103 protein-coding genes, 1 tRNA gene and 3 pseudogenes (1 of these 107 only partly in view) are annotated in these 110,831 nt (G+C 73.7%); 59 read left to right on the forward strand and 48 right to left on the reverse strand.

The features are described from left to right. Nucleotides 1–32 carry the 5' end (the start) of a bifunctional DNA primase/polymerase gene (locus ACIRPP_RS07175; RefSeq protein WP_403638690.1) on the reverse strand. Its footprint begins 622 nt before the window's first position, so the window shows 32 of its 654 coding nt (coding positions 1–32); the start codon lies at nucleotides 30–32; the stop codon falls past the left edge of the window. 290 nt (nucleotides 33–322) lie between these two features. Between ACIRPP_RS07175 and ACIRPP_RS07180 the strand changes: the two genes are divergently transcribed. Next, nucleotides 323–1,708 carry a transcriptional regulator gene (locus ACIRPP_RS07180; protein ID WP_403638692.1) on the forward strand — a complete coding sequence of 462 codons (1,386 nt, stop codon included), beginning with the start codon at nucleotides 323–325 and terminating at the stop codon, nucleotides 1,706–1,708. A 220-nt stretch (nucleotides 1,709–1,928) separates the two neighbouring features. Beyond that, the gene (locus ACIRPP_RS07185; protein ID WP_403638693.1) at nucleotides 1,929–3,698 is read left to right on the forward strand and encodes a hypothetical protein; all 1,770 of its coding nucleotides are present in this window, start codon (nucleotides 1,929–1,931) and stop codon (nucleotides 3,696–3,698) included. Between the two features lie 736 nt (nucleotides 3,699–4,434). Here ACIRPP_RS07185 and ACIRPP_RS07190 read toward each other — a convergent pair. Beyond that, a complete protein-coding gene (locus ACIRPP_RS07190; RefSeq protein WP_403638695.1) occupies nucleotides 4,435–5,742 on the reverse strand; it encodes an ABC transporter substrate-binding protein in 1,308 nt (435 codons plus the stop codon). A 181-nt stretch (nucleotides 5,743–5,923) separates the two neighbouring features. Here ACIRPP_RS07190 and ACIRPP_RS07195 point away from each other — a divergent pair, with 181 nt between their 5' ends. Beyond that, a complete protein-coding gene (locus ACIRPP_RS07195; RefSeq protein WP_239063736.1) occupies nucleotides 5,924–6,361 on the forward strand; it encodes a hypothetical protein in 438 nt (145 codons plus the stop codon). A gap of 47 nt (nucleotides 6,362–6,408) precedes the next feature. Further along, nucleotides 6,409–7,290 carry a formyltetrahydrofolate deformylase gene (gene purU / locus ACIRPP_RS07200; RefSeq protein WP_403638697.1) on the forward strand — a complete coding sequence of 294 codons (882 nt, stop codon included), beginning with the start codon at nucleotides 6,409–6,411 and terminating at the stop codon, nucleotides 7,288–7,290. 113 nt (nucleotides 7,291–7,403) lie between these two features. Here purU and ACIRPP_RS07205 read toward each other — a convergent pair whose 3' ends face one another. Then, nucleotides 7,404–8,849, reverse strand: coding sequence for a zf-HC2 domain-containing protein (locus tag ACIRPP_RS07205; protein ID WP_403638699.1), 1,446 nt, complete (start codon nucleotides 8,847–8,849; stop codon nucleotides 7,404–7,406). Next, nucleotides 8,846–9,427, reverse strand: a complete 582-nt coding sequence (locus ACIRPP_RS07210; RefSeq protein ID WP_403638701.1) for an RNA polymerase sigma factor — start codon at nucleotides 9,425–9,427, stop codon at nucleotides 8,846–8,848. The genes ACIRPP_RS07205 and ACIRPP_RS07210 overlap by 4 nt, the downstream gene beginning before the upstream one ends. 283 nt (nucleotides 9,428–9,710) lie before the next feature. Between ACIRPP_RS07210 and ACIRPP_RS07215 the strand changes: the two genes are divergently transcribed. Next, a complete protein-coding gene (locus tag ACIRPP_RS07215; RefSeq protein ID WP_164335287.1) occupies nucleotides 9,711–10,091 on the forward strand; it encodes an STAS domain-containing protein in 381 nt (126 codons plus the stop codon). Nucleotides 10,092–10,378: 287 nt separating this feature from the next. Then, nucleotides 10,379–10,891, forward strand: coding sequence for an EF-hand domain-containing protein (locus ACIRPP_RS07220; RefSeq protein WP_403638703.1), 513 nt, complete (start codon nucleotides 10,379–10,381; stop codon nucleotides 10,889–10,891). A 41-nt stretch (nucleotides 10,892–10,932) separates the two neighbouring features. Here the strand turns inward: ACIRPP_RS07220 and ACIRPP_RS07225 are convergent, their stop codons facing one another. Then, nucleotides 10,933–12,447, reverse strand: coding sequence for a class I adenylate-forming enzyme family protein (locus ACIRPP_RS07225; RefSeq protein WP_403638705.1), 1,515 nt, complete (start codon nucleotides 12,445–12,447; stop codon nucleotides 10,933–10,935). A 152-nt stretch (nucleotides 12,448–12,599) separates the two neighbouring features. Here ACIRPP_RS07225 and ACIRPP_RS07230 point away from each other — a divergent pair, with 152 nt between their 5' ends. From ACIRPP_RS07230 to ACIRPP_RS07245, 4 genes are all read left to right on the forward strand, one after another. Then, a complete protein-coding gene (locus tag ACIRPP_RS07230; RefSeq protein WP_403638707.1) occupies nucleotides 12,600–13,841 on the forward strand; it encodes an amidohydrolase family protein in 1,242 nt (413 codons plus the stop codon). A gap of 14 nt (nucleotides 13,842–13,855) precedes the next feature. Beyond that, nucleotides 13,856–15,010, forward strand: coding sequence for an acyl-CoA dehydrogenase (locus ACIRPP_RS07235; protein ID WP_403638709.1), 1,155 nt, complete (start codon nucleotides 13,856–13,858; stop codon nucleotides 15,008–15,010). Between the two features lie 2 nt (nucleotides 15,011–15,012). After that, nucleotides 15,013–15,900, forward strand: a complete 888-nt coding sequence (locus ACIRPP_RS07240; protein WP_403638711.1) for an acyl-CoA dehydrogenase family protein — start codon at nucleotides 15,013–15,015, stop codon at nucleotides 15,898–15,900. A gap of 521 nt (nucleotides 15,901–16,421) precedes the next feature. Continuing rightward, entirely contained in the window at nucleotides 16,422–16,886 is a 465-nt protein-coding gene (locus ACIRPP_RS07245) for an ATP-binding protein (protein WP_403638713.1), read from the forward strand. A 423-nt stretch (nucleotides 16,887–17,309) separates the two neighbouring features. Here ACIRPP_RS07245 and ACIRPP_RS07250 read toward each other — a convergent pair whose 3' ends face one another. Then, nucleotides 17,310–18,236: a cyclase family protein gene (locus tag ACIRPP_RS07250; protein WP_403638715.1), complete on the reverse strand. Its 927-nt coding sequence runs from the start codon at nucleotides 18,234–18,236 to the stop codon at nucleotides 17,310–17,312. 100 nt (nucleotides 18,237–18,336) lie between these two features. Between ACIRPP_RS07250 and ACIRPP_RS07255 the strand changes: the two genes are divergently transcribed. The 3 genes from ACIRPP_RS07255 to ACIRPP_RS07265 are packed head-to-tail and all read left to right on the forward strand — an operon-like array spanning nucleotide 18,337 to nucleotide 21,504. Then, nucleotides 18,337–19,251, forward strand: a complete 915-nt coding sequence (locus ACIRPP_RS07255) for an SDR family NAD(P)-dependent oxidoreductase (RefSeq protein WP_403638717.1) — start codon at nucleotides 18,337–18,339, stop codon at nucleotides 19,249–19,251. Nucleotides 19,252–19,303: 52 nt separating this feature from the next. Beyond that, nucleotides 19,304–20,455: an acyl-CoA dehydrogenase family protein gene (locus tag ACIRPP_RS07260; protein WP_403638719.1), complete on the forward strand. Its 1,152-nt coding sequence runs from the start codon at nucleotides 19,304–19,306 to the stop codon at nucleotides 20,453–20,455. Next, nucleotides 20,455–21,504, forward strand: a complete 1,050-nt coding sequence (locus ACIRPP_RS07265) for a Zn-dependent alcohol dehydrogenase (protein WP_403638721.1) — start codon at nucleotides 20,455–20,457, stop codon at nucleotides 21,502–21,504. The genes ACIRPP_RS07260 and ACIRPP_RS07265 overlap by 1 nt, the downstream gene beginning before the upstream one ends. On the opposite strand, the pseudogene ACIRPP_RS07270 reads toward ACIRPP_RS07265, so the two are convergent. Further along, nucleotides 21,494–21,945, reverse strand: a pseudogene (locus ACIRPP_RS07270) (helix-turn-helix domain-containing protein); the annotation flags it as partial. The gene ACIRPP_RS07265 and the pseudogene ACIRPP_RS07270 overlap by 11 nt on opposite strands. On the opposite strand from ACIRPP_RS07270, the pseudogene ACIRPP_RS07275 reads away from it, so the two are divergent. Beyond that, nucleotides 21,946–22,174, forward strand: a pseudogene (locus ACIRPP_RS07275) (MFS transporter); the annotation flags it as partial. It abuts the pseudogene before it with no gap. On the opposite strand, the gene ACIRPP_RS07280 reads toward ACIRPP_RS07275, so the two are convergent. The 4 genes from ACIRPP_RS07280 to ACIRPP_RS07295 all read right to left on the reverse strand — a co-directional run bounded on the left by ACIRPP_RS07280 (nucleotide 22,171) and on the right by ACIRPP_RS07295 (nucleotide 27,382). Then, nucleotides 22,171–22,785 (reverse strand): flavin reductase family protein, encoded by a 615-nt coding sequence (locus ACIRPP_RS07280; protein ID WP_403639165.1) that lies wholly within the window; start codon nucleotides 22,783–22,785, stop codon nucleotides 22,171–22,173. The pseudogene ACIRPP_RS07275 and the gene ACIRPP_RS07280 overlap by 4 nt on opposite strands. A gap of 67 nt (nucleotides 22,786–22,852) precedes the next feature. Beyond that, nucleotides 22,853–23,674 (reverse strand): enoyl-CoA hydratase/isomerase family protein, encoded by an 822-nt coding sequence (locus tag ACIRPP_RS07285; RefSeq protein ID WP_403638723.1) that lies wholly within the window; start codon nucleotides 23,672–23,674, stop codon nucleotides 22,853–22,855. A 113-nt stretch (nucleotides 23,675–23,787) separates the two neighbouring features. After that, a complete protein-coding gene (locus ACIRPP_RS07290; RefSeq protein ID WP_403638725.1) occupies nucleotides 23,788–26,013 on the reverse strand; it encodes an acetate--CoA ligase family protein in 2,226 nt (741 codons plus the stop codon). A gap of 160 nt (nucleotides 26,014–26,173) precedes the next feature. After that, nucleotides 26,174–27,382, reverse strand: coding sequence for a flavin-containing monooxygenase (locus tag ACIRPP_RS07295; protein WP_403638727.1), 1,209 nt, complete (start codon nucleotides 27,380–27,382; stop codon nucleotides 26,174–26,176). A gap of 260 nt (nucleotides 27,383–27,642) precedes the next feature. On the opposite strand from ACIRPP_RS07295, the gene ACIRPP_RS07300 reads away from it, so the two are divergent. The 4 genes from ACIRPP_RS07300 to ACIRPP_RS07315 are packed head-to-tail and all read left to right on the forward strand — an operon-like array spanning nucleotide 27,643 to nucleotide 30,112. Next, nucleotides 27,643–28,098, forward strand: a complete 456-nt coding sequence (locus tag ACIRPP_RS07300) for a DoxX family protein (protein ID WP_403638729.1) — start codon at nucleotides 27,643–27,645, stop codon at nucleotides 28,096–28,098. Beyond that, nucleotides 28,098–28,553 (forward strand): Zn-ribbon domain-containing OB-fold protein, encoded by a 456-nt coding sequence (locus tag ACIRPP_RS07305; RefSeq protein WP_403638731.1) that lies wholly within the window; start codon nucleotides 28,098–28,100, stop codon nucleotides 28,551–28,553. Before ACIRPP_RS07300 ends, ACIRPP_RS07305 begins: the two co-directional genes overlap by 1 nt. Before the next feature lie 8 nt (nucleotides 28,554–28,561). Then, a complete protein-coding gene (locus ACIRPP_RS07310) occupies nucleotides 28,562–29,248 on the forward strand; it encodes a GNAT family N-acetyltransferase (protein ID WP_403638732.1) in 687 nt (228 codons plus the stop codon). Nucleotides 29,249–29,251: 3 nt separating this feature from the next. Continuing rightward, nucleotides 29,252–30,112 (forward strand): GNAT family N-acetyltransferase, encoded by an 861-nt coding sequence (locus ACIRPP_RS07315; RefSeq protein ID WP_403638733.1) that lies wholly within the window; start codon nucleotides 29,252–29,254, stop codon nucleotides 30,110–30,112. A 37-nt stretch (nucleotides 30,113–30,149) separates the two neighbouring features. Here ACIRPP_RS07315 and ACIRPP_RS07320 read toward each other — a convergent pair whose 3' ends face one another. From ACIRPP_RS07320 to ACIRPP_RS07330, 3 genes are all read right to left on the reverse strand, one after another. Beyond that, complete coding sequence (locus tag ACIRPP_RS07320; protein ID WP_403638734.1) at nucleotides 30,150–30,914, reverse strand: pyridoxal 5'-phosphate synthase; 765 nt, start codon at nucleotides 30,912–30,914, stop codon at nucleotides 30,150–30,152. A 135-nt stretch (nucleotides 30,915–31,049) separates the two neighbouring features. Next, complete coding sequence (locus ACIRPP_RS07325; RefSeq protein WP_403638736.1) at nucleotides 31,050–31,475, reverse strand: pyridoxamine 5'-phosphate oxidase family protein; 426 nt, start codon at nucleotides 31,473–31,475, stop codon at nucleotides 31,050–31,052. Nucleotides 31,476–31,817: 342 nt separating this feature from the next. Next, a complete protein-coding gene (locus tag ACIRPP_RS07330) occupies nucleotides 31,818–32,987 on the reverse strand; it encodes a thiolase C-terminal domain-containing protein (RefSeq protein WP_403638738.1) in 1,170 nt (389 codons plus the stop codon). A gap of 150 nt (nucleotides 32,988–33,137) precedes the next feature. On the opposite strand from ACIRPP_RS07330, the gene ACIRPP_RS07335 reads away from it, so the two are divergent. Both ACIRPP_RS07335 and ACIRPP_RS07340 read left to right on the forward strand, forming a co-directional pair. Continuing rightward, nucleotides 33,138–34,364, forward strand: coding sequence for an acyl-CoA dehydrogenase family protein (locus ACIRPP_RS07335; protein ID WP_403638739.1), 1,227 nt, complete (start codon nucleotides 33,138–33,140; stop codon nucleotides 34,362–34,364). Further along, a complete protein-coding gene (locus ACIRPP_RS07340) occupies nucleotides 34,361–34,861 on the forward strand; it encodes a nitroreductase family deazaflavin-dependent oxidoreductase (protein ID WP_403638741.1) in 501 nt (166 codons plus the stop codon). Before ACIRPP_RS07335 ends, ACIRPP_RS07340 begins: the two co-directional genes overlap by 4 nt. Nucleotides 34,862–34,877: 16 nt before the next feature. Here the strand turns inward: ACIRPP_RS07340 and ACIRPP_RS07345 are convergent, their stop codons facing one another. Next, complete coding sequence (locus ACIRPP_RS07345) at nucleotides 34,878–35,504, reverse strand: LysE family translocator (protein ID WP_403638743.1); 627 nt, start codon at nucleotides 35,502–35,504, stop codon at nucleotides 34,878–34,880. Nucleotides 35,505–35,586: 82 nt separating this feature from the next. On the opposite strand from ACIRPP_RS07345, the gene ACIRPP_RS07350 reads away from it, so the two are divergent. Next, nucleotides 35,587–36,039 (forward strand): Lrp/AsnC family transcriptional regulator, encoded by a 453-nt coding sequence (locus ACIRPP_RS07350; RefSeq protein ID WP_164337968.1) that lies wholly within the window; start codon nucleotides 35,587–35,589, stop codon nucleotides 36,037–36,039. Nucleotides 36,040–36,170: 131 nt separating this feature from the next. On the opposite strand, the gene ACIRPP_RS07355 is transcribed toward ACIRPP_RS07350, so the two are convergent. Next, a complete protein-coding gene (locus tag ACIRPP_RS07355) occupies nucleotides 36,171–36,806 on the reverse strand; it encodes a TetR family transcriptional regulator (protein ID WP_403639167.1) in 636 nt (211 codons plus the stop codon). Nucleotides 36,807–36,940: 134 nt separating this feature from the next. On the opposite strand from ACIRPP_RS07355, the gene ACIRPP_RS07360 reads away from it, so the two are divergent. The 3 genes from ACIRPP_RS07360 to ACIRPP_RS07370 all read left to right on the forward strand — a co-directional run bounded on the left by ACIRPP_RS07360 (nucleotide 36,941) and on the right by ACIRPP_RS07370 (nucleotide 40,904). Next, nucleotides 36,941–37,681, forward strand: coding sequence for a VOC family protein (locus ACIRPP_RS07360; RefSeq protein ID WP_403638745.1), 741 nt, complete (start codon nucleotides 36,941–36,943; stop codon nucleotides 37,679–37,681). 189 nt (nucleotides 37,682–37,870) lie between these two features. Beyond that, a complete protein-coding gene (locus ACIRPP_RS07365) occupies nucleotides 37,871–40,234 on the forward strand; it encodes a PQQ-binding-like beta-propeller repeat protein (RefSeq protein ID WP_403638747.1) in 2,364 nt (787 codons plus the stop codon). 133 nt (nucleotides 40,235–40,367) lie between these two features. Beyond that, nucleotides 40,368–40,904 carry a hypothetical protein gene (locus tag ACIRPP_RS07370; protein WP_403638749.1) on the forward strand — a complete coding sequence of 179 codons (537 nt, stop codon included), beginning with the start codon at nucleotides 40,368–40,370 and terminating at the stop codon, nucleotides 40,902–40,904. Nucleotides 40,905–40,963: 59 nt separating this feature from the next. Here the strand turns inward: ACIRPP_RS07370 and ACIRPP_RS07375 are convergent, their stop codons facing one another. The 3 genes from ACIRPP_RS07375 to ACIRPP_RS07385 all read right to left on the reverse strand — a co-directional run bounded on the left by ACIRPP_RS07375 (nucleotide 40,964) and on the right by ACIRPP_RS07385 (nucleotide 43,517). Further along, complete coding sequence (locus ACIRPP_RS07375; RefSeq protein WP_403638750.1) at nucleotides 40,964–41,782, reverse strand: enoyl-CoA hydratase/isomerase family protein; 819 nt, start codon at nucleotides 41,780–41,782, stop codon at nucleotides 40,964–40,966. Continuing rightward, nucleotides 41,758–42,174, reverse strand: coding sequence for a Zn-ribbon domain-containing OB-fold protein (locus ACIRPP_RS07380; RefSeq protein WP_403639169.1), 417 nt, complete (start codon nucleotides 42,172–42,174; stop codon nucleotides 41,758–41,760). The genes ACIRPP_RS07375 and ACIRPP_RS07380 overlap by 25 nt, the downstream gene beginning before the upstream one ends. 194 nt (nucleotides 42,175–42,368) lie before the next feature. After that, nucleotides 42,369–43,517 carry a lipid-transfer protein gene (locus ACIRPP_RS07385; RefSeq protein WP_403638752.1) on the reverse strand — a complete coding sequence of 383 codons (1,149 nt, stop codon included), beginning with the start codon at nucleotides 43,515–43,517 and terminating at the stop codon, nucleotides 42,369–42,371. Nucleotides 43,518–43,626: 109 nt separating this feature from the next. Here ACIRPP_RS07385 and ACIRPP_RS07390 point away from each other — a divergent pair, with 109 nt between their 5' ends. Continuing rightward, the gene (locus ACIRPP_RS07390) at nucleotides 43,627–45,345 is read left to right on the forward strand and encodes a FadD3 family acyl-CoA ligase (protein ID WP_403638754.1); all 1,719 of its coding nucleotides are present in this window, start codon (nucleotides 43,627–43,629) and stop codon (nucleotides 45,343–45,345) included. Here the strand turns inward: ACIRPP_RS07390 and ACIRPP_RS07395 are convergent. Both ACIRPP_RS07395 and ACIRPP_RS07400 read right to left on the reverse strand, forming a co-directional pair. Continuing rightward, nucleotides 45,329–45,514 (reverse strand): hypothetical protein, encoded by a 186-nt coding sequence (locus ACIRPP_RS07395; protein WP_164334543.1) that lies wholly within the window; start codon nucleotides 45,512–45,514, stop codon nucleotides 45,329–45,331. The two genes, ACIRPP_RS07390 and ACIRPP_RS07395, sit on opposite strands and share 17 nt — an antisense overlap. Nucleotides 45,515–45,734: 220 nt before the next feature. Continuing rightward, complete coding sequence (locus tag ACIRPP_RS07400; RefSeq protein WP_403638756.1) at nucleotides 45,735–48,689, reverse strand: BTAD domain-containing putative transcriptional regulator; 2,955 nt, start codon at nucleotides 48,687–48,689, stop codon at nucleotides 45,735–45,737. A 218-nt stretch (nucleotides 48,690–48,907) separates the two neighbouring features. Between ACIRPP_RS07400 and ACIRPP_RS07405 the strand changes: the two genes are divergently transcribed. From ACIRPP_RS07405 to ACIRPP_RS07430, 6 genes are all read left to right on the forward strand, one after another. After that, nucleotides 48,908–50,161 (forward strand): amidohydrolase family protein, encoded by a 1,254-nt coding sequence (locus ACIRPP_RS07405; protein ID WP_403638758.1) that lies wholly within the window; start codon nucleotides 48,908–48,910, stop codon nucleotides 50,159–50,161. Between the two features lie 14 nt (nucleotides 50,162–50,175). Next, nucleotides 50,176–51,087 carry a TIGR03619 family F420-dependent LLM class oxidoreductase gene (locus ACIRPP_RS07410; protein ID WP_403638760.1) on the forward strand — a complete coding sequence of 304 codons (912 nt, stop codon included), beginning with the start codon at nucleotides 50,176–50,178 and terminating at the stop codon, nucleotides 51,085–51,087. Nucleotide 51,088: 1 nt separating this feature from the next. After that, nucleotides 51,089–51,859, forward strand: coding sequence for an SDR family NAD(P)-dependent oxidoreductase (locus ACIRPP_RS07415; RefSeq protein WP_403638762.1), 771 nt, complete (start codon nucleotides 51,089–51,091; stop codon nucleotides 51,857–51,859). A gap of 121 nt (nucleotides 51,860–51,980) precedes the next feature. Then, complete coding sequence (locus tag ACIRPP_RS07420) at nucleotides 51,981–53,105, forward strand: LLM class flavin-dependent oxidoreductase (protein ID WP_403638764.1); 1,125 nt, start codon at nucleotides 51,981–51,983, stop codon at nucleotides 53,103–53,105. Between the two features lie 14 nt (nucleotides 53,106–53,119). Continuing rightward, entirely contained in the window at nucleotides 53,120–54,853 is a 1,734-nt protein-coding gene (locus tag ACIRPP_RS07425) for an amidohydrolase family protein (RefSeq protein WP_403638766.1), read from the forward strand. Then, entirely contained in the window at nucleotides 54,850–56,304 is a 1,455-nt protein-coding gene (locus tag ACIRPP_RS07430; protein WP_403638768.1) for an aldehyde dehydrogenase family protein, read from the forward strand. Before ACIRPP_RS07425 ends, ACIRPP_RS07430 begins: the two co-directional genes overlap by 4 nt. A 33-nt stretch (nucleotides 56,305–56,337) precedes the next feature. Here ACIRPP_RS07430 and ACIRPP_RS07435 read toward each other — a convergent pair whose 3' ends face one another. Continuing rightward, nucleotides 56,338–56,730, reverse strand: a complete 393-nt coding sequence (locus ACIRPP_RS07435; protein ID WP_403638769.1) for a nitroreductase/quinone reductase family protein — start codon at nucleotides 56,728–56,730, stop codon at nucleotides 56,338–56,340. A gap of 170 nt (nucleotides 56,731–56,900) precedes the next feature. On the opposite strand from ACIRPP_RS07435, the gene ACIRPP_RS07440 reads away from it, so the two are divergent. The 4 genes from ACIRPP_RS07440 to ACIRPP_RS07455 all read left to right on the forward strand — a co-directional run bounded on the left by ACIRPP_RS07440 (nucleotide 56,901) and on the right by ACIRPP_RS07455 (nucleotide 62,435). After that, entirely contained in the window at nucleotides 56,901–57,761 is an 861-nt protein-coding gene (locus ACIRPP_RS07440) for an LLM class F420-dependent oxidoreductase (RefSeq protein WP_403638771.1), read from the forward strand. Between the two features lie 130 nt (nucleotides 57,762–57,891). Continuing rightward, on the forward strand, nucleotides 57,892–60,480 hold the full coding sequence (locus ACIRPP_RS07445; protein WP_403638773.1) for a bifunctional FO biosynthesis protein CofGH: 2,589 nt from the start codon (nucleotides 57,892–57,894) through the stop codon (nucleotides 60,478–60,480). 136 nt (nucleotides 60,481–60,616) lie between these two features. Further along, the gene (locus ACIRPP_RS07450; protein WP_403638775.1) at nucleotides 60,617–61,189 is read left to right on the forward strand and encodes a L,D-transpeptidase; all 573 of its coding nucleotides are present in this window, start codon (nucleotides 60,617–60,619) and stop codon (nucleotides 61,187–61,189) included. 127 nt (nucleotides 61,190–61,316) lie between these two features. Further along, complete coding sequence (locus ACIRPP_RS07455) at nucleotides 61,317–62,435, forward strand: ADP-ribosylglycohydrolase family protein (RefSeq protein WP_403638777.1); 1,119 nt, start codon at nucleotides 61,317–61,319, stop codon at nucleotides 62,433–62,435. A gap of 73 nt (nucleotides 62,436–62,508) precedes the next feature. On the opposite strand, the gene ACIRPP_RS07460 is transcribed toward ACIRPP_RS07455, so the two are convergent. Further along, nucleotides 62,509–64,482 carry an MFS transporter gene (locus tag ACIRPP_RS07460; protein WP_403638779.1) on the reverse strand — a complete coding sequence of 658 codons (1,974 nt, stop codon included), beginning with the start codon at nucleotides 64,480–64,482 and terminating at the stop codon, nucleotides 62,509–62,511. 183 nt (nucleotides 64,483–64,665) lie between these two features. Beyond that, nucleotides 64,666–67,467 carry a D-alanyl-D-alanine carboxypeptidase gene (locus ACIRPP_RS07465; protein WP_403638781.1) on the reverse strand — a complete coding sequence of 934 codons (2,802 nt, stop codon included), beginning with the start codon at nucleotides 67,465–67,467 and terminating at the stop codon, nucleotides 64,666–64,668. A 237-nt stretch (nucleotides 67,468–67,704) separates the two neighbouring features. Here ACIRPP_RS07465 and ACIRPP_RS07470 point away from each other — a divergent pair, with 237 nt between their 5' ends. The 3 genes from ACIRPP_RS07470 (at nucleotide 67,705) to ACIRPP_RS07480 (ending at nucleotide 70,152) form a co-directional block, all read left to right on the forward strand. Further along, nucleotides 67,705–68,463, forward strand: a complete 759-nt coding sequence (locus ACIRPP_RS07470; RefSeq protein WP_164350839.1) for a GPP34 family phosphoprotein — start codon at nucleotides 67,705–67,707, stop codon at nucleotides 68,461–68,463. A gap of 401 nt (nucleotides 68,464–68,864) precedes the next feature. Further along, the gene (locus tag ACIRPP_RS07475) at nucleotides 68,865–69,722 is read left to right on the forward strand and encodes a helix-turn-helix transcriptional regulator (protein WP_164337983.1); all 858 of its coding nucleotides are present in this window, start codon (nucleotides 68,865–68,867) and stop codon (nucleotides 69,720–69,722) included. A 238-nt stretch (nucleotides 69,723–69,960) separates the two neighbouring features. Beyond that, nucleotides 69,961–70,152: a DUF397 domain-containing protein gene (locus ACIRPP_RS07480; RefSeq protein WP_362099549.1), complete on the forward strand. Its 192-nt coding sequence runs from the start codon at nucleotides 69,961–69,963 to the stop codon at nucleotides 70,150–70,152. 226 nt (nucleotides 70,153–70,378) lie between these two features. On the opposite strand, the gene ACIRPP_RS07485 is transcribed toward ACIRPP_RS07480, so the two are convergent. Then, nucleotides 70,379–71,254, reverse strand: coding sequence for a MerR family transcriptional regulator (locus tag ACIRPP_RS07485; protein ID WP_403638783.1), 876 nt, complete (start codon nucleotides 71,252–71,254; stop codon nucleotides 70,379–70,381). 118 nt (nucleotides 71,255–71,372) lie between these two features. Next, nucleotides 71,373–71,882, reverse strand: coding sequence for a glutathione peroxidase (locus ACIRPP_RS07490; RefSeq protein WP_164337986.1), 510 nt, complete (start codon nucleotides 71,880–71,882; stop codon nucleotides 71,373–71,375). Between the two features lie 284 nt (nucleotides 71,883–72,166). Here ACIRPP_RS07490 and ACIRPP_RS07495 point away from each other — a divergent pair, with 284 nt between their 5' ends. Continuing rightward, nucleotides 72,167–72,868 (forward strand): Crp/Fnr family transcriptional regulator, encoded by a 702-nt coding sequence (locus ACIRPP_RS07495; protein WP_403638785.1) that lies wholly within the window; start codon nucleotides 72,167–72,169, stop codon nucleotides 72,866–72,868. Between the two features lie 62 nt (nucleotides 72,869–72,930). On the opposite strand, the gene ACIRPP_RS07500 is transcribed toward ACIRPP_RS07495, so the two are convergent. Continuing rightward, entirely contained in the window at nucleotides 72,931–73,464 is a 534-nt protein-coding gene (locus tag ACIRPP_RS07500) for a Pycsar system effector family protein (protein ID WP_403638787.1), read from the reverse strand. 327 nt (nucleotides 73,465–73,791) lie between these two features. On the opposite strand from ACIRPP_RS07500, the gene ACIRPP_RS07505 reads away from it, so the two are divergent. Genes ACIRPP_RS07505 through ACIRPP_RS07520 form a run of 4 tightly spaced genes read left to right on the forward strand, consistent with a single transcriptional unit; the run spans nucleotide 73,792 to nucleotide 80,119 of the window. Beyond that, complete coding sequence (locus ACIRPP_RS07505) at nucleotides 73,792–74,580, forward strand: hypothetical protein (protein ID WP_403638788.1); 789 nt, start codon at nucleotides 73,792–73,794, stop codon at nucleotides 74,578–74,580. Between the two features lie 19 nt (nucleotides 74,581–74,599). Next, nucleotides 74,600–77,179 carry a hypothetical protein gene (locus tag ACIRPP_RS07510; protein ID WP_403638790.1) on the forward strand — a complete coding sequence of 860 codons (2,580 nt, stop codon included), beginning with the start codon at nucleotides 74,600–74,602 and terminating at the stop codon, nucleotides 77,177–77,179. A gap of 5 nt (nucleotides 77,180–77,184) precedes the next feature. Continuing rightward, complete coding sequence (locus tag ACIRPP_RS07515) at nucleotides 77,185–78,780, forward strand: hypothetical protein (RefSeq protein ID WP_403638792.1); 1,596 nt, start codon at nucleotides 77,185–77,187, stop codon at nucleotides 78,778–78,780. Beyond that, entirely contained in the window at nucleotides 78,770–80,119 is a 1,350-nt protein-coding gene (locus ACIRPP_RS07520; RefSeq protein ID WP_403638794.1) for a DUF4407 domain-containing protein, read from the forward strand. The genes ACIRPP_RS07515 and ACIRPP_RS07520 overlap by 11 nt, the downstream gene beginning before the upstream one ends. Before the next feature lie 65 nt (nucleotides 80,120–80,184). Here the strand turns inward: ACIRPP_RS07520 and ACIRPP_RS07525 are convergent, their stop codons facing one another. The 4 genes from ACIRPP_RS07525 to ACIRPP_RS07540 all read right to left on the reverse strand — a co-directional run bounded on the left by ACIRPP_RS07525 (nucleotide 80,185) and on the right by ACIRPP_RS07540 (nucleotide 82,677). Further along, nucleotides 80,185–80,439, reverse strand: coding sequence for a hypothetical protein (locus ACIRPP_RS07525; protein WP_403638796.1), 255 nt, complete (start codon nucleotides 80,437–80,439; stop codon nucleotides 80,185–80,187). Nucleotides 80,440–80,445: 6 nt separating this feature from the next. After that, complete coding sequence (locus ACIRPP_RS07530; RefSeq protein ID WP_403639171.1) at nucleotides 80,446–80,844, reverse strand: hypothetical protein; 399 nt, start codon at nucleotides 80,842–80,844, stop codon at nucleotides 80,446–80,448. 243 nt (nucleotides 80,845–81,087) lie between these two features. Further along, on the reverse strand, nucleotides 81,088–81,780 hold the full coding sequence (locus ACIRPP_RS07535) for a nucleotidyl transferase AbiEii/AbiGii toxin family protein (protein ID WP_403638798.1): 693 nt from the start codon (nucleotides 81,778–81,780) through the stop codon (nucleotides 81,088–81,090). A gap of 72 nt (nucleotides 81,781–81,852) precedes the next feature. Further along, on the reverse strand, nucleotides 81,853–82,677 hold the full coding sequence (locus ACIRPP_RS07540) for an SAM-dependent methyltransferase (RefSeq protein ID WP_403638800.1): 825 nt from the start codon (nucleotides 82,675–82,677) through the stop codon (nucleotides 81,853–81,855). A gap of 233 nt (nucleotides 82,678–82,910) precedes the next feature. Here ACIRPP_RS07540 and ACIRPP_RS07545 point away from each other — a divergent pair, with 233 nt between their 5' ends. Beyond that, on the forward strand, nucleotides 82,911–83,258 hold the full coding sequence (locus tag ACIRPP_RS07545) for a response regulator transcription factor (protein WP_403638801.1): 348 nt from the start codon (nucleotides 82,911–82,913) through the stop codon (nucleotides 83,256–83,258). 1,189 nt (nucleotides 83,259–84,447) lie between these two features. Here ACIRPP_RS07545 and ACIRPP_RS07550 read toward each other — a convergent pair. From ACIRPP_RS07550 to ACIRPP_RS07575, 6 genes are all read right to left on the reverse strand, one after another. Then, a complete protein-coding gene (locus ACIRPP_RS07550; RefSeq protein WP_164337203.1) occupies nucleotides 84,448–84,669 on the reverse strand; it encodes a CarD family transcriptional regulator in 222 nt (73 codons plus the stop codon). 143 nt (nucleotides 84,670–84,812) lie between these two features. Next, on the reverse strand, nucleotides 84,813–85,958 hold the full coding sequence (locus tag ACIRPP_RS07555; RefSeq protein WP_403639173.1) for an RNA polymerase sigma factor: 1,146 nt from the start codon (nucleotides 85,956–85,958) through the stop codon (nucleotides 84,813–84,815). A gap of 8 nt (nucleotides 85,959–85,966) precedes the next feature. Continuing rightward, nucleotides 85,967–86,374: a YciI family protein gene (locus ACIRPP_RS07560; RefSeq protein WP_403638803.1), complete on the reverse strand. Its 408-nt coding sequence runs from the start codon at nucleotides 86,372–86,374 to the stop codon at nucleotides 85,967–85,969. Between the two features lie 155 nt (nucleotides 86,375–86,529). Then, a complete protein-coding gene (locus ACIRPP_RS07565) occupies nucleotides 86,530–86,724 on the reverse strand; it encodes a hypothetical protein (RefSeq protein WP_403638805.1) in 195 nt (64 codons plus the stop codon). Between the two features lie 448 nt (nucleotides 86,725–87,172). Next, a complete protein-coding gene (locus ACIRPP_RS07570; RefSeq protein WP_403638806.1) occupies nucleotides 87,173–87,601 on the reverse strand; it encodes an RNHCP domain-containing protein in 429 nt (142 codons plus the stop codon). A 27-nt stretch (nucleotides 87,602–87,628) separates the two neighbouring features. Then, nucleotides 87,629–87,994 (reverse strand): RNHCP domain-containing protein, encoded by a 366-nt coding sequence (locus ACIRPP_RS07575; protein ID WP_403638808.1) that lies wholly within the window; start codon nucleotides 87,992–87,994, stop codon nucleotides 87,629–87,631. Between the two features lie 545 nt (nucleotides 87,995–88,539). Between ACIRPP_RS07575 and ACIRPP_RS07580 the strand changes: the two genes are divergently transcribed. From ACIRPP_RS07580 to ACIRPP_RS07590, 3 genes are all read left to right on the forward strand, one after another. Continuing rightward, the gene (locus ACIRPP_RS07580; RefSeq protein ID WP_164337931.1) at nucleotides 88,540–88,758 is read left to right on the forward strand and encodes a DUF4287 domain-containing protein; all 219 of its coding nucleotides are present in this window, start codon (nucleotides 88,540–88,542) and stop codon (nucleotides 88,756–88,758) included. Nucleotides 88,759–88,885: 127 nt separating this feature from the next. After that, nucleotides 88,886–89,746, forward strand: coding sequence for a GyrI-like domain-containing protein (locus ACIRPP_RS07585; protein WP_403638810.1), 861 nt, complete (start codon nucleotides 88,886–88,888; stop codon nucleotides 89,744–89,746). Between the two features lie 41 nt (nucleotides 89,747–89,787). Then, complete coding sequence (locus ACIRPP_RS07590) at nucleotides 89,788–90,162, forward strand: hypothetical protein (protein ID WP_403638812.1); 375 nt, start codon at nucleotides 89,788–89,790, stop codon at nucleotides 90,160–90,162. A 121-nt stretch (nucleotides 90,163–90,283) separates the two neighbouring features. Here the strand turns inward: ACIRPP_RS07590 and ACIRPP_RS07595 are convergent, their stop codons facing one another. From ACIRPP_RS07595 to ACIRPP_RS07610, 4 genes are all read right to left on the reverse strand, one after another. Beyond that, nucleotides 90,284–91,378 (reverse strand): hypothetical protein, encoded by a 1,095-nt coding sequence (locus ACIRPP_RS07595; protein ID WP_403638814.1) that lies wholly within the window; start codon nucleotides 91,376–91,378, stop codon nucleotides 90,284–90,286. 260 nt (nucleotides 91,379–91,638) lie between these two features. Beyond that, the gene (locus ACIRPP_RS07600) at nucleotides 91,639–91,935 is read right to left on the reverse strand and encodes a CBS domain-containing protein (protein ID WP_403638816.1); all 297 of its coding nucleotides are present in this window, start codon (nucleotides 91,933–91,935) and stop codon (nucleotides 91,639–91,641) included. Nucleotides 91,936–92,026: 91 nt separating this feature from the next. Continuing rightward, entirely contained in the window at nucleotides 92,027–93,538 is a 1,512-nt protein-coding gene (locus ACIRPP_RS07605) for a DEAD/DEAH box helicase (protein ID WP_403638817.1), read from the reverse strand. 238 nt (nucleotides 93,539–93,776) lie between these two features. Beyond that, complete coding sequence (locus ACIRPP_RS07610; RefSeq protein WP_019329653.1) at nucleotides 93,777–93,980, reverse strand: cold-shock protein; 204 nt, start codon at nucleotides 93,978–93,980, stop codon at nucleotides 93,777–93,779. 425 nt (nucleotides 93,981–94,405) lie between these two features. Between ACIRPP_RS07610 and ACIRPP_RS07615 the strand changes: the two genes are divergently transcribed. After that, nucleotides 94,406–94,795 (forward strand): thiol-disulfide oxidoreductase DCC family protein, encoded by a 390-nt coding sequence (locus ACIRPP_RS07615; RefSeq protein ID WP_403638819.1) that lies wholly within the window; start codon nucleotides 94,406–94,408, stop codon nucleotides 94,793–94,795. A 178-nt stretch (nucleotides 94,796–94,973) separates the two neighbouring features. On the opposite strand, the gene ACIRPP_RS07620 is transcribed toward ACIRPP_RS07615, so the two are convergent. Next, complete coding sequence (locus ACIRPP_RS07620) at nucleotides 94,974–95,300, reverse strand: GYD domain-containing protein (protein WP_164337924.1); 327 nt, start codon at nucleotides 95,298–95,300, stop codon at nucleotides 94,974–94,976. A 798-nt stretch (nucleotides 95,301–96,098) separates the two neighbouring features. On the opposite strand from ACIRPP_RS07620, the gene ACIRPP_RS07625 reads away from it, so the two are divergent. Then, nucleotides 96,099–96,386, forward strand: coding sequence for a hypothetical protein (locus tag ACIRPP_RS07625; protein ID WP_403638821.1), 288 nt, complete (start codon nucleotides 96,099–96,101; stop codon nucleotides 96,384–96,386). Nucleotides 96,387–96,520: 134 nt separating this feature from the next. On the opposite strand, the pseudogene ACIRPP_RS07630 reads toward ACIRPP_RS07625, so the two are convergent. Continuing rightward, nucleotides 96,521–96,895, reverse strand: a pseudogene (locus ACIRPP_RS07630) (tetratricopeptide repeat protein); the annotation flags it as partial. A gap of 56 nt (nucleotides 96,896–96,951) precedes the next feature. Between ACIRPP_RS07630 and ACIRPP_RS07635 the strand changes: the two are divergent. Beyond that, nucleotides 96,952–97,608: a class I SAM-dependent methyltransferase gene (locus tag ACIRPP_RS07635; protein ID WP_403638823.1), complete on the forward strand. Its 657-nt coding sequence runs from the start codon at nucleotides 96,952–96,954 to the stop codon at nucleotides 97,606–97,608. Nucleotides 97,609–97,794: 186 nt separating this feature from the next. Here the strand turns inward: ACIRPP_RS07635 and ACIRPP_RS07640 are convergent, their stop codons facing one another. Then, nucleotides 97,795–98,064 carry a hypothetical protein gene (locus tag ACIRPP_RS07640; RefSeq protein ID WP_403638825.1) on the reverse strand — a complete coding sequence of 90 codons (270 nt, stop codon included), beginning with the start codon at nucleotides 98,062–98,064 and terminating at the stop codon, nucleotides 97,795–97,797. Then, entirely contained in the window at nucleotides 98,061–98,375 is a 315-nt protein-coding gene (locus ACIRPP_RS07645) for a hypothetical protein (RefSeq protein WP_403638827.1), read from the reverse strand. Before ACIRPP_RS07645 ends, ACIRPP_RS07640 begins: the two co-directional genes overlap by 4 nt. 155 nt (nucleotides 98,376–98,530) lie before the next feature. Here ACIRPP_RS07645 and ACIRPP_RS07650 point away from each other — a divergent pair, with 155 nt between their 5' ends. From ACIRPP_RS07650 to ACIRPP_RS07675, 6 genes are all read left to right on the forward strand, one after another. Further along, a complete protein-coding gene (locus ACIRPP_RS07650) occupies nucleotides 98,531–98,812 on the forward strand; it encodes a GntR family transcriptional regulator (protein WP_403638829.1) in 282 nt (93 codons plus the stop codon). A gap of 18 nt (nucleotides 98,813–98,830) precedes the next feature. Further along, nucleotides 98,831–99,823 (forward strand): AAA family ATPase, encoded by a 993-nt coding sequence (locus tag ACIRPP_RS07655; protein ID WP_403638830.1) that lies wholly within the window; start codon nucleotides 98,831–98,833, stop codon nucleotides 99,821–99,823. Next, the gene (locus ACIRPP_RS07660; RefSeq protein ID WP_403638832.1) at nucleotides 99,823–100,191 is read left to right on the forward strand and encodes a hypothetical protein; all 369 of its coding nucleotides are present in this window, start codon (nucleotides 99,823–99,825) and stop codon (nucleotides 100,189–100,191) included. Before ACIRPP_RS07655 ends, ACIRPP_RS07660 begins: the two co-directional genes overlap by 1 nt. A gap of 100 nt (nucleotides 100,192–100,291) precedes the next feature. Then, complete coding sequence (locus ACIRPP_RS07665; protein WP_403638834.1) at nucleotides 100,292–103,666, forward strand: HelD family protein; 3,375 nt, start codon at nucleotides 100,292–100,294, stop codon at nucleotides 103,664–103,666. Between the two features lie 153 nt (nucleotides 103,667–103,819). Next, nucleotides 103,820–104,089, forward strand: coding sequence for a type II toxin-antitoxin system Phd/YefM family antitoxin (locus ACIRPP_RS07670; protein WP_403638836.1), 270 nt, complete (start codon nucleotides 103,820–103,822; stop codon nucleotides 104,087–104,089). Continuing rightward, complete coding sequence (locus tag ACIRPP_RS07675) at nucleotides 104,079–104,546, forward strand: type II toxin-antitoxin system VapC family toxin (protein ID WP_403638838.1); 468 nt, start codon at nucleotides 104,079–104,081, stop codon at nucleotides 104,544–104,546. Before ACIRPP_RS07670 ends, ACIRPP_RS07675 begins: the two co-directional genes overlap by 11 nt. Before the next feature lie 102 nt (nucleotides 104,547–104,648). Here the strand turns inward: ACIRPP_RS07675 and ACIRPP_RS07680 are convergent. Together ACIRPP_RS07680 and ACIRPP_RS07685 are read right to left on the reverse strand one after the other, a co-directional pair. Beyond that, a tRNA-Arg gene (locus ACIRPP_RS07680) sits at nucleotides 104,649–104,721 on the reverse strand. A gap of 168 nt (nucleotides 104,722–104,889) precedes the next feature. Next, nucleotides 104,890–106,206, reverse strand: a complete 1,317-nt coding sequence (locus ACIRPP_RS07685) for a M6 family metalloprotease domain-containing protein (RefSeq protein ID WP_403638840.1) — start codon at nucleotides 106,204–106,206, stop codon at nucleotides 104,890–104,892. Between the two features lie 305 nt (nucleotides 106,207–106,511). On the opposite strand from ACIRPP_RS07685, the gene ACIRPP_RS07690 reads away from it, so the two are divergent. Together ACIRPP_RS07690 and ACIRPP_RS07695 are read left to right on the forward strand one after the other, a co-directional pair. Next, complete coding sequence (locus ACIRPP_RS07690; RefSeq protein ID WP_403638842.1) at nucleotides 106,512–107,156, forward strand: TetR/AcrR family transcriptional regulator; 645 nt, start codon at nucleotides 106,512–106,514, stop codon at nucleotides 107,154–107,156. Nucleotides 107,157–107,567: 411 nt separating this feature from the next. Then, nucleotides 107,568–109,178 (forward strand): MFS transporter, encoded by a 1,611-nt coding sequence (locus ACIRPP_RS07695; RefSeq protein WP_403638843.1) that lies wholly within the window; start codon nucleotides 107,568–107,570, stop codon nucleotides 109,176–109,178. Nucleotides 109,179–109,254: 76 nt separating this feature from the next. Here the strand turns inward: ACIRPP_RS07695 and ACIRPP_RS07700 are convergent, their stop codons facing one another. After that, entirely contained in the window at nucleotides 109,255–109,770 is a 516-nt protein-coding gene (locus ACIRPP_RS07700; protein WP_403638845.1) for a MarR family winged helix-turn-helix transcriptional regulator, read from the reverse strand. 198 nt (nucleotides 109,771–109,968) lie between these two features. On the opposite strand from ACIRPP_RS07700, the gene ACIRPP_RS07705 reads away from it, so the two are divergent. Further along, on the forward strand, nucleotides 109,969–110,730 hold the full coding sequence (locus ACIRPP_RS07705; RefSeq protein WP_192231125.1) for a dioxygenase: 762 nt from the start codon (nucleotides 109,969–109,971) through the stop codon (nucleotides 110,728–110,730). Nucleotides 110,731–110,831: the final 101 nt, after the last annotated feature.

Raw genomic sequence — 110,831 nt, forward strand, 5'->3', positions numbered from 1 at the left:
GCGGCTTCGTTGTCCGGGATCGTCTCTTCCATGATGAACACAACTACGGCCGTCACCAGGGGTTACGCCCGTGCGCGTGCGCGGGGGGAGAGCACCCGGCCCGTAACCGGGGCGCATGGGTGCATCCGTGGGGGCGCGCGCGGGGATCCGCCGCCGCGCTTGGGTAGCCAGGAGAAGGACCGGGATCAGCAGTAACCCCGGTAAACCTCACATACCTCGCATTTTCGGCACCGGGGCGGGGCATTGATCTTCACGGCCGCAACTTCCCGCAGCGACGCGAGGAGTACGGCCGCGGAGCCGCCGAGACAGCAGGGGGTACGCCATGGCCGCGAGGCCACTCGTCGCGCGACAGCCGAACGAACGGCTGCAGGCGCTCATCCAGGAGGCCGGATGCTCCAACGCCGGCCTCGCCCGCAGGGTCAACATGTGCGGGGCCGAACACGGCCTCGACCTGCGGTACGACAAGACGTCCGTGGCCCGCTGGCTGCGCGGTCAGCAGCCGCGCGGACGGGCACCGGCGATCATCGCGGAAGCATTGGGCCGCAAACTGGGCCGCACGGTCACGATCGACGAGATCGGCATGGCCAACGGCAAGAACCTCGCCTCCGGAGTGGGCCTCCAGTTCTCGCCGACGGTACTGGGCGCCATCGAGCAGGTGTGTGAGCTGTGGCGCAGCGACGTGGGACGCCGGGACTTCCTGTCCGGCTCCTCCGTCGCCTCCTCCGCCCTGGTGGAGCCCAGCCGGGACTGGCTGATCTCCCTGCCCGACGCCCAGGTGGCCCGTTCGGCGGGACCCCGTGTGGGCCGGTCCGACGTCGAGGCCGTGCGCTCCATGACCCGGTCCCTGGTCGACCTCGACCACCAGTACGGCAGCGGCCATGTGCGCCCCGTCGTCGTGCACTACCTCAACAGCGTCGTCTCCGGGCTGCTCGCCGGCTCCTACCGGGAGGCCGTGGGCCGCGAACTCTTCGCGGTGGTGGCCCGGTTGACCGAGCTCGCCGGGTACATGGCCGTCGACACCGGCCAGCCCGGCCTCGCCCAGCGCTACTACATCCAGGCGCTGCGCCTGGCGCAGGCCGCCGGTGACCGGGGCTACGGCGGCTATGTGCTCGCCGCGTCCATGAGCCACCTCGCCGCGCAGCTCGGCAACCCGCGCGAGATCGCGCAGTTGGCGCGGGCCGCGCAGGAGGGCGCGCGTGGCAGGGTGACCCCGCGCGCGGAGTCGATGTTCCACGCGGCGGAGGCGCGCGGGCACGCCCTGATGGGCGACGCGCGCGCCGCGGAGACGTCCGCGGGGCGCGCGATGAGTGCCCTGGAGGTGGCCGACCCGGCCTCCGGCGACGATCCGGCGTGGATCGCCCACTTCGACGAGGCGTACCTCGCCGACGAGTTGGCGCACTGCCACCGGGACCTCGGACAGGCCCAGGCCGCCGAGCGGTGCGCGCGGGCCTCCCTGGCCGGGCATCCGCCGTCGCGGGCGCGGCGGCGGGCGATCGGCTATGTGTTGTTGGCCACGGCCCAGGTGCAGCAGAGGGAGATCGAGCAGGCGTGCAGCACGGGCCTGCAGGCGGTCGAACTCCTCGACGGGCTGCGCTCCGACCGGGGCGCCGAGTACGTCGAGGACCTGCGGCAACGGCTGGAGCCGTACCGGGAGGAGCCGGTGGTCCGCGAGTTCGGTGCCCGCACGGCCCTGCCCGTGGCCGCGTGAGGGGGGTGAAGGGGCCGTAACCGCACGGCGGACTGCGGAGTACCCACGGTCATCGCGGAGTTGACGTGCCGGAAGGGGCCATGAACAGCGTGCGGTGACGTGGTTTTGTTACTGCTTCCACCGGGCAGGAGCGCGGGCCCCGTGCTGCGTGGCACCGCGCTCGGGGGACCCGGTAGCGTGAGTCGACGATTCACGAGGTCCCCCATTGGCAGGAGTCCCGGTGACGCAGAGTGGACAGGGCGAGGAGCCCTCGGCGCGCCCCGCGCGTGAAGGCATCGTGCTGCCCTCCGACGGTGGTGAGCCCCTGTTGCCGGGCATGTCCGGCGCACCGGCCGCGCCGGCCGGTCCTCCGCCGGGCGGTCCGGGCGACCAGCCGGCCCCGTCGGCGCCGCCCGGCGGCCTGACGTGGGGCGAGCCGTGGGGGCCGGGGCAGCAGGCGCCCGCACCGGCGCCCGGCCAGGCGCCCGCACCGGCGCCCGCTCAGGACTGGCAGCCGCCGGCCCCGGCCTCGTCCCCCGCCCCGCCCGCCGCGCAGCAGTGGGGCGGCCCCGGGGAGTCCGCCTGGGCCGGTCAGGGCGGGCAGAGCGGCCCGGGCCCGCTGCCCCCCGAGGGCGCCCCGGCGCCCTACGACACGCGTGGCCAGGGCCCGGACGCCGGATACGGCACGCCCGCCCCGCACCACGCAGGTGACGCCTACGGCGTCCCCGGAGCGGGCCACGGCCCGCAGGGCGCCTACGGCGGAGCCTCCTACGACGCCTACGGGGCCGGCGACTCCTACGGCTCCGGCGCGCCCCTGCCGCCCGTGGCGCCAGAGGGTGCCACCCAGTACCTGCCGCCCGTCCCCGGCGGGCCCGCCGGCGGGGCCCCCGACGGGGCGGAGGGGGCCACCCAGTTCCTGCCGCCGGTGCCGTCCGGCGCCGACGAGGGCGCGACGCAGTACATACCGCCCATACCCGCGGCGGGACCGGGCGCGCTGCCGCCCGAGATGCCCGCCGGCCACGAGCCCGCCCCCCACCCGGGGCACCACCACCCGCACGGCGCGGCCGGTCACGGTCCGCTCCCGCACGCGGGCGACCCGGACGCCGAGGCCACCCAGTACATCGCCCCGGTGACCGACCAGGGCGCCGCCCCCTACGGGCAGCCGGCCGAGGACGCCCACCGGCAGCCGCCCGCCGAGTTCGACAACCTCTTCCGCAGCGACTCCGGACCGGCCGGGGCCACCCAGCAGATGCCCCGCGTCGAGCACCCCGCGCCCGGCCGGGCCGCCCCCGCGCCGTCCGGCCCGGGCGGTGGCGGCGGCCGGCGAGCCCCCAGGTCCGGCGGCGGGGGCGGCGGGGGCGGCCGGGGCGGCGGCCGTACCGGATCCCGGGTGCCGCTGCTCGCCGCCGTCGGCGTCGGCATCGCCGTCCTCGGTGTCGGCGCGGGCGCGCTGCTCGGCGGCGGGGGCGAGAGCGACGACAAGGGCGGTGACAACCAGCCGGTCTCCGCCACGGCCCCCGCGAGCGCCCCGCCGTCGCCCACGCCGAGCGTCGACCCGGCGCGGCAGCAGGCCGTCGAGCTGGACAAGCTGCTCGCGCACAGCGGCGAGAGCCGGACAGCCGTGATCAACGCGGTCAACGACGTGAAGTCCTGCAAGGACCTGGCCAAGGCGGCCAAGGACCTGCGGGACGCGGCCGGGCAGCGCAACCAGCTGGTCACCGACCTCTCCGAGCTGTCCGTCGACAAGCTGCCCGACCACCAGGCGCTGACCACCGCGCTCACCAAGGCCTGGCGGGCGTCCGAGGCGGCCGACAACCACTACGCGGCCTGGGCCGACCAGACGGCCGGCAAGCGGGGCTGCAAGAAGGGCCAGGCCCGCACCACCGGGCAGACCCGGGCCGGCAACCGGGCCAGCGGCACGGCCACCGTCGAGAAGGGCAAGGCCGCCCGGCTGTGGAACGCGATCGCCAAGCAGTACGGCCTCACGGAGCGGCAGCCGACCCAGCTGTGACCGGCGCGGGGGCCGCGCCGGCGCCACGGCGGCGCCACGGCGGCGGGCCGGGTGAGCCCCGCCCGCCAGACCTCCGGCCGGATCCCCCGCCTGACCTCCGGCCGGATCCCGCGGCGGACCCTCGCCGCACCCCCGCTCGCACGCCGCCGCACCACGCCCGGACCCCGCGGCGCCCGCACCCCGCCCATCCTGCCGCCGGGCCCTCACCGAACCCCGCCCGCATCCCGCCTGGATGCCGCGGCCGGACCCGCGGCGGACTCTCGCCCGCACCCGGCCCGCACCCCGGCAGGTCCCCGCCGGACCTTCGCCGACCCCGCCCGAATCCGCCTGGGCCCCGCGGCCGGATCCGCAGCGGACCCTTCGCCGAGCCCCCGCCCGCACGCCGCCCGCATCCTGCGGCCGGGCCCTCACCGAACCCCGCCCGCATCCCGCCTGGATGCCGCGGCCGGACCCCGCGGCGGACCCTCGCCCGCACCCGGCCCGCACCCCGGCAGGCCCTCGCCGGACCCTCGCCGGACCTTCGCCGACCCCGTCCGAATCCGCCTGGGCCCCGCGGCCGGATCCGCGGCGGACCCTTCGCCGAGCCCCCGCCCGCACCCCGCGGCCGCATCCCGCGGCCGGACCCTCGCCGAACCGCCGCCCGCACCCCGCCCGCATCCCGGCAGGCCCCCCGCCGGACCCGTCGCCGCCCGGATCCGGGGCGGGGTGCCCCGACCGCGCTCGCGCCGGCGTCACCTCACAGCTCGGCCTCCAGCAGCGTCCGCGTCACGTCGGTGAGGTCCTCGCGGGCCGACACCAGCCGCCCGTCCCGGACCACCTGCAGCGACACCTGCGCGTTGGCCAGCCTGGGGTAGCCGACCGCGGCCAGCCTGCCCTGGAAGGACCAGCTCAGGGGCGGAGTGAGGCCGCCGGTGGTGACCTCCAGGCCATTGCGCAGGGCTCCGCGCACCGTGCGGGCGCTCACCTCCCCGCCGCCGAGCGACTCGACCACCTGCCGCAGCACCGTGTACGCGATCCAGGTCGTCTGCACGCCCGCGTCGCCCGGGTCGATGCGGTTGTCGCCGAACGCGGACTCCTCGACGACCTTCCTCAGGGGTTCCCAGCGCGCGTCACCGGCGTGCGGGTACCAGCCGGTGACGAACGACCCCTCGTAGGGGCCGGACGCCCCGCCGGACGCGTCGACGGTGCTCTGGTCGACGCTGCCCAGCACGCTCCCGGTGCGCACCTCGGGGAACGCCCGGCGGGCCCGGCGGAAGGAGTCCATGAAGGTGCGCGTGCCGTCGCCCAGCGCGGGCACCACGCACCCCGGCCGGCCGGGTCCGGTGGCGGCCCCTTCCAGGGCGTGGCGCACCTCGTCGTCGTAGGAGGTGGCGTCCTCCGGTGCCGCGCGGTCCCCCGTCGGGGCGTGGCCGCCCGCCCGGAGGCCCGCGTCGAGCAGGGCGGGCAGCCGGTCGCCGGCGATCGTGTCGGGCCGGACCAGGGCGACCGGCCCGCACCGGTCGGCGAGGGTGCGGCCGAGCCCGGCGAGCAGCGTGGGCAGGCCGCCGTTGACGGGGTAGGACAGCGGGCTGGTGAACTCGTCGTCGGTGAGGCCGTAGCCGCCGATGTAGGGGATGCCGGCGCCCTCCAGGGTGGTCAGGAAGGCGTCGGGGTGCTGGCTGTAGGAGCCCACCACGGCGACCGCGTCCTCCTCGACCGCGCGCCGGGCGCACCGCGCCACGGTGACGCTGTCGTTGCGTTCGTTGCAGGTCAGGACCCTGAGCGGGCGGCCGTCGAGGCCGCCGCGCTCGTTGACCCAGCGGGCGTAGGCCCGGGCGAAGGCGGGCATGCCGGGCTTGTCGGTGGCGCCGGTCTTCTCCGGCGCCCAGGTCATGACGGTGATCGGGGCGTCCCCGGAGCCCCCCGTGGCACCGGGGACGACCCCGCAGCCCGCGACGAGCGCCGCGCACAGCGCGAGTGCCCCGGTGGCCGGCGCGCCGGATCTGATGCGCCGGGGGAGGAGACGGGAGAGGACGCTGCTGCGGATGGGTCGCCTGCCGGTCATGGCCCTGCACGATTCCCTCACCCGGCCAACCCGGCGATGACCCTCGGTCGACGCCCGGTGACGCGGAGGTGAATTGCGGGGTCCCGTGCCGGGCGCGGAGGGCGGAAACGTACGATCGACGACCGTGCAGGGTTCGGAGAACACTTCCCGTCGCGGCCGTCGCTCGTCCACCATGGGCGGCATGCCACTCAACGACATGCCGTGGTGGCGCTGGCGCAGCAATGTGCGCTCCGCGCTGCACATGCTCTCCGACCCCGGGTTCCAGCGGGACGTCTGGCTGGCCGGGGTGGACGGCTACGGGGACGTCACCGACGCGGTCTACCGGCTCGTCGAGGACACCTGGCTGGACAACTGGTCCGCCGAGAAGTACGTGGGCACGATCTTCCGCGACTCCCAGGAGGCGGCGCTCGTCGACACGGCGGTGCTGCGGGTGCTGCGGATCATGCACCAGGTGGGCCCGGACGCGCCCGTCACCGCCTACCTGGAGCACCCGGGCTGGCCGGAGGCAGTGCGGGCGGCCCGGGACGCGCACGTGCGGATGGCGGCGAGCGACGGCGAGGACCCCGACACCCCGCCGAGCACCCTCGAGGTGCTGCACATCCTGACGCGGTCCGCGTAGCGGAACGGCCCGTCGGCCGGGCGCCGTCGTATGGGACCCTTGCCCGCATGAGCGAGCAGTCCACCCGAGCCGAGGCCCCGGCCGACCAGTACGTCCTCACCCTGTTCTGCCCCGACAAGCAGGGCATCGTGCACGCCGTGTCGAGCTACCTGTTCATGACCGGCTGCAACATCGAGGACAGCCAGCAGTTCGGCGACCACGACACGGGACTGTTCTTCATGCGGGTCCACTTCTCCGCCGAGGCCCCGGTGACGGTGGAGAAGCTGCGGGCCAGCTTCGCGGCCATCGGTGACGCCTTCCAGATGGACTGGCAGATCAACCGGGCCGACGAGAAGATGCGCATCCTGCTGATGGTGAGCCGGTTCGGGCACTGCCTGAACGACCTGCTGTTCCGGGCGCGGACCGGGGCGCTGCCGGTGGAGATCGCCGGAGTGGTCTCCAACCACACCGACTTCGCCGAGCTGGTGGCTTCCTACAACATCCCCTTCCACCACATCCCGGTGACGAAGGACACCAAGCCCGAGGCCGAGGCGAAGCTGCTGGAGATCGTCCGCGAGGAGCGGGTCGAACTGGTCGTCCTCGCCCGCTACATGCAGGTGCTGTCGGACGACCTGTGCAAGCAGCTCTCCGGGCGGATCATCAACATCCACCACTCCTTCCTCCCCAGCTTCAAGGGCGCCAAGCCGTACCACCAGGCACACGCCCGGGGCGTGAAGCTGATCGGCGCCACCGCGCACTACGTCACCGCCGACCTCGACGAGGGCCCGATCATCGAGCAGGAGGTCGAGCGGGTGGGCCACGACGTCTCCCCCGACCAGCTGGTCGCCATCGGCCGCGACGTCGAGTGCCAGGCCCTGGCCCGCGCGGTCAAGTGGCACGCGGAGCGCCGGATCCTGCTGAACGGGCGCCGCACGGTCGTCTTCGCCTAGCCACCGGCCGGTCGGCTAGCCAACGACCGGCCGGCCAACCACCGGCCGGCCGTCCAGCCAACGACCGGCCGGCTAGCCACCGGCCGGCCCGGCGCCCGCCGCCGGCGGGCCGGTCACATGCGGCTCAGGCTCGCCGCCGCGTACAGCACGTCCCGGATCGCCTCCCGGTCGCCGACCTGCCCGGCCGCCGCCTCCTGCGGGGTGACGTGTCCGGCGGCCAGGCGGCAGAACTCCGCGCCGTCGAGGGCGACGTGCGCCACCTCGTGCTCGGCGGAGCCCTTCGCGGCCGGGGAGTCGAGCGGGATCAGCCACTCCCCGCCGCCGGAGCCCTCGATCTCCAGCCGCAGGCTGCGCCCCGGTTCACCGGCGGCGACCAGGTGCCGTCCGACGGGGGCGGCCAGCCCGGACCGGCGGCGCGCCTCCAGCACGCTGGGCAGCATCCGGGCCGCAAGGTCGACCATGCGGTGCAGGTGCCGTCCGGTGGGCGGGTCGTAGGGGTAGTCGACGGCCTCCGCGATGTCCTCCGCGTGCACCCAGCACTCGAAGGCGCGATCCAGCATGGCGTCGTGCAGGGGCAGTTCGAAGTCCCCGTAGGGCACCGGCAGGCCGCCGGTCCGGCCCCCGGTGAAGGACACGGTCCGCACCAGGTTGTGGGTCTGTTCCCGCCAGGGTGCCCGCACCGAGCGGGTGTGCGGGACGTGGGCCGCCCGCCAGTACGCCTCGGTGCGGGACGCCGGGGTGGGCCGCTCGGCCGCGACCTCGCCGAGCGGGTCGTCGAGTCCGAGGGCGACGGCGACCATCCCGTCGACGGTCAGCAGGTGCGCGATCACGCCGGCCACGGTGGTTCGGCGGACGGTCGCCTCGTCGGCCCGGTACCAGCGCAGCCGGACGGGGGCGTGCCACTCGGCGTCGCCGAAGTCCTGGAGCAGCGCGTCCAGCCGCGCGGTCTCGGCATCGTAGGCGGCGGCCCAGTCGGGGACCGGGATGCGCGGCGGGCGGCGTTCCAGGCAGGAGTCGAGGACGCGGGTGCGCAGGCCGGGGTCGAGGTCGAGGCTCTCGGGGCGCTGGAGCAGACCGACCGCCTCGCGCAGCCGCAGGGCCTCGTCGGCGCAGGACCCGCACTCGCCCAGGTGGTCCTCGACGGCCGCCGCCTCCTCCGGTGCACAGGCGGCCAGCGCCCAGGCGCCCAGCAGGGACGTCAGCACCCGGTGGTCGAGGACGGCCGGGGCCGGCCGGGGGACGACGCCGGACGCCCCGGCGGCGGGCGCAGGCCGCTCGCCGCCCCCGGCGGAGGGCGGGGGACCGGCGGGCGGTGCGGTGTCGGCGGCGGGCGGTAGGCCGGTGGGGGAGTGAGCGCTCCCGGGCGGGCCGGGGTCCGTACCGTCCGTCCCGTTTCCCGGGTCCGTACCGTCCGTCCCGTTTCCCGGGTCCGTACCGTCCGTCCCGTTTCCCGGGCCCGTGCCGGTGCCCGCGGTGCCGTGTCCGTAGCCCTCCGGCCCGGCGCCGGGCCGGAGGGCGTGCCCGGGGCCGTCTCCGGGGTCGAGGTGGTCGCCGGTCATGCCGCACCCCCGATGCCGGGCGGGCCGCCCGGGGCCTCGGTGTCGTGGGCCGTGGAGAGCAGTTGCAGCCCCAGCCGGAGCCGGCGACGGGCCTCGTCCTCGGTGACGCCGAGGTCGGCGGCGGTCTGCCGGTAGTCGCGCCGCTGGAAGTAGGCGAGCTCCAGCGCGGCGCGCAGCGGCACCGGCATGGACTGGACGATGTAGTCGGCGCGGGCGGCCACCGAGGCGTGGCGCACCTTGTGCTCCAGCTCCTCCGTCGTGCCCGGGCCGCCCCGGGCGAGCGCGGCGGTCTCCGTCACGCGCAGCCGCTGTACGGCCAGCCGGTGGGCGAGCCCGGCGAGCCAGCCGCGCAGCGGGCCCTGCCGGGGGTCGTAGGCGTCCGGGTGCTCCCAGACGTGGGTGAAGACGTCCCGGGTGACGGCGTCGGCGGCGCGCTCGTCGCCGAGGACGCGGTGCGCGAGGCCGTGCACGAGGGAGGCGAACCGGTCGTAGAGCTCGCCGAGGGCGGCCGCCTCCCCGCGCGTGAGCCGCTGCTGCATGGTGCGGTCCCAGCGGGGCGGTACGTTCCGTTCGGTCATGCGGCCCCCTCACCCCTTGTTGCCTGGTGGTCCCGAATGTAGTCGGCGTCACCAGGGACGCACGCCCCTTTGTGGCAATGTGCGCCCCCCGCGCGGCCCTGAGTGGTAAGAGGCCCTACCCCCCTGCACGCGATCAGAACCGATCGATTAGGATCGAATGCGACTGAATCAAGCCTTTTCTGTTCGGTAACCGTTTCTGTGCTCGCGTTTCAGGGAAACGGCCGGTGGGCAGCCGCGCTGCAAGGAAGCGTAGGGACTGCTTCCGTTTCGGCGAGCGAAGGGCGTGGTGGTGACCTTCACAGTGACCGACGGGGAGCAGGGCGCATGGGCCGTGCTCCGGGTGTCGGGCGAACTGGACCTGATGACGTCCCCGGTGCTGCGCCAACGGGTGCACGACGCCGTGGCGGACGGCCGGCACAGTGTCGTCCTCGACCTCTCCGACGTGTGGTTCTGCGACTCCAGCGGGGTCGGTGTGCTCATAGGCGCCCGGCGGCTGCTGCGGTCCTGCGGGGGTGAGCTCCGGCTGATCCTGCCCGCCCGCGGCGCCGCGGACGGCAGCCACGTGAACAAAGTGCTCGGCGCACTCGGCGTGCGCCGCCTCTTCGACATCCACCCGGACGTGCCCTCCGCCGTGGACGAGGACGCCCGCCCGCTGTCGGCCTGACCGCCGGCCCGCACCCGGACCGGGACGAGCGACCGGTTTCCGCGTCCCGCCCGCCCGGCGCCGCGGCGGCCCGCCGTGCCGCGGTGCTCTCCTGCCCCGCGCCCTCGGCTCCGGCCGCGCGCCCCCCGCTCCGGCCCGGGCACCGCGCACCCCGCCCGGAGCAACGGGGTGGTCGCGGAATGCCCCCGGTCCTGGCACAGGTGCGGTATCCGTTCCCCGGGACCGTCCCGTACGACGTACGCTCCGGACGAGAAGACCCCACTGACTTAAGGCGGCCTGAAAGAGACATGGTCACCAGCGAGCACGACCGCAGGATCGCGGACCGATTCGCCACGTTCGACCAGAACGGCAACGGCTACATCGACCGCGAGGACTTCAGCCACGCGGCGAAGGCGCTGCTGGCGGAGTTCGGCGTCGCGGCCCGTTCCGACCGGGGACAGTCCCTCTACGGCGGCGCGGAGGCGTTCTGGCAGGGCATGGCCGGAATCGCGGACCGCGACGGCGACCAGCGCATCACCCGCGAGGAATTCGTGAACGGTGCGCTGAAGCGACTGCGCGACAACCCCGACCGGTTCGGCGAGATCGCGCGGCCCTTCCTGCAGGCGGCCCTCGCCGTGGCGGACGGCGACGGCGACGGCCGGGCCACCGTCGAGGAGACGGCCCGCGTCCTCGTGGCGCTCGGCGTCACCGACGACCTCGCCCGCACCGCGGCGGCCACGCTGGACACGGACGGCGACGGCCGGATCGGCGAGGACGAGGTCGTCCGGTCCTTCGCCCGCTACTTCACCGTCCCCGAGTAGACCTCCCGGCCGTCGGTGCCCCGCCCCCGGGCGGGGCACCGTCATGCCGAGGTCCCCGCGTAGCGCTCGCGCAGCTCGTACTTGAGCACCTTGCGCAGCGTCCGTCCGCGCGGAAGGGCGTCCACCACCTCCAGCCGCTCCGGCAGCTTGTGCACCGACAGCCCTTCCGCGCGGAGGAACGCGGTCACCTCCCCGAGCGTCGGCGTGCCCGCCCCGGGCGCGCGCTCGACCACCGCGCACACCAGTTCCCCGCGCCCGCTGTCCGGCAGGCCGATCACGGCCACGTCGCCGACCGCCGGGTGCGCGTGCAGCAGGTCCTCGATCTCCTTGGCCGAGATGGTCTCGCCCTTGCGGATGATCACGTCCTTGAGCCGTCCGGTGAGCACCAGGTGGCCGTCGTCGGTGAGGTGGCCGAGGTCACCGGTGCGCAGGAAGCCGTCCGGGTCGAACGCCTCCGCCGTCTGCGCCGGGTCCAGGTAGCCCCGGCACACCGCCTCCCCGCGCAGCCGCACCTCGCCGTCCACGATCCGGATCTCCATCCCCTCCGGGGGGCGGCCCTCGGTCGTCGCCAGCTGCTCGTGGCTGTCGTCCGGGGACCCCATGGTGATCATCGGCACCTCGGTCATGCCGTAGCCGTGGGCGAGGGCGACGCCCATCTCGCGCACCACCGCGTGGTACAGCTCCGGCGGCTTGGGCGCGCCGCCGCCCGCCAGCAGCCGCAGCGTCGGCACCACCGGCTCGCCGGGCCGGGCCCGCTGCTCGGCGAGGAACATCGCGTAGAAGGCCGTGGAGCCGCCCGCCAGGGTCACCCCGTGGGCGCGGTACTCCGCCAGCGCCTCCGGCAGCGCGAAGTGCTCGAAGAGCACCGCCGGGAAGCCGTACAGCAGCAGCATCACGGTGTAGTCGGGTCCGCCGATGTGGGCGTAGGGGAAGGCGATGGAGCCGACGTCGGCCGCCGTGGGGCGCAGCGCGTGGGCCAGGCAGGAGCCGCCCGCGATCAGTGAACGGTCGGTGTGCAGGACGCCCTTGGGGGTGGACGTGGTGCCGGAGGTCCAGTAGATCCAGCGGACCTCGGTGCCGTCGGAGGGCGGGGCGGGCAGCACGGCCGGGTCGCCGTCGGGCAGGTCACGCGCGTCGCCGACCTCCAGCACGCCGCGCGCGCCCAGCCGGCGGGCCATCGCCGTGTGGTCGTGGCCGCGCCAGGTGCCCGGGACCGCGAAGAACTCCGCCCCCGACGCGCGCAGGACGAAGCCGACCTCGTGGTCCCGGTGGAAGGGGATCACCGGGGTCTGGACGGCGCCGAGGCGGGCCAGCGCGAAGGTGAGCAGGACCGTCTCCAGGCGGGTGGGCAGCTGCCAGGCGACGACCGTGCCCGGGCGCACCCCCAGGGCGTGCAGGCCGGCCGCCACCCGCTCCGCCCGCTCGCGCAGGGCGCCGAAGGTCAGGACGCGGCCGTCCTGGAGGAACACGGGCCGGCCGGGCGTCAGCCGGGCGCGGGCGTCGAGGAGGTCCCAGAGGGTGCGGGAGGTGCTCAGGGCGTGCGCGGTGTCGGACATGACGGCCCCCTGCGGCATGGACCTGACGGTCAGTCAGATCGGTGCGCAGAGCGTAGGACGCACCGCCTTGCCGGTCCAGGGGTGCGGGGCTAGCCTGCGCGCAGCGGCACTATCTGACGGGTCATCAGATCCGAGCTCCGGCGGAGGGGACCATGGCCGAACTGCCCCGCATCATCAGCGTCGACGACCACGTGATCGAGCCCGCGCACCTCTTCGAGACCTGGCTGCCGTCCCGCTACCGGGACCGCGGCCCCCGCCCGCTGACCGCCGGCATCGGTGAACTCGCCTACGTGGGCGGCAGGTACCGGATCACGATGGACCCCGACGGCCCGCCCGCCGACTGGTGGATCTACGAGGACCTTCAGTTCCCGTACAAGCGCAACATCGCCGCCGTCGGCTTCGACCGCGACGAGATGACCCTGGAGGGCATCACCCGGGCCGAGATGCGGCCCGGCTGCTGGGACCCGGCGGAACGGCTCAAGGACATGGACCTCAACCACGTCGAGGCGTCCCTGTGCTTCCCCACCTTCCCCCGCTTCTGCGGCCAGACCTTCGCCGAGGCCCGCGACAAGGACCTCGCCCTGGCCTGCGTGCGCGCCTACAACGACTGGATGGTCGAGGAGTGGTGCGGGGACAGCGGCGGGCGGCTGATCCCGCTGTGCCTGATCCCGCTGTGGGACGTGGAGCTCGCGGTCGCCGAGATCCGGCGCAACGCCGCGCGCGGGGTGCGGGCCGTCACCTTCTCCGAGATCCCCACCCACCTCGGCCTGCCGTCCATCCACTCGGGCCACTGGGATCCCTTCTTCGCCGCCTGCGAGGACACCGGCACCGTCGTCAACATGCACATCGGCTCGTCCTCGCAGATGCCGGCCGCCTCCCCGGACGCCCCGCCGGCCGTGCAGGCCACGCTGTCCTTCAACAACGCCATGGCCTCCATGACGGACTTCCTCTTCAGCGGGGTCCTGGTGCGCTTCCCCCGGCTCACCCTCGCCTACAGCGAGGGCCAGATGGGCTGGATCCCGTACGCCCTGGAGCGCGCCGACGACGTGTGGCGCGAGCACCGCGCCTGGGGCGGGGTCCGCGACACCGTGCCCGAGCCGCCGTCGGTGTACTACTACCGGCAGATCTACTGCTGCTTCTTCCGCGACAAGCACGGCATCGCCTCGCTCGACACCGTCGGCCGGGACAACGCCACCTTCGAGACCGACTATCCGCACGTCGACTCGACCTTCCCGCACACCAAGGAGGTCGCCCTCGACCACGTGCGGGGCCTCGACGACGAGACCGTCCACAAGCTGATGCGCGGCAACGCCATCCGCATGCTGGGCCTGGACCTGGACACGGCGGACGCCCCGGGCGCGGGCCGCGGTCCCGGCGCCGGCTCCCGCCCGTAGCCGGGGCGGCGGCCATGGACCTGTCGGACACCCCGCGGGAGGCGGAGTTCCGCGCCGGACTGCGCGCGTGGCTGGCCGAGGTGCTGCCCACGCTGCCGCCCGAGCCGGACCCCGGCGACTGGCCGGGCCGCCGCGCCCACGACCTCGGCTGGCAGCGGATGCTGCACGACGCCGGATACGCGGGACTCCACTGGCCGGCGGACGCGGGCGGCCGGGGCTCCACCCCCGCCCAGCACCTGATCTTCCTGGAGGAGACCGAGCGGGCCGGAGCGCCCTACGTGGGCGCGGGCTTCGTCGGACTGCTGCACGCCGGCCCCACCATCGCCGCGGAGGGCACCGCCGCGCAGCGGGCCCGCTGGCTGCCGCCGATCCTGCGCGGCGAGGAGGTCTGGTGCCAGGGCTTCAGCGAACCGGGCGCGGGATCCGACCTCGCGGCGCTGCGCACCCGCGCCCGGCGGGACGGCGACGACTACGTGGTCAGCGGATCCAAGATCTGGACCTCGCACGCCGAGGTCGCCGACTGGTGCGAACTGCTGGTGCGCACCGACCCCGACGCGCCCCGGCACCGCGGCATCACCTGGCTGGCGATGCCCATGGACGCCCCCGGCGTCACCGTCCGGCCGCTGCGCACCCTGGCCGGGACGGCGGAGTTCGCCGAGGTCTTCCTCGACGAGGTGCGGGTGCCGGCCGCGTACCGCGTCGGCGAGGAGAACGACGGCTGGCGGGTGACCATGGTGACGCTCTCCTTCGAGCGCGGCACCGCCTTCGCCGGTGAGGTGGTGGCCTGCCGCCGCGTCCTGGCCGCACTCGCCGCCGAGGCCCGCCGCACCGGCCGCTGGGACGACCCCGTCCTGCGGCGCCGGCTGGGCGCGCTCCACGCCGAGTTCCGCGCGCTGTGGCGGCTCATCCAGTGGAACGTGAGCGCGGCGCAGGCGGGCGGGGCCGTCCCCGGCGCCTCCGGCTCGGTCTTCAAGCTGCGCTACTCGCACGCCCGTCAGGAGCTGTACGACGCCGCCGCGGACGTCCTCGGCCCCGACAGCCTCGACCTCGGCCGCGACTGGACCCGGGACCGGCTGACGTCGCTGTCCTACACGATCGCCGCCGGGACCTCCCAGATCCAGTACGGCATCGTCGCCGAGCGCATCCTCGGCCTGCCGAAGGGACGCTGACCGTGCGCTTCTGCCTCACCGACGACCAGCGGGCCCTGCGCGAGGGCGTACGGGGGCTGCTGGAGCGCCGGTTCGGCCCCGGGCCGCTGCGGGCCGCGGCCGGCGCCGGCGGACCGCCGCGGCTCGACCGGTCGTTGTGGCGCGCGCTCGGCCAGGCCGGCTTCTTCGCGCTGCGGCTGCCGGAGGCCGACGGCGGGGTCGGCCTCGGACTGCCGGAGGCGGTGCTGGCGTTCGAGGAGGCCGGGCGCGCGCTGCTGCCCGGACCGCTGATCGCGACCCACCTCGCGGCCGGGACCGTACCGGGGGCTGCGACGGGCGAGACCGTGGTCGCGGCCGTCGACGGCGGCCTCGTGGAGTGGCGGGCGGAGGCGGACGTGGTGCTCGGTGACCCGGCCGGGGCCGAGCCGCTGCGCTCGCTGGACCCGCTGACGCCGCTGCACCGGATCCGGGGCGGACGGCCGGCCGCCCCCGATTCCGTGGCGGAGCTGCTCACCGCCGCCGAGCAGCTGGGCACCGCGACCCGGGTGTGCGAGCTGGCGACGCAACACGCCCGGACCCGCGAACAGTTCGGGCGGCCCGTCGGGGCCTTCCAGGCGGTTGCCCACCTGTGCGCGGGCATGCTGGTGCGCGCCGAGACGGCCCGCGCCGCGGTCTACGCGGCCGCCGTCACCGCCGACCCGGTGGACATCGCCGCCGCCCGGCTGCTCGCCGACCGGGCCGCCGTGCGCTCCGCGCGGGACTGCCTCCAGGTGCACGGCGGCATGGGCTTCACCTGGGAGTCGGAGGTCCATCTGCACCTCAAGCGGGCCTGGCTCCGGACCCACCGTGCGGGCGGTACCACGGAGAGTGAGGAACGGCTGGCGGCGGATCTGCTCGCCGACGGCGCCTGAACGGACCTCCCGTCTGCGCATTCCCACGGCTCCGCCGCGCTGAGGGCCGGGAGATGTCACGGATCGTGGCATCGGGGGGTCACGCAGCGTTGATACCTTCTTGTGCCCTGCGCGGGACTCGTCACGGCCTGTCGCCGGGCGTCCGCTCCGGTACCTTGTGTGGGATGCGAGTGGTTATGAGCACGCACCGCACCGGAGTTGCCCTCGGGGCCGCGCCGGATCCGCTGGTGTCTGCCCCTGCTCGCCGGGTGGCCGGGCCTGTTGCCGCCGCCTGTTCGACTCCCCGGGGCGGGCGTCGCACAGTATGCCCCACGGGTACTCCTTCGCGCTGGAATATGCCCGAAGCGCTTGTTGGGGTGACTGTACGTCAACCATGCTGTGCCACAAGGGATTCACGGTCCGTGATCCCTGCCCCGGCCGTTGTTCTGGCCATGCAGGAAATGGCTACGATCGTGGCCTACGTGAGGCGCGAGCCTAAGTGTCCGCCGGTTCGGATGGTGTGAGCGGTGCAGGTGCTTCGAGTGCAGCTGGATATCCGGCCCGACCCCGCCGAGGTGGGGCGTGCCCGGCGGTGGGCCCGCTCGCGACTGGCCGGTTCCGGCATAGAGCCCGACGAGCCGCTCGCGGAGACGCTGATCCTGCTCGTGTCGGAGCTCGTCACCAACGCCGTGGTGCACACCGGCTGTCCGGCGGTCCTGTGCCTGTCCCTGCCGGGCGAGCCGGGCGAGGAGGCCACCGTCCGGCTGGAGGTGGCCGACCGCAGCGGCCGGGCGCCGGTGCCGCGCTGCGTGGACGGCGAGGCGACCGGCGGGCGCGGACTCGCCCTCGTCGACGGCCTGGCCGACCGCTGGGGCTGGAGCTCCGAGGGCACCGGCAAGCGCATCTGGTGCGAACTCGACCGCTGCGCGCGCCCCGGAGACTCCGCTCCCGCCTGCGGCGCCACCGCGGTGACGACGTACGACGGGCTGGCGTACGAGGCGGTGTAGCCGCCCCAGGCCCCGCGTCCCGCGTCCCGCGTCCCGGTATGGGCCCGCGCCGGCCACCCCGGTGCACGGGTGCACGGCGGGGCGGCGGTGTGCGGCGGGGCGTTGCGCGGTGCGCCGGGCGTGCATCCGTGCGCGGCGGGCGGCGAACCCGGCATCCGTGACGAACCGGACGGATGCGTGCCAATCGGTGTTGACGTGACGTGACCGGCTCACCACTCTGGTTCTCAGCGATCCGCCGCGAGGGGACGGCGAGGGCCTCGGTGACGGAGTTCCTCGGCGAGTGCGGGTCGTGACACGGCGTCGGTGCCCCTGCGCGGGGCCGGGCGGGAACGCCGGAGTCGGAACGGCGGTGCGGAAGGGCCGTGCTCGGGGCATGTCGGCGCCGCACCGCCGCCGACGTCACCCCGGGGTCGCGGCGGGCCCTCACAGCACGGCGACCGGTGCCACGGGCGCTCCGGTGCCCCCGGTGAACGGCTCGGGCGTCGCCGCCAGCAGGAAGGCGTAGCGGCCGGTTTCTCCACAGGCTGTGGACAACTCCTCCAGGTTCCAGTTCTGGCCCTGCGGCATGCCCATCTCCACCAGGTGCAGGGCGTGCACCGGCAGCCACAGGTCCGCCACCTCCGGCGGGAAGATCTCGAAGGTGAGCGTGTCGGCCGCGACCGCCGCCACGTCGCGCGCGTGGAACCACTCCGGGGTGCGGATCGACAGCCCGGGCGACGGATACGCGTACGCGTGGCGGTCCCCGGCCAGCAGCAGCCGCATCTGCCCGGTCCGCACCAGCACGACGTCCCCGCCGGCCACCCGGACCCCGGCCAGTTCCTCGGCCGCCTCCAGGTCCTCCGGGACGACCGCGTGCCCGCCGGGCAGGCGGCCGGTGCCGCGCGCCCGCGCCACGTCGAGCAGCACCCCCCGGGAGACCAGGTGCCGCACGGCCGCGATCGAGGCGAAGGCGGCACCGGCGTGCGCGGTGACGGTGCCGGCCGGGCGGCCGTTGTAGAGCCGCCCCGAGTGCGAGACGTGGGCCAGCGCGTCCCAGTGGGTGCCCGCCTGGAGCCCCATGGTCACCACGTCGTCGCTGCAGGCGACCGTGCCGGGCCCGAACAGCTCCTGGTTCAGCTGCACCATCGCGTGCAGCGGGTCGACCCGGCCCGGGATCGCGCCGGTCTGCACCCCGTCCCGCCGCAGCGGCACCGCGAGCGGCACCCGCCGTCCCGGGCCGACGCAGGCCACCGCCGCGCGGACCACCTCGTCGGTGATCAGGTTCAGGGTGCCGAGTTCGTCGTCGGCCCCCCAGCGGCCCCAGTTGTTCACGCGTGCGGCGATGGCATGGAACGCGTCCGGCAGCGACATCGGTCCTCCCGGGGGCTTGTGCCCGCCGTCCGGCGGGCCGACCATCGGTACGAGATATCTAACGGTCCGTCAGAAACCGTGGAACGGGAAGGGGACCGGCGTGGGGAACTTCCTGTCGGACAAGGTCGTCGCCGTCACCGGAGCAGGGCGCGGCATCGGCCGCGCGGTCGCGCTCGCGGCGGCCGCCGAGGGCGCCCGCCTCGTCGTCAACGACTACGGCGTCGGCGTCGACGGCGCGGACCCGGCCAGTGACGTCGCCGACGCCGTGGCCGAGGAGATCCGGGCGGCCGGCGGGGACGCCGTCGCGGTCGCCGACGACATCTCCACCATGGCGGGCGGGCAGCGCGTGGCCGACACCGCGCGGTCGGCGTACGGCAGGCTCGACGGGGTGGTCTGCGTGGCCGGGATCCTGCGCGAGCGGATGCTGTTCAACATGACCGAGGAGGAGTGGGACCCCGTCCTCGCCACCCACCTCAAGGGCACCTTCACCGTGTTCCGCGCCGCCTCCGCCCTGATGCGCGCCCAGCGCTCCGGCACCCTCATCGGCTTCACCAGCGGCAACCACCAGGGCTCGGTCTCCCAGGCCAACTACAGCGCGGCCAAGGGCGGCGTCATCTCCCTGGTGCGCAGCGCCGCCCTGGGCCTGCACAAGTACGGCGTGACCGCCAACGCCGTGGCCCCGGTGGCCCGTACGCGGATGTCGGCGGGCGTCCCCACCGAACTGGCCGGGATCGGCGAACCGGAGGACGTCGCCGCCCTGGTGGTCTACCTGCTGTCGGACCGGGCCCGGGAGGCCGGCGTCACCGGCCAGGTGTACACCATCGCGGGCCCCAGGATCGCCGTGTGGGCCCAGCCGCGGGAACTGCGCGCCGCCTACGCCGAGGGCGCCTGGACGCCCGAGCGGATCGCCGACGCCCTGCCCACGACGGTCGGCACCGACCCGATGCCGCTCCTGGAGCACGTGACGGCGATGGAGCGGGCCGCCCGGGAGGGCCGCCGGCCGAACGCCCAGTGACCCGCGGACCCGCACCGCACGTGCGCCCGCCCCGCGTTGAGAGGAGACCGGCGTGGACTTCGCGCTCACCGAGGAGGACGAGGCCTTCCGCACGGAGGCCAGGGCCTGGCTCGCGGCGCACGCCCCGGCCGCCGGGGAGGACCGCCGTGCCTGGGAACGCACCCTCGGCCGGGCGGGCTGGATCGGCCTCGGCTGGCCCGAGGACGGCTACGGCAACCGCACCGCCACCCTCACCCAACAGGTCGTCTGGGCCGAGGAGTACGCCCGCTCCGGCGCCCCCGCCCGCTCCGGGCACATCGGCGAGAAGCTGCTCGCCCCCACCCTCCTCGCCCACGGCACCGACGCCCAGAAGGCCCGCTTCCTGCCGCCCGTCGCGGCCGGCGCGGAACTGTGGTGCCAGGGCTACAGCGAACCGGGCGCCGGCTCCGACCTCGCCGGAGTGCGCACCACGGCCGTACGGGACGGGGACACCTACCGGATCACCGGGCAGAAGATCTGGACCTCCCTCGCCCACGAGGCCGACTGGTGCTTCGTGCTGGCCCGCACCGACCCCGCCGCCCGCCGCCACCACGGGCTCAGCTTCCTCCTCGTTCCCATGGACCAGCCCGGCCGCGTCGAGGTCCGTCCCATCCGCCAGCTCACCGGCGCCGGCGACTTCAACGAGGTCTTCTTCGACGGCGCGCGGGCGCGTGCCGCACACGTCGTCGGCGGCGAGGGCAACGGCTGGCGGGTCGCCATGAGCCTGCTCGGCTTCGAACGGGGCGTGTCCACCCTGGCCCAGCAGATCGGCTTCGCCGGGGAACTCGCGCGCGTGGTGCGCACCGCCCGCGCCACCGGCGCCGCCGACGACCCCGTCGTGCGGGACGCGCTGGTGCGGCTGTGGGCGGAACTGCGGGTGATGCGCTTCAACGCCCTGCGCACCCTGGGCGGTCCGGGCGACCCGGGCGCGCCCAGCGTGGCCAAGCTGCTGTGGGCCGGCTGGCACCAGCGGCTGGGCGAGCTCGCGGTGCGGGTACGCGGCGCGGCGGCGGGCGCGGGCCCCGCCGACTGGACGCCCGCCGCGCCCTACGCCCTCGACGCCGACCAGCACCTGTTCCTGTTCTCGCGGGCCGACACGATCTACGGCGGCTCGGACCAGATCCAGCGCACGATCATCGCCGAGCGGGTGCTCGGCCTGCCCAGGACACCCGAGGGAGCCGCGTGATGAAGGGCGTGATCTTCGACGGGAAGCGGATCGAGGTGGCCGACGGCCTCGGCGTGCGGGAGCCGGGCCCGGGCGAGGTGGGGGTGCGGATCGCGGCGGCCGGGCTGTGCCACAGCGACCTGTCCGTGGCCGACGGCACGATCCCCTTCCCCGTGCCGGTGGTGCTGGGCCACGAAGGGGCCGGGGTGGTGGAGGCCGTGGGGGAGGGCGTCACCCACGTCGCGCCCGGCGACCACGTGGCCCTGTCCACCCTGGCCAGCTGCGGCACCTGCGCCGATTGCGGCCGGGGTCGGCCGACGATGTGCCGCAGGGCGATCGGCCGCCCGGGCCGCCCCTTCACCCGCCGGGGGGAGCCGGTGCACCAGTTCGCCGCCACCTCGGCCTTCGCCGAGCGCACCGTCGTCCGCGCGGTGCAGGCGGTGCGCGTCCCCGACGACGTGCCGCTGCCGTCCGCCGCGCTCATCGGGTGCGCCGTGCTGACCGGCGTGGGCGCCGTCCTCAACCGGGCCCGGGTGGAGCGCGGCGACAGCGTCCTGGTCATCGGCACCGGCGGCGTCGGCCTCAACGTCCTCCAGGGCGCCCGGCTGGCGGGCGCCCTGCGGATCGTCGCGGTCGACACCAACCCCGCGAAGGAGGAGGCGGCCCGCCGCTTCGGCGCGACCCACTTCCTCACCTCGACGGACGGCGTCCGCGACCTCCTCCCGGCGGGCGTCGACCACGCCTTCGAGTGCGTCGGCCGCACCGACCTGATCCGGCGCGCCGTCGACGCCCTGGACCGGCGCGGCCAGGCGGTGCTCCTCGGGGTCCCGCCCGCCGACGCCGAGGCGGCCTTCCGGGTCTCCGCGATGTACCTGGACAAGTCCATCCTGGGCTGCCGCTACGGCTCCTCCCGCCCGCAGCGGGACATCGCCCTGTACGCCGAGCTGTACCGGCAGGGCCGGCTCCTCCTCGACGAACTCGTCACCCGCACCTACCCGGTCGACGACTTCGACCAGGCCCGCGCGGAGGCGGAGGCGGGCCGGGTGGCCCGCGCGGTGCTCACGTTCTGACGGCGGCGGGCGCGGGCGCCACGGCCCGGGAGGCCGGGGCAGCCGTACCGAGCCCGCCGCCGGTGCGGAACGTGCGCCGGTAGGCGGTCGGGGTCACCCCGAGCGCCGCCCGAAGGTGCTGCCGATGGACTGCGCCGTGCCGAAGCCGCAGTCCCGGGCCACCTGGTCCACGGACCGGTCGGTCGACTCCAGCAGATGCCTGGCCCGTTCCACCCGCTGCCGGGTCAGCCACTGACCGGGACCGACCCCGGCCTCCTCCCGGAACCGGCGGGTGAAGGTGCGCACCGAACTCGCCTCCCGCGCCGCCATGTCGCGCAGCTGGATCGGCTCGTGCAGCCGCTCCAGCGCCCAGGCGCGGGCCCGCGTGGTGGACGCCTGCTGCGGGTCGGGGACCGGACGCTCGATGTACTGGGCCCGCCCGCCGTCGCGGTGCGGCGGCACCTGTGCCGCGAGCACTACGGGGACGACAGCGCGATCGTCTTCGGCTGGGTGCTCGCCTCGCACCCAGGTCGGCGCGGCCCTCGTCGCCTTCCTCGGGGGCGTGGCGCGGGACGTGTTCGGCTCCTACGACGTGGTCCGGTACGCCTCGGGCGCCCTGTGCGCGGCGGCGGCGCTGATGGCGCTGGTGATCCGCCGCCGCCCGGAGCCGCCCGCGGGGGCGCCGGCCTAGAAGCCCTCGCGGTCCGTGCCCTCCCAAAGGCGCCCCCGGTGGAAGAGCAGCGGGTCCCGCTCCTCGTCGGCGGCGCCCAGGGCGTCCACCCGGCCCACGACGATGAGGTGGTCGCCGCCGGGGTGCACGGCGTGGACGGTGCAGTCGACCCACGCGAGGACGCCGGCCAGGCGCGGGGCACCGGACACCGGGGCCGCGTCGTACGCCACGCCCGCGAACTTGTCCGCCCCGCTCACCGCGAACGCCCGGCACAGGCCGGCCTGTCCGGCGGCCAGGACGTTCACGCAGAACGCGCCCGCGCGCGCGATGCGCGGCCAGGTCGTGGACGTGCGGCCCACCATGAAGGCGACCAGGGGCGGGTCGAGGGAGAGGGACACGAAGGACTGGCAGGCGAAGCCGGCCGGGCCCTCCTCGTCGAGGGCGCTGACGACGGTCACCCCGGTCGCGAAGCCGCCCAGCACCCGCCGGAACTCGGCCTGCCCGACCGGCGCCCGCTCGTCCTCCCGTACGCACCGCAGCTCCGGCGCGGGGAGCGCCTCGACGACGGCGCCGGGGCGCCCGGCCGACCTGAGGTGGCGGACCGCCGCGGCGGCCATGCCCGCATGTCCCATCACACCCCCCATGAAAACTGACGACCCGTCAGATGGGAAGGGGTGCGGCACGGCGGACCGGAGGCGGTCACCAGCCCCGGAACCGCGCGGTGCGCCGGGCGGTGAAGCTCTCCAGTCCCTCCCGGGCGTCCCGTGTCGTCATGTTGATCTCCTGCGCGGATGCCTCGGCGGCGAACGCCGTCGCGCGGTCGGTGTCGAGGGAGGCGTTGACGAGCTGCTTGGTGAGGGCGAGGGCCCGGGTGGGGGCGGCGGCGAGCCGGCCGGCCCACTCACCGGCGGTCTTGGCCAGTTCCTCGTCCGGCACCACCCGGTTGACCAGGCCCAGGCGTTCGGCGTCCGCGGCCGACAGCGCGTCGCCGAAGAACATCAGCTCCTTCGCCCGCTGCGGGCCGATCAGCCGGGGCAGCAGATAGGCGCCCCCGGCGTCCGGCACCAGACCGCGCCGCACGAACACCTCGATGAACCGCGCGGAGCGGGCCGCGAGCACCAGGTCGCAGGCGAGGGCGAGGTGGGCGCCGAGGCCCGCCGCGGTGCCGTTGACGGCGGCCACGACAGGCTTCTCGCAGTCCAGCACGGCGGCCACGAGCCGCTGGGCGCCGAGGCGGAGGGTCCGGGCCACGTCACCGGCCCGGCGCTCCCCGGCGGGTGCGGCGCCGCGCAGGTCGGCCCCGGCGCAGAAGGCGTGACCGGTGCCCGTGAGGACGACGGCCCGCACCTCGGGGTCGGCGGAGGCGTCCCCGAGCAGGGCGACGAGGCGGTCGCGCAGACCGGGCGTGAGGGCGTGGAGGGCCTCGGGACGGTTGAGGGTGATCCGGGTGACGTGGTGGTCCGTGGAGTGCCGGATCCAGGTGTCGGACGGGGTCGGGGGGTTGCGGGGGGCGTCGGGCATGCGGGGGTCCCTTCGTGGCGGGCAGGGGGGAGGAGGCAGGGGCGGGCATCGGGCGGGCGAGGCGCGGGGACGCCGGCCCCCCGGCGTCCGGCGGCACGACGCCGGTGGGCGGGTCAGCGGCAGACGGCGAGGGCGTCCAGGGCCACCGCGCCCTGGCCGTGCGGCAGCACCACCAGCGGGTTCAGGTCGAGTTCCGCCAGGTCGTCCTCCAGCTCCAGCGCCATGCGCTGCACCCGCAGGACCACCTCGACGAGCGCGTCCACGTCCGCCGCCGGGCGGCCCCGCACCCCGTCGAGCAGGGCCCGGCCCCGCAGGCCCGCCAGCATGTCCCGCACCTGCGCCTCCCCGAAGGGCGGCACGGCCACGGCGGTGTCCCGCAGCACCTCCACCAGCACCCCGCCGAGTCCCACCGTCACGGTCGGCCCGAACAGCTCGTCCCGGGACACCCCGACGACCATCTCCACGCCCGGGTCGACCATCTGGCAGACCAGGACCCCGTCCAGCGCGATGTCCTCGTGGCGGGCGATGTCGGTCAGCTCGCGGTAGGCGTCGCGGACCTGGCTGGCCGAGGTGAGCCCGATCTTCACCAGCCCCAGCTCCGTCTTGTGGGCGATGCGCCCGCCGGACGCCTTCATCACCACCGGGTAACCGACCAGCCCGGCCGCCCGAACCGCGGCCGCCGCGCTCGTGACCAGCTGCTCGCGGGGCACGCGGATCCCGTAGGCCCGCAGGAGCTGTTTCGCCGCGTGCTCGCTCAGCCGCTCACCGGGACGCATCAGCAGCCGCGCCTTGCGGTGGGACGGCGAGGGAGTGCGGGGTGCCTCGTCGAAGGGGGAGCGGTAGCCGGTGACGAAGCGGTGGTGGTCGAGGTGGGCGCGGACCGCGGTGAGGCAGTTGGCGACGGTGCGGAAGGTGGCCACCCGCGACGAGCGGAGCAGCACGTCCCGGTACGCGGGCTCGGTCCCGACCGGGGAGCCCCACACCACGCAGACCAGCTTGTCCGTGCGCTCGGCCGCGGCCACCAGGTCGGCCACCAGCCGGTCGCTCAGCGGCGGGAAGGGCCCGGTCACCGGGCAGACGAGGACGCCCACCTCCGGGTCGTCGAGGATCGCGTCGATGATCCTCCGGCCCCGCGCGTCGCCCACGGGGTGGCCTCCGCTGTCGACCGGGTTGGCCACGTTCAGGTAGGGCGGGATCCACTGGTGCAGCTCGGCCTGCCGGGCCTCGGACAGCACCGGCAGCCGCAGCCCGGCCGCCGCCGCCAGGTCGGCGACGTGCGCGCCGGTGCCGCCCGAGATCGCGTAGACGGCGACCCCGTCGGCGCGCGGCGGCCGGGCCCGCGCCAGCAGGGCCGCGGTGTCCTGGAGTTCGTCGAGCCCGTCGACCCGGATCACGCCGAACTGCCGCATCGCCGCGTCCACCACCGCGTCCGCGCCGGTCAGCTTGCCGGTGTGGGAGGCGGCGGTGCGGGCGCCGGCCGTGGTGCGGCCGACCTTGACCGCGACCACCGGCACCCCGCGCCGGGCCGCCCGGTCGGCGGCGAGCAGGAAGGCGCGGCCGTCCTTCAGCCCTTCGAGGTACGCGGCGATCGCGCCGACCTCGGGCCGCTCGGCGAAGTAGGAGAGGAAGTCGGCGCTCTCCAGGTCGGCCTCGTTGCCGGTGGGGGCCCAGTGGGAGAGGCGGACACCGTTCTCCTGGAGGGCGAAGACGGGCCGGCCCTGGTGCCCGGACTGGGTGACGAGCGCGATGGCGGGGCCGTCGAGGTCGTCCCGGAAGTGTTCGAAGGCGTTCAGGTTGGTGTTGGGCCCCAGCAGCCGCATGCCGGTCCCCTCGACGGCGGCGGCCAGCCGGTCCTGGGCGGCGGCCCCCTCGGCGCCGGTCTCCGCGAACCCGGAGGCGAAGACCACGGCGAACCTGGCCTTGGCCGCGGCCAGCTCGCGGACCACCGGCAGGGGGTCGGCGACCAGCACCACGGCCAGGTCGACCGGCTCGGGCAGGTCGGCCACGGACGGCACGCAGGGCAGGCCCAGGACGGTGCGGCGGCCGGGGTTCACGGGGTGCAGCCGGGCGCCGGTCCGGGCCGTCCAGCCGGCCAGTCGGCGGGTGATCCCGGCGTTCGGCCGTCCCTCCTCGTCGGAGGCGCCGACGACGGCCACCGACTCCGGGCGGAAGAACCGGTCCAGGTCGGGGACGTCGGCGTGCAGTGGGCGTCCGCTGACGTCCAGGTCGCCCGCCTCGCCCTGACGGGCGTGCACGGCGGGTCCGGACCGTTCGCCGCAGGCGATGGCCCGGGCCCGTCGGGAGTCGGTGGTGAGGGTGCCGTGGGTCGATCCAAGCATCGCTTCGCCCGATCCTGTGAGACAGCCTGTGAGTCAGCTCCTGTGAGACAGCGTGAACCTGACGCTCTGTCAGGTTACTGAACTGACGTCGCGTCAGGAATGGCTGTGACCGGGGGAAGTCGACGAAGGGGCAGCCGAGGACCGTCCGCGCGGGCGGACGTCACCCGGGCAGCCGGGACACCCCCGGGGCGCCGCGGCGCAGCACCGCCCGGGCGATGCGCTGCGCGTCGAGCGCCATCTCGCGGAGGTTGCCGCTGATGGGGTTGGTGAAACCGGTGAAGTAGAGCCCCGGCGCGCCGTCCGGGGAGCGGCCGCCGTGCGTCACCGGCCTGCCCCGGTCGTCGAGCACGCCCAGGTGGCCGACCAGGCCCTCCAGGGCGCGGACGTAGCCGGTGGCCGCGACGACCGCGTCAGGCCCGATGCGGGTGCCGTCGGCGAGCAGCACCTCGCCGTCCTCGAAGCCCTCCACGGCGGCCACGATCTCCACCCTGCCGTCGCGCACCGCGTCGATCAGGCCCACGTCCTGCACCGGGATGGCACCCTCCAGCACGCGGCTGTAGAGCCCGGTGTCGGGCCGGGGCAGCCCGTGCGCCGACAGGTCCGGCACGGCCACCCTGGCCTGCACCCGGCCGATCCGGTCGACCAGGCGGACCGGCAGCCTGCGCACCAGCACGCCCGAGTACTGCGCGGGCCAGCCCGCCGTCGAGCGGCGCACGATGTGCGGCACGGTGCGCACGGCCAGCCGCACCCGCGAGGCGCCGCCCTCGGCCAGGTCGACGGCGATCTCGGCGCCGGTGTTGCCGACGCCCGCGACGAGCACGTCCCGGCCGGCGAACGGGGCCGCGTTGCGGTAGGCGTGGGCGTGCAGGAGCTCGCCGGTGTACGACGCGCGGCCGGGCCAGTCCGGCACCCGGGGCGTGTGGTTGTAGCCGGTGGCGACGACCACCGCGGCGCCGGTCAGTTCCCGGCCGCCGGTGGCGCGCAGCAGCCAGCCGGTGCCGTCGGGGGTGCGCTCGACGCGGTCGACCTCCACCCCGGTGACGATCTCCAGGCGGTGGTGCTCGGCGTACTTCTCCAGGTACCGGACGACGTCGTCCCGGGAGACCCAGCGGCCGAAGCGGCGGGGCATCGGCAGGCCCGGGAGGGCGGACAGGCGCCGGGTGGTGTGCAGGCGCAGCCGGTCGTAGTGGTGGCGCCAGGAGGTGCCCACGGCGTCGGACCGCTCCAGGACGACGGCGCGTACGCCCCGGGCGCGCAGGGCCTGGGCGGCGGCGAGTCCGCCCGGGCCGCCCCCGATCACGTAGACGGGACGGTCGGCGGGCTGCGGTCCCGCGGGCGGGGCGGATCTGTGGGAGGCGGAGTCGGTCATGAACGCGAGCGTATGCGCGCACCTGCTTGATGGGTCTCGGTCAAGACCGGAATTGGTTGCGGATTGATCACATCTGAGCGGGAAAGAGGCCCGTCCCGGTCGACGTGGCCCGGCCTGACCCGGTCCGCCCCGCCCGCCGGGTCCGGCGTCGTCGGAGGCGCCGTTTCTGCGGCCGTCTTGCGCATCCGCTCCCCGTCCGCTGAACTGACGTACCGTCAGATATGGCGGGTCGCAGGTCTCGGCCGGGAGCGGGTGTGCCCATGGACGTCCAGACGATCGGGCTCGGCGGCGCCGCATGGCTGGCCGTGCTGCGCATCGGTCTCGGCCTGTGGTGGCTGGAGAGCTGGCGGCACAAGGACCGCACGGGGTGGTTCGAGCGGGGCACCGGGATCGCGTGGGCGGCCGAGGTGGCCGCCGCGCACCGCTGGCGGCCCGTCCGGGCGGGCTTCGAGAAGGTCGTCGCCCCCCGCCCGCGCCTCATGGCCCACGTCGTCGTGCACGCGGAACTGGCCCTCGGCCTGGGCCTGGTCGGCGGATTCCTCACCCCGGTCGCACTGGCCGGCGGACTGCTGCTCAACACCCTGTACTTCACGCTCATGATCCACGACTGGGCCGAGCAGGGGCAGAACGCGATGATGGCCCTGATCTCGCTGGTCGCCCTGTTCGGGATGTCCTGGCAGACCTGGTCGCTGGACAGCGCGCTGGGGCTGTTCTGATGCCGGCCCCCGACGGCCGGCCCGAGGCCGACGCCTTCACCCGGACCTACTGGGACGCCGCCGCCGGGGGGCGCCTGCTGATCCGCCGCTGCCGCGCCTGCGGACGCGCCCACCACTACCCGCGCGAGTTCTGCCCCCACTGCTGGAGCGAGGACGTCACCTGGGAGAGGGCGAGCGGCCGGGCCAGCCTCTACACCTGGTCCGTCGTGCACCGCACCGACCTGCCGCCCTTCGCCGGCCGCACCCCCTACGTCCCGGCCGTCGTCGACCTCGCCGAGGGACCCCGGATGATGACGGAGATCGTGGCCCCGCGGCCCGCCGGCCGGCCCTCCCGCGCCGGCGCCCCGGAGGCCGGCGCGGCGCCGTACGACGGATCCGGCCTGCGGTCCGGAGCCGCTCTCACGGTCTGCTTCCGGGACGGAATTCCGGTGTTCCGTGCGGCACCGCCCGCTTGAATGGCCGCATGGCCCACACCGACGGGCGGACCGCACCGCCCCGCCCCCTCGCGTCCCCCGCCCGCCCCGTACTCCACGGCCACGGGCTCCGCCTGGGCCGCTGGGACCCCGGCTCGGCCGCCCACGCGGACACCTGGCTGCGCGGCACCACCGACCCGGACTTCCTGCGCTGGAACACGCCGCTGGAGCCGGCCACGGACCGTGCCGCCGCCCGGGCCGCCCTGCGGGGGCGGGCCCGGCGGGACGCGGAGGGTTCCACGGCGTCGTTCCGTGTCATGGACGCCGCCGACGGCACGACGCTGGGGCACATCGGCCTGAACGAGATCCACCCCGCCCTGGGACACGCCCGCGTGGGCTACTGGGTCCTCCCGGAGGCCCGCGGCCGGGGCGTCGCCACCCGGGCCCTGCTGCTGACCGCGCACTGGGCGCTGACCGGACTCGGCCTGCACCGGCTGGAACTGGGCCACGTCGTCGGCCACGAGGCGTCCTGCCGGATCGCCGAGCGGTGCGGCTTCCCCCTCGAAGGGACCCTGCGCGGGGCGCTGTTCGAGTCCGGCCGCCGGGACACCTTCCGCGACGCCCACCTGCACGCCCGCCTGGCCACGGACCCGGAGCCGTCGTACCCCGCGCCCGCACGGCACGGCGGGCCCGGGCGGAATCCGGAGGCGCCGGGGCACGGCCGGTCGGCATCATGAGGCATGGACACCACGCACTGGCATCGTCCCGGAGACGTCGACGCCTTCCTCGCCCGGGCCGGATCCTTCCTCCGGTCGCGCACCGCCCGGCACACCCTGATGCTCACCGTCACCGAGGCGCTCCGCACGCGCGGACCGCACACCTACGGTGACGGCATCCCCGAGTTCGGTGTCCTTCAACGCGACGGGGCCGTCCGGGCCGCCTTTCTGCGCACCCCGCCGCACCGGCTGCAGCTCACGGAGCTGTCCGCCGAGGAGGCGGACGCCCTGGCCGCGCACCTCCTGGACCTCGGCCGGGCACTGCCCGGCGTGCAGGGTGAGCGGGCCACCGCCGCCGCCTTCGCACAGTCCTGGGCCCGCCGGACGGGCTCCTCGGCCACGGTCGGCGAACGCCAGCGGCTCTACCGCCTGGGCGAGTTGACCGTGCCGCAGCCGGTGCCGCCCGGCCGTGCGCGCCTGGCGGGACCGGCGGACCGTGCCCAACTGGCCCGCTGGTACGTGGACTTCTGCACGGAGCTGGGCGAGGTGCACCTCCAGGACCCGGACGGCTGGGCCCGGGCCCGTGTCGCGGGCGGACAGGCCACCTTCTGGGAGACCCCCGACGGCACCCCGGTCTCCATGGCCTGCCGTTCCCCGATCGTGGCCGGGCAGAGCCGGGTGGTCGGCGTGTACACCCCGCCGCCGCTGCGCGGGCGCGGCTACGCGGGCGCGGCCACGGCGGAGGTGAGCCGGGCCGTGGCGGCGGACGGCGCCGAGGAGGTCCTGCTCTTCACCGACCTGGCCAACCCCACCAGCAACGCCCTCTACCAGCGCATCGGCTACCGCCCGGTCGCCGACTTCGCGGTGTACGACTTCACGGCGTAGGCCCCCGGCGGGGGAACGCACGGGGCGGCGGCGCGGCTCACGGCCAGAGCAGCTCCCGCGTCCAGCGCTCCGCCGCCCGCTCCCCGTCCCCGGCGCTCCCCGCGCTTCCGGCGTCGTCCGGCGTCCTGGCCCCGGTGCTCCCCGCGCTTCCGGCGCTCCCCGCGCTCTCCGGCACCCGCCGGTAGCGCAGCCGGACGTGGCGGCGGCGGGCGTCGCCCTGGAAGAACTCCACCTCGTCCGGGCGCAGCCGGTACAGCGTCCAGGACGGCACGGGGGCGTCCGGCTCCCGGGCGGCGCGCTCCCAGGCCGCCTCCGACGCCCGGGCCAGCTCGTCCACCGAGCCGAGCACCTCGCTCTGGCGTCCGGTGAGGGCGGCGGCCAGCGCCCCGGTGGACCGCACCCGCAGGTCGGCCCGCGCCTCCTCGGCCGGGGCCGCCGCGACCGGACCCCTGACCCGTACCTGGCGGCCCAGGACCGGCCAGTGGAAGACCAGCGCGGCATGGGGGCGGGCGGCCAGCTGGGCGCCCTTGCGGCTGTGCGTGTGGGTGGCGAAGGACCAGCCGTCGGTGTCGGCGCCGTGCAGCATCACCACGCGCGCGTCGGGCAGGCCCGCCGCGTCCGCGGTGGCCAGGGTCGGCGTGTGCGGCTCGCGCTGCCCGGCCGCGGCCACCTCGGCGAGCCAGCGCGTGAACAGCGGCAACGGCTCGCCGGGCGCGGTGTCCGGGTCCAGCGGGGGCAGCTCGGTGACCTCCGGGTCCCACACCCGCAGGGACCTGAGCAGCTCGTGCAGATCGTCAGCCATGCCCCATTGTCGGTCGCGGGCTTGGCGGACGGCGTACGGGCCGGGCGGACGGCCTACGGGCCGGGCCGGCCGGGGACGCCGGGCGCCCCGAGCCGGCGCCCCGCGCGAGCCCGGCCCCGCCCCGGGGCGGGCGGGTCAGAGCGAGCCGAGGTCGGAGGACACCCACCGTTCCGGACGCATCCGGATGACGACCTGGTCGCCGTGGGCCTCCCAGGCGTAGTCGACGTAGCCGTCGACCTTCGCGGCGGGCAGGTAGCGGGCGGAGATCTCCCGCAGGCGTTCCACGGTGGCCGGGGTGGTGTCGACGACCGGCCCCTCGACGGAGACGTAGCGGATGCTCGGTTCGAGCCGGTCGACCATCAGCGAGAACCGGCCGGCCGCGCCGATCAGCCGGTGCTTGCGGCTGTCCCGGCCGGTGAGGATCCAGGCGTCCTCGCCGGGCGCGTACTGGTACCAGATCGGCACCGTCAGCGGCGCCCGCCCGGCCTCCCCGGTGACGGACAGGGCGGCGACACGGGGCTCGGCCAGGAACTGTTCACGCTCTGTGCGGCTCAGGGCCATGGGGGATCCTCCTGCGGCTGGAAGCGTCGGGTCGTCCACACGGGCGTGTCATGCGCTCGCGTGCAGCACAACGAGGCCCGCACGCCCCGTGTTCCTCCCCTCCCCCGGACGGCCGAAAGCCGCCCCGCCCGCGCCGCGGGCGGGGAAGACCATGGGGTGCTCACCCCCGGCCCAGCACCACCGTCCCCGACGAGAGCAGAACCAGCCGCCCGTCCCCGAGGCGACCGCCAGCCGGGGAAGACCATGGGGTGCTCACCCCCGGCCCAGCACCACCGTCCCCGACGAGCAGAGCCAGCCGCCCGTCCCCGAGGCGACCGCCAGCCGGGGAAGACCATGGGGTGCTCACCCCCGGCCCAGCACCACCGTCCCCGACGAGCAGAACCAGCCGCCCGTCCCCGAGGCGACCGCCAGCCGGGGGAGGGAGCCGTCGGGCCGGCGCACCTGCCGGGCCCCGCCCTCGCCGCGCAGCTGCCGGACGGCCTCCACCAGCAGGAACAGCCCGCGCATGCCCGGATGCTGGGCGGACAGCCCGCCCCCGTCGGTGTTCACCGGCAGGGCGCCGCCCGCCACCCGCAGCCGCCCGTCCCCGACGAACGCCCCGCCCTCGCCCTTCCGGCAGAAGCCGAGGTCCTCCAGGGTCACCAGCGTCATGTAGGTGAACGCGTCGTAGATCTCGGCGAGGTCCATCTCGTCCGGCCGCACCCCGGCCCGCCCGAACGCCCGCCGCCCGCTTTCGGCCGCCGGGGACACCGTGAAGTCCGGCCACTCGGACATCGCGGCGTGGGAGACGTGCTCCCCGGTCCCCAGCACCCACACCGGATCCGTCCGGCAGTCCCGGACGACGTCCCCGGCCGCCAGCAGCACGGCCGCCCCGCCGTCGGACCGCAGACAGCAGTGCAGCTTGGTGAACGGGTCGGCGATCACCGGTCCGGACAGGACGTCGTCGACCGTGACCGGGTCGCGGTACAGGGCGTCCGGGTTGAGGGCCGCGTTGGCGCGGGCCTGCACGGCCACCTCGGCCAGCTGCTCGACGGTCGTGCCGTACTCCGCCATGTGACGGCGGGCGGCCATCGCGTACTTGGCGACGAGCGTGTGGCCGTAGGGGGCCTCGAACTGGAGCGGGCCGCGGCCGCCGAAGGAGAGTGTGCCGGTGCGGCGGCCGGAGCGGATGTCGGCGCGGGCGGTGGAGCCGTAGACGAGGAGCACCGCGCGCGCGTGCCCGGCGGCGATCGCGTCGGCCGCGTGCGCCGCCATGACCTCCCAGGTGGCACCGCCGACGGAGGTGGAGTCGACCCAGGAGGGCCGCAGGCCCAGGTACTCGGCGACCTCGACCGGGGCCAGGACGCCCAGCCCGGCGGAGGCGAAGCCGTCGACGTGCGTGCGGTCCAGCCCGGCGTCGGCGAGGGCCCGGCGGGCCGCCTGGGCGTGCAGGGCGTACGGGGTGACGCCGTCCAGCCGCCCGCAGTCGGAGAGGGCCACACCGACGACGGCTGCTTTCCGGGGGGCTGCCATGTATCTGACGGTACATCAGGTGCAAGCCTGCCGACCCCTGTTGTCCCTGCCGCCGACCGTTGTCCCTGCCGCCGACCGGAGGGGCGCGCACCCCTGGGCATCGCGGCTGCCGCGCCCTAATATGACGAGCCGTCAGATCGGGAGGCGCCCATGGACGCCCGCTTCACCGCCGAACAGGACGCCGTCCGCCGCGCCCTCGCCGACCTGCTCCGCGCGCGGTGCACCTCGGCGGACCTGCGGGCCGCCGTCGAGACGCCCGCCGGCCACGACCCCGCCCTGTGGGACGCCCTCGCCGGCCTCGGCCTCGCGGGGCTCGCCCTGCCCGAGCGCCACGGCGGGGTCGGCTGCCCGGCGACCGACCTGGTGCTCGCCTGCGAGGAGACCGGCCGGGTGCTCGCCCCCTCGCCCCTGCTCGCGACCACCGTGCTCACCGCGCCCCTGCTGCTCGCCCTGGGCACCGACGCCCAGCGCGAGCGGTTCCTGCCGCGGCTGGCGTCGGGCGGCCTCACCGCCGCCCTCGCCGTACCGGGCGGCGCCCTCGCCACCGCCCTCGCGCTCACCGGGGACAACGGCGGCGACTGGGCGGGCGGAGGACGCGCGGGCGGCGTGCAGGCCCGGCGGGCCGGCGGGGGGTGGCGGCTGTACGGGGAGGCCGGCCAGGTGCTCGACGGGCACAGCGCCGGGCTCCTTCTCGTCGCCGCCCACACCGGGGGCTACGCCCGCTCCCGCACCCTGCTCTTCCTGGTCCCCGGGGACGCGCCCGGCCTCACCCGCACCCGGCGCACCACCCTCGACGCCACTCGCCCGCAGGCCCGCGTCCAGTTCCGCGACGTCCCGGCCGAACCGCTCGGCGCCGTCGACGGCGACGGTCCGGGCGGCGAACGCGGCGGCGAGCCGGGCGGCACGGACGGCACCCGCGTCCTGGCCGCCCTCGCCCGGGCCGGGGACACCGCCGCCGCCTGTGTCGCCGCCGAGGCGGTGGGCGCTGCCGGGCGAGTCCTGGAGCGCACCGTGGAGTACGCCCGGCAGCGGGAGCAGTTCGGGCGGCCGATCGGGTCCTTCCAGGCGGTCCAGCACCGGCTGGCCGACGTGTACGTCCAGGTGCGGGCGGCCCGCGCGGCGGCCCACTACGCGGCCTGGGCCACCGCCCACGGCGAACAGGTGGGGCGGCTGGCCCTCGCCCAGGCCCTGGAGGCACTGCGCACCGCCGCCGCCGAGGGGATCCAGCTGCACGGCGGGGTGGGTTTCACCTGGGAGCACGACGCGCACCTGTACTTCAAGCGCGCCGCGGGCGACGAGCTGCTGTTCGGGCCGGTCCACCGGCTCCGGGCGCACGCGGCCGGCCTGGCGCACGTCTTCGAGGAGGCGGGACGGTGACACGGGTGCTGCGCGCGGTGCAGAAGGTGTCCGCCACCCGCGCCTTCGCGCGCCTCGCGCCGTACGCGGTCCCGGCGCTGGACCGCGCGGTGCACCGGCTCACCCGGGGGAGGCTGCTGCTCAGCACGCTGCTGCTGCCCGGCCTGGTGCTCACCTCCACGGGGGCGCGCAGCGGCCGGAGCCGCCGGACACCGCTGGCCTGCCTGCCGGAGGAGGGCGGGCGGAGCTGGCTCGTCGTCGGTTCCAACTTCGGCCGCGGTATGCACCCCGCCTGGACGTACAACCTGCTGGCGCACCCGGAGGCCCGGATCAGCCGGCGGGGTGAGGAGATCACGGTCACGGCCCGGCTGCTGACGGGGGAGGAACGGGCGGCGGCCTGGCGGGCGGTGTTGGATTTCTGGCCGCCGTACGCCGCGTATCAGGGGCGGGTGGAGCGCGAGATCCGGCTGTTCCGGCTGGAGCGCGTGGAGCACGGGATCCGGCTGGAGCGCGCGTAGCGCGCGAGCCGCACGCTCACAGCAGCGCCAGCCGCTGCACCAGCAGCAGGGCGCCGATGCCGAGCATCGCCGCCCCCGAGGTGCGGACCACCGCCCGCGCGGCCGCCGGGCGGGCGCCGAGCACGGCGCGGGCCGCGACGCCGACCGTGAGGTAGACGGCGGCGCAGCACGCCATGTGCGCCAGCCCCAGGACGACGGTCTGCGCCGCCACCGGCAGGTGGGCGCCGTCCCCGGTGACCAGGAACTGGGGGAGCACCGAGAGGTAGAGCAGCAGGCCCTTGGGGTTGAGGCCGCTGATGACCGCGCCCCGGCGGAAGGCCCGGCCCGCGCCCTCCCGCGGGGCGTCACGGTCCGCGCCCGGCGTGCCCGGGCGGCGCAGGACGCTCCAGCCCAGCCACACCAGGTACCCCGCCCCCGCCACGGTCAGCGCGGTGAGCAGGACCGGGGAGCCCGCGACGAGCACCGCGAGGCCGGCCGCGGCCAGCACGGTGTGCAGGGCGTACCCGGCGACCAGGCCGCCGACCGCGGGCGCCACCGACCGCCCGCGCAGCCCGGCCGAGATCGCGTACGCCCAGTCGGCACCCGGGACGCACACCAGCATCAGGTCGAGGGCGAGGAAGGAGAGGAGGGTCCCGGTGTCCATGCCGGCGAGATTAGGCGGATTCCGGCCGAATGTGTTCCCGTATTTTTTCGCCCTCTGGGCCTGCTGAGGCAGAATTTCCCCCATGGACGACATGGACCGGAAGATTCTTGCGGAGCTCCAGCACAACGGCCGGCTGACCGTGACCGAACTGGCGGCGCGGGTGCGGCTGAGCGTCTCGCCCTGCCACCGGCGGCTGCGGGAACTGGAGCGGTCGGGGGCGATCAGCGGCTACCGGGCGGTCGTCGACCCGGCCGCGGTGGGCCTCGCCTTCGAGGCGCTGGTGTTCGTGTCCATGCGGCAGGAGGACCGGGACACGGTCCGGGAGTTCGAGCGGGCCGTCAGCGACGTGCCCGAGGTGCTGGAGGCGCAGCGGCTGTTCGGGGAGCCGGACTACCTGCTGCGGGTGGTCGCCGCCGACCTCACCGCCTACCAGCGGCTCTACGACGAGCGGCTGGCCACGCTGCCGGGTGTGCAGCGGCTGACGTCCACGCTGGTGATGAAGCACCTGGTGAAGGACCGCCCGCTGCCCGCCTGACCCGGGCACCGCGGCCGGGTGATCCGCCCCGGAAACGGCACAGGCGGCGGCCACCGGAGTGAACCGCCGCCCGCCGGACAGGACTTGCGAGACGTCGAGAGAAGGAGAGAAGAAAGGAGGCCGCCGGGCGGTTACCGGGTGGGCTTCCTGCCGGTGACGCCGAGGTACACCAGCAGCGCCAGGTTCGGTTTCAGTTCCGCCTGCTTCACGCCCCAGGAGGTGAACCCCTTCTGGTGCGAGGCGACCGCCGCGAGCATGGCGACCAGCGACCCCGCGATCGCCGCCGGGTTCACGTCCTTGTCGACCCGCCCCTTGGCCTGCAGCTCGGCCACCGCGTCGGCCAGGGAGTTGTTGACGGAGTTGAGGATCTTCATGCGGATCTTGTAGAAGCGTTTGTCGCCCTCGGCCGCCCCGAGGTCGACGACCCGCAGGATCGCGTCGTTGCGGCGCCAGAAGTCCAGGAAGCCGTCCACGAGTTCCTGTGCCGTCTGCCAGCCCGCCTTGCCGGCCCAGGACCGGCCCTCGAGCAGTTCGGTCAGCTCGGCGCCCTCGGCTGCCATCCGGTCGGCGATTTCCAGAACCGCGCCCTCGACGTCCGGGAAATACTGGTAGAAGGTGGCGGGTGAGGTCCCGGCCTTCCTGGCGACATCGATGACTTTGACGTCCCGGTAGGGGGAGGAGCTGAGCATCTCACCGAGGCAGTCGAGCAGCTTCTGCCGGGTCGCCTGCCCACGTCGGCCGGCCACGCGGCCGTCCACGGTACGCACTTGTCCTGTCATGTCGTCAGCTTACCGAGGGGCGATGGGAGCGCGATTCGGCCGACTGCAAATGGGGTGTGCGGGTTCCAGGGGCCTGGTGTGCCTGGTCTGCGGGCTGCGTGCGACCCGGCTACGTTGGCGACATGGCCGAAAACAGGGCATCGCGGCACACAAGGGAGCCCGAGTACGCGGAGGGCGCCCCGTGCTGGGCGGACGTGCAGCTTCCGGACGTGGCGGCGGGCAGGCGGTTCTACGGCGAGCTCTTCGGGTGGACCTTCGAGGAACGCCCGGCGGGCGGTGTGCGGGCACTGAAGGACGGTGAGCCCGTCGCCTCCCTCGGGCGGAAGACCGACGGCCGGCTCCCCACCGTGTGGACGGTGTCCTTCGCCACCCCGGACGCCGACGCCATGTGCCGGCGGATCCGTGCCGCGGGCGGACAGGTCGTCTCCGCCCCGCTGCCGGTCGACGGCCTCGGGACCTCCGCGCTCGTCACCGATCCCGAGGGTGCCGTGTTCGCCCTGTGGCAGCCGGACGAGCACCGCGGCTTCGGCCGCCGCCGCGAGCCGGGCACCTTCGCCTGGGTGCAGCTGTACACCCGGGACACCGAGGCGGCCAACACCTTCTACGGGGAGCTCTTCCACGACGCGCTCTTCGGCCCCGGTGCCGAGCCCGACTTCGGCCGTGCGCCCGTCTCCGACGTGTTCCCCGCCGAGATGCCGCCCCACTTCCTGGTGCACTTCGCCGCCGAGGACCCGGCCGCCGCCATGGCGGAGGTGACCCGGCTGGGCGGGCGGGTCCAGGTCCCGCCCTTCGAGACCTCCTACGGCACCGTCGCGGTGGTCACCGACAACCAGGGGGCGTCCTTCGCGCTGCTGCGCCGCTGAAGTGCCCGCCCGACGTGCCGCTCATGTCGTGAATATGGCTGGACATCCCCTTTGTCCCCGGGTTCGCAACCTGCGCGCCGGACAGGAAGAATCGGGGGGCGTGCCGCCGCGGCGGTGCGGTGGTGAGACGCTGCACTTCGGTCGCGCGCACAGGCGGTGGCGCGACTCGTACGGGGAGGTGGCAGGCAAGTGGTGGATCAGCTGACGCAGCACGATCCGCGGCGTATCGGGCCGTTCGAGGTGCTGGGACGGCTGGGTGCCGGTGGCATGGGCCTGGTCTATCTCGCGCGCTCGGCGTCCGGGCGGCGGGTGGCGATCAAGACGGTCCGGACCGAGCTGGCCGAGGACCAGCTGTTCCGGGTCCGCTTCACGCGCGAGGTGGAGGCGGCCCGCGCGGTCTCCGGCTTCTACACCGCGGCCGTGGTGGACGCCGACCCCCGGGCCGCCGTGCCGTGGCTGGCCACCGCGTACGTCCCCGCGCCCTCCCTCGAGGAGATAGTGAACGAGTGCGGGCCGCTGCCGGCCCAGGCGGTGCGCTGGCTCGCCGCCGGTGTGGCGGAGGCGCTCCAGTCCATCCACGGCGCCGGACTGGTCCACCGCGACCTCAAGCCGTCCAACGTGCTGGTCGTCGAGGACGGCCCGCGGGTGATCGACTTCGGGATCGCGTCCGGCGTGTCGAACACCCGTTTGACGATGACGAACGTCGCCGTCGGCACCCCCGCCTACATGTCGCCCGAGCAGGCCAAGGACTCGCGCAGCGTCACCGGCGCGAGCGACGTGTTCTCGCTCGGCTCGATGCTGGTCTTCGCCGCCACCGGCCACCCGCCCTTCCACGGGGCCAACCCCGTCGAGACGGTCTTCATGCTGCTGCGCGAGGGCCCCGACCTCGACGGCCTGCCGGACGAGCTGCGCCCGCTGATCGAGTCCTGCATGCAGATGGACGCCACGGCCCGGCCCAATCCCGCCGACCTCCAGGCCCAGCTCGCCCCGCACCTGTTCGGCTCCGGCTCCGACGACAGCGGGACGGCGTCCGCCTGGCTGCCCGAGCGGGCGGTGCACCTGATCGAGTCCCGCCGGGGCGGCCGCCGGACCCCGCGGCCCGCCCACGGCACGGGACGCAGTGGCGGCGGTGCCCGGCCCCCCGTGCCGCCCCCGCCGCCGCACGACCCGGTCGTCCCGCCGCCCCCGTCCCGGCCCGCACCGGTGGGGGCGCCGGCCGGCGCGCCCGACAGTGGCCCGGTGCGGCTGGCGGGCGCGCCGGTGCCGATCGGCCCCGGCCCGAGAGTGGCCGACGTGCGGGCCGCCGCCGTCACGGCGCCCCCGCCCGAGGCCGCCCTCGCCGCGTCCTGGTCCAAGCCCCGCCCCGGCGTCAACGGCGCCGACCCGGCCGCCCCGCCGGCCCCCGCGGCCCCGGAGCACCCCAGCGGCTGGCGGCCGTGGCGGTTCCGGATGTCCAACGACGTGTGGGGCACCCCGTCCGTCGACGGCGACCTCGTCTACGTCACCTCCTTCGAGGTGCACGCCCTCGACGTCGCCACCGGCCGCCGCCGGTTCAAGACCCGGGACGTCGCCTGGTCCATGGCGGTCGCCGACGGCCGCATCCACGCCTCCGACGGCCCCACCCTGTTCGCCCTGGGCTCCCGCGAGGGCGGCGACCTGTGGCGGCTGTCCACCGACGCCTGGGTGTACTGCCTGCGGGCCGAGCGCGGCACCGTCGTCACCGGCACCCGGGGCGGCGGCGTCCAGGGCTGGGAGGCGTCCACCGGGCAGAAGCTGTGGGAGATCACCGGCTGCCAGACCGACTTCGAGACCCCCGAGGCCGGCCCGGCCCTGCACGACGGCACCGTGTACGTCTGGCAGGACGCCCGGCTGCGCGCCCTCGACGCCCGCACCGGCGAGGAGCGCTGGTCCTACCCGATCGGTGACGCCGCCTCCTGCGGCGGCGTCCCGGTCCGCGTCACCCAGGCCTCCGACGGCTACGTCTACGTCTCCGCCGGCACCCGGGTGCTCGCCCTGGACGTGGCGGGCGGCCATGTGCGCTGGCACTTCGAGGCCCCGGCGGTCTTCCTCTCCCCGCCGGCGTTCGTGCCGGGCCCGGCGGTCACGGGCGGCGGTCTCTACCTCGCCGACTACCTGGGCACCGTGTACGCCCTCGACGCCACCGACGGCCGCGACCGCTGGCGCATCGCCACCGAGGCGCGCACCTCGACCGAGCCGGTGCTGGTCGCCGCCGGACATGTCCACGTGGGCAGCGGCAAGGGCCTCTACACCCTGGACGCCGTGACCGGCACGCCCAAGTGGCGCTTCCAGTCGGGCGGCGACATCGTGGGCGCGCCCGCGGTGGCCGAGGGACGCATCCACTTCGGGTCCACCGACCACCTGCTCTACACGCTGAAGGCCGACGACGGCCGGCTGCGCTGGAAGCTGGCCACCGGCGGCGAGATCACCGGTTCCCCGGTCGTCCGGGACGGCGTGGTGTACGCGTGCAGCAAGGACCGCTGCGTGTACGCGCTGGACGCGGAGAAGGGGACCGGCACCTCGCGCACGACCTGAGGGGCGGTGCGGGGCCGTCGGTCCCGCCGCACGGGCCGTCCCCGGCCCCGTCCGCACCGCCGGGACCGACCGATGACGGGACGGTCGCCCAACAGTGACATGACCGTGACACCGTGTTGGCAGTCTGTCGGACATGCGTTTACGGGGGAACACACTCAGACTCACGGCGGTTTCGGCTCTGGTCGTCCTGACCCTGACGGGGTTCTCCACGGGACGCCACCGGGGCGGTGACGGGGGCGGCGGCGGAGGCTGCAGCAGCTCCTCCCAGAACCACGACTCCTCTCCGAAGTCGGGCGGGTACCACCGCGACGACGATGACGACGACTACGACTACGGCTCGTCCGGTTCGGACAGCACCGGCGGCAGCGACGCCACCGCCACCGCCACCTCCACCCTGACCGACGCCACCGTCGAGCTGCTGAAATGCGCGTCGAAGTCGGCCCGCCACGCCACCGTCCGCGTCACCAACCCCAACCTGTCCGACGGCTCGTTCACCGTCCGGGTGGTCTTCGAGAACCGGGCCGGTGTCCGGATCACCACTGGGCGGCAGCAGGTCGACGTGCCCGCCGACGACTCGGTGACGGTGCGGGTGCCGGTCGGCGGCGACGCCAAGCGCGCGGCCCGCGTCGCGCACTGCGAGCCCGAGCCCGAGGCACCGGCCGTCCGCTGAGCCGGCCGTCCGCTGAGCCGGCCGTCCGCTGAGCCGGCGCGGCACGGGACCGGGCGGGCTCACCGGGTCCGGAACGTGCCCCGCACCCGCCCGGTGAACAGCTCCGCCTGCCGCTCCTCGGGCAGGTTCCCGAGCGTGACCAGGTGCGGTGCCAGGGCGAACCCGTCGGCGCGCGACGCCTGGCCGGCCGACCACAGCGCCCGCACGGTGCCCTGCACCGCCTCCGTCGGCTGTTCCGCGAGCACCGCGGCGCACGCGGTCGCGGCGGCCACCGCCCCGCCGGGCGGGGCCAGTTCGGAGACCAGGCCGATCGCGTGGGCCCGCCGCGCGGACATGCGTTCCGCGGTGCCCATCAGCACCATCCGCGCCACCTCGCCGTACGGCATGCGCTGCGCCATCAGCACCGACTCGTAGGCGCTCACCATGCCGTAGGTGGTGTGCGGGTCGAAGAACACGGCCGACGGGTCGGCCACGACGAACTCGGCCTCGCCCAGCAGGTAGAAGGCTCCGCCGCAGGCCAGGCCGCTCACCGCGGCGACGACGGGCTTCCACAGGTCGTTGGCCTTCGGGCCGATGCCGAGCAGCGGGTCGTCCTGCGCGTACGGCGGGTCGGGCTGGGGCACGCGGACGTCCCGGTCGATGCCGGTGCAGAAGGCCCGTCCGCCGGCCCCGGTGAGGACGACGGCCCGCACCGACGCGTCGTGGCGCAACGCCCGCCACAGGGCGCGCAGTTCCTCCGCCATCCGCAGGTCGACGGCGTTGAGCCGGCCGGGCCGGTTGAGGGTGACCACGGCGACGCCCGGGGTGGTGCCGGTGTCGACCAGCAGCGGCGCCTGTGCGTCGGCGGCCCCGCTCACGACCGGTGCTCCGGCACCCATTGGGGCATCCCGTCGTGGAAGACGGCCCGGACGCGTGCCCCGATGCGGATCCGGCCGGCCGTCAGCGAGTTGATCGGCGCCCCGGGGCGGGCGACGAGGTTGCCGACCAGCCGGATCCGGGGCGCCTCGGCGAGTTCGACGAGGACGACCGGGTAGGGCGCGAGGTCGGCGTAGCCCGGCAGCAGCGGCGGGTGGGCGACGACCCAGGACCAGATCCGTCCGCGTCCGGCGGTCCGGTGCCACGCGTGGGCGAAGGAGCGGCAGTGCGGGCAGCACGGCCGGGGCGGGAAGCGGAGCGCGCCGCAGTCGGCGCAGCCCTGGACGCGCAGTTCGCCGCGGGCCGCGTACCGCCAGAAGGGCGCGCCGTCCGCATCGGTGACAGGACGCAGCAGGGCCGCCGTGCCGGGAACGGCGGCCTGGTCGGCGAGGTCGGTCATGGATCGGTTCCTCTCGGGCGAGGGCGAGGGCGAGGGCGAGGGTGTGGGCGTGGGCGTGGGCGAGGGTGTGGGCGTGGGCGTGGGCGAGGGCGTGGGCGTGGGCGAGGGCGAAGGCGTGGGCGAGGGAGCGGTGCCGGAAGCAGGGGCGCCTAGGCGCGCAGCAGCAGGGCCGAGGTGGGGACCCCCTCGCCCGCGGTGACGAGGCAGGTGCGGGCTCCCGGCACCTGGGCGGTGCTGGTGCCGCGGAGCTGCTTGACGCCCTCGGTGATCAGGTTGAAGCCGTGCACGTATGCCTCGCCCAGGCCGCCCCCGCCGGTGTTGAGGGGCAGCCGTCCGCCGGTCTCCAGCGCCCCGCCCTCGGTGAACGCGCCCCCCTCGCCCCGGCCGCAGAAGCCGTACCCCTCCAGGGAGAGCAGCACCAGCGGGGTGAACGCGTCGTAGATCTGGGCGACGTCGATGTCGGCGGGGGTCGGGTCGGCGTGCCGGAACAGGTGCCGGGCGGCGGTCCAGGCGGGGCCGGTCAGCGGGTCGTCGGTCCAGTAGTTGACCATGCCGTGGTGCTGGGCGGGCAGGCCCTGGGCGGCGGCGTGGACGTACACGGGGGGCCGCCGGCAGTCGCGGGCCCGCTCCCGGGAGACGACCACGCAGGCCAGCGCGCCGTCCGTCTCCAGGCAGTTGTCGAACAGGCACAGCGGCTCGCTGATCCAGCGCGAGGTCATGTACATCTCGCGGGTCAGCGGGCGGTCGTACATGACCGCGGCCGGGTTCTGGTTGGCCCGGTTGCGGCAGGCGAGGGCGACGTTGAAGAGGTGGTCGCGGGTGGCGCCGTGGTCGTGCAGGTAGCGGCGGGTGAGCAGGGCGATCTCGTCGACGGGGCGCAGCAGCCCCTGGGGCCGGGTCCACTGGGCGGGGGTGGGCAGTTGGCGGGTGGTGTTCCGCCAGGGCCGCGGGCCGCTGCCGCGTTTGCGGGAGCGCCAGGCGACGCCGACGGTGGCCTGGCCGGTGGCGATCGCCGCGGCGAGGTGGCCGACGGTGGCGCAGGAGCCGCCGCCGCCGTAGCCGACCCTGGAGAAGTGGGTGAGGTCGCCGAGGCCGACGGCCTTGGCGAGTTCGACCTCGTCGGTCTCCTCCATGGTGTATGAGGCGAGCGCGTCGACCTCGCCCGGGTCGATCCCGGCGTCGTCGAGCGCCGCGAGCACGGCACGGCAGGCGAGGGTGCGTTCGTCCTCGGGCAGGTGCCGTGCGAAGGCGGTCTGTCCGATGCCGACGATCGCGGTGGCGTCCTTGAGTCCGGCCATCCCGGGGGTACCTCCGCACGCTGGAGGGCAGTTCAGCTGACAGTCCGTCAGGTTACCGTTAATCTGACGGTCAGTCAGCTCCCGTTCCGGAAGCGAGGCGAGACGTTCGATGCGCGCAGACCTGGAATGGACCAGCGTGGCGGACCTGGTGTCCCGGGCTGCCGAGCGGTACGGGGACACCGAGGCCGTGGTGGACGGCCGCACCCGGCTGTCCTACGCGGAACTGGGCGCCCGCGTGGACCGCGCGGCCGCCGCCTGTCTGGCGTCCGGCGTCCGGCCGGGGGACCGGGTCGCGCTCTGGGCGCCCAACTCGGCCGCCTGGATCACCGCCGCCCTGGGCGCGGTCACGGCCGGCGCGGTCCTCGTCCCCCTCAACACCCGCTTCAGGGGCGCGGAGGCGGCGGACGTGCTGCGCGACAGCGGGGCCCGGCTGCTGTTCGTGACGGGGACCTTCCTCGGCACCTCCTACGTGGCCGCCCTGCGGCGCGCCGCGGGCGACGGGCCGGGCACCGGCCCCCTGCCCGGACTGCCGGACCTCCGGCACGCGGTGGTCCTCACCGGGGACGCCCCCGCCGGATTCGGCACCTGGAAGGACTTCCTGGCCGGCGGCGACGGCGTCGGCTCGGACCGGGTGCGGGCGCGGGCGGCGGAGCTGACCGGCACCTCCCCCTCGGACCTGGTCTTCACCTCCGGCACCACCGGCCGCCCCAAGGGCGTGCCCATCACCCACGCCCAGACCCTGCGCGCCTACGGCGTGTGGACCGGCCTGGCAGGGCTGCGCCACGGCGACCGCTACCTCGTCGTCAACCCGTTCTTCCACACCTTCGGCTACAAGGCGGGCGTGATCGCCTGCCTGATGCGCGGCGCCACGGTGATCCCCCAGCCGGTCTTCGACGTGGACGCGGTCCTCGCCCACATCGCGGCGGAGGGCGTCTCCGTCCTGCCCGGCCCGCCGACCCTGCTCCAGGCCCTCCTCGACCACCCCGGCCGGGACGGCCACGACCTCACGTCACTGCGGCTGGTGGTGACCGGCGCCGCGGTCGTCCCGCTGAGCCTGGTGGAACGGCTGCGCGGCGAACTGGGCGTCGCCACGGTCCTCACCGCCTACGGCCTGTCGGAGGCGAGCGGCATCGTCACCATGTGCCGCCGGGACGACGACCCCGCGGTGATCGCGGCGACGTCCGGCCGGGCGATCCCCGGGACCGAGGTCCGGGTCGTGGACGGCACCGGCGGCCCGCTCGGCCCCGGCACGCCCGGCGAGGTCCAGGTGCGCGGCTTCAACGTCATGCACGGCTACGACCGGGACCCGGCCGCCACCCGTGCGGTGCTCACCGCCGACGGCTGGCTGCGCACCGGCGACGTGGGCGTCCTGGACGCGGCCGGCAACCTCCGCGTCACGGACCGGCTGACCGACATGTACGTGGTCGGCGGCTTCAACGCCTACCCCGCCGAGATCGAGCAACGGCTGCGGCTGCACCCGGAGGTGGCGGACGTGGCCGTCGTCGGCGTCCCCGACCCCCGCCTCGGCCAGGTGGGCCGGGCGTACGTGGTGCGGCGCCGCGGCGCGACCCTGACCTCCGACGACCTGATCGCCTGGTCCCGGCGCGAGATGGCGAACTACAAGGTGCCCCGCTCGGTCGTCTTCGTCCGCGACCTGCCGCGCAACGCCGGCGGCAAGGTCGTCAAGACACGGCTGGGGGGGGGGGGGGGGGGGGGGCCCCCCCCCCCCCCCCCGCCCCCGGCCCGGACACGGCAGCGGACCGCGGCGGCTCCCCTCCGCGCCGCCGCGGCCCGACCCCGTGCGGAGATGGCTACCGGGTCGGCTTGAACGGCTCCGACGTGGCGTGCATGTCCTTGGTCTCCAGCGGCTCGGAGGTGGCGTGCATGTCCTCCGTGCCGGCCTGGCCGTCCGTGAGCTTGTCCCCGGCCGCCGGGCCCGGCTCGGTGCCGCCGGTGGCGTGCATGTCCTGGGGCTTGATGTCCTGCTCGTCGCTCATGGGGTGCTCCCGTCGCATTGGTGTGTCGGTCGGTGGTCGGCGAGGGCCCGTCCGGACATTCCCCCGAGGACGCCCGGGCGGGCCCACCGGACCGCTGCCCCTTCCCCCCGGGGTGTGCGGCCCCTCTCCGGTCGACCCGCCTGCCCCCCGACGCGACGGATCGACTGGAACCCAGCATGGCGCCGGGCGATAAACGAATGATGAACGGCGTGCCGAGTTGTCACACGGCCGGTACACGGTGCAGAAGTTCGCGCACCGCCTCCGCCTCCGGCGCCCCGAGCTCCTCGTAGATGCGCAGGGCGTCGCGCCAGCACACCTGGGCCCGGCCGGTCTGGCCGGCGCCCGTCAGCGCGTGCCCGAGCACGGTCAGCACGTTGCCGCGCCGCCACTCCCCGCCGATGCCCCGGAGCACCGTCAGCGCCATCTCCGCGTTGCTGGCGGCCCGGCCGAAGCGGCCGGCCGCGATGTCCACCTCGGCCAGCCGGAACAGGGTCATGCCCTCCCACAGCCGCTGGCGGCTCTCCCGGAACACCTCCAGGGCCTCCCCGAGCCGGTCCGCCGCCGCGTCCAGGTCGCCGCTGCGGGTGAGCGCCATGCCCAGGGCGTACCGCCCGTTGGCCCCGCGCATGGAGTTGCCCATCGCGTCGTAGACCGCCGTGCCCTGCTCGGCCAGGGCGACCGCGCTGCCGGTGCGTCCCGTCGCCAGGTGGATCCGGGACAGGTTGCACAGCGCGCTGGCCTCGCCGGGGCGGTCGCCCAGGGTGCGGAAGTGCTCGATGGCGTGCGAGAGGTGCTCCTCGCCGTCCTCGTTGCGCCCCTGGTACAGGGCGATGATGCCGCGCGCGTTGCGTGCCCAGGACGCCGGGAGCAGGTCGCCGGCCTCCCGGGCCAGACGGATCACGTGCCCGGCCCCCTCGTCGGCCCGGTCGAACCGGCCGCCGTCCACATGCGCGTGGGCGAGCGTCATCAGGGCCCGCGCCCGCACCCGGGGCCCGCCGAACCGGTGGGCCGCCTCCAGCAGCACCTCGGCCGTCGCCGCGTACTCGCGCGGGTTGGCCCCCGACTCCGAGATGTCGAGCGCGGCCCACAGCAGGTCGACCGCCCGGTCCAGGGTGTCCGGGCGGGCCGCCGACTGGCGGGCGAGCGCCAGCAGGCAGTTGGCCTCCGTGTACAGCCAGTCCCGGGCGGCCTCGCGGTCCCCGAACGCCAGTCCCGGATACCCGGCCGGCGCCAGGTGGTCCACCAGCCGGTCACCGGGCCGCTCGATCGCGTAGACGCCCGCCGTCGTGGCGAGGGCGAAGTCCAGCAGGCGGGACAGCGCGCCCTCCCGCTCGCTCGGGGGGAGTTCGTCGCGTTCCGCGCAGGCACGCGCGTAGAGCCGCACCAGGTCGTGGAAGCGGTAGCGGCCGGGGGCCGCCGACTCCAGCAGGGAGGTGTCCACCAGGGACTCCAGCAGGTCCTCCGTGTCGTCCACGGGCAGGTCCAGCACCGCGGCCGCCGCCGTCAGCGACAGGTCGGGGCCGTCGGCCAGGCCCAGCAGGCGGAAGGCGCGCGCCTGGGCCGGCTCCAGCTGGCCGTAGCCCAGCTCGAAGGTGGCCTTCACGGCCAGGTCGCCGGCCTGCAGCTCGTCCAGCCGGCGGCGCTCGTCGGCCAGCTTGGCGGCCAGCACGGAGACGGTCCAGGTGCGGCGCGCCGCCAGCCGGGAGGCCGCGATCCGGATGGCCAGCGGGAGGAAGCCGCAGGCCGCCACCACGTCCAGCGCGGCGTCCCGCTCGGAGGCCACCCGCTCCTCGCCGACGATCCGGGTGAACAGGGTCAGCGCCTCGTCCGGCGACATCACGTCCAGGTCGACCAGGTGCGCGCCGGCCAGGTCCACCATCCGCACCCGGGAGGTGACCAGGGCCGCGCAGCCCTCGGTGCCCGGCAGCAGCGGGCGCACCTGGGCGGCGTCGCGCGCGTTGTCCAGCAGCACCAGCACGCGACGGCCGTCCAGCGCCGACCGGTACAGCGCCGCCCGGTCCTCCAGCGAGTCCGGGATCGCCGAATCCGGGGTGCCCAGGGCGCGCAGGAACGAGCCGAGGACGGTCTCCGGTTCCGCCGCCCGCGCGCCCGCGCCCTGCAGGTCGACGTAGAGCTGGCCGTCCGGGAAGGCGGACCGGGCCCGGTGGGCGACGTGCACGGCGAGGGTCGTCTTGCCGACGCCGCCGATCCCGGCCAGCGCGGAGACCGCCATCACCCGGCCCTCGGCCGAGGCGAGGGTCTCGCCCAGCTCGCGGACGAAGGACGCCCGCCCGGTGAAGTCCGGCACCGTCGCGGGCAGCTGGGCCGGCCGGACGGGGGCCGGTGCCGGTTCGGGCGCCGGGGAGGAGGGCTCCGCGAGATGCGGGTCGGCGCGCAGGATGCGCTGCTGGAGCTCCTGCAGGCCGGGCCGCGGGTCCACGCCCAGTTCGTCGGCGAGCAGCCGCCGGGTGTCGGCGTACACGGCCAGCGCCTCCGCCTGCCGGCCGCTGCGGTACAGCGCCAGCATCAGCAGCTCGCGCGGCCGCTCCCGCAGGGGGTGCGCGGCGGTCAGCGCGGTCAGCTCCGAGACGGCCTCCGCGTGACAGCCCTGCTCCAGGTCCATGTCCAGCCGGGTCTCCAGGAGTTGCAGCCGCCACTCCTCCAGCCGGACCCGCTGGGCCTCCGCGTACGGGCCGGGCACGCCGGCCAGTGCCTCGCCGTCCCAGAGGGCCAGCGCCCGGTCCAGGCCGGCGCGCGCCGCGCACAGGTCCCCGGCGGCGCGTGCCTTCTCCGCGTCGGCGGCCAGCTCCTGCGCGAGGACGACGTCCAGCGAACCGTCGGCCGGGGCGCGCACCGCGTACCCGCCGGACTCGCTGACCAGGACGCCCGGGTCGAGGACCTTGCGCAGTCGGGAGGCGTAGGTGCGCAGGGCCGCCAGTGCCTGCGAGGGCGGCTCCTCGCCCCACAGCGCGTCGATCAGCTCGGCGGCGGTGGCGGTGCGGCCCTCGCGCAGCAGCAGGGCGGCGAGCAGGGCGCGTTGCTGAGGCGATCCGGTCGCGACGGGTTGGTCGCCGCGCCAGGCGCGCACCGGGCCGAGCACGCACAAGCGCAGCGCCGCGGGCTCCGCCGGGGAGCCGGGCCGCCGCTGCTCCGGCACTCGCGGCACACCGTCCATGCAGTCCCCCCATTGTCACTGAGCAACCACGCCAGTCTGCCTTGCGCACGGCGGATGCGTCAGCCGTGGGAGGCCCCGATCACACGGGGGTGCTCCTGGTTCACAAGGTCTTTACAGCTCTCTGCGTGCCGCGGCGCCGTGATGTCACCGCGCCGCCGCGTCCGGAGCGGCCGTCCCATCAGCTGACGGTCCGTCAGATCAGCGCTACCGTGCCTCCCATGGAGACGCCTCAGCGCACACGCCCCGCGTTCCCGCGGATCATCTCCGTCGACGACCACACCGTGGAGCCGCCCGACGTCTGGCGGGACCGGCTGCCGCGGAAGTACCGCGACACCGGCCCCCGGATCGTGCGCGCCCCGCTGAAGGAGATGTCCTTCCTCGGCGGGCGCTTCAGGCCCGTGATGGGCGCGCCGGGCGACGACGGCCCGCTCGGCGACTGGTGGGTCTACGAGGACCTGCACCGACCCCTGACCCGGCTGGACACCGCCGTCGGCTGCGACCGGGACGAGATCCGCCTGGAGGTGATCACCTACGAGCAGATGCGGCCCGGCTCCCACGACGTGCCCGCCCGCCTCGCGGACATGGACGTCAACCACGTCCAGTCCGCCCTGTGCTTCCCCACCTTCCCCCGCTTCTGCGGGCAGACCTTCACCGAGGCCGCCGACCGCGAGCTCGCCCTGCTGTGCGTGCGCGCCTACAACGACTGGATGGTCGAGGAGTGGTGCGGGCCCACCGCGTACGGCCGGCTGGTCCCGCTCACCCTGATCCCGCTGTGGGACGCGGAGCTGGCCGCCGCCGAGGTCCGGCGCAACGCCGCCCGCGGGGTGCGGGCGGTCGCCTTCTCCGAGATACCCCCGCACCTGGGCCTGCCGTCCGTGCACACCGACGCCTGGGACCCGTTCCTCGCCGCCTGCGCCGAGACCGGCACCGTCGTCGCCATGCACATCGGCTCCAGCAGCCGGATGCCGTCCACCTCCGCCGACGCCCCGCCCGCCGTCGGCTCCACCATCACCTTCGCCAACTGCTGCTTCTCGATGGTCGACTGGCTGATGAGCGGCACCTTCGAGCGCTTCCCCGGCCTGCGGATCATGTACGCGGAGGGTCAGATCGGCTGGATCCCGTACATCCTGGAACGCGCCGACGTGGTGTGGGAGGAGAACCGGGCCTGGGGCGGGGTCGCCGGCAAGGTCACCCGGCCGCCGTCGGAGCTGTTCGCCGAGCACGTGTACGGCTGCTTCTTCGACGACGCCTTCGGGCTGCGCAACCTCGACGCGATCGGCGCCGGCAACGTCCTCTACGAGACCGACTACCCCCACTCCGACTCCACCTGGCCCAAGTCCCGTGAGGTCGGCGAGGCGCAGATGGGCCACCTGGCGGCGGACGTCGTCGAACGGATCGTGCGCGGCAACGCCATCGAGCTGCTCGGGCTCACCCCCGACGGGCTGTGGCCCGGCCCCGGCGGTGCCCGGTGACCCTCGGCTACGGCATGCAGCTGCCCGTCCAGTCCCAGAGCACCCTCTACACCGAGCCCTGGGAGGCGGGCGCCGGCCCCGAGGATCTGCTGGCCGTCGCCCGCGCCGCCGAACGGGCCGGCTTCGCCTACCTGGCGAGCTGCGACCACGTCGGCATCCCGCGCCGCCTCGCGGCCACGATGAGCACCGTCTGGTACGACCCGGTGGCCACCCTCGCCTACCTGGCCGCCGCCACCGACCGGGTCCGCCTGCTGAGCCACGTGGCGATCGTCGCCCTGCGCCACCCGCTGCTCACCGCCAAGCAGTACGCCACCCTCGACCACCTCAGCGCGGGCCGGCTCGTCCTCGGCGTCGGCGCCGGGCACGTACCGGAGGAGTTCGAGGCGCTGGGCGTGGACTTCCGCCGGCGCGGGGCCCTGCTCGACGAGTCCCTGGACGCGCTGCGGGCCGCGCTGGGGCCCGAGGAGTACCCCGAGCACCACGGCACCTTCCACGCCTTCTCCGGTCTCGGCCAGCGCCCCCGCCCCGCCCAGCCGGCCGTACCGCTGTGGGTGGGCGGCTCCTCCCCGGCCGCCGTGCGCCGGGCGGCGCTCCGGGGCGACGGCTGGCTGCCCCAGGGCGACCCCCGCGAGCGGCTGCCCGCGCAGCTCGACCGCATCCGCGAGCTGCGCGAACGAGCGGGCCTGGACGGCCCGTTCACCGCGGGGGCGATCACCGAACCGCTGTATGTGGGCACCCCCCGCTGGGAGGTGGGCCGCCGCACGCTCACCGGCCCGGCGGACGCACTGGCCGCGTCCCTGCGGGCCTACCGCGCCATGGGCGTGGACCAGGTGCAGGTGCGGTTCCGCAGCCGCGACCGGTCCGAACTCACCGACCAGATCGCCGCGTTCGGGGCCGAGGTGGGCCCCCTCATCAGCGAGGAGTGACATGGGCAAGCTGGACGGACGGGTCGTGCTCGTCACGGGTGCGGCCCGGGGGCAGGGCGAGCAGGAGGCGCGGCTGTTCGCCGCCGAGGGCGCCCGGGTGCTCGTCACCGACGTGCTGGACGAGCAGGGGGAGGCGCTGGCCGGGGAGATCGGCGCCCGGTACGCGCACCTGGACGTCGGCCGGGAGGAGGACTGGGAGGCGGCCGTCGCCCTCGCCGAGGAGACCTACGGGCCGGTGGACGGCCTGGTCAACAACGCCGGGATCCTGCGCTTCAACTCCCTGCTCGACACGCCCCTGGACGAGTTCATGGAGGTGCTGCGGGTCAACCAGGTCGGCTGCTTCCTCGGTATCCGGACGGTCGCCCGGAACATGCCCGACGGGGGCACGATCGTCAACACCGCCTCGTACACGGCCCTGACCGGGATGGCGGCCGTGGGTGCCTACGCGGCCGGCAAGCACGCCGTCCTCGGGCTCACCCGGGTCGCGGCGCTGGAGCTGGCCGGGCGGGGCATCCGGGTCAACGCGGTCTGCCCGGGGGCGGTGGACACCGCGATGACCGACCCGGCGCTGCTCGACCCGGACGCGCGGCGCGAGGGCCGGACCGGGGCCCTGGACGGGCTGTACCGCAGGCTGGTGCCGCTGGGCCGGATCGGGCGGCCGGAGGAGGTGGCCCGGCTGGCGCTGTTCCTGACCTCGGACGACTCCTCGTACATCACCGGGCAGCCGTTCGTGATCGACGGGGGCTGGCTGGCCGGCGTCACCGTCGCCTGAAGGCGTCACCTGACGGTCCGTCAGCTATTGACGGTGTCCGCACGCGGTGTCACAGTCGGGCCCACGACCGATCTGACGAACCGTCAGTAAACGGCACACTGACCGGGGACGGTGAACGGCCTTGGAATTCGGCATCTTTGTACAGGGGTACGTGGGCAAGCGGGCCGAGACGGATCCGCTCGCCGAGCACAAGGCACTGATGGAGGAGACCGAGTACGTCATCGAGGCGGACCGGTCCGGCTTCAAGTACGCCTGGGCCTCCGAACACCACTTCCTGGAGGAGTACTCCCACCTCTCCGCCAACGACGTCTTCCTCGGCTACCTCGCCCACGCCACCGAACGCATCCACCTCGGCTCCGGGATCTTCAACCCGCTCGCCCCCGTCAACCACCCCGTGAAGGTCGCCGAGAAGGTCGCCATGCTCGACCACCTCTCCGAGGGCCGCTTCGAGTTCGGCAGCGGACGCGGCGCGGGCAGCCACGAGATCCTCGGCTTCCTCCCCGGCATCACCGACATGAACCACACCAAGGAGCACTGGGAGGAGACCATCGCGGAGTTCCCCCGCATGTGGCTCCACGACGAGTACCCGGGCTTCGAGGGCAAGCACTGGTCCCTGCCGCCCCGCAAGGTGCTCCCCAAGCCGTACGGACCGGCCCACCCGGCGATGTGGTACGCGGCCGGGTCCCCGCCCTCCTACGCCATGGCCGCCCGCAAGGGCCTCGGCGTGCTCGGCTTCAGCGTGCAGAAGGTCTCCGACATGGAGTGGGTCCTGGAGCAGTACAAGTCGGCGATCGTGGACGCCGAACCGGTCGGCGCCTTCGTCAACGACAACGTCATGGTGACGACCACCGCCATCTGCGCGCCCACCCACGAGGAGGCGGTGCGCACCGCCGTCGCCGGCGGCCTGCACTACCTGCCCTCCCTGGTCTTCCGCTACCACGACACCTTCCCCCGCCCCGAGGGCTTCCCCGCGTGGCCCGAGACGCTCCCCGAGTACACCGAGGAACTCGTCGAGGTCCTCATCGAGGAGGAACTGCTGATCTGCGGCGACCCCGACGAGGTGCTGCGCCAGTGCAAGCGCTGGGAGCAGGCCGGCGCCGACCAGCTGAGCTTCGGACTGCCCGTCGGCGTGCCCAAGGAGGAGACGCTCCGCACGATCCGGCTGGTCGGGGAGCATGTGATCCCCCGGATCGACACCGACCCGGTGCACCGCACCACCCGGTTCCGGCAGTCCGCGCGGGCGTGAGGGAGGACGGCGGCATGCTCGACCACCTGATCAGGAGCGCCACGGTCGTCGACGGCACGGGCGCGCCCGCCGTCACCGCCGACGTCGGCCTGCGCGACGGACGGATCGCCGCCGTCGCTCCGCGGATCACCGCCCCGGCCCGCACCACCGAGGACGCCGACGGGCTGGTCCTCGCGCCCGGCTTCGTCGACCCCCACACCCACTACGACGCCCAGCTCTTCTGGGACCCCTACGCCACCCCCTCCCTCAACCACGGGGTCACCACGGTCGCCGCGGGCAACTGCGGATTCACCCTCGCCCCGCTGAACCCGCGCCGCCCCGACGACGCCGACTACACCCGCCGCATGATGTCCCGGGTGGAGGGCATGTCCCTGGTCGCCCTGGAGGAGGGCGCGCCCTGGACCTGGCACACCTTCGGGGAGTACCTGGACGCGCTGGAGGGGCGCATCGCGGTCAACGCCGGCTTCATGGCCGGGCACTGCGCCCTGCGCCGGCACGTGATGGGCCCGGACGCGGTGGGCGGGCAGCCGACCGCGGAGCAACTCGACGCCATGGTGCGGCTGCTGCACGACGCCATGGACGCCGGCGCCTGGGGCCTGTCCACCACCCAGTCCGCCACCCACGCCGACGGCGACGGCCGGCCCGTCGCCTCCCGGCACGCCCGGCCCGGGGAACTCCGGGCGCTGGCCCGCGCGGTCGGCGAGCACGAGGGAACCCAGATCGAGGCCATCGTCGCGGGCTGCCTGGACCGCTTCAGCGACACCGAGATCGACCTCCTCGCGGACCTGAGCGCGACCGCCTCACGCCCCCTGAACTGGAACGTCCTCACCGTCGACGCCGCCGTCCCGGACCGAGTCCCGCGCCAGTTGCAGGCCGGTGAGCGGGCCCGGAAGGCGGGCGGCCGGGTCGTCGCCCTGACCATGCCGATCCTCACCCCGATGAACATGTCCCTGGGCACCTTCTGCGCCCTCAACCTCATCCCCGGCTGGGGGCCGGTCCTCGCCCTGCCCGTGCCCGAGCGCATCGCCCGGCTCCGCGACCCGGCCGTACGCGCCGAACTGCTGCGCCGGGCCCGCTCCGAGGAGGCGGGCGTCTTCCGGCGGCTCGCCGACTTCGGCCGCTACGTCATCGGCGACACCTACAGCGCCGCCAACACCGGCCTGTCCGGGCGGGTCGTGGCGGACATCGCCGCCGAACGCGGCCAGGACCCCTTCGCCTGCCTCGTCGACATCTGCGCGGCCGACGGCCTGCGCACCGTGCTGTGGCCGATGCCCACCGACAACGACCCGGCCTCCTGGGCGCTGCGCGCCGAGACCTGGCGGCACGAGGACGTCCTGCTCGGCGGCTCCGACGCGGGCGCCCACCTGGACCGCATGTGCGGCGCCCCCTACACCACCCGCTTCCTCGGGGACTGTCTGCGCGGCCGGAAGCTGGCCGGGCTGGAACAGGCCGTGAAGATGCTGACCGACGACCCGGCCCGGCTGTTCGGGCTGCGCGAGCGGGGCCGCGTGCAGGAGGGCTGGCACGCCGACCTCGTCCTGTTCGACCCGGAGCGCGTCGGCGCCGGACCCGCCACCCTCGTGCACGACCTGCCCGGCGACAGCCCCCGGCTGGACTCCCGGGCGCTCGGCGTGCGGGCCGTCTTCGTCAACGGCGTCGCCGCGATCCGCGACGACGTCGTCACCGGCGCCGTCCCCGGCCGGGTGCTCCGCTCGGGCCGGGACACCGCGACGGTGAGCACCCGGTGACCGGCGCGCCGCAGCACCTGTTCATCGGCGGCCGGTGGGTGGTGCCCGGCGGCGGCCACTACGACGTCACCGACCCCGCCACCGAGGAGACCGCCGGCCGGGCCCCGGAAGCCACACCGGAGCAGGTGCGCGAGGCGTGCGCGGCGGCCCGCGCGGCCCTCGGCCCGTGGTCGCGCACTGCCCCCGCGGAACGGGCCGCCGTCCTCGCCCGCGCCGCCCGGCTGATCCGCGAGCGTCTCGTGCCGTACGCGGAACTCGCCCAGGCGGAGACCGGGGCGACCACCGCCACCGCGCGGGGCATGCAGGTCGGTGTCGCCGCCGCCCGCTTCCGGCGCTACGCGCGCGTCGAGCCCGCCGAGTGGGCGATCCCGCCGCAGATCAACGACGCCGGGCCGATGGGCGCGGCCGGAGTGACGGGCGCCCTGGCCGTGCGCCAGCCCGTCGGGGTCGTCACCTGCGTCACCTCGTACAACAATCCGTGGGCCAACCCGGCCGGGAAGGTCGCCCCCGCGCTGGCGATGGGCAACACGGTGGTGGTGAAACCGGCCCCGCAGGACCCCCTGTCGGTGTACCGGCTGGCCGAGGCGCTCCAGGCGGCCGGCGTGCCGCCGGGCGTGGTCAACGTGGTCTCCGGCCGCTCGCCGGCGGTGGGGGAGGCGGCCGTGTCCTCGCCCGACGTCGACATGGTGAGCTTCACCGGCTCCACGGCGGTCGGGCAGCACATCGCCGAGGTGTGCGGGCGGCGGATGACCCGCCAGCTGATGGAGCTGGGCGGCAAGGGCGCGGCCCTCGTCCTCGACGACGCCGACCTCGCGTCGGCGGTCGCCGGGATCGGCACCACCTTCTCCTTCTACAGCGGGCAGATCTGCACCGCCCCCACCCGGGTGCTGGCCCACCGGTCGGTGTACGAGCCGCTGGTGGAGCGGCTCGCCGGGTATGCGGCAGGGCTGGCGGTGGGCGACCCCCGGGAGCCGGGCACGGTCGTCGGGCCGGTGATCTCGGCGGCGCACCGCGACCGGGTGGAGGCGTACGTCGATCTCGGCCGCAAGGAGGGCGCGGTGGTCGTCGCGGGCGGCGAACGCCCGCCGCCGGAGCGCGGGTTCTACGTCGCGCCGACCGTGCTCGCCGACTGCACCAACGACATGCGGGTGGCCCGCGAGGAGATCTTCGGCCCGGTGGTCGTGGTCGTCCCGGTCGACGACGAGGACGAGGCGGTGGCCCTGGCCAACGACAGCGAGTACGGCCTGATCGACTACGTCTGGTCCGCCGACGTGGCCCGCGCCTTCCGGGTGGCCCGGCGGCTGCGCACCGGCGGGGTCGGCATCAACACCGTCGGCCGGAACATGGAGGCACCCTTCGGCGGGTTCCGCCGCAGCGGCGTCGGCCGGGACGTCGGCTCCTACGCCCTGCACGCCTACAGCGAGGTGCAGTCGATCGTCTGGCCCGGATGAGCCGTGCCGCCCGCTCCGTACGCCCGGCCCGGCTCAGCCGTCGAGGTCGACCCGCACGGTGAGCAGCTCCGCGCCGAAGGCCCGCACGGCGAGGCCGTTGAGGCGGGGCAGCCGGCGCAGCCGGGCGCGGGGGTCGTCGTCGGGCAGGAGCACGGCGGTGCCGGTGTGCCAGCGGCCCCGCAGCCGCACCCGCACCCGGGGGTCGGCCCGGATGTTGCGCACGTACTGGGACCGCTCACCGAACTCCGACACCAGCCAGAACGCGTCCCCGGTCCGCCGTCCGCCCACCGGGGTGGCGCGGGGCAGGCCGGAGACCCGGCCGGTGGTCTCCAGGACCGTCTGCAACGGCAGCCTGCGCAGCACGGGGTTGATCCGGCGCTGGACCGCCCTGGCGATCCGGTACTTGCGTGCGGCTCGGGACGTCATGCCGGACGAGGCTACCGGCGGCCCGCGAACACCGGGCCCGGACCGGCGCGTTCCCGCCACGGGGCATACCGGGCCGCCCGGTGCCCGGCCGTATGCCGACCGGTCGGTATGGACAGACCGGGCGTGCCCCCGGTATTGATGAGTCGTCGTCCGCGTACGAAAGGCCGCCCATGCGCATCGCCGTCACGATCTTCCTCACCGACGAGACGATCAGCCCCGTCCGGCTCGCCCGCGAGCTGGAACAGCGCGGATTCGCCGGTCTGTACCTGCCCGAGCACACCCACATCCCCGTCGAGCGGACCAGCCCCTACCCGGCGGGCGGCGAGCTGCCCCGCGAGTACGGCCGCACCCTCGACCCCTTCGTCGCGCTCGGCCAGGCCGCGGCCGTCACCGAGCGGCTCGGGCTGGGCACCGGCATCACCCTCGCCGCCCAGCACGACCCGATCGACCTGGCCAAGCAGATCGCCACCCTCGACCACCTCTCCGGCGGCCGCTTCACACTCGGGGTCGGCTTCGGCTGGAACGTCGAGGAGGCCGCCGACCACGGCGTCGACTGGCGCACCCGGCGCGAGCTGGTACGCGACCGGATGGGCCTGATGCGCTCCCTGTGGTCGGAGGAACCGACCGCCTACGAGGGCGAGTTCGCCAGCGTGCGGGCCAGCTTCGCGCACCCCAAGCCGGTGCAGAAGCCGCGCGGACCGGTGGTCGGACCGCGCACCCTGATCGGCGGCGGTGCGGGACCGAAGCTGTTCGCGCACATCTGCGAGTACGCCGACGGCTGGCTGCCCATCGGCGGACGCGGCCTGTCCGAGTCGCTGCCCGCCCTGCGGACGGTGTGGGCCGACGCGGGCCGTGACCCGGGGGCCCTCCAGGTGGTGCCCTACGCCGTCCACCCGACCCCGGGCAAGCTGGCGCACTACGCCGAGCTGGGCATCGAGGAGACCGTGGTGCAGCTGCCGCCCGAGGGCGAGACGGAGGTGCTGCGGGCCCTCGACGCCGTCCAGCCGTTCGTCGACGGGGCAGGGGAGTGAGGACCGACCGCGGCATGAGGAGCTACTGCGGCGTGAGGAGCGACCGCGGAGTGAGGACCCCGCGGGCCCGCTCGCACCGGCCGGAAGCGGCGCCCGTCCGTCCTGATCACCCCGAACGTATGCTCAAGGGATGACGACTTCCGTGACCTCCGGCACCGGCGGCCCGACCGGGAACTCCATGCGGCGCGCCCTCAAACGGGCCCGGGACGGCGTCTCACTGGACGTCTCCGAGGCGGCCGTGCTGCTCCAGGCCCGCGGCGCGGACCTTCAGGACCTGTGCGCCTCGGCCGCCCGGGTGCGGGACGCCGGACTGGAGGCGGCCGGCCGCCCCGGCGTCATCACGTACTCCAAGAGCGTCTTCCTGCCGCTGACCCGGCTGTGCCGGGACAAGTGCCACTACTGCACGTTCGTCACCGTGCCCGGCAAGCTGCGGCGCGCCGGGCACGGGATGTTCATGTCCCCCGACGAGGTGCTCGACATCGCCCGCAAGGGCGCCGCCCTCGGCTGCAAGGAAGCCCTCATCACCCTCGGCGACAAGCCCGAGGACCGCTGGCCCGAGGCGCGCGAATGGCTCGACGCCCACGGCTACGACGACACCCTCGCCTACGTCCGCGCCATGTCGGTGCGCATCCTGGAGGAGACCGGCCTCCTGCCGCACCTCAACCCGGGCGTGCTGAGCTGGACCGACCTGCAGCGCCTCAAGCCGGTGGCACCCTCCATGGGCATGATGCTGGAGACCACCGCGACCCGCCTGTGGTCCGAGCCGGGCGGCCCGCACCACGGCTCCCCGGACAAGGAACCGGCCGTGCGGCTTCGGGTGCTGGAGGACGCCGGACGCTCCTCGGTGCCCTTCACCTCCGGCATCCTCATCGGCATCGGCGAGACCTACGAGGAGCGCGCCGACTCCCTGTTCGCGCTGCGGAAGATCTCCCGGGCCCACCACGGCATCCAGGAACTGATCATCCAGAACTTCCGGGCCAAGCCGGACACCGCGATGCGCGGCATGCCGGACGCGGAACTCGACGCGCTGGTCGCCACGGTCGCCGTCGCCCGGCACGTCCTCGGCCCGTCCGCCTGCCTCCAGGCCCCGCCCAACCTGGTGGACGCCGAGTACGGCCGGCTCATCGCGGCCGGCATCGACGACTGGGGCGGCGTCTCCCCGCTGACCATCGACCACGTCAACCCCGAGCGGCCCTGGCCCCGGATCGACGAACTGGCCGAGACGTCCCGCGCGGCCGGCTTCGAACTGCGCGAACGCCTCTGCGTGTACCCCGAGTTCGTCCGGCGCGGAGAGCCCTGGCTGGACCCCCGGCTGCGCCCGCACGTGGCCGCGCTCGCCGACCCGGACACCGGCCTGGCCCGCCCGGACGCCCTGCCGAAGGGCCTGCCCTGGCAGGAGCCCGACGAGGCGTTCACCGCCACCGGCCGCACCGACCTGCACCGCACCATCGACACCGAGGGCCGCACCGGCGACCGCCGCGACGACTTCGACGAGGTGTACGGCGACTGGGACGCCCTGCGCGAGGCCGCCGCCCCCGGGCTCGTGCCGGAGCGCGTCGACACCGACGTGCGGGCCGCGCTGAACACCGCCGCCGACGACCCGACCCGGCTGACCGACGCCGAGGCGCTGGCCCTGCTGCACGCCGACGGCCCGGCCCTGGACGCGCTGTGCCGCATCGCGGACGACGTGCGCAGGGCGGCGGTCGGCGACGACGTCACCTACATCGTCACCCGCAACATCAACTTCACCAACGTCTGCTACACCGGCTGCCGGTTCTGCGCCTTCGCCCAGCGCCGCACCGACGCCGACGCCTACACCCTCTCCCTGGACCAGGTCGCCGACCGCGCCCAGCAGGCGTGGGACGTCGGCGCGGTCGAGGTTTGCATGCAGGGCGGCATCCACCCGGACCTGCCCGGCACCGCCTACTTCGACATCGCGCGGGCGGTGCGCGCACGCGTCCCCGGCATGCATGTGCACGCCTTCTCCCCGATGGAGGTCGTCAACGGCGCGACCCGCACCGGGATGTCGGTCCGCGAGTGGCTGACGGCGGCGAAGGAGGCGGGCCTGGACACCATCCCGGGCACCGCCGCCGAGATCCTCGACGACGAGGTCCGCTGGATCCTGACCAAGGGCAAGCTGCCCGCGGCGACCTGGATCGAGGTCGTCACCACCGCCCACGAGCTGGGCATCCGCTCGTCCTCGACGATGATGTACGGCCACGTCGACCAGCCCCGCCACTGGCTCGGCCACCTGCGCACCCTCGCCCGCATCCAGCAACAGACGGGCGGCTTCACCGAGTTCGTCACCCTGCCCTTCGTGCACACCAACGCGCCCGTCTACCTGGCCGGCATCGCCCGCCCCGGCCCCACGGTCCGCGACAACCGCGCGGTCACCGCGATGGCCCGGCTGCTCCTCCACCCGCACATCCCCAACATCCAGACCAGCTGGGTGAAGCTGGGCGCGGAGGGCGCGGCCCAGATGCTCCGCTCCGGCGCGAACGACCTCGGCGGGACGCTGATGGAGGAGACGATCTCACGTATGGCGGGCTCCTCCTACGGCTCCTACAAGTCGGTCAAGGACCTCGTCGCCGTGGCCGAGGCGGCCGGCCGCCCGGCGAAGCCGCGCACGACGCTGTACGGGGAGGTCCCCGAGGAGCGCCGGCGCGCGGCGGAGGCGTCCGACGGGCACCTGCCGGAGCTGCTGCCGGTGCTGGACTGAGCCGCCGCCGCGAGCGGCGGCCCGCGGTCCGGGCGGAGCGGGGGAGAGGCTGGGGAAGGGCCGGAGACGGGCAGTAGGATGATCCGACCTCCGGTTCCGGGGGCCGGAACTCCGCCGACCGAGGAGATGCGTACCGTTGCCTGCCCGTCTTCCCTCGTGGGCCTGGGTGACCGGGCTGACCGCGGGTGCGCTGGCCGTGGTGGCCGTCCTCGCGGTGCAGGCGGACCAGGGGCCCAAGCCGAGGCCCGCCGCCGCCACGAGCGAGCCGAACGGCTCCGCGACGGCCGACCCGAAGCCGTCCGCGGGCCCCTCGAAGAAGAACCCCGAGGCCGTGCCGGCCGACTCCGGCACCGGCCGCCGCATCGTCTACTCCCTCGACCGCGAACGCGTGTGGCTGGTCGACGCGAGCGACGCGCCCCGCCGCACCTTCCCGGTCTGGCCGGGCACGGTCGCCCCGGAGCCCGGCAGCTACACGATCGGCACCCGCACCGAGGCCACCACCGGCAGCGACGGCGTCCAGGTCGAGCACATCATGTACTTCACCGCCCGGTCCGGTGTCTCCATCGCCTTCTCCAACGCCGTCGACGGTTCCTCCCCGCCGCCCGCCGACCCGGGCGCCCGGACGGGAGGCATCCGGGTGGGCAAGGCCGACGGCGAGGCCCTGTGGGCCTTCGGCACGGCCGGCACCACCGTCCGGGTCGTCGAGTAACGCCCCCGCGGCACAGGACGCGACGCGGGCCCGGGGCTGCGATACCGATCCGTGCCGTGAACCCGCCGTCCCCGTTCGATTACAGTGCTGGGCGTCGTACGTGTGCACGGTGTCCGGGGAGGTCTGGGTGGGTGCGACGACCGGGCCCGTGTGGGGGCGCCGCGAGCAGCAGGACTTCCGCAGCCGGGTGCGCGGAACGCTGCTCGGCGTGGCCCTCGGGGACGCGCTGGGCGCGCCCGTGGCGACCCTGACGACCGACGCGATCCGCGAGGCGCACGGCGCCGCGGGCGTCGTCGACCTCGGCCCCGCCTACGGCCGCCGCGGCGCCGTCACCCACCTCACCCAGCTCACCCTGTTCTCCGTGGACGGGCTGATCCGCGCCCAGGTGCGCCGCGACACCGGCGCCTGGCACCCGCCGACCGACCTGCACCGGGCGTACCTGCGCTGGGCCACCACCCAGCGCGACTGGGGCCCCGACGAGCGCCGCAAGGACGACGGCTGGCTGGCCCGCGAGGAGTGGCTGTACGCCCGCCGCGACCCGGCCCGGCCACTGCTGCTGGGCCTCGGCGACGGCACCATGGGCACGCCCGAGGCCCCCAAGAACCCGCAGGAGACCGGCCCCGAGGCGGCAGCCCGGTCCGCGCCCTTCGGGCTGCTCGTCGGCTGGGAGCCGCAGCTCGTCGCCCAGCTCGCCGTGGAGTGCGCCGCCCAGACCCACGGCCACCCGGACGCCTGCCTCGCCGCGGGCGCGTACGCCGTGATCGTGCACGCGCTCGCCCGCGGCGAGGACCCGGACGCGGCCGTCCAGAGCGCCCTCGCGCTGCTGTCGGCGCTGCCCGGCAACGAGGCTGTCTCGAACGCCCTCCAGCAGGCCCTGGGCGCCGTCCGGCAGGGCATGCCCACCCCCGAACGCGTCTCCCGGCTCAGCGGGGCCGGCACCGCGGAGGGCCTGGTCGCGGCCGCCGTGTACTGCGCGCTGGTCGGCGAGGACGTGCGCCACGGACTGTGCCTCGCCGTCAACCAGGACGGGCCCAGCGCGGTCGCCGGCGCCCTGACCGGCGGACTGCTCGGCGCCCTGCACGGCGAGACGGCCCTGCCCCCGGCCTGGCTCGCCGAGCTGGAGGGCCGCCCCACCATCCTGGAACTCGCCGACGACTTCGCCATGGAGATGACCCAGGGCGCCGCCCTGCACAGCCCCACCGCCTCCTCCGCGGCCTGGCTGGCCCGCTACCCGCGGGCCGTCTGACCGGTCCACCCGCATCCGGTGCGGGGCCCCGGCGGCCCCGGGCACCGACGCCCGCCCGGACCGGCTGCGCTGATCAGCGCAGTTCCTCCGGGCAGGGCGTGCCCCGCGACCACTTGTACGGCGCGGCCAGCCGGTAGGTGCCCGGCTCCGGTGCCAGCAGCACCGTCCACCGGTCGCCGTTCGCGTCCTCCTCCGTCTCCATCAGGCAGCCGTTGACGTTCTCGTACGTCTTCGGCTCCCCCTCCGGACGGGCCTCGGACTCCTCCGTCTCCCGGGGCGGCTCCAGTGCCGCGCCCTCGGCGTCGACCAGGCTCAGCCACGGCGAGTACGGGATGCGGATCAGGACGCGTCCCGCCTTCTCCACCCGCATCGTCATCGCGCCCTGCTCGGCCCGTTCCACCACCGCGTTCGGCTCGGCCAGCGGCGTCGGGGCGACCACCTCGAACAGCTGCCAGTTCGCGTCGCCCCAGACCTGCTTCAGGTAGGGCAGCCCGCGCTGGACCAGCTCCCGCTCCCGTTCCCCGCCGTCCCCGTCCGGCTCGTCCTTGGGCAGCACCACGTAGTGCACCGCCCAGCGCTTGAGCCACTCGTGGTAGTTCGCCGAGTTCAGGGTGTCGTCGTAGAAGAGCGGGTTGCGCTCCATGTCGGCCTGCCGGTTCCAGCCGCGGGCCAGGTTCACGTACGGGGCGAGCGCGGACGCCTCCCGGTGCGAGCGGGCCGGCACGACCTCCACCCGGCCCCGTTCCGCGCCGACCTCCTGCAGCTCGTTCACCAGCGGCGCCAGCTCGCGCGCCCAGGACGCCGCCGGGGTGGTGTGCACGACGTCGTCGACCGACTTGAACCCGATCCACACCGTGAACCCGACGAACGCCACGACGATCGCGTACCACTTGCGGCTCCGGGGCACCGCGAACGGCAGCGCCGCCACCAGCACCACGCCCGCGAACAGCATCGCCAGCCGCGTCATGTTGGAGCCGATCTGCGAACTGATCAGCCAGACCAGCACCACACCCAGCCCGTACACCCCGGCCGTGATCCGCACCGTCCGCCATTCCCGGGGCACGAGGAACACCACCAGGACCGAGTACACCAGCGGCAGGATCACCGAGCCGAACCCCATCGGCTGCGTGCCGGAGAACGGGAACAGCCAGGCCGACAGCGCCACCACCGCGGTCGGCGCCAGCCCCAGGGCCCAGGCTCCCGGCCGCCGCTTCTGCAGGAACAGCGCCACCGCCACCAGCCCCACGAACAGGCCGGCCACCGGCGAGGCCATCGTCGCCAGCGCCGCCAGCGGGGCCGCGCACAGCGCCTTCGCCCACCGCTTGTAGCGCCAGCGGTACGGCCAGCAGAAGACGACGGCGACCGCGCCGAGCGCGAACATCGTCCCCAGCCCGTACGTCACCCGCCCCGAGGCCGCGTTGCACAGCAGCGCGAACACGCCTGCGAGCGCCGCCCACAGGGGGTTGCGCACACTCCGGCTGCGCATCAGGACCAGCGTCAGCAGCCCGGCCGACACGGTCCCCGCGATCATCATCGTGGTCCGCACCCCGAGGAGGGACATCAGATACGGGGACACCACGCTGTACGACACCGGGTGCATGCCGCCGTACCAGGCCAGGTTGTACGCCTGGTCCGGATGGCGGCCGACGAACTCGGCCCAGGCGTCCTGCGCCGCGAGGTCGCCGCCGCTGTTGGCGAACGTGAAGAACCAGACGACGTGCAGGACCCCGGCGAGCGCGGTGACGGACAGCACCGGGTGCCGCAGCATCCTGGCCCGCACGGCGCGGACCGGACGCGGCAGCCGCTCCTCGCCCCGGCCGGGGCCGGGCGCACCGCCGGGCGCGGAGTCGTGCCCTGAGTCGCGCTCTGAGGTGTGCCCTGAGTCGCGCTCTGAGGTGTGCTCTGAGGTGTACTCGGAAACCGGTTCCGAAGCGGGCTCAGGGCGCGGTCGGCCGTCCGGCCCGTCTGCTCCGGGCGCGGGTATTCGCGAACCCGTTGCCGGGCCCTGATCGGCGTCGTCGGCGCGTGTCGGCTCCGCAGTGGCCACCTGAAGGCACTCCCCGTGTCCCGTCTTCTGTTCGGCGGCAGCGTCCCGTCCGCCGTGGTGCCCACGGCCGCGTTCCGGTGACCGGCGACCTGCCCGATTCGTGACGCTAGCACGCACCCCGCCGGCCGTCCCCCGCGGTGGAGGACGGCCGGCGGGGCGGGGCGTGCCCGCCGCTCGCCGTGATCAGGCGAGACGCGTCAGCTTGTCCGTGAAGCCGGGCTCCACGAGGTCGTCCTGCAGGGCGACCGGCACCTTGACGGCACTGCTCGTGCCGTCGCCGACGGTCAGCGAGCCCACCTCGGTGCCCGCCTTCGCCTCGTGCGGCACCTTGTCCGCGGCGAACGTCAGCTTCACCGACAGGCCCGCCCAGCCGACCGCCTTCACGTCCTCGGTCACCACGACGGGCGTCCGGCCGCCCAGACCGTCGTCCGCGTACCCGACGACCGTGCCCTTCTTCAGGATGACCGCCGATTCCAACGCGCCCTGCGCGGCCCGGATCAGGTCGTCACCGGCGGTCAGCGCGGCGCTGAGGATGGTGTTGTCCTTGCCCCCGGCGGGCTGGCGGACCACCGCGCCGACGATGGTGCGCATCTCGCCGTCGACGTCCTTCTTCGCCGCGAACAGCAGGTTGCCCAGCGCGGAGGTGGTGGTGCCGGTCTTGATGCCGACCACGTTGTTGTGGCCCACCAGCTGGTTCCAGTTGGAGTGGTTGACGCCCTTGTAGTCGTCGTACGACATCATCGCGGCCACCTCGCGGAAGGCGGGCTGCTTCATCGCGGCCTTGCCCAGCTTCACCTGGTCCACGGCCGTGGAGACGGTCGTGTTGTTCAGGCCCGAGGGGTCGGTGTACGTCGTGTTGGTCATGCCGAGGTCCTCGGCGGCGGCGTTCATCTTCTCCACGAACGCCTTCTCCGACCCCGCGTCCCACCGGGCGAGCAGACGCGCCACGTTGTTCGCGGACGCGATCAGGATGCTCTCCAGCGCCTCCCGCTGAGAGATCTCGTCCCCGGCGGTGACGTCGACGGTGGACTCCTGACCGGCGTCGGACTGCTTCTCCGCCGGCTCGTCGATCTTGATCATCGGTCCCTGCGCGCCGCTCTTCAGCGGGTGGTCGCGCAGGATCACGTACGCCGTCATGACCTTGGCGACACTGGCGATCGGCACCGGCTTCTGCTCACCGGAGGAGCCGAACGAGCCGATGCCCTGCACGTCGAGGGCCGCCTGTCCGTCGGCCGGCCACGGGATGTCGACCTTGCCGCCCTCGAAGGTGAAACGGTCCTCGGCGGTGAGGTCGAGCGTGGGTTCGGGAAGCGGACGCATGTTCTGCACGACCGCAAAGATGATCACCAGCAGCAGGACCAGCGGGGTCCAGATCTTGACCCGCCGCACGGCGGTCCGCAGCGGGGTCTCCGGCGGGGGCGGGGTGTTCGTCAGCTCGGCCAGCAGGTCCAGCGGGGGCTTCGGCGGCAGCGGCTGCTGCGTCGTCCGCTCCGGCTCGGCCTGCGGGAGCGCGGACGTGGCGTCGGCGGCCGGCGCGGCCGGCGTGACGGTCCGCAGTGCGGTGGTGGCGTCGGTGACCGGCGGCTTGCGGATGCCGGGGTCGTCGAGCGGCTTGAGCGCGACGAACTTGCTGGTCCGCTCGGCGGGCGACTCGGGCGACTCGGGCGACTCGGGGGCCTCGGGGGACTCGGGGGACGCGGCTGGGTCGCTCCCGGGCCGGTCTTCCTCGCCGGTCCCGGTGCCCTTGTCGGTCCGATCGGCCTTGTCGGTCTTGGCAGCCTTGTCGGTCCTGTTGTCCGGCGTGGGCTTCGCGTCGGGGCCGCCGGTGCCGTCCTCGTCCGCCCCGGCGGGCGCCTTCGCCGCGTCGCCCAGCTTGAGCATCGTGGTGGGCTGGTCGACGGCCCGCTCGGAGGGCCGGAGCGTGGTGAACACGGCGGTGGGCTGGTCGACGGGGCCCTTGCGATCGTCGGCGTCGTCCCCGCCCCTGGCCTCTCCGCCGTCTTCGTCCTGGCCGTCCTGGCCGTCCTCGTCGGCGCGGGCCGCGCGGTCGTCGTCCCGGTCGTCCCGGTCGTCCCGGTCGTCCCGGTCCTCGCGGTCCGCGTCGGGCGTGTCGTCGGCGGAGGCCGTGGCCGCGACATCGCTGTCGTCGGGGGCGTCCGTCGTGCCCTCGGGCGCGTCCGCGGCCTCGGAGGCGGTCGTGGCGGCCTCGGGAGCGTGCGCGGCCGACGGGACCACGTCGGCGTCGGTCCCGTCGGCGGCAGCGTCGTCCAGGGGCTTCGTGGGCGCGGTGGGCGCCGGGGGCTCGGTGGCGTCGGCGTCAGCACCGTCGCCGGTGTCGGCGGCGTCCTCGTCCGCGGCCTTGGCGCCCGCCTCGTCCCCGGCCGTGTCGTCGTCGCGGGTCGGCCGGGCGTCCTGGGCCTCGTCGGCCGTGCGGACCCACGCGGCCACGGCGTCGCGCAGTCGGGCGTCACCCGACGTGGCGGGATCGTCACGTTCGGTGGAGTCGCCGCCGGTGGCGTCGTCGGTCCCGGCGTCGCTGTCGCTGTCGTTGTCGCCGTCGGCATCGGCCTCGGCCTCGTCCGTGCCGCCGTCGGTGTCCGTCCCGGCGGTGGAGTCCCCGGCGCTCCCGGCACTCGCCGTGCCCTCAGGGCTCCCGGCGTCCCCCGCGCCGCCCGTGTCCGGGGCGTCCGCGGCCGGGGCGTCCTCGGTCTCCTCCGCGTCCTCCGCGTCCGCCGTCACCGCCTCGCGCACCGACAGCACGCGGGTCGCCGTGTCGACCCCTCCCCGGGCCGGCGCGTCCGACGGTGCCGGGGACTCGGCGGAACCGGACGGCGACGGCTCCCGCGACACCGCCAGCCGCGGGTCACGCTTGCGGGCGGAGTCCTCCGCCTCGCTCCTGGCCTCGGGAACCGGACCCGCGCTCCCCGGCGTCGGTTCTTCCGACGACGCACGCTGCTTCGACCTGTCGGGGGACTCGCCCGCCACCGATGCCTCCTCCATGTGCCGCACGCCCCGCGTGCGCCAACCGAACCGTGAACCGCCGCCCGCGACAACGCTCCGCGCGCTGTCCGAACCATGTACCAGTGTCCTGTGTGCGGGCCTGGCCCCACGTGGTAGACGAGAACGACATACCTACCGGTTCCCTTACGAACCGGTCACGCGCTCTCGACAGACCAATGTGAGAGGGGTCACCCTGTCAGACATCCACGCGGGGAGGCATGGATGGGCAGGAGCCGCAGAACACTTCCGGAGGAGCTTCTGTTGCTCGCACTGGACCCGACCACGGGTACCACTGCGCAGCCGCAGTCGCTCGACCTCGGTCTGGCCGGAGCGCAGCTAGTGGAGCTGGCGCTGGCCGGACGGATAGCCCCAGACGGGGATCGTATCGCCGTGGTCGTACCACGGCCGACTGGAGATCCGACACTGGACAGCGCGTTGGAGCTGCTGCGCAGGCGTGGCGCTCCCGTACGGGCCGTCCACTGGATCGGCGGGCCCCGACTCGGGCTCCGCCAGACGTACCTCTCGCATCTGGAGCGGTGCGGCATGGTGCATGCCGTGGCGGGACAGATGTGCGGGGTACTGCCGACGACTCGTTACCAGGCGACGGACACCGAGATCAGCCGGGAGATCAGGGCCCGGCTGGACTCCGCGATCCGCACCGGCGTGCCGCCGGACCCGCGGACCGCGGCGCTCGCCGCACTGGCGCACGCGGTGGGTCTCGGCAAGCACCTGTACCCGGGGAACGAGGGCCGGTCCTCGCGCTCCCGGTTGCGGGACCTGATCCGGCACGACCCGATGGGCGGCCTCGTGGCGCACGCCGTGATGGACGTCCAGAACGGCGTGGCCGCACAGCCGCGCCGCAGCCCGGCATCGGCGGCCGCCCGGCAGCCCGGTGCGGGCGGCCGGGGCACGACGGAGCCCGCCCGAGGGGTTCCGGCACAGCCGCGCCGCGGATCCATGGCGCGCGTAGTGGCCCACTGACGACACGTCCCCCACGCGGGGGGCCACGCACGACGCACCGCACCGCACCGCGATGCGGCACGGCACGCACACGGCACAGGACAGCAGGCCCGGCACGGGACCGCACGACGCGACCCAGGACGGCGCGGTACGCATCCGCGGCCGTCACAGACCCGGTCACGGGAGCCGCTGTCCGGTCGGGGCGGGGAGAGCGAGGGCTCTCCCCGCCCCGACCGGCGTGCCGGAAGCACGCCGGCCGGCGGTCCCCGGTGCCGCCCGTCCCGGCACACTGACGTGCACCCGTCGCATATCCACGGTTTGCCAGCGGTGGGAAGCACCTTGGTGGCAGTCTGCTGAGCAGCAGATACGCAAAGTGGCAAGTACGAGCAAGTACGAGGCACGCAGCCGGAGGTGCACGTCCCGTGGCGTCCAATGTCAATCCCACCGTCAGGCGACGCCGGCTGGGCCAGGAGTTGCGCAGGCTCCGTGAGCTCAAGGGCATGACGGCGGAGGAGGTGGCCGAACGGCTGCTGGTGTCGCAGTCGAAGATCAGCCGCCTCGAGAACGGCCGGCGCAGCATCAGCCAGCGTGACGTCCGCGACCTGTGCGGGGTCTACGAGGTGGAGGACCAGCGCATCGTCGAGTCGTTGATGCAGATGGCCAAGGACTCCCGCCAGCAGGGCTGGTGGCACGCCTTCGGCGACATCCCGTACAGCGTCTACATCGGCCTGGAGACCGACGCCGAGTCGCTGCGGGTGTACGAACCGCAGATCATCACCGGCCTGCTGCAGACCCGCGCCTACGCCGAGGCGATCGTCCAGGGCGGGTCGCCGGAGTCCAGCGAGCAGGAGAACGACAAGCGGGTCGAGGTGCGCCTGCGCAGGCAGAGCCGCATCACCGCCGAGACGGACCCGCTGCGGCTGTGGGTGGTGCTCGACGAGGCGTCCCTGCACCGGGTCGTCGGCAGCCGCCAGGTGATGCGGGAACAGCTGGAACACGTCATGGAGTTGAGCCAGCTGCCGCACATCACCGTGCAGGTGCTCCCCTTCGAGGTCGGCGCCCACGCCGGGATCAACGGCCAGTACTCCATCCTGGAGTTCGCCGACGCGGCCGACTCCAGCGTGGTCTACATCGAGGGCGTCACCAGCGACCTGTACCTGGAGAAGCCGCACGACGTGCAGAAGTACACCGTGATGTACGAGCACTTGCGGGCCCAGTCGCTGAACGTCGAACAGTCCCGTCAGCTGGTGGAACGCCTCGCGAAGGACTACGCGCGCTGAGGCCCTGACGGGTCCCGGACGGGAGCGGGGCGGCATTCTACAGGCCGGACATGCCTCCCCGTACGTCGCACCTGGAATATGCCATCCAGTCGAGTGAACGGCTGCTCCGAAAGAGGATGTTGGCGAGTAGCGTCGATCACGCCAACCGACAGCACAGGTTGGCGCAATCCGTTCTGCGGGTCCATGCCGGAATGCGCAGCCCGGTGACAGCAACTCAGCAACTGGCTACGGAGCGATCATGGCAATTCGTCTGGGCGCCACGGAAGCGTGGAAGACGTCCTCCTACACCAACAACAACGGCGCCTGCGTGATGGTCAGGTCCACCACCGAGGCGGCTCTGGAACTCGGGGACACCAAGATCCCCGAAGGCCCGAAGCTGGCCTTCCCGGCGGACGCGTGGAGCGCCTTCGTCGCCTCGGTGAAGCCCTGACCGGGCGCGGGAAACAGCACCACGGGCGCCCGCCGCGCCTCCCGTACAGCGGGTGCGAGCAGTACAGCGGGTGCACACAGCGCCGCGGGTCCACCCGGCGCCCCGGGTGCCCCCGGCACCACCACCGGCAACCGCAGTAGCGCCGCCGGTGCGCAGAGCCCTCTCGTCGAGTCCGCCGTCCTTGCCGAGAGGGCTCGGCCCGTGACCGGGCCGAGCCCCCCGCCGCTCAGCGGCCGGACACCGGGAACGCGACATCGCACACCGGGTCCCCGGGTGCGGCCGTGTCCCACGGGGCGAAGTACACCTCCCGGCACGGCCCCGCCTGGCTCAGCCCCTCGGCCGCCATCCACTGCTCCACCGCCTCGAACGCGGCCATGATCTGCGGATGCGCCACCTGCGCCTTCGTGATCCGGGTGCGCGCCAGCCGCCCGGCCGGCTCCACCCGCACCGCCACCCCGCGAGCCGGGCCGCGGCGCGCGGCCCACTCCCGGGCCGCCGCCTCGTCGGCGACCGGTACGCACGCCTCGGCGGGACCGTCGCTCTCCATCGACACATCGGAGTGATAGACGACGAACGGGGCGCCGGTCACGCCCCCGCAGTCACGGGCCGCCTCCTCCAGGCGTCCCAGCGAGGCACCGATCCACGCCGGCAGCTCGTCCGCCAGCGTGTGCCGCGTCTCGGTGATCAGTACCTGTTCCGGCACGTCCACCGTCTCGACCGTGAACTTCCCGTACATCTCGGAGCTCCTCCCCGACAGCCGTCCACGGAGGTAGTCCGCGAGTGTCCGCTGCCCCGCCAGCCGCGTCTCCACGTCCGCCCAGTAGGCGGCGAGCCGCTCGGCCGCCCGCACACCGTCCGGCTCGTCGACGACCTCGGCGATCCGCGCCAGCGGCATGTCCAGCCGGCGCAGCAGCGCCACCAGCCGGGCCCGCTCCACCTGCCCGGCCCGGTAGTACCGGTACCCGGTGGTGTCGTCGACCCGCGCCGGGGCCAGCAGCCCCAGCCGGTCGTACAGGCGCAGCGCCTTGGCGGACAGCCGCGCCCGTGCCGCGAACACGCCGATGCTGAGCAGTTCCTCGTCCACCCCGGCATCCTCCGTCACCGGACGGTCCCTCCGCCCGGCACCGCACACGCTCGGCCCTGCCCCAGGGGCAAGGTCAACGGCAGCCGACGGGGACGCGGCACGCCCCGCCGGACAGCCGTCCCGGGCACGGGGAAGGTCAGGCCAGGGCGCTCTCCACCGCCGCCACGACCTCAGCCGACTCCGGCTCGGTCTGCGGCGAGAACCGGGCGACGACCTTGCCGTCCCGGCCGATCAGGAACTTCTCGAAGTTCCAGCGGATGTCCCCGCTGTGCCCCTCCGCGTCGGCGAAACCGGCCAGCCGCTCGTACAGCGCGTGCCGCCCCTCGCCGTTGACCTCGACCTTCTCGGTCATCGGGAAGGTCACGCCGTAGGTGGCCGAGCAGAACTCCGCGATCTCCTCGGCGGTGCCGGGCTCCTGCCCGAGGAACTGGTTGCAGGGCACCCCGAGCACGGTGAAGCCCCGCTCGGCGAACCGCTCGTGCAGCCGCTCCAGACCGGCGTACTGCGGGGTCAGCCCGCACTTGGAGGCCACGTTCACCACCAGCACGGCCTTCCCGGCGTACTGGGCCAGCGCGGCGGAGCCGCCGTTCAGCGCGTCGATCTCCACGTCGAGGGGCGAGGTACCGGTGTTCTCTTCAGTCGTCATGCCCGGATGCTAGCTCCGGCCACCGACGACCCGAGCCGCAGCACGGTCCGCGACGGGCGCCCGGGCCCCTCTGCCACGGCCCGCGACGGGCGCCCGGGCCCCTCTGCCACGGCCCGCGACGGGCGCCCGGGCCCCTCTGCCACGGCCCGCGTGGGGCGCCCGGGCCCCCCTCTACCACGGCCCGCGCCCGGTCCGCTGCCCCCGCGCGTACGCATGGCGCGGACGGCGGCCGAGCGGGCACGATGGCGGCCGGTGTTCACCGACCCGCCGGGGGGACCGTGCCGATGCCGCCGTACCGTTTCGCCGAGTGGCCCGCGGGCAGCCTGCTGGGCAGGCTGGCGCCGCCCGCCCGGGAGGAGATGCTCGACCTGGGCGTGGAGGTCGGCTTCGAGGCCGGACAGGTCCTGCTGAGCGAGGGCGCCCACGACCGGCACGTGCTGCTGTTGCTGTCCGGCTTCGCCAAGGTGACCGCGCGCGTCGAGAACGGGGAGACGTCACTGCTCGCCGTCCGGGTCGGCGGGGACACCGTCGGCGAGATGGCGGCCATGGACGGCGCCCCCCGCTCGGCCACCGTGACGGCCTGCGGCACCATCACCGCGCTCGTCCTGCAGCCGGCGGCGCTGCGCGCCCTGCTGATGCGGCGCCCCGAGATCGGCATCGCCCTCACCGGCATCGTCGCCGACCGGCTGCGCTGGGCCAACCGGCGCCGCCTCGACTTCCGCGGCTACCCGGTCAAGGTGCGCCTGGCCCGCCTCCTGGTCGAGCTGGCGACGACCTACGGCCACCCGGTCGACGGCGGCGCGGTCCTGGGCTGCCGCCTCACCCAGCCCGAGCTGGCCGCCCTCACCGGCGCCGCCGAGACCACGGTCCACAAGGGCCTGCGGGAACTGCGCGACGAGGGCCTGCTGGAGACGGGCTACGGATCCACGGTCATCCGCGACCTGCCCCGCCTCCGACGCATCGCCGACCTGGCGGCCGGGGAGTAGCCCCGGGCGGCGGGCGGCTGCGCGTGGGCCGCTCCCCGGCCGGCCGCCGGGCCGCCTCAGGGTCAGCCCAGCAGCGGGCGCAGGACCACCAGCAGCCCCGCACTGACCCCCATCACCGCCGTGCACACCACAGCCCCCGTCAGACAGCGGTACTTGCGCACCGCCACCCGCGCCAGGAAGCGGATGGTCTGCGACAACTCCCGCCGCTCCCGGGCCGCTTCGGCGTCCTCGTCGCCGGACCCGGGGACGGCGGGCGGCAGGATGTCGGGGCCCGTGGCGAGGTGGACGAAGCTGTAGCGGTTGCTGCGCCCCGGCTCCAGCACCCGCGGGCGCAGCGCGGCGGCCAGGAACCCGGCCCCGCCGAACAGCCCGCCCAGGAACAGCGCGACGAGCACCCCCGCCAGCACCCCGGGCGGCCCGCCGTCGCCGACGGCGTGCAGAGCGGGTCTGCTCCACCAGCCGGCCGTGCCGACCAGCGCGGCCTGCGCGGCGGCCAGGATGCCCGCCTTGGTGTCGGCGTGCTGATGGGTGTTCTGCAGCGCGGTGAACATGAACTGCGCCGGACGGCTGTCCCGTTCGGCTCCGGTGGACGGCATGCGGCCCCCTCATCCCTCGGCGTGCTGCCCCGCTGTGGCCTCTCCCTCCATTGACGGGCACCGCGGGGCAGCAGATCCGGCATTTCTGCGGGATTCGGGCTGTCCTGTTCCGGTTCTCGCGCGCGGCCGGCCCCGCCCGCCACTCCCGTGGCCCGCTGTACGGTGCCGACCCTCCCGCATCCCGTAATTCGACGGGGTTGCCCCTGTACGAGACGTGTACGACTGGCGTACCGGCGTCCGCGTGTGGGGGGAGCGGACGCCGGTGCACCACGGAGTCGCCGGGCCGCGGGGCCCGCCCGACTCCACCGAGAGAACGGGGAGTTCCACATGATGACGTTCCGTCGCAGACTGCTCCTGGCCGTCGACGCCAAGGGCTACGGCCGCGCAGACGTCGTGACGCAGCGGCAGTTGCAGGGGGCCATCCAGCGCATCCTGGCCGACGCGGCCGAGGCGTCCGGCCTGGAGCGCGAGCGGTGGGAGACGCAGGCCGGCGGCGACTCGGTGCTCGCCGTGCTGCCGGAGGGGGCCTCCGAGCCGCACCTCGTCGACACGTTCATGCGCCATCTCGACGCCGGGCTGCGCGAGTTCAACCACGGCCGGCTGCCCGGGTCCCGGCTGCGGCTGCGGGTGGCGGTGCACTTCGGTACGGCGTCCCCGGCGGCCAACGGCTTCGAGGGCCGGGCCCCCGTGGAGATCGGCCGCATGCTGGACAGCGCGGCCCTGCGCTCGGCCCTGGACGCGGCGCCCGAGGCCGCCATGGCGCTCGCGGTGTCCTCGACGGTCTTCAACGACATCGTCCGCGAGGCGTACACCACGGTCCGGGCACAGGAGTTCCGCGAGGTGCGCGTCGCGGAGAAGGAGTTCGCGGGCCGGGTGTGGATCCGCGTCCCGGGCTACGACATCCGCACGCTCGACCTGACGCCGCCCGCCCGGAGCGAGGGCGGGCAGGAGGCCCCGGCGGAGCCCGAGCGGGAGCCCGAGCGGGCGACCCCCAGGGGTGGTGAAACTTCCGACGCGCGCCCCCCGAATGCACCAACTGCACCCGGAGACACGGTGGTTCAGGTCATTTCCGGAACCGTCCACGCGCAGGGGGCCGTCTTCGGGATCTCCAAATGATCCGAAGTGATGGCTGACCATGGACGAGGAACGCAGCGAGTCGCGCGCCGGAGGAGCCGCCGGGGGCGCGAGGGACACGGGGCGCACGGACGACGCCGAGAACACCGCGACGACCGGCGGCACGGAAACCACCACCGGACGGACCGGTAAGCCGGACACCGCAGAGCAGGCCGAGCAGGCCGGCCCCACCGAGCAGGCCGGCCCGGCACGACAGCCCGAGCACGCCAAGCAGGCCGAGCACGCCAAGCAGGCCGAGCACGTCAAGAAGCACGAACACGTCAAGAAGCACGCACACGCCAGGAAGCCCGAGCACCCGAAGAAGCCCGGGCAGCCCTGGAAGCCCGGGACCCCCCGCCCCTCGGGTGGCCCCCATGACTCCGGACCCGCCGACGATGCCGCGGACACCCGGACCGGGCGGGACGGGGCCGGCCGGGACGGGACCGGCGGGGGGATCGGCCCCGAGGGCAAGCCGTCAGGGGAGCGGGCCCCCGGGACGCAGCCGGAGCAGCCGGAGCAGCCGGAGAAGCCCTCCGGGTCCGGGCCGGGGTCCGGCCGCGCGGCGTCGTCCTCCGCCGTGCCCCACAACAGCGTCAACCAGTACTTCTTCGGCGCCCTGGACGCCCCCGGCGCCCACTTCGGCATCGCCGGCGGCCCCGGCGCCACCGCCAACGCCCGCCGCCGCGCGGTGGGCCGCCTGGACGCGGGTGAGGCGGACGCGCTGCTCGGGCCGTACGTCCGCCCCGACTGCTTCGAGGAAGCCGTACGGGCCCTGGAGCGGGACGGTGTGGTCGTGGTGGTGGGCCCGCCCGGGATCGGCAAGCGGTCCGCGGCGGTCGCCCTCGTCGCGGCCGTCGCCGAGGGCACCGAGTACGTGGTGCTCTCGCCCGGCCGGAGCCTGGAGGACCTCGCCGACGGGCGGGTCACCTTCGAGAAGGGCGTGGGCTACCTCCTCATCGACCGCATGCGCGAGGCCGCGACGGGAACCGCGGACTTCGACTGGCGGCGGGTGCGGGACGCCGTGCGGGAGGCCGGGGCCCACCTGGTCATCACCACGGTGCACCCCGTGGAGGGCGAGGCCCCCGGCTCCGTCCGCCATGTGCCGTGGCAGCCGCCCGACCTCACGGCCGTGCTGCGGATCCGGCTGGTGCGGGCGGAGTGCACCGACGGGACCGTCGAGCAGGCGGTCGAGAAGATGCCGCCGGGGTGCGCCGTCGCCGAGGTGGCCGAGGCCGCCGGCCGGATCGCCCAGGGAGCCGCCCCCGCCGAGGTGTGGCGGGAGTACGGCAGCGGCGCGGCGGAGCCCGTGCGGAACTGGTTCGCGGGCGGACGCGACCCGCAGGAGTGGACGGAGGTGACCACCCTCGCGTTCGTCACCGGAGCCGGCTACCGCGACTTCGAGACGTGTCAGGAGCGCCTCGAACAGTGGGTGGCGTCCACGTTTCCCGTCCTGGCGAACGACGAGGAGAAGGCGCAGGCGCACCGCCGCAGCGCCGACCGCCGGCTGATGCTCGCCCAGAACAGCCTGGTCGCGGTGGAGGAGCACAAGGAGGGCGCCCGCACCCGCAGCGCGCTGGTGTTCGCCGCCCCCCACTACCGGCAGTGGGTGCTGGAGGAGCTGTGGGCGAAACGCTCGACCGCGTACTGGGACGGGGTGCGCGACTGGCTCACCGAACTCGTCGCCGGCCGGCCGGGCCTCGGTGTGCAGCTCTCCGTCGCCTCGGCGCTGGCCCTGCTCACCCGGCCCGCCTTCGACGAGGTCGCCGACAACTACCTGTACCCGTGGGCGAGCGGTGTCGCCGGACCCGGCGGACAGTCCACGGCCACCCTGGTGCTGCAGTGCATGTGCCTCGACGAGGGCCTCGCCGCCACCGCCCTCGGCGTGGGCCGGGAGTGGGCCCGCGCGGCCGATCCCGCCCTGCGGTCCACCGCCGCGGCCGCGTTCAGCGGAGCGCTCGGCGTGCGCTTCCCGACGGACGCGGTGAACGTCCTGCTGAGGCTCACCCACCGGTCCGACGACGCGATGCTCGCCCTCGCCGGGCTGGTCGCCGTGCTGCTGGAGTGCGGCGAGGACACCGGCGCGGTGCTGCGGCCCCTGGCCTACCGGCTCAAGGACCACCGCCCGGCCGGACGCCCCGACGCCCGCGGGGGCACCGGGCCGGACGGCCTCGGCGGACCGCGGGCGGCCCGCCGCGGCGCGGGCCCCGGCGTCCGGCACCGGGAGACCACCCTGGAGACCGTCCGGATCCTCCTCGGTGCCCGCACCGTGAGCACCTCCCGGCTGGTGTGCGCCGCCCTGCTGGAGCAGGACCCCGCACAGAGCGACCGGCTCGGCGAGCTGTGGGCGGGCCTGCTGGGCAACCGCCCCCGCCGGGGAGAGGCCCTGCGCACCCTGCACGCCACCCTGCACGACCTGACCGCGGTCAGCACCGACGCCGACGCGGTGGCCGCACGGTTCGGCCGCGCCGTGGGGCGCGCGCTGAGCCCCCTGGAACGGCCGCAGCTGAGCAGCGCCCTGCGGCTGTCCGCGCGGCGCCCCGACCGGGCCACGACCGCCCTCACCGACACGTTCCTTACCGCCGTACTGAGCACGGAGGACTGACAGGTATGGCCGAGAACTATCCCCTCGTCGAGCAACGCGAGTACGGGCGGCCGGACAAGCGCGTCGGCTGGCCCACCAGGCGCCCCGTGCGGGACGACAAGGACATCCCCCGGATCGCACCCCACCAGGTGCGCGTCTTCCGGGTGGGCGACGACTACATCGAGGACCCCGGCATGCTGCGCGCCGACGACCCGGTCGTCACCCGGGCCGGCTCGGTCACGGTCGTCGACCGGCGCATCGAGGTGCCGGTGGGCGTGGAGACCCGCATTCCGTCCTGCGAGGCGGGCGAGTTCACCCTGCGGATCACCTTCTACTGCACGGTGACGGACGCCTGCGCCGTCGTCCGGGACGGCGTCACCGACCTGGAGGCCCTGCTGCTCGGCCACCTCCGCGACGTGCCGGGGCTCACCGAGGACGGTCACGACCTGCCCATCGACCGGTCCGCCACCGTACGGGACCGCATCGACGCACGCCTGACCGCGTACCACGAGATGCGGCCCGCCCCGCTGTCCGGCCTGCGGGTCCGCTGCGGCCTCGTCGAGGTCCGCACCCCGGCCGAACACGCCGAGGACGTCGCCCGGCTGGAACTCGAGCGGCACCAGGCGGAGCGCGACCGGCTGAGGGAGGAGATGCAGCAGGAGGCGGACCTGCGGCGCTCCGTGCTGGAGGCCGAACTGGAGCTGCGGCGCGAGGAACTGCGCAGCACCGGCGCCCTGCACAAGGAACACTTCCGGCAGGACGAGGAACTGAAGAAGGAGCACGGCCGGCAGAAGTTCGAGAGCCTGCGCGCCCGGTTCACCCGCGAGTCCGAGAGCGACAGCCAGCGGCACGACCTCACCCTGCGCGCCGAACGCAACCGCTTCAACCGCGACGAACTCACCTCGGACTTCACCCTCATCGGCAACGACCCGCTGCTCGCCGACTTCAACGCCTGGCGGCAGGGCGACATCACCGCCGACGAGCTGTCGAACCGGCTCCGCGAGGCCGAGAACCGCCGCGACGAGCTCGAGGACAAGCGGGGGCGGACCCGGTTCGAGGACGAGCTCAAGAAGCGCTCCCTCGACCGGGAGGAGGCCCACTGGCGGATCGACCGCAAGGACCGGCGCAAGGAACTCGACCGCCAGGCCCGCCGCGACGAGGCCGCCGCCAAGCAGCGCGAGGACGACCGCCGCTTCGACCTGGAGCTCGAGGACCGCCGGCAGGAACGCCAGGAGGAACGCGAGGACGCGCAGCTGCTGCGAGAGGAGCGCCGGGAACAGCGCCGGGAGAACCTGGCCGCCTGGACCGCCCTGAGCAAGCAGGCCTTCGACCGCGGCCTGTTCGACGGCCAGTTGACGGACCCCAGCGCGCACATCAACCGCATCCAGGACATCACCTACGACCAGATCCGCCCCACGACGCCCGACCCCGACGCGGCCGGCCGCCCCATCCCCGGCGCGGCCCCCCGCAGCATCCCCCACCAGCTCCACGAGACCGACGGCCGCGCGGGCCGGGACGGCACGGACGCCGACCCCGCCCGCTCCCTCGACCCCGACGCGCATCCGGACCAGGACGACTGGGACCTCGGAGGCACCGACGCGGAGGCGAACCTTGGCCACTGACACACCCCTGCGCCCGGACACCGGCAGCGTCCCCTCCCACGACGACCGCGGGTCCGCCCGCCCGGCCCCCCGCGCGACCGGCCCCGGCACGCGGCTGCGCCGCCTCATCGGCATCGACGAGTCGCTGCTGGCCTGGGTCCCGGAGGAACGCACCCGCTACACCTGGTACGGCGCCCTCGTCCTCAACACCGCCCTGGTCGGCGCCGTGTCCATGGCCCTCGCGCTGGGCAGCTTCCGCTCCGACCTGCCGGTGGTGGCGGTGCTGACGGCCGCGGCCGTCTGGTTCTGGGTCATCCTGGCGATGGACAGCTGGCTGGTGTCCAGCACCCACGGCACCAAGGTCAAGAAGTGGTCGCTGGCGCTGCGCCTGGTCCTGTCCGTCCTGCTCGGCCTGTTCATCGCCGAGCCGATCCTCTTCCAGATCTTCGACAAGGAGATCCGCCAGCAGATCGCCGTCGGCAGGGAGCAGGAGGTCGCCGACTACCGGGGCATGCTCGTCGCCTGCAACCCGACCGACGGCGCGTCCACCGTCAACCGCCCGGAGTGCGGCCGCTACCAGCTCAAGGTGGCCGGCTCGCCGGCCGAGCTGACCAACCAGATCGAGGCCAACAAGGCCGCCATGGAGACCCTGCAGAGCCAGGTCACCGAGATCAACGAGAAGCTCGACGCCAAGATGGCCACCGAGCGGCGTCAGTGCGGACCCGACCGGTGGATCCGCCGGGGCGGCGGCTGGGACGTGACGATCACCTGCGAACGGGCCCGCAACGACTCGTCGTCGTACCGCAGGACCAGCAAGATCGACACCTACGAGAAGCAGCTCGCCGGGATGCGGGAGAAGGGCCAGACCCTGGAGAGCAGGAAGAACCGGGCCGCGGACGCCTACCAGCCCCTGCTGCAGAAGGCCATCGACACCAAGACCGCCGCCCGGGCGGCCGACCTCGACTCCGACGGCATCCTCACCCGCGCCCACGCCCTGCGCAAGGTCGCCGAGTCGGACGGCTTCGCCCTCTTCATCACCGTCGTCCTGCACCTGCTCCTGGTCTCCCTGGACGCCCTCCCCGTCCTCGCCAAGTTCATGAGCGGCGCGACCGAGTACGACCGCGTCCTCGGCGTCCGCTTCGACGTCACCCGCCGCCTGCACACCGAGGAACTCCAGGTCGCGCAGGCCTGCGCCCGCATGGAACACGAGGTGCGCCGCCACCACGTCGAACACGACACCACCGACCGCATGCGCCGCACCGAACACACCTACCAACGCGCCCAGGCGGAACGCGCCGCCCAGGAACGAGAGGAACTGGAATCCCGCATGGCCACCATCCTGCGATCCCGCTCCATCTGACCCACCGGGGGCCGGCCCGGGGGCGGCCCCCGCCCGACGGGCCGGGGCGAACCCGGCGGGGGGCTTCACCCCGTCCCGTCGCCCCGCCCGTCCCCCTCCCGCACGCCCCTGCCCCACCACGCCCGCCACGCCCACCGCGCCAGCGCCCCCACGGCCAGCGACACGACGATGGCACCCCAGTCGATGACGTGCGGCAACCCGGGAAAGAACGCGAAGAACGCCAGCCCGGCCACCAGCCCGACGGCGAACGCGACACCCCCGCCCCGCTGCCGACGCACCTCGCGGACGGACCCGGTCCCCCGCTCCTGCTGCTCACTCATGGCGGCTCACTTCGTGATGTGGTGGCACTGACTCACACGCCGCACCCCGTTCACCACGAGATGCGCACATGCCTTGCCGTAACGAGGCAGGGTCTGCGGGGCGTTGTTGCGCATGGGATCGATCTTGCATTCGGTGTGCGTCCTGCCGCGGGAGGTGCGGTACGTCCTGTTGCCCGTGTCGGCGTACGTGAAGTCGATGCGCCAGTTGCAGAAGCCGCTGCTGAGCGCGCCGACGAAGGCGCAGTCGACGCCGGCGTTCTGATAGGTGATCTTCCGCCCCTTGCCCCGGATGATGTGGGTGAACATGCAGCCGGTCGGCACGTTCATGGTCACCCCGCCGACGGTGTACTCGAAGGTGCGGACCGGAGTCGAGCCGATGGCGGTGGCGTGCGCCGCCGACGGCATGGTCACGACCAGTGCGGCCGCCGCGACGAGCGCGCTGGTCAGACGCGCGGCATGCGTCAAGGCCAAGGAAATCCCCTCCAGGTGTCTGAGTCACGAACACCCGGGAGAACCGTGAGAATCACCTTCCGGTTCTTGTCCGGTCCGCTGCTTCATCACCACCAGTGACGGAGGCGATCAGCGTGCTGACCTGCAAAAACGTTCCCACCGTGCGCTATGGCGGACCGGTGTGCTCATCCTGAGAAGTCACTCCGTCTCCTCCGGTGGATCCTCGCCATCCAGCAGGCGTTCTGCGATGTCGTCCGCCCATTCCTGGGCCCAGCGGCGGATCGCGGTGGCCGTCGGCGGGTCGATGCCGTGGGCGTGGAACTCGGCGTCGTCGAGCCAGTCCGTGCCGGTGAGGCGGGACTGGAGGTCGGTGAGGTCGAACGTGTCGGGGGCGTGACGGCGTCCGAGTTCCTCCAGCTCGGGACGGCTCCAGCGCCGGGCGGCGGCGTGCACGTCGATGAGGTCGCGCGGCAGGCCCCGGTCCGCCAGCGACCGGACCGTCGTCCCGACGAGGTCCTCCAGGGACAGCGTGGGTCCGGCCGCCGTCTGCACGGGCGGCCGCCACAGGACCTCCTTGCGCAGGTCGGCCCGGCACTCGGTACCGGAGGCGGGATCCCGGGCCAGCAGCCGGGCGCCGAGGGGATCGGCCTCCGTCACCGTGACCGTCCAGCCGCGCCGCTCCAGTCCCTCCCGCACGGCGCCGGCGATCTCCGGCATCCCGGCCGGGTGCTCGGTGGCCGCGTCGACGCCCCCGGTGAGCCGGTCCACCAGGCCGTGCGCCCTGACCGCGTCCCCGCCGGCCAGGACGAGCGCGTACGGCGCCCCGACCGCCAGGACGTCGGCCCGCAGCCGCTCGTGCACGGGGTTCGTCCTGACTACCGGAGAGGCCATGGCCCGATTATCGTCCGCCCCCGCCGGCCGGATCGGACGACGGGGGCGGTCGGGTGAGAGCGGTGTCCCGGGCTACGCCTTGCGCGCGACTCCGCAGAAGGCGTCGACCGCCTTGTCCTCCTCCTCGTCGGCGTCGGCGTCGGGCCGCCACTCCGGCACCCGCACGACGCCCGGCTCCACCAGGTCCAGCCCGTCGAACAGCCCGGTGATCTCCTCCACGCTGCGCACGTGGTACGGCACCGCACCGCTCGCGTTGTAGGCGTTGGAGGCCGCGATCATGCCCTCGCTCGTCGCGGTGCTGTCGGAGATCACCAGGTGACTGCCGGAGGGGAGCCCCGCCATGAGGCGGCGGACGAGATCGCGGGCCTGCTCGTAGTCGGAGACGTGGCCCAGCGTGTTGAGGATCATCAGGCCGACGGGCTGCGACAGGTCCAGCGTCTGCGCGGCGGCCCGCAGGACGGACTCCGGGTCGTAGAGGTCGGCGTCCAGGTACGCGGTCTGCCCCTCGGGCGTGCTGGTCAGCAGCGCGTTGGCGTGGGCGAGGACGATGGGGTCGTTGTCGACGTAGACGATCCGTGCGTCGGGTGCGGCGCGCTGGGCCACCTCGTGGGTGTTGTTGGCGGTCGGCAGGCCCGTGCCGATGTCCAGGAACTGCCGCACCCCCTGCTCGGCGACCAGGTAGCGGACGGCGCGCCCGAGGAAGAGACGGCTGGAGTGCGCGACGTCGACCAGCCCGGGGAAGATCTCCTTGATCTGTTCGCCGATCTCCCGGTCGACCTTGTAGTGGTCCTTGCCGCCGACGAAGTAGTTCCAGAAGCGGGCCGAGTGCGGCCTGCTCGTATCGATCCGGGCACGTGTCTCGAAACCGGCACTGTCCTGGGCGATGTCCTCCGACACGGCTGAGCCTCCTACGCGTTGAGCGGTGACCAGTGCGACCAACCTACGTCAAAGCCGCTTCCTCGGACCCCAGTTGACGCCTGCTCCGCCGGGTTCCGGGGGCGTCGCTGTGCCGTGTGTCGGGACGGGCGGGTGTCGCGCTCACGTCAGTGCGGCTGGGTAAGTTGGAGCCCGATCACTGCCCTTCCAGGCCACGGGGGTCTGCCGGAGGAGCAGGGTCAGGAAGGACCGCCATGACCAAACGGTCCGGTAAGGAAAGTACGGCCTGCCCGCATCGGAGCCCGGGCCACGACCCGGGGTTCGGCGTGCGACGGCTGGAGGCCCTGACCGAGCGGGAGAAGGAAGTCCTCCTGCTGCTCGGTACGGGCGTGGGGAACCGAGAGCTGGCAAGGGAGTTGGGAATCGCCGAACGGACGGTGAAGGCACACATCGCGAACATCGTGGAGAAGACCGGCCTGGAGACGCGCACGCAGGCCGCCATCGTGTCGGCGCTGGCCCATGACGCGCTGTGTTCCGATCACGCCTGCAGCCGCAGCGTGATGACGGACAGTCAGGGGCAGCTCCGGCCCACTGCCGCGTAGGGAGGACGCAGGACGCCGCCGCCTTGCGTCCACACCGCACCGCACCGACCCGTGCCGCACCACGCGGTGCACCCGCGGACGCAAGGCGGCCCCGAGCCCGGCTCCGGGCGTCCTGGTGCGTGCCGTGCCGGGCCGTGCGGAGGCGCCGGGGTTGTCCCGGGGGGTGCGAGTAACTGAGCACTGAGGGCTCCGGGCGCGTTCGAGGGGGAGGCAGGCTCGCCCACCCGGGCCTGCACGACCTCCAGGGGCGGCAGCTGCTCCGGCTGCCGAGGGGCTGGTCCCGCTCACGGCGTACCCGTTCACCATCGTCGTGGATCCGCAGGGGCGGACCGCGGCATCGCGGATCGGCATGATCGGCGAGGAAGAGCTGAAGCGGCTCGGCGCTCCCTGCTGCCGTCCTGACGCGACGGGGCCACACCGTGCGTCGCACCGCACGGGTCTGTGCCTACCTCGCGCTGTCGCTGCCGGCGGCAGGTGAGGGGCCCGGAGGGCGCTGGGGGCGCTGCGGGCCGCGCGAGTCGCGCACCGGCCGGTCGCGGGCTGCCCGGCGCGTCACGGGTCGTCCCGGGGCTTCGCCGTCACCCGTGTCGGTCGTCGTGTGTGCGCGCCGTGTGTCCTTCGTCCCGTGTGTCCGTCGGCGTGGCGGCCGACGGACACGACCGGCCGGGAGCCCGTCGGCGTGCCGACGGGGAGGGGCGGGCGGGACCGGTCGCCGGGGTGATCCCGTCGGCGACGCTGCTGGGCCGGTGGGCCGGTGGGCCGGTGGGCCGCTGGGCCGTTGGGTCGCTCGGTCCTGTGGGACCGATGAGGCCGCTGTGGCCGTCGTGGCCGGCTTCAGGAGCCGTTCCGGCCGCCGCGGCCGCGGCCCGTCCGGCCCCGCGGCCGTCCGCCGGAGCGCGGAGCCGCCGGCGGAGGGGTCGAGAACTCCTCCTCGTCCGGGAAGTCCGCCGGGAAGTCCGTCAGGTCCGGTGCCTGGAAAGGGTCCGTCGCGGGCACCGGTGAGGTCCCGACGGCGTTGCGAGGCGTCCCCTCCGGATCGGAGAAGAGCAGGGTCGATTCGATGAAGGGTCTCCCATTCGGTACAGGCCCCCGAGGGGCCTGGGCGTGCCGTGACCGGGCACAGCGGTGTCGCCGCCCGGTGCTGTCCCGGTACGCGGCGTGACGGCTCGGCCGTCGTCGCTGCAGCTCGCTACAGCTTGGTCATCTTGTTGTACGGGCTGAGGATCCGCTCCTGTCGCGAGCCGAAATCCACGAGCGCCGCGATGCCGTCCTCGATGCCGAGTACCCGGCCGAGACCGTACATGTCGTGAGTGACCTGATCGCCCACCGTGAAGTGCTTGGGTGGCGGCGCGACCGGGGCCTTGAAGGGGCTGGTGGGCAGATAACGCTTCGATGCACCTGGCTTAGTCATTGTCACCAGTATGCGCCCGGGTATGCCGCCGTGGTGAGGCCGATCCGGTTGCTTGTTGGTCACAGGCGGCCCGGACGGGCCCGTCACGGACCTCCGCGGCCACGGAACGGGCCGCCGGGAGCGGGCCCCGGCCACGCCCGCCCTCAACGGCGCAGACGGGCGTTGAGCAGGGCCGCCCGGCGGGTCAGATGGTCGCGTTCGGCCAGGTCGGGCGCCGTGCGGGCGGCCTCCGCGTACAGCTGTGCGGCCGGCGCGAGAGCGCCGTCCCGTTCGTGGAGGTACGCCGCCACGGCGGTGTGCCGCGGCAGCGAGTCGTCCAGTTCCGCGAGCGCGGCCAGCCCGGCGCGCGGTCCGTCGGCCTCACCGACGGCGACCGCACGGTTGAGCCGGACGACGGGATTGTCGGTCAGGTGTACGAGCTCGTCGTACCACTCGACGATCTGCACCCAGTCGGTCTCCTCGGCGCGGGACGCGTCCGCGTGGAGGGCGGCGACGGCGGCCTGGGCCTGGAACTCGCCCAGCCGGTCACGGGCGAGGGCGGCCTGGAGGATCCCGACGCCCTCCGCGATCATGCGGGTGTCCCACCGGCCGCGGTCCTGCTCGGCGAGCGGCACCAGAGCGCCGTCGGGCGCGGTCCGGGCAGCGCGCCGGGCGTGGTGCAGCAGCATCAGGGCGAGCAGCCCCGCCACCTCCGGGTGGTCGACCTGGGCCGCGAGCTGCCGGGTGAGCCGGATGGCCTCGGCGGCGAGGTCGACGTCACCGGAGTAACCCTCGTTGAACACCAGGTACAGGACCCGCAGCACGGTGGCGACGTCGCCGGGCCGGTCGAACCGCACACCCGAGACCGTGCGCTTGGCCCGGCTGATCCGCTGTGCCATGGTCGCCTCGGGCACCAGGTAGGCCCGGGCGATCTGGCGCGTGGTGAGCCCGCCCACGGCCCGCAGGGTGAGCGCGACCGCGGACGACGGGGTCAGCGAGGGGTGCGCGCACAGGAAGTACAGCTGGAGCGTGTCGTCCGCGCCGGGCACCGGCCCCGGCGCCGGTTCCTCCTCGACGAGGTCCTCGCGCCGCCGGCGGGCGGTGTCCGCGCGGGCGGCGTCGAGGAACTTCCGCCAGGCCACCGTGACCAGCCAGCCCTTCGGCTCGCGCGGAGGGTCGGCCGGCCATGCGCGCACCGCCTCGACCAGTGCGTCCTGCACGGCGTCCTCGGCCGCCGCGAAGTCCGCTCCGCGGCGGACGAGGGCGGCGAGGACGCCCGGTGTGAGGCTCCGGAGCCGGGCCTCGTCCATGGCTCCGGTCACTCCGTGATGGTGGGCGGCGCGGTCATGAACGGGCGCAGTTCCAGCCACTCGTGGATCGGCTTCCCGCCCGCGCCCGGGGCGGCCGACAGTTCCCCGGCCAGTTCGAGGGCGCGTTCGTAGCTGTCGACGTCGATCACCATCCAGCCGGCGATGACGTCCTTGGTCTCGGCGAACGGCCCGTCGGTGACGGGCGGGCGCCCCTCACCGTCGTACCGGACCCAGGTGCCCTCGGGTGCCAGCGCCTGGGCGTCGACGAACTCGCCGGTCTTTTCCAGCCGGGTCGCGAAGTCGTGCATGTACTGCATGTGCGCCGAGATCTCCTCCGGCGTCCATTGCTCCATGGGCACGTCGTTGGCCGGGGCCGGGGCACCGCGGTAGTGCTTCAGCAGCAGGTACTTGGCCATGATCTGTCTCCTCGGTCCTCAGACGCCCATTGTGGGCCGCCTTCACCCCGAGGACGGAGCGGACCACGCGTTCTCGACATCGCCGCGGGACATTTTTCCGGCCGCTTTCCCGGCCCGCGCCTCACGGCGGCGGATCAGTCCTCCTCTCCGGCGGATCAGTCCTCACCGCCGGGGCGGGACGAACGCTGGGAGACCGGCGGTTCGGACGGTTTCCGCCACGACCGTCTGGCGTTGTGCCAGGCCTCGAACAGTTCGGGCAGCTGGCGGAGCAGGGAAACGGCGAGCATGACGCACAGCCCCAGAAAGCCGAAGACGGCCAATGCGAGCAGAGTGACGGAATTCCAGTCCACGAGGCGGGTGTCCCTTCCCGCGAGATCGGATCATCGGGACCCCCCTGTTCCGCCCGGCGCGCAGACGGAAACGACGGCTCCCTCGCCTTTGTTGGAGGTTAGGGTGGCGGCAAGTTGAATACAAGTCCTGGAGACAAGGCAGTTGGCGACGGTGTGTCACCGGCAGGCACACCAGCACCTGGTGAACCTCCCGTCACTGCACTTTCCTCTGGGGAAACGGTTCTTCGCGGATCTGCGCCGCGGGTTTTCCTCGGCCGACCGCCATCTGGACAATGACGGGCTTATACATTCAAGAAATGAAGGAATGTGCGCCAAGTAAGCGGTCTGTACTCGGAAGGCATTCCATCACTTGTAGTCAAGATCCCCGCCGACTGGGAGGGAGGGGACATGGGGCGAGGGAGCCGGGTGACCGGCCGACCGGCCGTTCCCGCCTCCCCCGCCATCACGGTCACAGCGTGAGCAGTGCCCGGTGCGCCACACCGGTGTCCGTCAACGGCCGCACGGCCAGCCGGACCAGGGCCAGCGCGTTGTCGTCCCCGGCGATCCGGTTGACGCTGAGCTCGCCGCAGGACCGGCACTGGTGGATGAGCATCCACTCACCGTCAGGCCGGGTCGACACCCCCAGCGCCTCCATGCGGCCGCGGCAGTCGGACGCCCGGTCGCCGGGCACCCTGCGGTCGACATGGAGGCTGACCAGGCAGCTCGGACAGTGGTTGCGGTGCGCGGTGCCCGGGGCGTCCATGGACACGTCCAGGCGGCAGCCGGCGCAGCGGAATCCGTCCGCCTGCCGTCCGTCCCGGCCGCGCGGGACGCGCTTCGGCCGCTGTGCGCGTCGCATACGGTCGTCCCCCGCACCGGAGCGGGTACGTCGTGGCATGTGGTCGTCCTCCCTCGTCCCGCGCCGTCACAGCGTGCCGAACGCTTCGAGCGGGAACGGCGGTTGGGCGAGCGGCCGTACCGCCATGCGCATCAGGACGAGCTGGTTGTCGTCCGCGCAGACGGCGTTGGAGGTCAGCTCGTCGCAGCGCACGCAGCGGTGCACCACCCGCCATTGGCCGGTGCGCAGCACGGCGATGGCGATCGGGGACATTCGCCCGTGGCACTGGCTCGGCCCGCCCTCGACGTGGTCGAGGACGTGGCGGGAGTGCAGGCACGACGGACAGTGGTTGCGCTGCTGCCCGTCGGACGCGGTGACGGACACGGTCAGACCGCACCACGCGCAGGCGAAGGTGGCGATCCTCAGAGTGTTGTGGGCGTTGTTCTGGGACACCCGGAATGCTCCTTGCTGAAAAGTCGGTCACGACAGCAAGAGCAGGCCGAGCGGCCTCGCCGAGGGGAACCGCGCGCGCACGACGGCTCGGCTCACGGGAGCCGTGCGGGAAGGCGGATGCGCGCGGAAGCGAGCACGAAGACGCGCCACCGCAAGGGCCGGCGGACAGCCGGACGACTATGCGGTGCGGCGAGGCGCACTCGGCACGGGCCGGGTCATAAAACACCCCTTCAGGGTCACCGCGCGAAGCGGAACGAAGCGAGAACCCGCAGGCTAACAAGGGCACCTCGGCCCACGTCAACGCATTTGTCGCGGGGTGGCCGACGCGGCCCCGGGCAGGTGTCGGGGCAGGGGTGGCGCCCGCCCCGGGTGTGACGAGGATCACCGACGCCTGGCGGCGACTTCTCCCCACCCCGGCAGTCAGAACAAGCACAAGCACGAGCACAAGCACGAGCACAACCACCACGAGCACGAGCACAACCACCACGAGCACCACGAGCACAGCACACAAGCACCCGCACGCCGAACCGGAAACGAGGCATCGCATGACCACCAACGCCGCGAAGGGCCCCGCCAGTTACTTCCCGTCCATCGAGAAGAAGTACGGGCGCCCGATCGCCGAGTGGAAGGACCTCATCCGCACGTCGCCGCTCACCCGGCACATGGAACTCGTCACCTGGCTGAAGACGGAACACGGCCTGGGCCACGGCCACGCCAACGCCCTGGTCGCCCACACCCTGGCCGAGGACAGCGCCGCCGGGTAGGGCGGGTGACGGCCCGAGCCGTGTCCCGGGCGGCCGGCCCCACCCGATCCGATCGGGCACAGCATGTCGGGTCGGGGGAGGGGCCCGCTTCCTAGCGTGGTGAGCGTCATCAAGGAAGGACACCGAAGTGCTGGACCGCCTCAACCAGATCCTGGAGCACATCGAGGACCGCCTCGACCAGCAGGTCGACGTCGCCGAACTGGCACGCCTCGCGGCCACCTCGGAGTACCACCTGCGCCGGATGTTCTCCGCACTCGCGGGCATGCCGCTGTCGGAGTACGTACGGCGCCGCAGGCTCACCGTCGCGGGGGCCGAGGTGCTCGCGGACCAGGAATCGCTGCTGGACATCGCGGTGCGCTACGGCTACGGCTCCGGCGAGGCGTTCGCCCGGGCGTTCCGCACGATGCACGGCATCGGACCGGGCGAGGCCCGGCGCACCGGCGCGGCGCTCGTCTCCCAGCCCCGGCTGGCCTTCCGCCTCACCGTCGAAGGGAGCAGCAGCATGCGCTACCGCGTAGTGGACCGGCCCGACTTCACCGTCGTCGGCCTCAAGGCCCGGGTACCTTTGGTGCATTCGGGGCCGAACCAGGCGATCATCGACTTCGTCCGTGGCATCGACCCGCAGCTGTCGGAGCGCCTGGAGAAGCTGTCCGACCAGGACCCGCGGGGCATCGTCGCCGTCTGCGACGACCTGGACCCGAGCCGCGCCGAGGGCACCGAACTCGACTACTACCACGGGGTGGTCACATCGGCGGAGGCCCCGGAGGGCACCACGGCGCTGCCCGTCCCGGCCGGCACCTGGGCCGTCTTCACCACCTCCGGCCCGGCCCCCGAGGCCATCCAGGAGCTGTGGCGGGACGTCTACACCCAGTGGTTCCCGTCCAACCCGTACCGGACCCGCTCCGGCCCCGAGATCCTGCGCACCCGCCTCTCCGCGGACGGCACGGAGGCCGAGGCCGAACTGTGGCTGCCGGTGGAACGGGAGTGACCGTGCCGGGCACCGGCGACCGGTCCCCCGGAGGAGGAACCGTGGCCGACCCCGGCCGGAACGACGACACCGGCCAAAGCGAGGACGTCGGCCAAGGCGAGGACGTCGGCCAAGGCGAGGACGTCGGCCAAGGCGAGGACGTCGGCCAAGGCGAGGACGTCGGCCAAGGCGAGGACGTCTGCCAAAGCGAGGACGTCGGCCAAAGCGAGGACGTCGGCCACCCGGCCGGCACCGAGGACCGTGGCGACGCCGACCTCCGCGAGGCGGTCGAGCAGGCCGAACGCGTGACGCGGTTCAGCCGGCGGGTGACGGCCTGGACGACAGGAGTGCTCGGCTGTGCCCTGCTCGCCCTCGTCGCTCTCTGCGGTGTCGCGGTCGTCGCCGGCCTCTACGTCGTGATGGCGATGCGCCCCTGAGGAACCGTCACGTACGGATGCGCAGGGCCGGGCGTGGACGGGGTCGGTCCTCAACCACTGTGCTCTCGCTGGTGGTTGAGGGCCCGCTCCCTCCTGAACGGGCCGCCTGGAAGCACCCCGCTCACGAGCGGGTGGCGGTCCCGCACTGTCTGTCGCCCGACTCCCGCATGCGCGTGTCCATCGACTTGCTCCGGTCGTACGGGTCGACCCGCGGACCGTCCGGCGGCGAGGCGGAGCGCCCGGCGTCGAACGGGGGCTCGTAGTACCCGGTGACGGTGTCGCAGCCGCCGTTGGTGGTGTCGGCCCGGTACGACACGAGGGAGAACGTGCCCGGCTCGATGACGACCTTCTCCGGGTCGTCCCAGCTCAGGACGACCTCGCGGCGCACGATGGTGCGCACGACCTCGTCGCTCCCGCCGGTGGCAGGACTGACCGGATACACGTAGGTGACGTCCGTGCTCACCTCGAGCGCACCGCGCTCACCTTCGCGGTAGGTGATCCGCCCCCGCGTCTTGACGACGTCCCCGACGAGCCGGACCTTCGACTTCTCGAACCGGCTGAACAGCATCAGCGGATCGTTCTCCCGGCTGGGCGTACGGAACGCGGTCGCCACGAACTCCTGGACGTCCTTCTGGTGGGGATTGAGCAGCGCGATCGCCTTCGCCGGCCGCTCCCCGCGCAGCACGCCGGGATCGAGACTGGACGCGGCGAGGAAGTCCCGGGTCGCGCTGAGCGCCCGGGTGACCTCGCTCTTGCTCATCCAGCCGGTGGCCCGGGCCTCGGGGAGGGTGATCCCGGCGGTCCCGGCCTGCCACCGCGCAGCCGGCGAGCCTCTGAACGGCTCGTCCGGAGTGGGTCGTTGAGGCGCCCGTTCCGTCGGCGGCGCCTCATCCGGCCGTTCCGACTCGGCGGCCAGCGGCGTGCTGTCGCCGCCCCCGCCCCCGAACCAGCCGACGACCCGCCCCGGATCCAGGGCCACGACCAGCAGGGCGACGGCAGCCAGCAGACCCACGACGTACCAGGTCTTGCCGCCCCGCCGCCGGGGCGGCCGGTGACTGCGCCACGGCTCCGGCGGGCCGGTCTCCTCCCGCAGCCGCCGTGCCACCATCCGGGCACGTGCCGAGGGTTCCTCGGGCGCGCCCGGCGTTCCTGCCTCGGCTTCCTTGAGGAACCGCTCCCACTCCTCGTCCGGTATGGACTCCCCGCCCTTGCCCACGCTGGGCCCCCGCCCTTGTCCCGTAGCCGATCCCGTCCCGGCCGGGGGCGTGCGAACAACTGCCCCACGGGCCACGGACCATGATCTCCACCCGTGGGCCCACGGCTCAAGGCCCCCAGGTGACAGTTCTGCTCCGGTCGGGCGGCCCCGGAGAGGGCGCGCCCGACCGGAGCAGCACGCAGGACAGGGCGGACGAGATGGCTCAGGGGGCCAGGCGGACGACGGGCGAGCCGAGACCCGTCCGCCGCCCGCGTCGCTCCTCAGATCCCGGCGAACGAACCCTCCGGGCAGTCCCGCAGCCGCAGCCGGTCGGTGTAGGCGGGGCCGTCGCGGAGCACGGCGAGCCGGGCCCGGGTGACCAGGCCCGTGCTCTGATCGTCCGCGTCGCACAGGACGAGGTGATCGACCCGGGCACCGGCCATGAGCGACAGCGCCACCTCCACCGTCATGTCGTCACGGACACGCGGCCCGGACGGACCCCAGCCCTCACCCACGGCCCCGGCGACGGCCACGGGCAAGCGAACAGCTTCATGGTGCTGCGCCTGAATCGGCGTCATCCTGAGCCTCCTGCGGAAGAGTCGGGCTGGTAGCGGCGGCGGGTCCCGGCGGACAAGGTCGACCAGGTGCCCGGGCCCTGCTGTGGAGCCGTCAGGCGGCGGAGTCGAAGCCCTTGCGCGACGACGACGACCCGCGGCGCGCGCCCTCGCCGACCGGCCGGCCCTGACCCGTGCGGCCCTGACCGGCACGCCCCCGGCGACCACGGCGACGCTGGGACGACGAGGCGCTCTTGGGGCGTTCCACGGGCGGCGCCGCGATGACGACCGGGACGCCCGAAGGCGCCTGGGCGCCGGTGATGCGGCTCAACTCCTCCTCGCCGGACCGCACCTGGGCGGTCCGGGGGGTGATGCCCGCCGCGTTCATCAGCCGGTTCATGTCCCGACGCTGGTCGGGGGTGACCAGGGTGACGACGCTGCCGGACTCGCCGGCGCGCGCCGTGCGACCGCCGCGGTGCAGGTAGTCCTTCGGGTCGGTGGGCGGGTCCACGTTGACGACCAGGTCGAGGTCGTCGACGTGGATGCCGCGTGCCGCGACGTTGGTCGCCACCAGCGCCGTGACCTGCCCGGTCTTGAACTGGGTCAGGGTCCGCGTGCGCTGGGGCTGCGACTTGCCGCCGTGCAGGCCGGCGGCGCGCACACCGCTGTTCAGCAGGTGCTTCACCAGCCGGTCCACGGCGTGCTTCGTGTCCAGGAACATGATCACGCGGCCGTCGCGGGCCGCGATCTCGGTCGTGGTCCGGCGCTTGTCCTCGTCGTGCACGTGGAGCACGTGGTGTTCCATCGTGGTGACGGCGCCCGCCGACGGGTCGACGGAGTGGACCACCGGGTCCGTGAGGTAGCGGCGGACGAGCAGGTCGACGTTGCGGTCCAGGGTGGCCGAGAACAGCATCCGCTGCCCGTCCGGGCGCACCTGGTCCAGCAGGGCGGTGACCTGGGGCATGAAGCCCATGTCGGCCATCTGGTCGGCCTCGTCGAGGACCGTGATGTCGACGTCGCCCAGCCGGCAGTCGCCCCGGTCGATGAGGTCCCGCAGCCGTCCCGGCGTGGCGACGACGACTTCGGCTCCGGCACGCAGCGCGCCGGCCTGCCGGCCGATGGACATCCCGCCGACGACGGTGGCCATCCGCAGGCCCACGGAGCGGGCGTACGGGGTGAGCGCGTCGGTGACCTGCTGGGCCAGCTCGCGGGTGGGCACGAGGACCAGGGCGAGCGGCTGGCGCGGTTCGGCACGCCGTCCCGCCGTCCGGGCGAGCAGCGCGAGGCCGAAGGCGAGGGTCTTGCCCGAACCGGTGCGGCCGCGGCCGAGTACGTCACGGCCGGCCAGGGAGTTCGGCAGGGTCGCCGCCTGGATCGGGAACGGCACGGTCACGCCTTCATGGCCGAGCGTGGCCGAGAGCTGAGCGGGCATGTCGAGGTCGGCGAACGATTCGACGGCGGGCAGTCCCGGCGTGATCGTCTTCGGCGGCGCGAACTCCCCCTGGAGGGAGCGTCCGGCCGACCGGTTGCCCTGGCCCTTCGAACGGCGCTGACCGCCGCCGGAGCGACCCGCTCCGGAGCCGCCACCGAATCGGGCGTGGGCGCGGGACGTACGAGTGCGTTGCATGCGAAACAAAACCTTCCTTGATGCGGCGCGCACCAAGGAATTCCCGCAGCAGACGAACAGCGCAGAGAATCTCGAGACGAGCCGAAATCGATGGGGGCGGACAGGCCGACCGGGAATGATCACCGATCGGTGGTGCGACGGATTCTGACGTCACACGCCCCGGTAAACATCAGCGAGCCGGGGCCCGCACCCCGAGGGTGCGGGCCCCAGCTGGCGAAAACGCGTGAGTGCCGGTGTGTCAGGCGACGACGATGTTCTCGGCCGTAGGGCCCTTCTGGCCCTGAGCGATGTCGAAGGACACCTTCTGGCCCTCCAGCAGCTCGCGGAATCCCTGGGCAGCGATGTTCGAGTAGTGGGCGAAGACGTCGGCGCCGCCGCCGTCCTGCTCGATGAAGCCGAAGCCCTTTTCCGCGTTGAACCACTTCACGGTGCCAGTAGCCATTTGATTTTCTCCTTCGGAGACGGTGTCAGAAATTCACCGTGTGTGAATTCCTGGTCGCCGTGATGATTACCCCGTCGGACATAAATCTTCCGGCCAACCACACCTGCAACTGCTATCGACAGTAGCACGGTGCGATCGCCCCTGCACCGTCGATAACCACACTCCGTCCGCCAGCGGGAAATACCCGCCACGCCCCGCACCTTATTTCTCCTGCCGCGGACACAGATATGACCCGCCGCCGACCCCGCCGATTTCCACCGATGTCCACCCCGCGGATCCGCCGCCGGCGCGCTGACCTCCACACTCGCCGGCGAGCGCCCCGGCCACCGCCCCCGACGAACCCTTCACGCCGACGGCTCGGGACGAGGCCCGGCGCGACATAGGTCACACCCGCGTCGCCCCCGCCGGTGAGGCACGCTGGAGGCATGCGGACCCGACCGGTACTGGTCTACGACGGTGACTGCCGCTTCTGCACGTCGTCGGTCGCCTTCCTCCAACGCCTGCTGCGGGCGGACTGCACCACAACCCCTTGGCAGTACGCGGACCTGACCTCCCTCGGCACCACCGAGCAGCGGGCCACCTACGAAGCCCTGTGGATCACCCCCACCGGAACCGTGTACGGCGGAGCACAAGCGGTCGCCGAACTCCTGCTCCGAGCGGGCAAGGGCTGGGCCTTCCTGGGCGCCCTGCTCACCCTGCCGCCGGTGCGCCGGCTCGCCCACGGTGTGTACCGCCTCATCGCCGACAACCGAGACCGCCTGCCCGGCGGAACCGCAGCCTGCGCCCTCCCACCCGACCGACGGGGCCGACCGTAGCACGCCAGGAGAGTCCCAGCCCCGCCACCCCGGGATGCGTCGCTCCCCCGACTCCTCAGACCGCAACGGCCTCCACGCCCGCCGTATCGCCGATGGACGAACACGACCTCGAACCGACGTTCACGCCCGGCTCCGGTGCTCCCTCGGACGGCCGGGCGCTCTGACCGGAGGCCCAGCGCTATGCACCGGGAGCCCGGTACTGGACCTGTTCGGCTCGGCGCAGAGCCTCCAAGGTTTCGTCGACGGTCAGCAGCACAGTCGTCTCGAACGAGCTGAGTGCTCCTCCTCCGCTGATCGCCAGTGCGACCGAAGCCATGGACACGTTGTCCGGCGCCTCCCACAGGTTGTAGCCGTCGTGCGTGCCGAAGGCGTACCAGAAGCCGTGGAGTTTCCCACCCACGGACTCGATGTACGACCGAGCGGCCTGCGCCCGGTCCTCCGGACGGCTGATCAGCCTCGCCCACGTCTCCGGCGTATAGCTGAACCTCGTCAGGTAGAGCGGCATCGTGTCTCCTCCTCGTTTCCACCAGGGATGCCCCGCCGGGCCGCGCCCGCACCGGAGGCGCGCCCTGCGTTCCCCCGATCGGCCGGGAACGGGGACCGACACCGCCACAGCCGGCGGGTGCCGGCCAGGTACTCGGCTCAGGTGTGCCGTCGATCCATGTGAACCCCACGGTGCGAGAGTTGTTGGCGTTGCCTTGTCCGTCTGCGCCGTGGCCACGACGAGCCGATCGCGATCTGCACTGCCGTGTCCGTGATCACGGCGGTAGCTGTGTATGCGCACGCGGAGTCGCGAAAGGTGCATGGCCCGGTACGAGAGGGCTCCAGGGCTAGACCCAGTTCGCCCAACCGGACGTGAACTTGTATACGGCGCGCACTGCGTCCCGCCCTCGGCTCCCTGCCAGAAGCGCCACGCAGAGAGCGGCAACGAACAGAGCAGCGAAGGCCCCTCCGATGATCGCGCCTGTCCGGGGTGACCAGACCACTCCCACGAACACGCTTGCGATGACCACGATCACCAAGCCCCAGTGCGCAACGGGCAATTCCACGCGGAACAGGTTTCGCATGGCGCTATGCGATGCCCGCACGTCCGCGTTGTAGCGCTCTCTCGCCGCATCAGGATCGGCGTGCGACCCTTCCGGCCAATGCTGTTGCACCGACGTCCTCCGCCCGTCCCGCGTGCCATGAGCCTGGCTGCCGTCTCCTCCGGCGGAGCCCGCGCCCACGACCCGACGACGCCCACCGGAGACTCTTCCCATACGTCACGGCCCCACATGTCGGTGGCTTCGTCTACCTTCCCATCATGACGCTGAACGAAATCACTCGATCTGCGGTTCTGCAGGCCGTTGCGGAGTACGACCGGCTCGGCCGGGACGCGTTCCTGGAGCGATACGGGTTCGGACCGTCGCGCAGCTACCTGCTCGAGATCGACGGCAAGGAGTACGACTCGAAGGCCATCGTCGGGGCGGCACACGGCTATCTGCCCGGACGGGACCCTCTGCGACGCGACGAGTTCTCCGGCGGCAAGGACCATGCAGCCAAGCTGTTGAGCGACCTTGGATTTGACGTCGTGGTTCGCACGGCGGGCTGATCCCCGACGGCACCGGCACCACTGGCCTGGCGGCCACACCGGTGAGCGCTGAACCATCCGGCGACGTGACCGTCGCGAAATCCTCGGTCGCAGAGCAGCATGGCTCTGGCGATGCTGCTTCTGGAGGAAGCGGGTCAGGAAGCCGAACCGTCGAGGTCGAGGCGGATCACGGCGAGCGCCTCGGCGATCTCGACGGTCATCTCGTCCTCCGGGCCGAACACCATGCACATGTCCTGATGGAGTGGTTCGAGGACCTGCCGCGCCTCGGCGGTCCGGCCCTGGGCCAGCAGCAGCATCCCGATGTTGTGCCGCAGCTCCACGGCTTCCTCGCTCACGTCGCTGTCGACGGCCCGCACGACGTTCAGCACGCCCTGGAGCGCGGCGAGCGCGTCGGTGACCTGGCCGAGTTCGGCGCGGCAGCGGGCCGCCTGGGCGCGGCAGGCGCGGGCCTGCTCGCCGGTCGGCCCGGCGATACGGGCGTAGGCGTCGGCGAGGGCGTCGAACTCGGGTCCCTGTCCTCGGCCCACGGGAGGACAGGGGCCGCCCCTTGCGAAGAGGAATCGCCTTGCCCGCACAACACGACATCGCCGCCGAGACGGAGCTGTGGGACACCTACGCCGCTTCCGCCTTCAAGGACGACGCGGAGCCGAGCTTCTGCTGGACCCAGTACGCCGGTCACGGACCCGGACCAGAGCTACTGGGTAACCCGCGTTCCGCCCTGGAGATCGGCAGCGGCACCGGCCGCGCCCTCGCCTACCTCGCTGAACGTGGCATCACCGCTCGGGGCGTCGACCTGTCTCCCGTCATGGTCAGGAAGACCACCACGAAGTGGGCCGGGACCGGCGCGGAGTTCGTGTGCTCGGAGGTCCTGGAGTATCTGAGCGAGCACGAGGAGGTGTACGACGCGATCTACTCGATCTTCGGAGCCGTCTGGTTCACCGACCCGGGCCGTCTCCTCCCGCTCGTCCGACAGAGGCTCAAGCCCGGTGGCGTCATGGTCTTCTCCCAGCCTCCGGCCATCCCCGGCGCGTACGGGCCGCAGGGCATGTACAAGGGAGGCTTCGCCGGAAAGGCGATGTTCACCTACCGCTACAGCTACCGCCCGGCGGTATGGGAGCGCCTGCTCTCTCGGGCTGGGTTCCGCACAGCCGATGCCCGGATACTCGATGCCCCGCATCCCGGGCACATCGGAACGCTCCTCGCACGAGCAGTCGCACCGTGACCCTGGGCGGATCATCGCGGTCTCATCCGGGAGTGAGGCGGGCAGCCGAGCGCCACGCGTGCGAGAAGGGTGACGACCGGATACCGACCTGAGGTCAAGGAGCAGCGGTGGAGGCGGGTCAGCGGCACCCGGGACGAACCCCGGCACCGCTGACCCACCGGTCTCACGGTGGAATGCCCTACGCCGTCACTCCCTGTCCCTGTCGGCCGCCATGATGCCGACGCATTCCTCGAGCGCGGCATGCAACGGCGTGACGAAGGCGGCGAGCTCGGCGTCCGACGCCTTCTCCACCTCCAGCACGGCGCCGACGACCGTCACCAGGACTGCGGCGGCCTTCAGGGCCTGCGCGTCGGCCAGCTCCTCAAGACGGCCGCCGGGGTGGGTGACCGCCAGAGCATCCTTGCCGGTGACTGGGTCGAAGCCGAGACTGCGCAGACGCGGCGTGCTCGTGCTCATACGGCGACCTGCCACGGAACCCGAACGTAGTCCTGCCCCAGCGTCGCCAGGACCGCCGCCCGGCGCCGCTCGCGCTGAAGACGGCGCCTGTCACGTTCGTCCCGCTCGCGTTCCCATTCGACGACGTACGGCCGGACCAGGGGCATGCCGTCGGCGGTGATGACGTCCGCCGGATGCGGACACGTGATCGCGGGCGGGGGTTCCGGAGCGGGCGGGCAGGAGATGGGGGGCAGTGGCGGCGGCGCTGCGGCGCGATGGGCACCCCGGGCCGGCAGGAACAGGGCCAGAATCGCGGCCAGTAGGCTGCGCATAGGTCGACTCCTTGTCAGTCGGCTCAGCCCCGGCATGGAAGCTCTCACCCTTCCAGTCGGGGCGTTTCTTTGGGTCATTGTATCGCCTTGTATCGATACGTCGCGAGACGTATCTCAAAGAGCGTGCATCAGTCGGCTTGCCTAGCGTCAAGTCCATGGACCCTGATGCTGAGATCGACCATGGCGCGCCGCTGACCCCGTACCGACAACTGGCCGAGATCCTGCGTGGGCAGATTCAGCGCGGTGACTGGCAGCCCGGGCGGATGCTGCCAAGTGAGGCTCAGCTTGTGCAGCGTTACGGGATCGCGCGTACGACCGTGCGGCGGGGGCTCGGCCTGCTGGCCGACGAAGGCTGGGTGTACGCCGTGCCCCAGCGGGGTTGGTTCGTCGCCGACACCCTGCCGCCCTCGCCCGAAACTCCCGCCCCCTCGGCATAGCCAAGCCCGGTCGGGCCGATGCGGCGCCGCTACTTCACGTCTTTGGCCAGGACGGCGACGGCAACCCTGCCCACCACCCTCGTTGCGAGAGCCTGGATCAAGGCGCTGGCCGCCGAGTTGCGGGAACAGCGCATGGAAGGCTTCGCCGACCAGTCGCAGCTCATCTGGGAGCGGCTCCGCCAGGAGAGCAACATCGATCTCAAGGCCGTGAGCCTGAAGGGCAGTGAGAAGGCCGACGTCCGCAAGCTCGTCATGGATGTCACCGTCGACGGCCAGGAGGCCTCGGCTCTCGGCGTCATGAGTCAGGGTGAGCAGCACTCCCTCGCCCTGTCCCTGTTCCTGCCTCGGGCCGCCACCGCCGACAGCCCGTTCGGCTTCATCGTCATCGACGACCCCGTGCAGTCCATGGACCCCGCCAAGGTCAACGGACTCGCCCAGGTCCTGCACGAGCTCGGCGAGCACCGACAGGTTGTCGTGTTCACCCACGACACCCGGCTCCAGCGGGCGTTCACCAGCCAGGATCTGCCCGTGACGGTCTTCGAGGTCGAGCGTGCCGAGTCGTCCAAGGTGAAGGTCAAGCCGGTGACAGACCCGGTACGGCAGGCACTGGACGACGCGCGGGCCCTCGCCAGTACCAGTTATCTGCCGTCAGCGGCACGGACCCACGTGCTGCCCGGCCTGTGTCGTTTCGCCAAGGAGAACGCCTTCCTCGAAGCCGCCTGGATCCGGCATCACCGCTCCGGCGCGCCCGAGGACGAGCTGCAGGCCGCCGTCGGCAGCGCCGACAAGCTCATGAAGGTCGCGGCGCTGGCCCTGTTCGGCGACGCCGGCCGGACCGGCGACGTCTACCGGGAACTGCGCACCCTGTGCGGACCGCGTGCGGTGGACCTCCTCAAGGAGTGCCAGAACGGCGCCCACGCCACGGGAGCGCAGATCACCGATCCCCACCGCTTCGTGGACGACATCGAGATCATGGCGCAGAAGGTGCGCAAGCCGGGGGTGACCGTGTGATGAGCACTCCCGCCACCTCGGTCGAGGAGCTCCTGCTGACGGCCGATCAGCTGCCTGTCGCCCGTACGGGGGCCACGGCTGCCGGCCGGCACCGTGGAGCCTCCCTCGCTCTGCGGACCGCCCTGGAGCTCTCCATCGACCGTGTGCTCGACGCCGCGGTGCCAGGACTCGCCGACACCAGGATGCGGGCAAAGATGCCGTGCCTCCACTGCTACACCGCGGTGGAGACCGCTCGCGGCACCAACGTCGTCTGGTCGCATCTCTGCCTGGGATGCCACTACCACCAGTACGAGATCGGCCCCGCGCACGACCAGGTTCGCGCCTGGCGGGCGGAGGTCGGCGAGCTGGTCGGGACGTTGACCATCTGACTGTTTGTTACCGGCAGGTCTCTGATAGTTATTTCGACGGGGGCCGGGCGTATGCCCGTCGCAGCGTCCTCCGGGTGCTGCAAGGGGAGGGGACATGTACATGGGCACCACCACGCGCGAAGAGATCATCGCCGTCGAGCAGAAGGCGGTGGACCGTGCCTACGACTGCTATGCCGCGCGGCTGGCCGAAATGACCGGGGGCTCGGTCGCCCTGGCCTCCGCGAGCGGCAAGGACAGTGTCGCCAACCGTCTCGCGGCCGAGGAGCAAGCCGCGGCGTACGGGGGTCTCGGCAACGCATCGCTGGTCATCAGCCGCGTGGACGTGCAGGAGGGCCCCGGTGGGGAGCCCGAGACCTTTTACATCGGCCGGCGTGCCGTGTCCGACGTCCGCACCCGCGACACCGTCGTCGTGGAGTGGACCAACGCGCTCGCGAAGCAGTGGCTCGACGCGCTGCCGGACGCTCCGGGAGAGGTGGTGCTGCGGCGGCGGCTGCACTGCGCGCAGCGCGTCGTCGAGGGCTATGCCGACGACATCTCCGTCGCCGTCCCTGCCCCGCGGCCGGCCGCGGACGACGCCGATCCGGCGTCATCGTCGGCGGACCCGGCCACCGATGCACAGCGGCAGCACGGGACACCGCCGCGCGCGCTCACCCCCGCCGACGTCACCCGCCTCCATCGCCAAAGGCCCCCACAGCCCGACGACTTCCTCCTGCGCGAGCTTCAGCGTTCGCGCAGCGGCAGCATGAGGGACATCGTCGAGACCATCCGCCGCGACCAGATGGCCCTGGTCACCGGCTCGCCCTCCGACATCCTCGTGGTGCAGGGCGGCCCGGGTACCGGCAAGTCGGCGGTCGGCCTGCACCGCGTGACCTGGCTCGTCAACAACGGGCACTTCAAAGCCCAGGACGTCCTCGTCGTCGGCCCCCATCAGCGGTTCCTGGAGTACGTGAGCCAGGTGCTGCCGACGCTCGGCACCCGGAACGTCAACGCCGTACAGGTGACGCGCCTGTGGGACGGCGAGATCCTCGGCACCGACACCCCCGCGGCGCGGATGGTGAAGTCCGACGAACGCATGGCCGCCGTCCTGCGGCGGCGCGTCGAGATCGAGTGCCGTCCCGAGGCCGTCGACGAGTTCACCACCACTGCCTCTTACGAGGGTGCCGAACCGGAGCTCACCGTCACCGTCGGCAGCACGACCCTGCGCGTCGCGCGCTCCGAGATGCTTTCGCTCCTCGAAGACGTGCGCCAAGGCGACGGCTCCTACCGTGAGCGCCGCGACCGCTTCCGCGGGCTGCTCGTCGACCGCTTGCTGCGGGAACTCGTCGCCGTCGCCCCTCGCCGCAGCCGCGACGACACGATCCGCCGCGACCTGGAACGCAACCGCCAGGTCGAGCGCCTCATCGAACGTGTCTGGCCTTCGCCCGGCGCCAGGGAAGCCCTCCGCACCCTCTACGACTCCGAAGACCTCCTGCGCACCTGCGCCGAGGGCATTCTCGAGGCCGCGGAGCAGGCCGCTCTGCGTCGCCCTCGAGCCGACACGGCTGACGCCGATCCCTGGACGCTCGACGACCGGGTCTGCCTCGAGGAACTGCGGTACCTCATCACCGGGGAGACCCCGCAGCGGTACGGGCACATCGTGGTCGACGAGGCACAGGACCTGACGCCCATGCAGGCCCGCTCCCTGCGCCGGCGCTCCGCCGCGCAGGGCTCCATGACCGTCCTCGGCGACCTCGCCCAGGCCACCGGCCCCCACACCCACACCGACTGGGACCGCCTCGGCACCCTCCTGTCCGACCACGGCGACTGGCGCGTGGCCGAGTTGAACACGAGCTACCGCGTGCCCGCCGAGATCATGGAGTTCGTCGCCCCGCTGGCCCGTACCGTCGCCCCCACGCTGACGTACCCGCAGGCCGTGCGTGCGGCAGGAGAGGAGGCCGTACGGACGGTCGCGACGGAGCCGTGGAAGCTCCTCGACGACACCGTGGCCCATGCCACCCGTCTCGTCGGCACCAGCGACGGACACACCCTGCGCTCCGTGGCGGTCATCGTCCCCGACGACTCCGGCTGGCTCGACGAGATCAGCCGCCAGCTGGACCTGGCCGAGGGCATCACCGAGCAGGGACGGGAGACGGTGTCCGTGCTGGCCGCCGCCCAGGCCAAGGGCATGGAGTACGACCACGTCCTCGTCGTCGAACCCGCCGTCATCGCCGACCGGGGCCCGGCCGGACTGCGCCAGCTGTACGTCGCGCTCACCCGCAGCACCCAGAGCCTGACCGTCCTGCACACGTCCCCGCTCCCGGAGGCCCTCACGAACACTGACGGCGGCGGTACCGAACCAGCACCCACCGAAGGCGAACCAGACATGGCAGACGCTGACGTCCCCGACATCGGTACAGACGTCCGAGTCCGGGTGACCGGCCGGGCACCCGGTGGCCGGTACCGGGTCAAGGCCCTGTCGCCCGCGTTCGACGTCCCTCTGGTCCTGACCGTCCGCCACGGCTCGGTACCCCCGCGCCCTGGCGCGGTACTGGACTGCTGGGTGTTCGCTCACGAGACGAACCACTGCCTGCTCACCGCGGACCGGCGTGGCCGCCAGCCCATCTCGCCGAGAATGGCGGAACGCTACCTGGCGGCGCTCAGCGTTCTCGACGAACTGACCAACGGTGACGGAAGCGTTCCGGAGAACGCCCGTGATCGTCTGTCCGAGCTCAAGGGCATGGCCAACCGCGTCCTCCGCCGCGACCAGGCGGACTGGGTGGACGTGCGTCGCGTGCTCGGATTCCCGGACAAGCACCGCCTCAGCCTCCTGCGCGACCTCGCGGCACACACCAACCGCATGCTCAAGGACGGCGACCTGGACCTGAACCGCCTCCGGACGGACCTGGCACGCGCCGGCTGGGCCCAGGCCCTGTGCGAAGCCCGGGAGGCGCTCCAGCGCCGTGTCGCCACCGGCGAACCCGAAACCCACGACGCACCCTCCACCGCTGAACAGCAGTCCGAGCAGAAGGAAACCGAGCCCGTGACCCCCGCCGACCTGCCCGCCACGCCCGCGCCAGCGCAGGGGCTTCTGCACTCGCTGGAGAGCGCGGCGACCGCCGACCGCACGTGCAGAAAGCACGAGGCGGTACGGCACGCTCTCAAGGCCGCCCTGCTCTGGGAGGACCTGCAGCCGACCGACTCCCCGGTCGTCGACGTCAGCCGGATCGCGGACGACGGGCACTTCCTCTACGAGGTCCTCGGTGCCGGCCGCTCCACCTACGCCGACCTCCGCGCTGGAGCCACCCGTCTCCTGGAGATCAATCACACCCTGCCCGCTCCTGCCGACCGCCTCTACCTGGTGCTCTCCGAACCGCCCGCCGAGGACTGGTCGGCCGACACCGTGTTCGGTGTCTTCGGGGTTCAGGTCCTGTGGCGCACCCCCGGCAGTTGGGGCGGCCACGACGCGGAATCCGCCCTGGGCTCCGCAGAGGCGTGACCACTCTCGACAGAAGGGCGATTCTCCCGTGCTCGCTCGTGCGCTCCTTGGGTGCGTGAAGCGGAGCCAGAGCCCTATGGCCCGGAGCTCTGTCGGCGCAAGCCTTCGGGCATCATGTGTCACCTGGTAGCACCCGGTGCTACCTTGGTTGGTATGAGCGTTCAGCCCGAAATCACCCAACGGGATCTACGCAGCCGGTCCCGAGAGATCATGGATGCCATACAGGGCGGTCAGTCGTTCACCGTCACCCGCGACGGACATCCGATCGGACAGCTCGTCCCGCTGCGTGGACGCCGCCGGTTCGTCTCCCGCCAGGAGTTCGCCGCGATGTCCAGGACCGCTCCCGGCATCGACCTTGACAGGTTCCGCGCCGATCAGGACGCCACGGCCGACACCTACCCGGACGATCCCTATGACCGCTGACCGCTCGACGCATCACCAGGGCCTCCTCGACACCAACATCATGATTCTGCGCCGCTGGGTGGCACCCGAGGAGCTACCGGACGAAATGGCGATCACCGCCATCACCCTGGCCGAGTTGTCCGCCGGTCCGCACGAGGTCCGTCGCAACGACGAACAGAGCAGCTACGACGAACACGCCGAACGCGCCCGTAGGCTCGACGTCCTGCAGCGCGCCGAGAACGAATTCGACCCCATCCCCTTCGATGCCGAAGCGGCCCGCATCTACGGCCGTATCTGTGCCGCAGTGATCAGCGCCGGCCGCAAGCCACGCCGCCGGGTGGCCGACCTGATGATCGCTGCCATCGCAGTGGCGGAGAACCTTCCCCTCTTCACCACCAACCCCGAAGACTTCAAAGGGCTGGACGACCTCCTCACCGTCGTGCCGGTCACCCGCCCGAGGGTGCCCCACGGAGGCTGACGGCGGGGCACTGGTGCGGTGGGAGCGCACCGGGGCACGGATGTGATCACGCAGCAGGGCCGGTTCGAGGGATCAAGCCTTTCGAACCGGCCCTGTGCCGTGTGCCCCCGGCAGGATTCGAACCTGCGACACCCGCTTTAGGAGAGCGGTGCTCTATCCCCTGAGCTACGAAGGCATCCGGGCCGTGTGCGTCGGCCCTGTGGTCCCGCGGGACCACAGGCGTCAGGGTACCGGATCGGAGTCGGCGGGTGGGCCGGTCGGGGCCCGGGGCGGGGGCTGCGACCGGCGCCCGCGGAGGTTCCGGGAGCGGCGCGGCTGGTTCTTGTCGGAGCCGGGGCCGAGGTCAGCCGCGGGTGACGCGGATGCGGTAGGTGGGGGTGCCGCTGCCGGAGTCGTCGGAGGCGTCGGCTCGGGTGGCCTCGACGACGGTGATGCGGATGCCTTCGTGGCGGTCGACGAAGCTCTCGCCGGGGGTGAAGGGGGCGTCGGAGAGTTCGGCGTGGACGTTGGGGCTGCGGGTGCAGCCTCCGCTGTCGCGGCGGGAGTCGTAGACGGTGATGGGGCCCATGCCGGTGTCCACGTCGGCGTCGACCTTGTAGATGAGGACGCCGGGGCGGCAGACGGCCTCGTCGTTGCCGGCCTGGGTGCGGACCTCGACGGCGTAGCCGGACTGTTCGTCGAGGGGGAGGAAGGCGAGTTTCGGGCCGCCGGTGTCGGCGAGAGGGGTGAGGGTGTAGTCCCGGGTGCCGGGGGCCGCCGCGCAGTGCACCTGGTCGGTGTCCAGCCAGCCGAGTTTCCACTTGTGCCAGGCGAGCAGGTCGTTGTTGGCGCCCCAGTCCTCGCTCATGATGTCCCAGTGGCCGACGGCGCCGCCGCCCTCGGCGGTGTAGAGGTCGGGCAGGCCGAAGACGTGGCCGTTCTCGTGGGGCAGGACCCGGTACCCGGTGCTGTCGTAGGAGCCGGAGCCGTCGTCCTGGCGGGAGTAGACGAAGGAGGCGTTGGCGACGGGGACGCCGTCGGCGGTGGGGGCCTCGGTGTTGCCGGCGAAGGTCACGGACAGGACGGTGTCCAGGGCGGAGGGGCCGGCGTTCGGGGTGACCAGGACGTTCACCATGTCGTACGCCCTGAAGTCCACGCGGGGGTCCGCCGCTTCGACGATGTCGCGCACCAGCCGCCGGTACCCGGGGTCGAAGGGGGCGCCGCGTTCTATGCCGTAGGCGCGGAACGACTTGGGCATGCGCAGCCAGTCGGGGATGGGGATGTCGGAGCGGTAGTCGAGGCGGCCGTAGGAGCTGGTGCGGAACCATTCCTGGGTGCGCGGGAAGAACTCGCGGTAGCGGTCCAGGGCGTCTCCCTCACCGACGGCGTCGGAGAAGTCGATCATCAGGGTGAGGGCGCGGACGGTGCCGGTGGAGCGGGCGTATCCGGGGCCCGTCGGCATGCCCTCGGACATCTGGACGGCGCCGGCGCTGCTGATCAGGCACGGGCCGTGGGCGGAGGAGGGGGAGGGGGCGCTCGGTCCGGCGCCCGCGCCGGAGGTGCCGGGGGAGAGGCTGCCGTTGCCGGCCGAGGTGCCGACGGCGAGGGTCAGGGCGGTGACGGATGCCAGGGCGGCCAGGCGGCGCGGCGATATACGTCGGCTGCTCGGCTGCGGCTGCATGCAGGACCTCCGTTCCACATGGCAGCCGCCGGTTTCCGACTGCACCCTCCCGATCACCCTGCGTCGTGGGGTGCGCGGGCGCCCGTCGGCAGGGCCGATTGTGTGTTTTTCGAGGTCAGGGGGTGCCAAGGGGGCCATTCGGGGGAGTGCGGGGGCATGGCACGGCAATGTGAGTCAGGTCACAGAAAAAGAGTTCCCGGGCGGGAAATAACCGGGGAGCGTTTCCCCGTTTAGACCTGTGTTCGCGTGAAACGGGGAGTCACTCCCCGGATCGTGACGCCGGACCCGACTGTCAGGAGTACATCGTGCAGACCGCCCACCCAGTGCAGCGCAAGGTGCCCAGGCCGCGTGCCGACGCCGTGCGCAACCGGGAGCGGATCGTCGCCGCCGCCCGGGAGATGCTCGTCGAGTTCGGTGCGGACGTGCCGCTCGACGACGTCGCCCGCCGGGCCGGCGTCGGCAACGCCACGGTGTACCGCAACTTCCCCGACCGCGACGCGCTCGTGCGCGAGGTCGTCTGCTCCGTGATGGACCGTACGGCGCAGGCGGCCGAGCAGATGCTCGCCGAGACCGGGGATGCCTTCGAGGCACTGGAGCGTTTCGCGCACACCTCCGCCGACGAGCGGATCAGTGCGCTGTGCCCGGTCATCTCGAGCACCTTCGACCAGCACCACCCCGACCTGGAGGACGCGCGCCGCCGCGTCGAGGACCTCGTCGCACAGCTCATGGACCGCGCCAAGGCGGCCGGGCAGCTCCGTGCGGACGTGGAGTTCGGCGATCTGCTGGTCGGCATCGCGCAGTTGAGCCGGCCCCCGGCCGGTACGGCCTGTATGCATGCCGACCGTTTCGTCCACCGCCATCTGCAGCTGTTCCTGGACGGGATGCGGGCGCCCGCGCCCAGTCCCCTGCCGGGCACGGCCGTGACCGTGGAGGAGCTGCGCGCTCCCTGAGTCGTCGCCAGTGACCCCGACCCCAGACCCACTCCGTCCGAGTCGTTCCGAGGAGTTCACCCGGGCCGTCCCACCGCAGCAGGTGTGAGGCCCCCTCCCCATCTTTCCGCCGTCGTCCGACGGCACCGCCCCGCGGCCGTCCCGGTGCCCTGAAGCCCGGTGGACGAGTCGCTCCCCGACGACACCCTTTTTCCTTCCACGTTCCCCCAGCCGTTTCCTACGGCGTTCCCTTCGACGATCCCTACGACGTTTCCGAGTCCCCTACGAAGGTTCCTGCGACATCCGTCTCCGGGTTCCTGCGACATCCGTCTCCGGACGCATCGGCGGCACGTCCGCGCATCCACGCGTCTGCGCCGCCCCGCACTTCCGTTACGGCCCTTTCCCTTACGACGTTCCGAAGTGGGTACCCCCATGTCTGAAACAGCCTCAGCAGGCTCCACCGCACCGGCAGGACCGGCGGGACCGGCGGCTGACCGGGCCGATCCCGGCGCGCCGGACTCCAACCGCTGGAAAGCGCTCGTCTTCATCGCGCTCGCCCAGTTGATGGTCGTCCTGGACGCCACCATCGTGAACATCGCGCTGCCGTCCGCCCAGCAGGACCTGGGCATCTCGGACGGCAACCGCCAGTGGGTCGTCACCGCCTACGCCCTCGCCTTCGGCGGACTGCTCCTCTTCGGCGGCCGGATCGCCGACCTGTGGGGCCGCAAGCGCGCCTTCGTGCTCGGGCTGGGCGGATTCGCCGCGGCCTCCGCGCTCGGCGGGGCGGCCACCAACGAGGCGATGATGTTCGGCGCCCGTGCGCTGCAGGGCGCGTTCGGCGCGCTGCTCGCCCCGGCCGCGCTGTCCCTGCTCGCCGTGATGTTCACGGACGGCAAGGAGCGCGCCAAGGCCTTCGGCATCTACGGTGCGATCGCCGGTGGCGGTGGCGCCGTCGGCCTGATCCTCGGCGGGTTCCTCACCGAGTACCTGGACTGGCGCTGGACGTTCTTCGTGAACATCCCGTTCGCCGTGATCGCCGCGGCCGGCGCGTACTTCGTCATCCGTGAGCCGTCCGGCGGCCGCAACCGCTCGCCGCTCGACATCCCGGGCGTCGTGCTCTCCACGCTGGGCCTGGTCGCGCTGGTCTACGGCTTCACCCGCGCCGAGTCCGAGGGCTGGAGCGACGCGCTGACGATCGGCATGTTCGTCGCCTCGGCCGTCCTGCTCATCGCGTTCGTGCTCGTCGAGTCCCGGGTCAGGGCGCCGCTGCTGCCGCTGCGCGTGGTGACCGAGCGCAACCGCGGCGGGGTGTACCTCTCACTCGGCCTGGCGATCATCGCGATGTTCGGCCTGTTCCTCTTCCTGACCTACTACCTGCAGGTCGTGAAGGGCTACTCGCCGGTCAAGACCGGGTTCGCCTTCCTGCCGATGATCGCGGGCATGATCACGGGCTCCACGCAGATCGGTGCCCGCCTGATGACCCGGGTCCCGCCCCGGCTGCTGATGGGCCCCGGCTTCCTGGTCGCCGCCGTCGGCATGCTGCTGCTGACCCAGCTGGAGATCGGCTCCGCGTACGCGTCCCTGCTGCTGCCCGGAATGCTGCTGCTCGGCCTCGGCATGGGTACGGCGTTCATGCCGGCCATGTCCCTGGCCACGCTCGGCGTGGAGCCCCGGGACTCCGGGGTCGCGTCGGCGATGGTCAACACCTCGCAGCAGGTGGGCGGTGCGATCGGCACGGCCCTGCTGAACACGATCGCCGCCTCGGCGACCACGGCCTACGTCGCCGACCACATCGGTGGCGCGGCCGGACCGTCCCAGCAGCAGCTGGTGCGGATGCAGGGGCTGGTGCAGGGCTACACGAGCGCGATCTGGTTCGCGGTGGGCATCCTGGTGGCGGCCGCCGTGATCGCCCTGGTCCTCGTCAACGCCGGCCGGCCCGGTGACGGCACGATGACGGCCTCGTCGTCCGACTCGGACTCGGACGCTGACGCCCTGGAGGGTGCGGCGAAGGAGGAGGCGGCGGTGCCGGTCGTCATGCACTGACGCGCCGGAGCCCCGTGGCGCGCTCCCCGCGCGGTCAGCCCCGAAGGGCCGGCCCGGAGGGGTCAGACCGGAGGGGTCAGCGCAGCCAGGGGAGGTCCGCTCCCGCTTCCGACGGCTGAAGTCCCTCGGCGATGATCTTCATGATCTCGCCGAGGGACTTCTGCTGTTCCGGGGTGAGCCGGTCGAAGACCGCCTGGCGTACGGCCTCCACGTGGCCGGGGGCGTGCCGGGCCAGTACCTCGAACCCCTCGTCCGTCAGGACCGCGAACTGGCCGCGCTTGTCGGAGGGGCAGTCCTCACGGCGTACCCAGCCGCTCTTCTCCAGCCGGGCCACGGCGTGGGAGAGGCGGGAACGGGTGATCTTCGCGGCCATCGCCAGCTCGGTCATCCGCAGCCGCCGCTCCGGGGACTCGGCCAGCGTGACCAGCAGTCCGTAGTACACGTGCGGCATGCCCGCGTCGCGCTGGAGCTGGCGGTCGAGATGGTCCTCCAGGAGGGTGGTGGCGTCGATGTACGCGCGCCAGACGCTCTGCTCGTCGTCGCTGAGCCAGCGGGGTTCCTCGGTGTGCGCCGAGCCGGGTGCCGTTTTCATGTCTCCACTGTACGACGCTTTCCTTGAAAATTAAACGAACTGTGGGTACAGTCGGCGGTGGAAGTTGAGAGTTAAAGCAAAGGCCAAGTGTCTGCCGGATGCGGATGCCGGAACCGGATAGCGGAAGCCGCATGTGCCGATGCCGGACCATCGCCGAAAGGAGCCGTCGCCATGACCGCCGCCGCCACCCAGGACCGCATGCCCGCGATCTACCTCAGCCACGGCGCCCCGCCCCTGGCCGACGACCCCGTCTGGCCCGGACAGCTGGCCGCCTGGTCCACCGACCTGCCCCGCCCGAAGGCGATCCTCGTCGTCTCCGCCCACTGGGAGGAGGCCCCCCTCGCCCTCGGCGCGACCGAGACCGTCCCCCTCGTCTACGACTTCTGGGGCTTCCCCGAGCATTACTACCAGGTGAAGTACGGCGCCCCCGGCGCCCCGGCCCTGGCCGAATCGGTCCGCAAGCTGCTGCGCGCCCCCGGCATGCCCGTGACGGACGTGCCCGACCGCGGACTCGACCACGGCGCGTACGTCCCGCTCGTCGAGATGTACCCCGAGGCCGACATCCCGGTCCTCCAGGTCTCCATGCCGACCCTCGACCCGGTGAAGCTGATGGAGATCGGGCGCCGCCTGGCGCCGCTGCGCGACGAGGGCGTCCTGATCATCGGATCCGGCTTCTTCACCCACAACCTGGCCGCGCTCCGGCAGGGCGGCATCCCCGCCTGGTCGGCGGAGTTCGACGCCTGGGGGCAGGAGGCACTGAACGCCCGCGACGTCGACGCGCTGCTCGACTTCACCCGGAAGTCGCCGGCGGGCCTGCTCGCCCACCCGCGCACCGAGCACTTCGCCCCGCTCTTCGTGACCATGGGCGCCGCGGACGCCGCGGGTGAGCTCGGGGAACAGAAGGCCGTGATCGACGGGTTCTGGATGGGGCTGGCCAAGCGGTCGGTGCAGTTCGGCTGAGCCGCCCGCCCGTGTGGAGGCGCCCGGGTGAAGGTGCTCGGGTGAAGGCGCCCCCGTGAAGGCGCCCCCGTGAAGGCGCCCGGGTGAAGGTGCCCGGGGGT

The sequence above is a fragment of the Streptomyces sp. NPDC101219 genome, assembly GCF_044767675.1.
GTDB lineage: Bacteria > Actinomycetota > Actinomycetes > Streptomycetales > Streptomycetaceae > Streptomyces.

Excerpts from the sequence above, each read along its gene's own strand:
- ACIRPP_RS07315 (WP_403638733.1), top strand. The coding sequence starts at position 29,252 with ATGGACACCACGCACTGGCATCGTCCCGGAGACGTCGACGCCTTCCTC.
- ACIRPP_RS07250 (WP_403638715.1), bottom strand. The coding sequence starts at position 18,236 with ATGTCGCTGCCGGACGCGTTCCATGCCATCGCCGCACGCGTGAACAAC.
- ACIRPP_RS07610 (WP_019329653.1), bottom strand. The coding sequence starts at position 93,980 with ATGGCTACTGGCACCGTGAAGTGGTTCAACGCGGAAAAGGGCTTCGGC.
- ACIRPP_RS07440 (WP_403638771.1), top strand. The coding sequence starts at position 56,901 with ATGCGCATCGCCGTCACGATCTTCCTCACCGACGAGACGATCAGCCCC.
- ACIRPP_RS07700 (WP_403638845.1), bottom strand. The coding sequence starts at position 109,770 with ATGAAAACGGCACCCGGCTCGGCGCACACCGAGGAACCCCGCTGGCTC.
- ACIRPP_RS07375 (WP_403638750.1), bottom strand. The coding sequence starts at position 41,782 with ATGGGTGCCGGAGCACCGGTCGTGAGCGGGGCCGCCGACGCACAGGCG.
- ACIRPP_RS07665 (WP_403638834.1), top strand. The coding sequence starts at position 100,292 with ATGGGCACCACCACGCGCGAAGAGATCATCGCCGTCGAGCAGAAGGCG.
- ACIRPP_RS07545 (WP_403638801.1), top strand. The coding sequence starts at position 82,911 with ATGACCAAACGGTCCGGTAAGGAAAGTACGGCCTGCCCGCATCGGAGC.
- ACIRPP_RS07330 (WP_403638738.1), bottom strand. The coding sequence starts at position 32,987 with ATGGCAGCCCCCCGGAAAGCAGCCGTCGTCGGTGTGGCCCTCTCCGAC.
- ACIRPP_RS07325 (WP_403638736.1), bottom strand. The coding sequence starts at position 31,475 with ATGGCCCTGAGCCGCACAGAGCGTGAACAGTTCCTGGCCGAGCCCCGT.
- ACIRPP_RS07305 (WP_403638731.1), top strand. The coding sequence starts at position 28,098 with ATGCCGGCCCCCGACGGCCGGCCCGAGGCCGACGCCTTCACCCGGACC.
- ACIRPP_RS07580 (WP_164337931.1), top strand. The coding sequence starts at position 88,540 with ATGACCACCAACGCCGCGAAGGGCCCCGCCAGTTACTTCCCGTCCATC.
- ACIRPP_RS07570 (WP_403638806.1), bottom strand. The coding sequence starts at position 87,601 with ATGCCACGACGTACCCGCTCCGGTGCGGGGGACGACCGTATGCGACGC.
- ACIRPP_RS07530 (WP_403639171.1), bottom strand. The coding sequence starts at position 80,844 with ATGCCGTCGGCGGCGCACGCCACCGCCATCGGCTCGACTCCGGTCCGC.
- ACIRPP_RS07535 (WP_403638798.1), bottom strand. The coding sequence starts at position 81,780 with ATGGCCTCTCCGGTAGTCAGGACGAACCCCGTGCACGAGCGGCTGCGG.
- ACIRPP_RS07675 (WP_403638838.1), top strand. The coding sequence starts at position 104,079 with ATGACCGCTGACCGCTCGACGCATCACCAGGGCCTCCTCGACACCAAC.
- ACIRPP_RS07190 (WP_403638695.1), bottom strand. The coding sequence starts at position 5,742 with ATGACCGGCAGGCGACCCATCCGCAGCAGCGTCCTCTCCCGTCTCCTC.
- ACIRPP_RS07695 (WP_403638843.1), top strand. The coding sequence starts at position 107,568 with ATGTCTGAAACAGCCTCAGCAGGCTCCACCGCACCGGCAGGACCGGCG.
- ACIRPP_RS07230 (WP_403638707.1), top strand. The coding sequence starts at position 12,600 with ATGGCCGAACTGCCCCGCATCATCAGCGTCGACGACCACGTGATCGAG.
- ACIRPP_RS07470 (WP_164350839.1), top strand. The coding sequence starts at position 67,705 with ATGGGCAGGAGCCGCAGAACACTTCCGGAGGAGCTTCTGTTGCTCGCA.
- ACIRPP_RS07525 (WP_403638796.1), bottom strand. The coding sequence starts at position 80,439 with ATGAGTGAGCAGCAGGAGCGGGGGACCGGGTCCGTCCGCGAGGTGCGT.
- ACIRPP_RS07410 (WP_403638760.1), top strand. The coding sequence starts at position 50,176 with ATGCAGCTGCCCGTCCAGTCCCAGAGCACCCTCTACACCGAGCCCTGG.
- ACIRPP_RS07285 (WP_403638723.1), bottom strand. The coding sequence starts at position 23,674 with ATGCCCGACGCCCCCCGCAACCCCCCGACCCCGTCCGACACCTGGATC.
- ACIRPP_RS07310 (WP_403638732.1), top strand. The coding sequence starts at position 28,562 with ATGGCCCACACCGACGGGCGGACCGCACCGCCCCGCCCCCTCGCGTCC.
- ACIRPP_RS07320 (WP_403638734.1), bottom strand. The coding sequence starts at position 30,914 with ATGGCTGACGATCTGCACGAGCTGCTCAGGTCCCTGCGGGTGTGGGAC.
- ACIRPP_RS07645 (WP_403638827.1), bottom strand. The coding sequence starts at position 98,375 with ATGCGCAGCCTACTGGCCGCGATTCTGGCCCTGTTCCTGCCGGCCCGG.
- ACIRPP_RS07360 (WP_403638745.1), top strand. The coding sequence starts at position 36,941 with ATGGCCGAAAACAGGGCATCGCGGCACACAAGGGAGCCCGAGTACGCG.
- ACIRPP_RS07660 (WP_403638832.1), top strand. The coding sequence starts at position 99,823 with ATGAGCACTCCCGCCACCTCGGTCGAGGAGCTCCTGCTGACGGCCGAT.
- ACIRPP_RS07670 (WP_403638836.1), top strand. The coding sequence starts at position 103,820 with ATGAGCGTTCAGCCCGAAATCACCCAACGGGATCTACGCAGCCGGTCC.
- ACIRPP_RS07290 (WP_403638725.1), bottom strand. The coding sequence starts at position 26,013 with ATGCTTGGATCGACCCACGGCACCCTCACCACCGACTCCCGACGGGCC.
- ACIRPP_RS07180 (WP_403638692.1), top strand. The coding sequence starts at position 323 with ATGGCCGCGAGGCCACTCGTCGCGCGACAGCCGAACGAACGGCTGCAG.
- ACIRPP_RS07345 (WP_403638743.1), bottom strand. The coding sequence starts at position 35,504 with ATGGACACCGGGACCCTCCTCTCCTTCCTCGCCCTCGACCTGATGCTG.
- purU (WP_403638697.1), top strand. The coding sequence starts at position 6,409 with ATGAGCGAGCAGTCCACCCGAGCCGAGGCCCCGGCCGACCAGTACGTC.
- ACIRPP_RS07615 (WP_403638819.1), top strand. The coding sequence starts at position 94,406 with ATGCGGACCCGACCGGTACTGGTCTACGACGGTGACTGCCGCTTCTGC.
- ACIRPP_RS07705 (WP_192231125.1), top strand. The coding sequence starts at position 109,969 with ATGCCCGCGATCTACCTCAGCCACGGCGCCCCGCCCCTGGCCGACGAC.
- ACIRPP_RS07500 (WP_403638787.1), bottom strand. The coding sequence starts at position 73,464 with ATGCCGTCCACCGGAGCCGAACGGGACAGCCGTCCGGCGCAGTTCATG.
- ACIRPP_RS07225 (WP_403638705.1), bottom strand. The coding sequence starts at position 12,447 with ATGTCCGACACCGCGCACGCCCTGAGCACCTCCCGCACCCTCTGGGAC.
- ACIRPP_RS07655 (WP_403638830.1), top strand. The coding sequence starts at position 98,831 with ATGCGGCGCCGCTACTTCACGTCTTTGGCCAGGACGGCGACGGCAACC.
- ACIRPP_RS07445 (WP_403638773.1), top strand. The coding sequence starts at position 57,892 with ATGACGACTTCCGTGACCTCCGGCACCGGCGGCCCGACCGGGAACTCC.
- ACIRPP_RS07480 (WP_362099549.1), top strand. The coding sequence starts at position 69,961 with ATGGCAATTCGTCTGGGCGCCACGGAAGCGTGGAAGACGTCCTCCTAC.
- ACIRPP_RS07415 (WP_403638762.1), top strand. The coding sequence starts at position 51,089 with ATGGGCAAGCTGGACGGACGGGTCGTGCTCGTCACGGGTGCGGCCCGG.
- ACIRPP_RS07335 (WP_403638739.1), top strand. The coding sequence starts at position 33,138 with ATGGACGCCCGCTTCACCGCCGAACAGGACGCCGTCCGCCGCGCCCTC.
- ACIRPP_RS07625 (WP_403638821.1), top strand. The coding sequence starts at position 96,099 with ATGACGCTGAACGAAATCACTCGATCTGCGGTTCTGCAGGCCGTTGCG.
- ACIRPP_RS07220 (WP_403638703.1), top strand. The coding sequence starts at position 10,379 with ATGGTCACCAGCGAGCACGACCGCAGGATCGCGGACCGATTCGCCACG.
- ACIRPP_RS07605 (WP_403638817.1), bottom strand. The coding sequence starts at position 93,538 with ATGCAACGCACTCGTACGTCCCGCGCCCACGCCCGATTCGGTGGCGGC.
- ACIRPP_RS07235 (WP_403638709.1), top strand. The coding sequence starts at position 13,856 with ATGGACCTGTCGGACACCCCGCGGGAGGCGGAGTTCCGCGCCGGACTG.
- ACIRPP_RS07400 (WP_403638756.1), bottom strand. The coding sequence starts at position 48,689 with ATGGACGGTGTGCCGCGAGTGCCGGAGCAGCGGCGGCCCGGCTCCCCG.
- ACIRPP_RS07640 (WP_403638825.1), bottom strand. The coding sequence starts at position 98,064 with ATGAGCACGAGCACGCCGCGTCTGCGCAGTCTCGGCTTCGACCCAGTC.
- ACIRPP_RS07210 (WP_403638701.1), bottom strand. The coding sequence starts at position 9,427 with ATGACCGAACGGAACGTACCGCCCCGCTGGGACCGCACCATGCAGCAG.
- ACIRPP_RS07650 (WP_403638829.1), top strand. The coding sequence starts at position 98,531 with ATGGACCCTGATGCTGAGATCGACCATGGCGCGCCGCTGACCCCGTAC.
- ACIRPP_RS07350 (WP_164337968.1), top strand. The coding sequence starts at position 35,587 with ATGGACGACATGGACCGGAAGATTCTTGCGGAGCTCCAGCACAACGGC.
- ACIRPP_RS07620 (WP_164337924.1), bottom strand. The coding sequence starts at position 95,300 with ATGCCGCTCTACCTGACGAGGTTCAGCTATACGCCGGAGACGTGGGCG.
- ACIRPP_RS07495 (WP_403638785.1), top strand. The coding sequence starts at position 72,167 with ATGCCGCCGTACCGTTTCGCCGAGTGGCCCGCGGGCAGCCTGCTGGGC.
- ACIRPP_RS07195 (WP_239063736.1), top strand. The coding sequence starts at position 5,924 with ATGCCACTCAACGACATGCCGTGGTGGCGCTGGCGCAGCAATGTGCGC.
- ACIRPP_RS07560 (WP_403638803.1), bottom strand. The coding sequence starts at position 86,374 with ATGGCCAAGTACCTGCTGCTGAAGCACTACCGCGGTGCCCCGGCCCCG.
- ACIRPP_RS07385 (WP_403638752.1), bottom strand. The coding sequence starts at position 43,517 with ATGGCCGGACTCAAGGACGCCACCGCGATCGTCGGCATCGGACAGACC.
- ACIRPP_RS07265 (WP_403638721.1), top strand. The coding sequence starts at position 20,455 with ATGAAGGGCGTGATCTTCGACGGGAAGCGGATCGAGGTGGCCGACGGC.
- ACIRPP_RS07515 (WP_403638792.1), top strand. The coding sequence starts at position 77,185 with ATGGCCGAGAACTATCCCCTCGTCGAGCAACGCGAGTACGGGCGGCCG.
- ACIRPP_RS07300 (WP_403638729.1), top strand. The coding sequence starts at position 27,643 with ATGGACGTCCAGACGATCGGGCTCGGCGGCGCCGCATGGCTGGCCGTG.
- ACIRPP_RS07280 (WP_403639165.1), bottom strand. The coding sequence starts at position 22,785 with ATGGGACATGCGGGCATGGCCGCCGCGGCGGTCCGCCACCTCAGGTCG.
- ACIRPP_RS07685 (WP_403638840.1), bottom strand. The coding sequence starts at position 106,206 with ATGCAGCCGCAGCCGAGCAGCCGACGTATATCGCCGCGCCGCCTGGCC.
- ACIRPP_RS07395 (WP_164334543.1), bottom strand. The coding sequence starts at position 45,514 with ATGAGCGACGAGCAGGACATCAAGCCCCAGGACATGCACGCCACCGGC.
- ACIRPP_RS07510 (WP_403638790.1), top strand. The coding sequence starts at position 74,600 with ATGGACGAGGAACGCAGCGAGTCGCGCGCCGGAGGAGCCGCCGGGGGC.
- ACIRPP_RS07550 (WP_164337203.1), bottom strand. The coding sequence starts at position 84,669 with ATGACTAAGCCAGGTGCATCGAAGCGTTATCTGCCCACCAGCCCCTTC.
- ACIRPP_RS07490 (WP_164337986.1), bottom strand. The coding sequence starts at position 71,882 with ATGACGACTGAAGAGAACACCGGTACCTCGCCCCTCGACGTGGAGATC.
- ACIRPP_RS07370 (WP_403638749.1), top strand. The coding sequence starts at position 40,368 with ATGCGTTTACGGGGGAACACACTCAGACTCACGGCGGTTTCGGCTCTG.
- ACIRPP_RS07390 (WP_403638754.1), top strand. The coding sequence starts at position 43,627 with ATGCGCGCAGACCTGGAATGGACCAGCGTGGCGGACCTGGTGTCCCGG.
- ACIRPP_RS07600 (WP_403638816.1), bottom strand. The coding sequence starts at position 91,935 with ATGACGCCGATTCAGGCGCAGCACCATGAAGCTGTTCGCTTGCCCGTG.
- ACIRPP_RS07555 (WP_403639173.1), bottom strand. The coding sequence starts at position 85,958 with ATGGACGAGGCCCGGCTCCGGAGCCTCACACCGGGCGTCCTCGCCGCC.
- ACIRPP_RS07295 (WP_403638727.1), bottom strand. The coding sequence starts at position 27,382 with ATGACCGACTCCGCCTCCCACAGATCCGCCCCGCCCGCGGGACCGCAG.
- ACIRPP_RS07425 (WP_403638766.1), top strand. The coding sequence starts at position 53,120 with ATGCTCGACCACCTGATCAGGAGCGCCACGGTCGTCGACGGCACGGGC.
- ACIRPP_RS07405 (WP_403638758.1), top strand. The coding sequence starts at position 48,908 with ATGGAGACGCCTCAGCGCACACGCCCCGCGTTCCCGCGGATCATCTCC.
- ACIRPP_RS07505 (WP_403638788.1), top strand. The coding sequence starts at position 73,792 with ATGATGACGTTCCGTCGCAGACTGCTCCTGGCCGTCGACGCCAAGGGC.
- ACIRPP_RS07205 (WP_403638699.1), bottom strand. The coding sequence starts at position 8,849 with ATGACCGGCGACCACCTCGACCCCGGAGACGGCCCCGGGCACGCCCTC.
- ACIRPP_RS07435 (WP_403638769.1), bottom strand. The coding sequence starts at position 56,730 with ATGACGTCCCGAGCCGCACGCAAGTACCGGATCGCCAGGGCGGTCCAG.